The sequence below is a fragment of the Streptomyces sp. JK94 genome, assembly GCF_053613315.1.
Window position 1 is genome coordinate 56855 of record NZ_JBSICH010000001.1, and the last position, 112264, is coordinate 169118.

The 112264-nt window shown below is 72.6% G+C and carries 105 protein-coding genes, 1 tRNA gene, 3 pseudogenes and 1 riboswitch (2 of these 110 cut by a window edge); of the genes and pseudogenes, 45 read left to right on the forward strand and 64 right to left on the reverse strand.

Going from position 1 to position 112264, the window contains the following annotated elements; genetic code table 11:
• Nucleotides 1-2547: the 5' portion of a glycoside hydrolase family 35 protein gene (locus ACVV2G_RS00265; RefSeq protein WP_453840485.1), read on the reverse strand. Its footprint begins 207 nt before the window's first position; only the first 2547 of its 2754 coding nucleotides appear in the window; the start codon lies at nt 2545-2547; its stop codon lies beyond the left edge, outside the window.
• Nucleotides 2548-2901: 354 nt separating this feature from the next.
• Between ACVV2G_RS00265 and ACVV2G_RS00270 the strand changes: the two genes are divergently transcribed.
• Together ACVV2G_RS00270 and ACVV2G_RS00275 are read left to right on the forward strand one after the other, a co-directional pair.
• The gene (locus ACVV2G_RS00270) at nt 2902-3870 is read left to right on the forward strand and encodes an arabinan endo-1,5-alpha-L-arabinosidase (protein ID WP_453840486.1); all 969 of its coding nucleotides are present in this window, start codon (nt 2902-2904) and stop codon (nt 3868-3870) included.
• Nucleotides 3852-5285 carry a family 43 glycosylhydrolase gene (locus ACVV2G_RS00275; RefSeq protein ID WP_453840487.1) on the forward strand — a complete coding sequence of 478 codons (1434 nt, stop codon included), beginning with the start codon at nt 3852-3854 and terminating at the stop codon, nt 5283-5285. Before ACVV2G_RS00270 ends, ACVV2G_RS00275 begins: the two co-directional genes overlap by 19 nt.
• An 18-nt stretch (nt 5286-5303) precedes the next feature.
• Here ACVV2G_RS00275 and ACVV2G_RS00280 read toward each other — a convergent pair whose 3' ends face one another.
• The 8 genes from ACVV2G_RS00280 to ACVV2G_RS00315 form a co-directional block, all read right to left on the reverse strand.
• Nucleotides 5304-6971 carry a pyridoxal phosphate-dependent aminotransferase gene (locus ACVV2G_RS00280; protein WP_453840488.1) on the reverse strand — a complete coding sequence of 556 codons (1668 nt, stop codon included), beginning with the start codon at nt 6969-6971 and terminating at the stop codon, nt 5304-5306.
• A 204-nt stretch (nt 6972-7175) separates the two neighbouring features.
• Complete coding sequence (locus tag ACVV2G_RS00285; protein ID WP_453840489.1) at nt 7176-8324, reverse strand: aldose epimerase family protein; 1149 nt, start codon at nt 8322-8324, stop codon at nt 7176-7178.
• A gap of 64 nt (nt 8325-8388) precedes the next feature.
• Nucleotides 8389-9633 (reverse strand): multiple monosaccharide ABC transporter permease, encoded by a 1245-nt coding sequence (gene mmsB, locus ACVV2G_RS00290; RefSeq protein WP_453840490.1) that lies wholly within the window; start codon nt 9631-9633, stop codon nt 8389-8391.
• A complete protein-coding gene (gene mmsA / locus ACVV2G_RS00295) occupies nt 9630-11180 on the reverse strand; it encodes a multiple monosaccharide ABC transporter ATP-binding protein (protein WP_453840491.1) in 1551 nt (516 codons plus the stop codon). The genes mmsB and mmsA overlap by 4 nt, the downstream gene beginning before the upstream one ends.
• Nucleotides 11181-11212: 32 nt before the next feature.
• Nucleotides 11213-12322 (reverse strand): multiple monosaccharide ABC transporter substrate-binding protein, encoded by a 1110-nt coding sequence (gene chvE / locus ACVV2G_RS00300; RefSeq protein WP_453840492.1) that lies wholly within the window; start codon nt 12320-12322, stop codon nt 11213-11215.
• A gap of 139 nt (nt 12323-12461) precedes the next feature.
• The gene (locus tag ACVV2G_RS00305) at nt 12462-13433 is read right to left on the reverse strand and encodes a hypothetical protein (RefSeq protein ID WP_453840493.1); all 972 of its coding nucleotides are present in this window, start codon (nt 13431-13433) and stop codon (nt 12462-12464) included.
• A gap of 131 nt (nt 13434-13564) precedes the next feature.
• Nucleotides 13565-14569, reverse strand: a complete 1005-nt coding sequence (locus ACVV2G_RS00310; RefSeq protein ID WP_453840494.1) for a zinc-dependent alcohol dehydrogenase — start codon at nt 14567-14569, stop codon at nt 13565-13567.
• Nucleotides 14566-15732: a mandelate racemase/muconate lactonizing enzyme family protein gene (locus ACVV2G_RS00315; protein WP_453840495.1), complete on the reverse strand. Its 1167-nt coding sequence runs from the start codon at nt 15730-15732 to the stop codon at nt 14566-14568. The genes ACVV2G_RS00310 and ACVV2G_RS00315 overlap by 4 nt, the downstream gene beginning before the upstream one ends.
• Nucleotides 15733-15946: 214 nt before the next feature.
• Here ACVV2G_RS00315 and ACVV2G_RS00320 point away from each other — a divergent pair, with 214 nt between their 5' ends.
• The gene (locus tag ACVV2G_RS00320; RefSeq protein WP_453840496.1) at nt 15947-16726 is read left to right on the forward strand and encodes an SCO2400 family protein; all 780 of its coding nucleotides are present in this window, start codon (nt 15947-15949) and stop codon (nt 16724-16726) included.
• Nucleotides 16727-16766: 40 nt separating this feature from the next.
• Here ACVV2G_RS00320 and ACVV2G_RS00325 read toward each other — a convergent pair whose 3' ends face one another.
• A complete protein-coding gene (locus ACVV2G_RS00325) occupies nt 16767-17354 on the reverse strand; it encodes an ATP-binding protein (protein WP_453840497.1) in 588 nt (195 codons plus the stop codon).
• On the opposite strand from ACVV2G_RS00325, the pseudogene ACVV2G_RS00330 reads away from it, so the two are divergent.
• Nucleotides 17263-17457 (forward strand): annotated as a pseudogene (locus tag ACVV2G_RS00330) (UTRA domain-containing protein); the annotation flags it as partial. The gene ACVV2G_RS00325 and the pseudogene ACVV2G_RS00330 sit on opposite strands and share 92 nt — an antisense overlap.
• A 21-nt stretch (nt 17458-17478) precedes the next feature.
• Here ACVV2G_RS00330 and ACVV2G_RS00335 read toward each other — a convergent pair.
• On the reverse strand, nt 17479-17934 hold the full coding sequence (locus tag ACVV2G_RS00335; protein ID WP_453840498.1) for a MarR family winged helix-turn-helix transcriptional regulator: 456 nt from the start codon (nt 17932-17934) through the stop codon (nt 17479-17481).
• 127 nt (nt 17935-18061) lie between these two features.
• Here ACVV2G_RS00335 and ACVV2G_RS00340 point away from each other — a divergent pair, with 127 nt between their 5' ends.
• Both ACVV2G_RS00340 and ACVV2G_RS00345 read left to right on the forward strand, forming a co-directional pair.
• Entirely contained in the window at nt 18062-19084 is a 1023-nt protein-coding gene (locus ACVV2G_RS00340; protein ID WP_453840499.1) for an NADP-dependent oxidoreductase, read from the forward strand.
• Between the two features lie 116 nt (nt 19085-19200).
• Entirely contained in the window at nt 19201-19620 is a 420-nt protein-coding gene (locus ACVV2G_RS00345) for an organic hydroperoxide resistance protein (RefSeq protein WP_453840500.1), read from the forward strand.
• 75 nt (nt 19621-19695) lie between these two features.
• On the opposite strand, the gene ACVV2G_RS00350 is transcribed toward ACVV2G_RS00345, so the two are convergent.
• Nucleotides 19696-20847 carry a serine hydrolase domain-containing protein gene (locus tag ACVV2G_RS00350; RefSeq protein ID WP_453840501.1) on the reverse strand — a complete coding sequence of 384 codons (1152 nt, stop codon included), beginning with the start codon at nt 20845-20847 and terminating at the stop codon, nt 19696-19698.
• 122 nt (nt 20848-20969) lie between these two features.
• On the opposite strand from ACVV2G_RS00350, the gene ACVV2G_RS00355 reads away from it, so the two are divergent.
• On the forward strand, nt 20970-21848 hold the full coding sequence (locus tag ACVV2G_RS00355; protein WP_453840502.1) for an EI24 domain-containing protein: 879 nt from the start codon (nt 20970-20972) through the stop codon (nt 21846-21848).
• On the opposite strand, the gene ACVV2G_RS00360 is transcribed toward ACVV2G_RS00355, so the two are convergent.
• Complete coding sequence (locus ACVV2G_RS00360) at nt 21820-23091, reverse strand: pyroglutamyl-peptidase I (RefSeq protein WP_453840503.1); 1272 nt, start codon at nt 23089-23091, stop codon at nt 21820-21822. The genes ACVV2G_RS00355 and ACVV2G_RS00360 overlap by 29 nt on opposite strands.
• A gap of 196 nt (nt 23092-23287) precedes the next feature.
• Here ACVV2G_RS00360 and ACVV2G_RS00365 point away from each other — a divergent pair, with 196 nt between their 5' ends.
• Complete coding sequence (locus tag ACVV2G_RS00365) at nt 23288-25834, forward strand: beta-glucosidase (RefSeq protein WP_453840504.1); 2547 nt, start codon at nt 23288-23290, stop codon at nt 25832-25834.
• Between the two features lie 104 nt (nt 25835-25938).
• Here ACVV2G_RS00365 and ACVV2G_RS00370 read toward each other — a convergent pair whose 3' ends face one another.
• A complete protein-coding gene (locus tag ACVV2G_RS00370) occupies nt 25939-26925 on the reverse strand; it encodes an aldose epimerase family protein (protein ID WP_453840505.1) in 987 nt (328 codons plus the stop codon).
• A gap of 37 nt (nt 26926-26962) precedes the next feature.
• A complete protein-coding gene (locus ACVV2G_RS00375) occupies nt 26963-27874 on the reverse strand; it encodes an SGNH/GDSL hydrolase family protein (RefSeq protein WP_453840506.1) in 912 nt (303 codons plus the stop codon).
• A gap of 258 nt (nt 27875-28132) precedes the next feature.
• Here ACVV2G_RS00375 and ACVV2G_RS00380 point away from each other — a divergent pair, with 258 nt between their 5' ends.
• A complete protein-coding gene (locus tag ACVV2G_RS00380) occupies nt 28133-28627 on the forward strand; it encodes a DUF3145 domain-containing protein (RefSeq protein ID WP_453840507.1) in 495 nt (164 codons plus the stop codon).
• A 78-nt stretch (nt 28628-28705) separates the two neighbouring features.
• Here the strand turns inward: ACVV2G_RS00380 and ACVV2G_RS00385 are convergent, their stop codons facing one another.
• The 5 genes from ACVV2G_RS00385 to fasR form a co-directional block, all read right to left on the reverse strand.
• Nucleotides 28706-29986 (reverse strand): beta-ketoacyl-[acyl-carrier-protein] synthase family protein, encoded by a 1281-nt coding sequence (locus ACVV2G_RS00385; protein WP_453840508.1) that lies wholly within the window; start codon nt 29984-29986, stop codon nt 28706-28708.
• Between the two features lie 100 nt (nt 29987-30086).
• Nucleotides 30087-30335, reverse strand: coding sequence for an acyl carrier protein (locus tag ACVV2G_RS00390; RefSeq protein ID WP_052842858.1), 249 nt, complete (start codon nt 30333-30335; stop codon nt 30087-30089).
• Between the two features lie 102 nt (nt 30336-30437).
• Nucleotides 30438-31469 (reverse strand): ketoacyl-ACP synthase III, encoded by a 1032-nt coding sequence (locus ACVV2G_RS00395; protein ID WP_453840509.1) that lies wholly within the window; start codon nt 31467-31469, stop codon nt 30438-30440.
• Nucleotides 31470-31485: 16 nt separating this feature from the next.
• Complete coding sequence (locus ACVV2G_RS00400) at nt 31486-32415, reverse strand: ACP S-malonyltransferase (protein WP_453840510.1); 930 nt, start codon at nt 32413-32415, stop codon at nt 31486-31488.
• Between the two features lie 89 nt (nt 32416-32504).
• Nucleotides 32505-33710, reverse strand: a complete 1206-nt coding sequence (fasR, locus tag ACVV2G_RS00405) for a fatty acid biosynthesis transcriptional regulator FasR (protein ID WP_453840511.1) — start codon at nt 33708-33710, stop codon at nt 32505-32507.
• A 108-nt stretch (nt 33711-33818) separates the two neighbouring features.
• Here fasR and ACVV2G_RS00410 point away from each other — a divergent pair, with 108 nt between their 5' ends.
• Nucleotides 33819-34475 (forward strand): pirin family protein, encoded by a 657-nt coding sequence (locus ACVV2G_RS00410; protein ID WP_453840969.1) that lies wholly within the window; start codon nt 33819-33821, stop codon nt 34473-34475.
• A gap of 94 nt (nt 34476-34569) precedes the next feature.
• Here the strand turns inward: ACVV2G_RS00410 and ACVV2G_RS00415 are convergent, their stop codons facing one another.
• From ACVV2G_RS00415 to ACVV2G_RS00425, 3 genes are all read right to left on the reverse strand, one after another.
• The gene (locus ACVV2G_RS00415) at nt 34570-34767 is read right to left on the reverse strand and encodes a DUF397 domain-containing protein (protein WP_453840512.1); all 198 of its coding nucleotides are present in this window, start codon (nt 34765-34767) and stop codon (nt 34570-34572) included.
• A gap of 284 nt (nt 34768-35051) precedes the next feature.
• Nucleotides 35052-35873 (reverse strand): serine hydrolase domain-containing protein, encoded by an 822-nt coding sequence (locus tag ACVV2G_RS00420; protein ID WP_453840513.1) that lies wholly within the window; start codon nt 35871-35873, stop codon nt 35052-35054.
• 19 nt (nt 35874-35892) lie between these two features.
• On the reverse strand, nt 35893-36363 hold the full coding sequence (locus ACVV2G_RS00425; RefSeq protein ID WP_453840514.1) for a GNAT family N-acetyltransferase: 471 nt from the start codon (nt 36361-36363) through the stop codon (nt 35893-35895).
• 123 nt (nt 36364-36486) lie between these two features.
• On the opposite strand from ACVV2G_RS00425, the gene ACVV2G_RS00430 reads away from it, so the two are divergent.
• Complete coding sequence (locus ACVV2G_RS00430) at nt 36487-36972, forward strand: MerR family transcriptional regulator (RefSeq protein ID WP_453840515.1); 486 nt, start codon at nt 36487-36489, stop codon at nt 36970-36972.
• Nucleotides 36969-37985, forward strand: coding sequence for an aldo/keto reductase (locus ACVV2G_RS00435; protein ID WP_453840516.1), 1017 nt, complete (start codon nt 36969-36971; stop codon nt 37983-37985). The genes ACVV2G_RS00430 and ACVV2G_RS00435 overlap by 4 nt, the downstream gene beginning before the upstream one ends.
• An 84-nt stretch (nt 37986-38069) precedes the next feature.
• On the opposite strand, the gene ACVV2G_RS00440 is transcribed toward ACVV2G_RS00435, so the two are convergent.
• The 3 genes from ACVV2G_RS00440 to ACVV2G_RS00450 form a co-directional block, all read right to left on the reverse strand.
• The gene (locus ACVV2G_RS00440) at nt 38070-38924 is read right to left on the reverse strand and encodes a DUF4429 domain-containing protein (RefSeq protein ID WP_453840517.1); all 855 of its coding nucleotides are present in this window, start codon (nt 38922-38924) and stop codon (nt 38070-38072) included.
• Nucleotides 38925-38999: 75 nt separating this feature from the next.
• Nucleotides 39000-40208 (reverse strand): alpha/beta hydrolase, encoded by a 1209-nt coding sequence (locus ACVV2G_RS00445; protein WP_453840518.1) that lies wholly within the window; start codon nt 40206-40208, stop codon nt 39000-39002.
• Nucleotides 40209-40280: 72 nt separating this feature from the next.
• Nucleotides 40281-40955 (reverse strand): TetR family transcriptional regulator, encoded by a 675-nt coding sequence (locus ACVV2G_RS00450; RefSeq protein WP_453840519.1) that lies wholly within the window; start codon nt 40953-40955, stop codon nt 40281-40283.
• 145 nt (nt 40956-41100) lie between these two features.
• Between ACVV2G_RS00450 and ACVV2G_RS00455 the strand changes: the two genes are divergently transcribed.
• Entirely contained in the window at nt 41101-42723 is a 1623-nt protein-coding gene (locus ACVV2G_RS00455; RefSeq protein WP_453840520.1) for an MFS transporter, read from the forward strand.
• Between the two features lie 251 nt (nt 42724-42974).
• Nucleotides 42975-43280, forward strand: a complete 306-nt coding sequence (locus tag ACVV2G_RS00460) for a small hydrophobic protein (RefSeq protein ID WP_453840970.1) — start codon at nt 42975-42977, stop codon at nt 43278-43280.
• Between the two features lie 225 nt (nt 43281-43505).
• Here ACVV2G_RS00460 and ACVV2G_RS00465 read toward each other — a convergent pair whose 3' ends face one another.
• A complete protein-coding gene (locus tag ACVV2G_RS00465; RefSeq protein ID WP_453840521.1) occupies nt 43506-44315 on the reverse strand; it encodes a potassium channel family protein in 810 nt (269 codons plus the stop codon).
• A 112-nt stretch (nt 44316-44427) separates the two neighbouring features.
• Complete coding sequence (gene aceE, locus ACVV2G_RS00470) at nt 44428-47184, reverse strand: pyruvate dehydrogenase (acetyl-transferring), homodimeric type (RefSeq protein ID WP_453840522.1); 2757 nt, start codon at nt 47182-47184, stop codon at nt 44428-44430.
• Between the two features lie 386 nt (nt 47185-47570).
• Between aceE and ACVV2G_RS00475 the strand changes: the two genes are divergently transcribed.
• The 6 genes from ACVV2G_RS00475 (at nt 47571) to ACVV2G_RS00500 (ending at nt 52090) form a co-directional block, all read left to right on the forward strand.
• Entirely contained in the window at nt 47571-48008 is a 438-nt protein-coding gene (locus ACVV2G_RS00475) for a DUF3052 domain-containing protein (protein WP_053130143.1), read from the forward strand.
• 123 nt (nt 48009-48131) lie between these two features.
• Entirely contained in the window at nt 48132-48590 is a 459-nt protein-coding gene (locus tag ACVV2G_RS00480; RefSeq protein ID WP_453840523.1) for a peroxiredoxin, read from the forward strand.
• 126 nt (nt 48591-48716) lie between these two features.
• Nucleotides 48717-49292, forward strand: a complete 576-nt coding sequence (locus tag ACVV2G_RS00485) for a calcium homeostasis/redox stress adaptation protein (protein ID WP_219177445.1) — start codon at nt 48717-48719, stop codon at nt 49290-49292.
• A gap of 110 nt (nt 49293-49402) precedes the next feature.
• Entirely contained in the window at nt 49403-49978 is a 576-nt protein-coding gene (locus ACVV2G_RS00490) for a TerD family protein (RefSeq protein WP_386309121.1), read from the forward strand.
• A 49-nt stretch (nt 49979-50027) separates the two neighbouring features.
• Nucleotides 50028-51167 (forward strand): DUF475 domain-containing protein, encoded by a 1140-nt coding sequence (locus ACVV2G_RS00495; protein WP_453840524.1) that lies wholly within the window; start codon nt 50028-50030, stop codon nt 51165-51167.
• Between the two features lie 185 nt (nt 51168-51352).
• Entirely contained in the window at nt 51353-52090 is a 738-nt protein-coding gene (locus tag ACVV2G_RS00500) for a TerD family protein (protein WP_453840525.1), read from the forward strand.
• 24 nt (nt 52091-52114) lie between these two features.
• Here the strand turns inward: ACVV2G_RS00500 and ACVV2G_RS00505 are convergent, their stop codons facing one another.
• Nucleotides 52115-53092: a TerD family protein gene (locus tag ACVV2G_RS00505; RefSeq protein WP_453840526.1), complete on the reverse strand. Its 978-nt coding sequence runs from the start codon at nt 53090-53092 to the stop codon at nt 52115-52117.
• 209 nt (nt 53093-53301) lie between these two features.
• Here ACVV2G_RS00505 and ACVV2G_RS00510 point away from each other — a divergent pair, with 209 nt between their 5' ends.
• The 3 genes from ACVV2G_RS00510 to ACVV2G_RS00520 all read left to right on the forward strand — a co-directional run bounded on the left by ACVV2G_RS00510 (nt 53302) and on the right by ACVV2G_RS00520 (nt 57966).
• On the forward strand, nt 53302-54507 hold the full coding sequence (locus tag ACVV2G_RS00510; RefSeq protein ID WP_453840527.1) for an HpcH/HpaI aldolase/citrate lyase family protein: 1206 nt from the start codon (nt 53302-53304) through the stop codon (nt 54505-54507).
• A gap of 64 nt (nt 54508-54571) precedes the next feature.
• Nucleotides 54572-57154 carry a phosphoribosyltransferase gene (locus tag ACVV2G_RS00515; protein ID WP_453840971.1) on the forward strand — a complete coding sequence of 861 codons (2583 nt, stop codon included), beginning with the start codon at nt 54572-54574 and terminating at the stop codon, nt 57152-57154.
• Nucleotides 57154-57966, forward strand: a complete 813-nt coding sequence (locus tag ACVV2G_RS00520) for an HAD family hydrolase (RefSeq protein WP_453840528.1) — start codon at nt 57154-57156, stop codon at nt 57964-57966. The genes ACVV2G_RS00515 and ACVV2G_RS00520 overlap by 1 nt, the downstream gene beginning before the upstream one ends.
• Here ACVV2G_RS00520 and ACVV2G_RS00525 read toward each other — a convergent pair.
• Nucleotides 57884-58741 (reverse strand): DedA family protein, encoded by an 858-nt coding sequence (locus ACVV2G_RS00525; protein ID WP_453840529.1) that lies wholly within the window; start codon nt 58739-58741, stop codon nt 57884-57886. The two genes, ACVV2G_RS00520 and ACVV2G_RS00525, sit on opposite strands and share 83 nt — an antisense overlap.
• Before the next feature lie 132 nt (nt 58742-58873).
• Here ACVV2G_RS00525 and ACVV2G_RS00530 point away from each other — a divergent pair, with 132 nt between their 5' ends.
• Both ACVV2G_RS00530 and ACVV2G_RS00535 read left to right on the forward strand, forming a co-directional pair.
• Nucleotides 58874-60016 (forward strand): sensor histidine kinase, encoded by a 1143-nt coding sequence (locus ACVV2G_RS00530; RefSeq protein WP_453840530.1) that lies wholly within the window; start codon nt 58874-58876, stop codon nt 60014-60016.
• Complete coding sequence (locus ACVV2G_RS00535) at nt 60007-60651, forward strand: response regulator transcription factor (protein ID WP_453840531.1); 645 nt, start codon at nt 60007-60009, stop codon at nt 60649-60651. Before ACVV2G_RS00530 ends, ACVV2G_RS00535 begins: the two co-directional genes overlap by 10 nt.
• A gap of 69 nt (nt 60652-60720) precedes the next feature.
• On the opposite strand, the gene ACVV2G_RS00540 is transcribed toward ACVV2G_RS00535, so the two are convergent.
• From ACVV2G_RS00540 to ACVV2G_RS00550, 3 genes are all read right to left on the reverse strand, one after another.
• Nucleotides 60721-60942 carry an FmdB family zinc ribbon protein gene (locus ACVV2G_RS00540; RefSeq protein ID WP_453840532.1) on the reverse strand — a complete coding sequence of 74 codons (222 nt, stop codon included), beginning with the start codon at nt 60940-60942 and terminating at the stop codon, nt 60721-60723.
• Nucleotides 60943-61032: 90 nt separating this feature from the next.
• Nucleotides 61033-62460: a coiled-coil domain-containing protein gene (locus ACVV2G_RS00545; protein ID WP_453840533.1), complete on the reverse strand. Its 1428-nt coding sequence runs from the start codon at nt 62458-62460 to the stop codon at nt 61033-61035.
• A gap of 71 nt (nt 62461-62531) precedes the next feature.
• On the reverse strand, nt 62532-63302 hold the full coding sequence (locus ACVV2G_RS00550) for a DUF4097 family beta strand repeat-containing protein (protein ID WP_453840534.1): 771 nt from the start codon (nt 63300-63302) through the stop codon (nt 62532-62534).
• Nucleotides 63303-63536: 234 nt separating this feature from the next.
• On the opposite strand from ACVV2G_RS00550, the gene ACVV2G_RS00555 reads away from it, so the two are divergent.
• Nucleotides 63537-63608: transfer RNA gene (locus ACVV2G_RS00555), tRNA-Val, on the forward strand.
• A 94-nt stretch (nt 63609-63702) separates the two neighbouring features.
• On the opposite strand, the gene ACVV2G_RS00560 is transcribed toward ACVV2G_RS00555, so the two are convergent.
• The gene (locus ACVV2G_RS00560) at nt 63703-64059 is read right to left on the reverse strand and encodes a hypothetical protein (RefSeq protein ID WP_453840535.1); all 357 of its coding nucleotides are present in this window, start codon (nt 64057-64059) and stop codon (nt 63703-63705) included.
• A gap of 115 nt (nt 64060-64174) precedes the next feature.
• On the opposite strand from ACVV2G_RS00560, the gene ACVV2G_RS00565 reads away from it, so the two are divergent.
• Both ACVV2G_RS00565 and ACVV2G_RS00570 read left to right on the forward strand, forming a co-directional pair.
• Nucleotides 64175-64708, forward strand: a complete 534-nt coding sequence (locus ACVV2G_RS00565) for a GNAT family N-acetyltransferase (RefSeq protein WP_453840536.1) — start codon at nt 64175-64177, stop codon at nt 64706-64708.
• A gap of 4 nt (nt 64709-64712) precedes the next feature.
• Nucleotides 64713-64946 (forward strand): DUF2277 domain-containing protein, encoded by a 234-nt coding sequence (locus ACVV2G_RS00570; RefSeq protein WP_453840537.1) that lies wholly within the window; start codon nt 64713-64715, stop codon nt 64944-64946.
• A 295-nt stretch (nt 64947-65241) separates the two neighbouring features.
• Here ACVV2G_RS00570 and ACVV2G_RS00575 read toward each other — a convergent pair whose 3' ends face one another.
• From ACVV2G_RS00575 to ACVV2G_RS00590, 4 genes are all read right to left on the reverse strand, one after another.
• Nucleotides 65242-65868: a DedA family protein gene (locus tag ACVV2G_RS00575; protein WP_453840538.1), complete on the reverse strand. Its 627-nt coding sequence runs from the start codon at nt 65866-65868 to the stop codon at nt 65242-65244.
• 319 nt (nt 65869-66187) lie between these two features.
• The gene (locus ACVV2G_RS00580; protein ID WP_453840539.1) at nt 66188-66643 is read right to left on the reverse strand and encodes a DoxX family protein; all 456 of its coding nucleotides are present in this window, start codon (nt 66641-66643) and stop codon (nt 66188-66190) included.
• 372 nt (nt 66644-67015) lie between these two features.
• Entirely contained in the window at nt 67016-68650 is a 1635-nt protein-coding gene (locus tag ACVV2G_RS00585) for an alkaline phosphatase D family protein (protein WP_453840540.1), read from the reverse strand.
• Nucleotides 68651-68738: 88 nt separating this feature from the next.
• Nucleotides 68739-69383 (reverse strand): HNH endonuclease family protein, encoded by a 645-nt coding sequence (locus ACVV2G_RS00590; RefSeq protein ID WP_453840541.1) that lies wholly within the window; start codon nt 69381-69383, stop codon nt 68739-68741.
• A gap of 422 nt (nt 69384-69805) precedes the next feature.
• Between ACVV2G_RS00590 and ACVV2G_RS00595 the strand changes: the two genes are divergently transcribed.
• Together ACVV2G_RS00595 and ACVV2G_RS00600 are read left to right on the forward strand one after the other, a co-directional pair.
• A complete protein-coding gene (locus ACVV2G_RS00595) occupies nt 69806-70387 on the forward strand; it encodes a TMEM165/GDT1 family protein (protein WP_453840542.1) in 582 nt (193 codons plus the stop codon).
• 190 nt (nt 70388-70577) lie between these two features.
• Nucleotides 70578-71243, forward strand: a complete 666-nt coding sequence (locus ACVV2G_RS00600) for an HAD-IA family hydrolase (protein WP_453840543.1) — start codon at nt 70578-70580, stop codon at nt 71241-71243.
• A 246-nt stretch (nt 71244-71489) separates the two neighbouring features.
• On the opposite strand, the gene ACVV2G_RS00605 is transcribed toward ACVV2G_RS00600, so the two are convergent.
• The gene (locus ACVV2G_RS00605) at nt 71490-72473 is read right to left on the reverse strand and encodes a peptidoglycan-binding domain-containing protein (protein WP_453840544.1); all 984 of its coding nucleotides are present in this window, start codon (nt 72471-72473) and stop codon (nt 71490-71492) included.
• Between the two features lie 801 nt (nt 72474-73274).
• Between ACVV2G_RS00605 and ACVV2G_RS00610 the strand changes: the two genes are divergently transcribed.
• Nucleotides 73275-75335, forward strand: coding sequence for a DHA2 family efflux MFS transporter permease subunit (locus ACVV2G_RS00610; RefSeq protein ID WP_453840972.1), 2061 nt, complete (start codon nt 73275-73277; stop codon nt 75333-75335).
• Here ACVV2G_RS00610 and ACVV2G_RS00615 read toward each other — a convergent pair.
• Nucleotides 75289-75528, reverse strand: a pseudogene (locus ACVV2G_RS00615) (GNAT family N-acetyltransferase); the annotation flags it as partial. The gene ACVV2G_RS00610 and the pseudogene ACVV2G_RS00615 overlap by 47 nt on opposite strands.
• Nucleotides 75529-75694: 166 nt before the next feature.
• On the opposite strand from ACVV2G_RS00615, the gene ACVV2G_RS00620 reads away from it, so the two are divergent.
• From ACVV2G_RS00620 to ACVV2G_RS00630, 3 genes are all read left to right on the forward strand, one after another.
• Entirely contained in the window at nt 75695-76366 is a 672-nt protein-coding gene (locus ACVV2G_RS00620) for a hypothetical protein (RefSeq protein WP_453840545.1), read from the forward strand.
• A 5-nt stretch (nt 76367-76371) separates the two neighbouring features.
• Entirely contained in the window at nt 76372-76911 is a 540-nt protein-coding gene (locus ACVV2G_RS00625; RefSeq protein ID WP_453840546.1) for a hypothetical protein, read from the forward strand.
• 386 nt (nt 76912-77297) lie between these two features.
• A complete protein-coding gene (locus ACVV2G_RS00630; RefSeq protein WP_453840547.1) occupies nt 77298-77690 on the forward strand; it encodes a hypothetical protein in 393 nt (130 codons plus the stop codon).
• Nucleotides 77691-77828: 138 nt separating this feature from the next.
• Here ACVV2G_RS00630 and proP read toward each other — a convergent pair whose 3' ends face one another.
• Nucleotides 77829-79265, reverse strand: a complete 1437-nt coding sequence (proP, locus tag ACVV2G_RS00635; RefSeq protein ID WP_453840548.1) for a glycine betaine/L-proline transporter ProP — start codon at nt 79263-79265, stop codon at nt 77829-77831.
• Nucleotides 79266-79778: 513 nt separating this feature from the next.
• Here proP and ACVV2G_RS00640 point away from each other — a divergent pair.
• Complete coding sequence (locus tag ACVV2G_RS00640) at nt 79779-81986, forward strand: bifunctional glycosyltransferase 87/phosphatase PAP2 family protein (protein ID WP_453840549.1); 2208 nt, start codon at nt 79779-79781, stop codon at nt 81984-81986.
• Here ACVV2G_RS00640 and ACVV2G_RS00645 read toward each other — a convergent pair.
• The 5 genes and pseudogenes from ACVV2G_RS00645 to ACVV2G_RS00665 all read right to left on the reverse strand — a co-directional run.
• Nucleotides 81940-83145 (reverse strand): annotated as a pseudogene (locus ACVV2G_RS00645) (hypothetical protein); the annotation flags it as partial. The gene ACVV2G_RS00640 and the pseudogene ACVV2G_RS00645 sit on opposite strands and share 47 nt — an antisense overlap.
• Before the next feature lie 570 nt (nt 83146-83715).
• Complete coding sequence (locus ACVV2G_RS00650) at nt 83716-84162, reverse strand: hypothetical protein (RefSeq protein WP_453840550.1); 447 nt, start codon at nt 84160-84162, stop codon at nt 83716-83718.
• Nucleotides 84163-84211: 49 nt separating this feature from the next.
• Nucleotides 84212-84688 (reverse strand): hypothetical protein, encoded by a 477-nt coding sequence (locus ACVV2G_RS00655; protein ID WP_453840551.1) that lies wholly within the window; start codon nt 84686-84688, stop codon nt 84212-84214.
• Nucleotides 84689-84820: 132 nt separating this feature from the next.
• Nucleotides 84821-85102, reverse strand: coding sequence for a DUF397 domain-containing protein (locus ACVV2G_RS00660; RefSeq protein WP_453840552.1), 282 nt, complete (start codon nt 85100-85102; stop codon nt 84821-84823).
• On the reverse strand, nt 85062-85910 hold the full coding sequence (locus ACVV2G_RS00665) for a helix-turn-helix domain-containing protein (protein ID WP_453840553.1): 849 nt from the start codon (nt 85908-85910) through the stop codon (nt 85062-85064). Before ACVV2G_RS00665 ends, ACVV2G_RS00660 begins: the two co-directional genes overlap by 41 nt.
• Before the next feature lie 94 nt (nt 85911-86004).
• Between ACVV2G_RS00665 and ACVV2G_RS00670 the strand changes: the two genes are divergently transcribed.
• A complete protein-coding gene (locus ACVV2G_RS00670; RefSeq protein ID WP_453840554.1) occupies nt 86005-86481 on the forward strand; it encodes an ATP-binding protein in 477 nt (158 codons plus the stop codon).
• On the opposite strand, the gene ACVV2G_RS00675 is transcribed toward ACVV2G_RS00670, so the two are convergent.
• The 3 genes from ACVV2G_RS00675 to ACVV2G_RS00685 all read right to left on the reverse strand — a co-directional run bounded on the left by ACVV2G_RS00675 (nt 86482) and on the right by ACVV2G_RS00685 (nt 89067).
• Complete coding sequence (locus ACVV2G_RS00675; RefSeq protein ID WP_453840555.1) at nt 86482-87624, reverse strand: hypothetical protein; 1143 nt, start codon at nt 87622-87624, stop codon at nt 86482-86484.
• A gap of 130 nt (nt 87625-87754) precedes the next feature.
• Nucleotides 87755-88477 (reverse strand): cysteine hydrolase family protein, encoded by a 723-nt coding sequence (locus tag ACVV2G_RS00680; RefSeq protein WP_404174832.1) that lies wholly within the window; start codon nt 88475-88477, stop codon nt 87755-87757.
• Complete coding sequence (locus tag ACVV2G_RS00685) at nt 88477-89067, reverse strand: isochorismatase family protein (RefSeq protein WP_453840556.1); 591 nt, start codon at nt 89065-89067, stop codon at nt 88477-88479. Before ACVV2G_RS00685 ends, ACVV2G_RS00680 begins: the two co-directional genes overlap by 1 nt.
• Before the next feature lie 151 nt (nt 89068-89218).
• On the opposite strand from ACVV2G_RS00685, the gene ACVV2G_RS00690 reads away from it, so the two are divergent.
• Genes ACVV2G_RS00690 through ACVV2G_RS00700 form a run of 3 tightly spaced genes read left to right on the forward strand, consistent with a single transcriptional unit; the run spans nt 89219 to nt 90918 of the window.
• Complete coding sequence (locus ACVV2G_RS00690) at nt 89219-90220, forward strand: GlxA family transcriptional regulator (protein ID WP_453840557.1); 1002 nt, start codon at nt 89219-89221, stop codon at nt 90218-90220.
• 51 nt (nt 90221-90271) lie between these two features.
• On the forward strand, nt 90272-90535 hold the full coding sequence (locus ACVV2G_RS00695) for a hypothetical protein (protein ID WP_453840558.1): 264 nt from the start codon (nt 90272-90274) through the stop codon (nt 90533-90535).
• On the forward strand, nt 90532-90918 hold the full coding sequence (locus ACVV2G_RS00700; protein WP_453840559.1) for a PIN domain-containing protein: 387 nt from the start codon (nt 90532-90534) through the stop codon (nt 90916-90918). The genes ACVV2G_RS00695 and ACVV2G_RS00700 overlap by 4 nt, the downstream gene beginning before the upstream one ends.
• An 89-nt stretch (nt 90919-91007) precedes the next feature.
• On the opposite strand, the gene ACVV2G_RS00705 is transcribed toward ACVV2G_RS00700, so the two are convergent.
• Complete coding sequence (locus ACVV2G_RS00705) at nt 91008-91421, reverse strand: aggregation-promoting factor C-terminal-like domain-containing protein (protein ID WP_453840560.1); 414 nt, start codon at nt 91419-91421, stop codon at nt 91008-91010.
• A gap of 374 nt (nt 91422-91795) precedes the next feature.
• Entirely contained in the window at nt 91796-92356 is a 561-nt protein-coding gene (locus ACVV2G_RS00710; protein WP_453840561.1) for a hypothetical protein, read from the reverse strand.
• Between the two features lie 184 nt (nt 92357-92540).
• On the opposite strand from ACVV2G_RS00710, the gene ACVV2G_RS00715 reads away from it, so the two are divergent.
• On the forward strand, nt 92541-93131 hold the full coding sequence (locus tag ACVV2G_RS00715; RefSeq protein WP_453840562.1) for a TetR/AcrR family transcriptional regulator: 591 nt from the start codon (nt 92541-92543) through the stop codon (nt 93129-93131).
• 6 nt (nt 93132-93137) lie between these two features.
• On the opposite strand, the gene ACVV2G_RS00720 is transcribed toward ACVV2G_RS00715, so the two are convergent.
• The 6 genes from ACVV2G_RS00720 to ACVV2G_RS00745 all read right to left on the reverse strand — a co-directional run bounded on the left by ACVV2G_RS00720 (nt 93138) and on the right by ACVV2G_RS00745 (nt 99808).
• The gene (locus tag ACVV2G_RS00720) at nt 93138-93986 is read right to left on the reverse strand and encodes an ECF transporter S component (protein ID WP_453840563.1); all 849 of its coding nucleotides are present in this window, start codon (nt 93984-93986) and stop codon (nt 93138-93140) included.
• Nucleotides 93983-95671, reverse strand: a complete 1689-nt coding sequence (locus ACVV2G_RS00725; RefSeq protein WP_453840564.1) for an ABC transporter ATP-binding protein — start codon at nt 95669-95671, stop codon at nt 93983-93985. Before ACVV2G_RS00725 ends, ACVV2G_RS00720 begins: the two co-directional genes overlap by 4 nt.
• Nucleotides 95668-96969, reverse strand: coding sequence for an energy-coupling factor transporter transmembrane component T (locus ACVV2G_RS00730; RefSeq protein ID WP_453840565.1), 1302 nt, complete (start codon nt 96967-96969; stop codon nt 95668-95670). The genes ACVV2G_RS00725 and ACVV2G_RS00730 overlap by 4 nt, the downstream gene beginning before the upstream one ends.
• Nucleotides 96956-97609, reverse strand: coding sequence for an SCO2322 family protein (locus ACVV2G_RS00735; protein WP_453840566.1), 654 nt, complete (start codon nt 97607-97609; stop codon nt 96956-96958). The genes ACVV2G_RS00730 and ACVV2G_RS00735 overlap by 14 nt, the downstream gene beginning before the upstream one ends.
• The gene (locus ACVV2G_RS00740; RefSeq protein WP_453840567.1) at nt 97606-98874 is read right to left on the reverse strand and encodes an SCO2321 family membrane protein; all 1269 of its coding nucleotides are present in this window, start codon (nt 98872-98874) and stop codon (nt 97606-97608) included. Before ACVV2G_RS00740 ends, ACVV2G_RS00735 begins: the two co-directional genes overlap by 4 nt.
• Before the next feature lie 164 nt (nt 98875-99038).
• A riboswitch (cobalamin riboswitch) is annotated at nt 99039-99097 on the reverse strand.
• Between the two features lie 30 nt (nt 99098-99127).
• Nucleotides 99128-99808 (reverse strand): TetR family transcriptional regulator, encoded by a 681-nt coding sequence (locus ACVV2G_RS00745; RefSeq protein WP_453840568.1) that lies wholly within the window; start codon nt 99806-99808, stop codon nt 99128-99130.
• A gap of 168 nt (nt 99809-99976) precedes the next feature.
• Between ACVV2G_RS00745 and ACVV2G_RS00750 the strand changes: the two genes are divergently transcribed.
• The 3 genes from ACVV2G_RS00750 to ACVV2G_RS00760 are packed head-to-tail and all read left to right on the forward strand — an operon-like array spanning nt 99977 to nt 103169.
• Nucleotides 99977-101356, forward strand: coding sequence for a glycosyltransferase family 4 protein (locus ACVV2G_RS00750; RefSeq protein ID WP_453840569.1), 1380 nt, complete (start codon nt 99977-99979; stop codon nt 101354-101356).
• Entirely contained in the window at nt 101350-102084 is a 735-nt protein-coding gene (locus ACVV2G_RS00755) for a class I SAM-dependent methyltransferase (protein WP_453840570.1), read from the forward strand. The genes ACVV2G_RS00750 and ACVV2G_RS00755 overlap by 7 nt, the downstream gene beginning before the upstream one ends.
• Nucleotides 102081-103169 (forward strand): prenyltransferase/squalene oxidase repeat-containing protein, encoded by a 1089-nt coding sequence (locus ACVV2G_RS00760; RefSeq protein ID WP_453840571.1) that lies wholly within the window; start codon nt 102081-102083, stop codon nt 103167-103169. Before ACVV2G_RS00755 ends, ACVV2G_RS00760 begins: the two co-directional genes overlap by 4 nt.
• A 31-nt stretch (nt 103170-103200) precedes the next feature.
• On the opposite strand, the gene ACVV2G_RS00765 is transcribed toward ACVV2G_RS00760, so the two are convergent.
• The 5 genes from ACVV2G_RS00765 to ACVV2G_RS00785 form a co-directional block, all read right to left on the reverse strand.
• Nucleotides 103201-103494 carry a hypothetical protein gene (locus tag ACVV2G_RS00765; RefSeq protein ID WP_453840572.1) on the reverse strand — a complete coding sequence of 98 codons (294 nt, stop codon included), beginning with the start codon at nt 103492-103494 and terminating at the stop codon, nt 103201-103203.
• A 114-nt stretch (nt 103495-103608) separates the two neighbouring features.
• Nucleotides 103609-104460 (reverse strand): hypothetical protein, encoded by an 852-nt coding sequence (locus ACVV2G_RS00770; protein ID WP_453840573.1) that lies wholly within the window; start codon nt 104458-104460, stop codon nt 103609-103611.
• A gap of 158 nt (nt 104461-104618) precedes the next feature.
• Nucleotides 104619-105593, reverse strand: a complete 975-nt coding sequence (locus ACVV2G_RS00775) for an N-acetylmuramoyl-L-alanine amidase (protein WP_453840574.1) — start codon at nt 105591-105593, stop codon at nt 104619-104621.
• A 22-nt stretch (nt 105594-105615) separates the two neighbouring features.
• Nucleotides 105616-106266, reverse strand: coding sequence for a class I SAM-dependent methyltransferase (locus ACVV2G_RS00780; protein ID WP_453840575.1), 651 nt, complete (start codon nt 106264-106266; stop codon nt 105616-105618).
• Between the two features lie 189 nt (nt 106267-106455).
• Nucleotides 106456-108225 carry an MFS transporter gene (locus ACVV2G_RS00785; RefSeq protein WP_453840576.1) on the reverse strand — a complete coding sequence of 590 codons (1770 nt, stop codon included), beginning with the start codon at nt 108223-108225 and terminating at the stop codon, nt 106456-106458.
• A 421-nt stretch (nt 108226-108646) separates the two neighbouring features.
• Here ACVV2G_RS00785 and ACVV2G_RS00790 point away from each other — a divergent pair, with 421 nt between their 5' ends.
• The gene (locus ACVV2G_RS00790) at nt 108647-110092 is read left to right on the forward strand and encodes an MFS transporter (protein WP_453840577.1); all 1446 of its coding nucleotides are present in this window, start codon (nt 108647-108649) and stop codon (nt 110090-110092) included.
• Nucleotides 110093-110377: 285 nt separating this feature from the next.
• Complete coding sequence (locus ACVV2G_RS00795) at nt 110378-111295, forward strand: MaoC/PaaZ C-terminal domain-containing protein (RefSeq protein ID WP_453840578.1); 918 nt, start codon at nt 110378-110380, stop codon at nt 111293-111295.
• Between the two features lie 153 nt (nt 111296-111448).
• Here ACVV2G_RS00795 and ACVV2G_RS00800 read toward each other — a convergent pair whose 3' ends face one another.
• Both ACVV2G_RS00800 and ACVV2G_RS00805 read right to left on the reverse strand, forming a co-directional pair.
• Nucleotides 111449-111616 carry a hypothetical protein gene (locus ACVV2G_RS00800; RefSeq protein ID WP_453840579.1) on the reverse strand — a complete coding sequence of 56 codons (168 nt, stop codon included), beginning with the start codon at nt 111614-111616 and terminating at the stop codon, nt 111449-111451.
• Nucleotides 111617-111713: 97 nt separating this feature from the next.
• On the reverse strand, nt 111714-112264 hold the end of the coding sequence (locus ACVV2G_RS00805) for a hypothetical protein (protein WP_453840580.1). 652 nt of this gene lie beyond the right edge of the window; the window shows 551 of its 1203 coding nt (coding positions 653-1203); its start codon lies beyond the right edge, outside the window — the gene reads right to left on this strand; it ends in the stop codon at nt 111714-111716.

A 112264-nucleotide genomic window follows, 5' to 3' on the forward strand; every position in this document is an offset into this window, starting at 1 on the left:
CTCACCGAGGTTCCAGCCGTTCAGGAAGACCTGGGCGCGGTGGTCACCGCCCGGGGCGTCGTCGAGGACCAGTCCGACCGAGGCGTCGACCTCCGGCGGGACGTCCAGCCGGAAGGTCGTCCGGTACCAGGTCACGCCCTGGCGCCGGTCCTCGCGGGAGCCCCGGGAGCCCTCCCGGGGGAAGGACACCGCCTCCCAGCGGCCGTCGTCGTACCCGGGCAGGTGCCAGCCGTGCCGCTCCCCGTACAGCCCGCCGTTGTTGAGCGGCCCGCGCACGGGGTCGGGCGCGACGGCGCCCCGGATCCGCCACCGCACCTTCGGCGACGCCCCCGCGAAGGCGGCCGACACCAGCCCGCGGGCCGCGCGGTGGTCGTCCTGGCCGTGCTGGGTACGCCGGACCAGGACGGCCAGGACGGGGGAGTCACCGGCGCCGGGGCCCTCCCGCGGTGCCGCCGGCAGCCGGAAGTCCGCCGTGGCGGTCCACGTGCCCGTGCCGTCCCCGTCCCCGCTCATGCGGTGGGTGCCCAGCGGTTCGCCGTCCAGCCAGGCCATCAGCAGGCCCCGCGCACCCGTGCTGTAGGCGAGGGACAGCGATTCCAGGCCCGCGGCACCGGTGAGCCGGCCGCGGTACCAGACGTCCCCGTAGTGGTAGCCGTAGTCGTCGGCGAAGAGCACGGGCTGCCCGTCGGGCACGGGAGTCGTGCTGTGCGACGTCCGCAGGTCGGCCGCCCTCCAGCCCGAGTCGTCGTAGTCCGGCGCGGACTCGGGGTTCTCCGCGCGGTGCCGCCATCCGTCGAGCGCGGGCGGCACCGGTTCGGGCACGCCCGGCAGCCGCCGGGTGGCCAGCAGGCTGTGGGCGCGGCTGACCGACGTCCGTACCGGCTCGCCGTTCCAGGTCACGTCGGTGATGCCGCGGGGCGCCCACACCTCGAGACCGCACTCCTCGACGGTGTCACCGGTCAGCCGGATCGTGGCACCGTCCAGGGCGACGTCGCGCAGCAGCGCCGGGCCGTGCACGAGGACGTGGCCCGACGGGGTCTCGTACGGCCACAGCCGCAGGGAGGCGGCCTCGTCGGCGAGGAGCAGCAGCGTGGTGCGGTCGGACTCGCCGCTGCGGATCCGGACCCGGGTCAGCCGGTTCTCGCCGAGGGGCACCGTCACGTGCAGTTCGCCGTGGTCGTACGCCCAGGCCGCCTCCTCGTCGAGCCGCGTCGGCCACGGCTCGTGCGGGCAGTCCAGCACCAGGTGCGCCATCTCCCCGGCCCGGCCCACGAAGGCGGCGACGTCCAGCCGCCCGACGCTCAGGGACGTCATGGGCTGCACGGTGGCCCGGGCCAGCTTCCGGCCCGAGCCGAGGTGGAGCCCGGTGGCGTACAGCCCGGCGTCGCGGGCGGGGACGGTGACCTCCACGTCGGCCCCGCCCATCGGCAGCGTCGACGTGACGTCGGTGGCGGAGTCGTTGCGCAGGACGTACGCGTGGGCGCCGGTGTCCGGGTTGGCCAGGTGCCGCACCCGGATGCGGGCGTCGGCGGCCCTGACCTCGGGGGCCTCGTCGAGCCGGGTGAAGTCGGGGACGTGGCGCAGGAGGTGCCCGAGCTGGTGGAGCGGGGCGAGCCGGTCCGTCGGCCGGCGCGCCGCGTCGATCGCCGCGGTGGGGTCGTACGCGGGCGCGGGCGCGGAGGGGGCGGCCAGCCAGCCCCAGGAGGTGCCGCCGAACGCGGTGCGGACGGTGTGCAGGGTGACCCCCCGCGCGAGGTGGGCCAGGTGCACGCGCCGTGCCTCGGCGGCGTCGCGGGTGTGCTCCGCCTCCGCCCAGGGGGCCGGGGTGCCGGGGTGCAGGAGGGGCACCTCGATGCCGTCGGCGCGGAGCCTGTCGTGCAGGCGGGACAGGTGGGCGCGCCGCGGGGCGTCCACCCGGTAGAGCAGGACGGTGCCGGTGCCGCGGGTGTACTGGTGCCGGGCGGCGACGGCGTTGACGCGGCGCAGCCACTCGTCGGCGTGGCGCAGGTACGCGGGGTCGGTGGTCCCGGCCCGGCCGGCGGTCGCCGTCAGCCAGCCGGGCAGGCCGCCCGCGTCCACGTCCGCGCCGATGCGCGGGCCGGGGTGGAGGACGACGTACAGGCGCGTCTCGGCGGCCGTGCGCAGGAACAGGTCCAGGTCGCGCACGCCGGTGAAGTCGTACTCGCCGGGGGCGGGGGAGTGCTGGTTCCAGGCGAGGCGGACACCGACCGCGTTGTACCCGTGGGCCCGCATCTTCTGCAGGACGTCCCGCCACAGGGACGGGCTCGGCAGCCGGAAGGGGTGCAGTTCGCCGGACCACAGGGACAGGCGCCTGCCGTCGACCAGGAGGCTGTACCGGTCCAGGGCGACCCGGTGGCGCAGGCCGTCGGCGCCGGGCGGGCCGGGCGGCGGCCCGGTGGGCACGGGGCCGGAGGCGCCGGAGGCGGGCAGCGCCCGGCCGCTCACACTGCCGCCGAGTGCGAGACCGAGGACGGTGGTGCCCGCGAGGGCGCTGAACGCTCGTCTGCCGAGCCTGCTGAGCTCCAAGGGAGCCTCTCCTGTTGCCGTGCTTCTTGCTGCGCTGCCGGGCCATTCTCCACAAGGAACCGGCGATGCGTTAAATGGCCGAAGTGCGCCCTGTGCCCGTCCTGCGGTGATGTGTGCGGGGCGAGCGCGGAGCGGCCTTGGTGCCCGGGGGCGAGGGCGCGGGCGGGGGCGGCCGACGGGGGACGAGGGTCGTCCGTCCCGAATTCACCGGTGTGTCACCCGCGGCACGCGGTGTTTTCCGGACGTTGGTTGCCATCGCTGCGCGGGCCATTGACGCGCAAGGGGTTCGATTCTACGTTCCCGTCCGAAAAGGCGATCGATGTTCGAGATGACGAACACGAAGGAGCGTTCCCCATGAGCCGCAAGAGAACCGCTTTCCTCGCCCTCCCCGCCGCCGCCCTGCTGGCCCTCCTCCCGACCACGGCGTCGGCGTACCCCAACCCGGGCCGGGTCACCGGCTCCGTCGTCACGCACGACCCGACGATGATCCGCACCTCGTCGGGGCAGTACCTGCTGTACGCCACCGGCGGCGGCATCGCCAGCAAGGCGTCCTCCGACCGCACCGCCTTCAGCGCGGGCGCCGCCGCCTTCTCCTCCCGTCCGAGCTGGTGGTCGCGGTACTCCTCCGTCCCGGAGGCGTGGGCGCCGGACATCTCGTACCACGGCGGCAAGTACCTGATGTACTACTCGGTCTCGTCGTTCGGTTCGAACACCTCCGCCATCGGACTGGCGGGCTCGACCACCGGCCTGCCCGGCAGCTGGACCGACTACGGGACCGTCTACACCTCCGGCTCCTCCAGCGACTACAACGCCATCGACCCGAACCTCTTCGTCGACGGCGACGGCACGTGGTGGCTCTCCTTCGGCAGCTGGTGGACCGGGATCAAGATGATCCAGATCGACCCGTCGACCGGGAAGCAGCTCTCCACCAACACCCGGCGCTACTCGCTCGCCTCCCGCCCGACCGGCACCAAGGCCGTCGAGGCCCCGTACATCGTCAAGCGGAACGGGTACTACTACCTCTTCGCCTCGTACGACACCTGCTGCGCCGGCACCAGCTCCACGTACAAGGTCAAGGTCGGCCGCGCCACCAGCGTCACCGGGCCGTACCGCGACAGGAACGGGGTGGCGATGACCAACAACGGCGGTACGCCCGTCCTGGAGTCGCACGGCAGCGTCATCGGCCCCGGCGGGCAGTCGATCATGAACGACGTCGACGGCGACCTGATCGTCTACCACTACTACGACGGCAACGACAACGGCACCCCCAAGCTCGGCATCAACCTCCTGAACTGGAGCAGCGGATGGCCCGTCGCCTACTGACCCTGCTGGCGGCGCTGCTCCTGGCCTGCTCGCTCGGCCAGTCCTCCGCGAGCGCCGCCACCTTCGCCAACCCCGTCACGTCCGTGAAGGGCGCCGACCCCTGGATCTCGTACCACGACGGCCACTACTACCTGGTGTCGACGAGCTGGACCGACGTCATCACCGTCCGCAGGGCCCCGACCCTGGCCGGTCTCGCCACCGCGCCCGGCGTGCAAGTGTGGCAGGGCGACGCGGCGTCCCGCTGCTGCAACATCTGGGCGCCCGAACTGCACTACCTGAACGGCCGCTGGTACCTGTACTACGTCGCCGGACAGAACGTCTCCGACTACAACCCGACCCAGCGCAGCCATGTGCTGGAGAGCGCCGGGTCCGACCCCCTGGGGCCGTACACCTACCGAGGGCAGCTCAACTCCGCCTGGATGCTGGACCCCACGGTGGCGACGGTCGGCGGGCAGCTGTACCTCTTCGGCAGCACGCACGACGGCACCCAGAACGTCGTCGCCGCGCGGATGTCGAACCCGTACACCGTCTCCTCCTCCTTCACCACCGTCTCCCGGCCCACGTACGACTGGGAGCGCTCCGGTGCCCCGGTCAACGAGGGGCCGGAGATCCTCCAGCGGGGCGGGCGGACCTTCCTGGTCTACTCCGCCAGCGGCTGCTGGACCCCGGACTACAAGCTGGGGCAGCTGGAGCTGACCGGATCCGATCCGACGTCCGCGTCCTCCTGGACGAAGAAGCCGACGCCCCTGTTCCAGCGCAGCGACGGCAACGGCGTCTACGGGCCCGGCCACAACGGCTTCTTCACCTCGCCGGACGGGACCGAGAGCTGGATCGTCTACCACGCCAACGACGCGGCCTCGGACGGCTGCGACAACGGACGGACCACCCGGGCGCAGAAGTTCACCTGGAACTCCGACGGCACGCCGAACCTCGGCACACCGGTACGGCTCGGGGCGAGCGCGGCGGGACCCTCCGGCGAGCCCTCCGCGGTCCGGGCCACCTACACCCTGACCAACCGCAACAGCGGAAAGTGCCTGGAGGTGACCGGGGGCTCGACGGCCGACGGGGCGAACGCGGCGCAGTACACCTGCAACGGCGGCTCCCACCAGCGATGGCGGTTGCAGGATCTCGGCGACGACACGCACCGGCTGCTGAACGTGGCCACCGGCAAGGTGCTGGACACCGCCGACTGCTCCAGCGCGGACGGCGCCGGCCTGCGCCAGTGGTCCTGGCTGGACAACACCTGCCAGCGGTTCCGGTTCCTGGCCACCGACGGCGGCCACGTCCGTATCGTCAACCGGGCCACGGGCAAGGTCGCCGACGTGGCGAACTGTTCCACCGCCGACTCCGCCGACGTACGGCAGTGGACGTGGCTGAACAACACCTGCCAGCAGTGGCGGCTGAACCCGGTGTAGGACGCGCGGCCCCGGTCCTCACCCGGTCCGGCCCATGTCCGCCGCGTTCGGCCACTCCTGGGGCCCCGGCCAGCCCGTCGCCGGGACCGACTCCAGCCCGTTGGTGCCCCTGACCTGGGCGGCCGTCAGGCCGCCGCGGGCGGGGACGCCGGGCGGGGTGGGGCCGGGAGGCGCCGGGTACTGCGCCGCGGGGGCGGCGGGGGCCGGCGCGGGCATGGGCTGGGGGGCCGGTGCCGGGTGGGGGGCCGGCACCGGCCCGGGGTACGGCGCCGGCTGGGGGACCGGCGCCGGTGGCGGGAGCAGCTGCTGCGGGACCTGCGGTGCGACCGCGGGCACCGGCATCGGACCGACGGCGGCCGCCGCCGGGGCGACGGGCACCGCGGCCGGGAGCGGTGTGCCCGTGCCCGCGGCCGGAGCGGCGGCGGGCCCCGGGACGCCGGCACCGGCACTCCGGTCGGTGAGCGCCCGCAGGCCCGCGCCGTCGGTCTGGCTCATCAGGCGGTCCACCACCGCCGTGCCCGAGCCGTAGCCGGTCCCGGCGGAGGGCTCGGGCACGGCGGCCCCCCTCCTGGACCCGTAGAGCACCTCCTCCAGGCCGGACACCAGGCGACGCACGTCGGACTGGGGGCGCACCACGAGACGCAGGAAGCGGCTGGACGAACCGATCTTGTTGCCGCATTCGCGGACCAGGACCCGGTGCTCGGTGAGCATCCGGTCCCGGACGACGGTGCCCTCGGCGCCCACGGGCAGGCGTACGAAGAGGAAGTTGCCCTGCGAGGGGTAGACGGTCAGACCCGGCAGCGCGGACAGCTGGCCGGCCATCTCCAGGCGGTCGCGGCGGACCTGGTGCAGGCTCTGCGCGTACTCGGTGCCGTGGTCGCGCAGCATGAAAACCACGTGCTCGGCGAAGGAGTTGAGGTTCCACTTGGGGAGCATGGCGCGCACCCGGCCCGCGAGCGCCGGGTTGGCGACCAGGTAGCCGAAGCGGATGCCGTGCAGGCCGAAGTTCTTGCCGAGGCTGCGCAGGACGACGACGTTGGGCCGCAGCATCGCCTCCTGCACCACGCTGGGCTCCGCCTCCGCGTCGGCGAACTCCAGGAAGGACTCGTCGACGACGACCAGGTCCCGGTCGGCCATCGCGTCCATGAACTGCACGAGCGCCTGCTTGTGCAGATAGCCCCCGTCGGGGTTGTTGGGGTTGCAGAGCACCACCGCCCGGGTCCCTCTGGCCCGGACGAACTCGGCGTACCGCGCGAGGTCGAGGGCGAAGCCGCCGGACTCCTGGAGCGGGAACATGTCGACCCGCTTGCCGGTCTCCATCGGCTGGTCGGTCCAGCGGCCGAAGGTGGGGACGGGGACGGCGAGGGACTCGCGGACCAGCAGGTGGTCGATCCAGGTGATCAGCTCCGTGGAGCCGTTGCCCATCGCCACGCACTGCGGCGGCAGTTGCAGCAGGCTGCACAGCTCGGCGGTGATGGTGTCGGCGCTGCTCGGGTAGTACGTGATGATGTCGCGCAGCCGGCCGGCCATCTCGTCGAACATCGCCGGGGTGGGGAAGTACGGGTTGCAGGGGATGCAGAAGTCCACCGGTCCGGCGCCCGCCCCGCCGCTCTCCCGCGCCAGCGCCGCCATCGACGGGCTGTGCGCCGCGGTGCTGCGGAACAGCGAGGTGACGTTCCCGGACAAGTGGACCTCCGTCTGTGGGGGCCCGCGCGGGGAGCGCGGGCCGCCATTGCATACGGATACATACGGAGCGGAACGCGGCGCCGTTCAACGGCTGTGAAGGAAGTGTGTCCTCCGCGGGGCGGTCAGGCCCTCACGGGTCCTCTGGGTCCTCTGGGTCCTCTGGGTCCGGCGGGTCCGCCGGGCCGGCACGGGTCCCGCGGGTCCTCACGCGTCGAACGAGTGCACCGTCGTCGTCCGGTACGTCCGGCCGGGCCGCAGCACCGTCGAGGGGAACGACGGCTGGTTCGGCGAGTCCGGGAAGTGCTGCGTCTCCAGGCACAGGGCGTCGCCCTGGCGGTAGAGGGAGCCGCCGGTGCCGGTCAGGGTGCCGTCGAGGAAGTTGCCGGAGTAGAACTGCAGGCCCGGCTGGTCGGTGGCGATGCGCAGGGTGCGGCCGGAGGCGCGGTCGCGCAGGGTGGCGACGTGCTCCGGGCGGTCGGTGAGGCCCTTGTCGAGGACCCAGTTGTGGTCGAAGCCCTTGGCGGTGACCAGCTGCGGATGGGCGTCCCGGATGTCCCGGCCGACGGGCTTGGCCCGGCGGAAGTCGAAGGGCGTGCCCGACACCTTCGCCAGCTCGCCCGTCGGGATCAGGCCCGCGTCGGTGGGGGTGTAGCGGGACGCGGCGATCGACAGCTCGTGGTCCTCGATCGTGCCGCTGCCCTCGCCCGCCAGGTTCCAGTAGACGTGGCTGGTGAGGTTGACGACGGTGGCCCTGTCGGTGGTGGCCTCGTAGTCGATGCGCCACTCGCCGCGCCGGGTGAGCGTGTACGTCACCTTCGCCCTGAGCGTGCCCGGGTAGCCCATCTCGCCGTCGGCGCTGACGTGGTGGAGCACCAGGCCGACGTCCGGGCCCTGGGCGAACGGCTCGACGTCCCACACCCGCTTGTCGAAGCCCTGGGCGCCGCCGTGCAGCGAGTGCGCGCCGTCGTTGACGGAGAGCTGGTACGCCGTGCCGTCCAGGGTGAAGCGGCCCTCGTCGATGCGGTTGCCGTAGCGGCCGATCAGGGCGCCGAAGTAGGGGCTGGAGGCCACGTAGTCGTCGAGGCCGTCGAAGCCCAGCGAGACGTTCTCGTAGCGGCCCCGCCGGTCGGGGAGCTCCAGGGACTGGACGACTCCGCCGTAGGACAGCACCTTCATGCGCGTGCCGCCGTTCTCCAGCGACCAGCGGTACACCTTCGTGCCGTCGGCGAGCGTGCCGAACGGCTCCTTCACCGGCTTCCTGCCTCCCGTGGCGTGGGCCGTGCCACCGGCCGCGGAGGCGGCGAGGCCGGCGGCGGCCGCCGATGCGATGACCGTGCGTCTGCTCAGTTCCATGTGCGGCTCCTGTACTTCCGGGAAAGAAGCGGGCCCCGCCTCGGTCGGCGGGGCCCGGGGGGACCTACGAACCGACCCTGCGCTTGTTCCACACGTCGAACCCGACGGCCGCCAGCAGCACCGCGCCCTTGATGACCTGCTGCCAGTCGGTGCCGATGCCGACGAGGTTCATGCCGTTGTTCAGCACGCCCAGGACCAGACCGCCGATGATCGCGCCGAGGACCGTGCCGACGCCGCCGCTCATCGACGCGCCGCCGATGAACGAGGCGGCGATGGCCTCCAGCTCGAAGTTGAGGCCGGCCTTGGGAGAGGCCGCGTTGAAGCGGGCGGCGAAGACCAGGCCCGCCAGGGCCGCGAGCATGCCCATGTTCAGGAAGACCAGGAAGGTGACCTTCTTGTCCTTCACGCCCGACAGCTTGGCCGCGGGCAGGTTGCCGCCGATGGCGTAGATGTGACGGCCGATGATCGCGTTGCGCATCAGGTAGCCGAAGCCGACGACCAGCGCGCCGAGGATGAGCAGCACGATCGGAGCGCCCTTGTAGCTGGCCAGCAGCAGCGTGACGACGAGGACGGCGGAGACCAGCGCGACCAGCTTGAGCAGGAAGAGCCTGGCCGGCAGGACGTCGAGCGCGAACTCCTGCTGCCGCTTGCGGTCGCGGACCTCCTGGTACACCACGAACGCGATCAGGGCGAAGCCCAGCAGCAGGGTGAGGTTGTGGTAGTTGGTGTCCGGGCCGACCTCGGGCAGGAAGCCGTTGGCGATCTTCTGCAGGTCCTTCGGGAACGGGCCGAGGGTCTGGCCCTCCAGGAAGATCTCCGTCAGACCGCGGAAGAGCAGCATGCCCGCCAGGGTCACGATGAAGGACGGTATGCCGAGATAGGCGATGAAGAACCCCTGCATCGCGCCCGCGGCGGCGCCGATGGCCAGGCACAGCACCACCGCGATGGGCCAGGCGAGGTCGTTCTCGACCATCAGGACGGCGGCCATCGCGCCGATGAACGCGGTCAGCGAGCCGACCGACAGATCGATGTGGCCCGCGATGATGACGAGCATCATGCCGATCGCGAGGATCAGGATGTAGCTGTTCTGCAGCACCAGGTTGGAGACGTTGCGCGGCAGCAGCAGGTCGCCGTCCGACCAGACCGCGAACAGCGCCACGATCAGGCCGAGGGCGATCAGCATGCCGTACTGCCGCATGTTCCGGCGCATGCCGTCCAGCACCAGCCGCAGCAGGCCGTCGCCCGCGGTGCCCCCGCCCCGGCCGGACGGCGCGGGGGCCGGGCTCTTGGCGGTCAGGTCCGTGCTCATCGGGATACCTCTTTGTCCTTCGTCATCTGACGCATCAGCGCTTCCTGCGAAGCCTCGGCCCGCGAGAACTCCCCGGTGAGCCGGCCCGCGGCCATCGTGTAGATGCGGTCGCACATGCCGAGCAGCTCCGGCAGTTCGGAGGAGATGAAGACGACCGCCTTGCCCTGGGCGGCCAGCTGGTCGATGACCGTGTAGATCTCGTACTTGGCGCCCACGTCGATGCCGCGCGTGGGCTCGTCCAGGATCAGCACCTCGGGACCCGCGAAGATCCACTTGCTGAGGACGACCTTCTGCTGGTTGCCCCCGGACAGCTTGCCCACCGGTTCGAAGACGCTCGGCGCCTTGATGTTCATCGACGTGCGGAAGCCCTCGGCGACCTGCCGTTCCCCGTGCTCGTCGACCACACCCCGCTTGGCGACCTTGCCCAGCGCGGTCAGCGAGATGTTCCGGTTGATGGTGTCGATGAGGTTGAGGCCGTAGTGCTTGCGGTCCTCGGTGACGTACGCGATGCCGTGCTTCACCGCTTCCGGGACGGTCTTCGTGCGGATCTCGGTGCCGTCCCTGAGGACGGTGCCGCCCGCGTACCGGCCGTAGGTGCGGCCGAAGACGCTCATCGCCAGCTCGGTGCGCCCGGCGCCCATCAGCCCGGCGATGCCGACGATCTCGCCGCGCCGCACCTGGACCGACACGTCGTCGACGACCTTGCGCTGCTGGTCGATGGGGTGGTGCACGGTCCAGTTGCGGATCTCCAGGGCGGGTGCCGCGCCCTCCTCGGGCTGGTGCGGGGTCCGCTCCGGGAAGCGGTTCTCCAGGTCGCGGCCGACCATTCCGCTGATGATCCGGTCCTCGGTCGTCTCCGCCGCGCTCACGTCGAGGGTCTCGATGGACTGCCCGTCGCGGATGATGGTGACCGAGTCGGCGACCCGGCGGATCTCGTTCAGCTTGTGCGAGATGATGATCGACGTCATGCCCTGCTCCTTCAGCTGGAGGAGCAGGTCGAGGAGTTTGCCGCTGTCCTCGTCGTTGAGCGCCGCCGTCGGCTCGTCGAGGATGAGCAGCTTCACCTTCTTCGACAGCGCCTTGGCGATCTCCACCAGCTGCTGCTTGCCCACGCCGATGTCGGCGACCCGGGTCTCCGGGTGCTCGTCGAGACCGACCCGGCGCAGTAGTTCGGTGGCGTGCCTGAGGGTGTCGTTCCAGTTGATCAGTCCGCGCTTGGCGTGCTCGTTGCCGAGGAAGATGTTCTCCGCGATGGACAGGTACGGCACCAGCGCCAGCTCCTGGTGGATGATCACGATGCCGTGCTGCTCGCTCGCCCGGATGTCCTTGAAGCGGCAGGTCTCGCCGTCGAAGAGGACGTCCCCCTCGTAGCTGCCGTGCGGATGGACACCGGAGAGCACCTTCATCAGGGTCGACTTGCCGGCGCCGTTCTCTCCGCAGATGGCGTGGACCTCGCCCTGGCGGACGGTCAGCGTGACGTCCGACAGCGCTTTGACACCGGGAAAGGTCTTGACGATCGAGCGCATCTCCAGGACGGGTCCCGCCATGGTCGTGCCTTCCAATCCTTGTTCTCGCCCGGTTACTTGAGGTCGTCCGCGCTGTAGTAGCCGCCCTCGACGAGGACCTTCTCGTAGTTGGCCTTGTCGACGCTGACCGGCTGGAGCAGGTAGGCGGGGACGACCTTGGCACCGTTGTCGTAGGACGTGGTGTCGTTGGTCTCGGGCTTCTTGTCGTTCAGGACCGCGTCGACCATGTTCGAGGCGACCTTGGCGAGCTGGCGCAGGTCCTTGTAGACGGTCTGCGTCTGCTCGCCCGCGATGATCGACTTCACCGAGGCGACCTCGGCGTCCTGGCCCGTGACGACCGGCATCGGCTTGGACCCGGAGCCGTAGCCGTCCGACTTCAGGGCGGACAGGATGCCGATGGAGATGCCGTCGTACGGCGAGAGCACCGCGTCGACCCGGTCGCTGCGGTAGCTGGAGGTGAGCAGGTCGTCCATGCGCTTCTGCGCGGTGCCGCCGTCCCAGCGCAGGGTGGTGACCTGGTTGAGGGCGGTCTGCTTGGACCGGACGACCAGCTCGCCCTCGTCCAGGTAGGGCTTGAGGACGTTCATCGCGCCCTGGAAGAAGTACTTGGTGTTGTTGTCGTCGTTGGAGCCGGCGAACAGCTCGATGTTGAAGGGGCCCTTCTCGCCCTCCTCCAGCCCGAGCTTGTCGACGATGTAGCCGCCCTGCAGCTCGCCGACCTTCTCGTTGTCGAACGAGGCGTAGTAGTCGACGTTCTCCGTGCCGAGGATCAGCCGGTCGTAGGAGATGACCGGGATGTCGGCCTCCTTGGCCTGCTGGAGCACGTTGTTGAGCGACTTGTTGTCGATCGCCGCGACGATCAGGGCGTCCACACCCTGCGTGATCATGTTCTCGATCTGCGAGACCTGCTGGTCCGGGTCGTCCTCGCCGTAGACGAGCTTGGTCTCGTACCCCTTGGCCTTCAGTTCCTTCTCGACGTTGGCGCCGTCGGCGATCCAGCGCTCGGACGACTTGGTCGGCATCGCGATGCCGATCGTGCCGCCTCCGGCACCGCTCCCGTCCTCCTCGCTGCCGCCCTCGCCGCTCTGGCCGCAGGCGGTCAGCGTGAGGGCGAGGGAGGCGGCGGAGGCCATCGCGGCGAGTGCGGCTCTGCGGTTGCGCATGGTCATCATCCTTGATGTCGGTGCAGGGTTCGGTCGGGTGGTGCCGGCACGCGGGGAGTGCTGAGGTGGATCGACCGAGAGCAGGTGTGTGGGATTGTGCGCGGGCGTGTCTTCTTTTGTGAAGAGATTTTCCGGAACGTTATGACGAGATGTCGAACCGGTGGAGCGTGCCCGGCTCCCGCGAGCCGAGCGGAGCCATGTCCCCGTCCGCCCCGTGCCGCGCGAGCAGATCCAGCGCGAGCCGGCCGCGGCGCACCCGCTCCTTGGCGCCGGCCAGCGTCAGTTCCCGCAGGTGGTGTCCGTACGGGTAGATCCCGGGCGTCTTGGAGAGGCCGAACTTCAGGTACAGCGGAGCACCGCGCCGGATCAGCTCGGCGACCTCGTACATCCGTACGTAGCCGCCGAGGTCGTCGGGAGCCTCGATGTACATGTCCATGGGCGCGGCCGAAACCCGCCGGATCTCCGTAAGGTGGTCCGGCGTCAGGTCGCTGGGCACGTTGATGGAGTCGGCGCCGAGCCGCTCGTACACCGCGTACGAGGCCGGGTTGACCGGCCCCACCAGCGCCGACAGCTTGAGCGTGGTGTCGGCCGGGACGAGGCCGGCCGCGCGCGCCCGGTGCAGCGTCCACAGCACGCCCTCGTCGGCGACCAGCAGGCACTTCACGCCCAGCTCGGTGGCGCGCACGGCGTCCTCGACGCATCCGGCGACCGCGTCGTGGCCGCGGGCGCGCAGGCCCGCGCCGCCCGAGTCGGTCCGGGTGGAGCCGCCGATGTCCCAGGTGCCGCGGGGCCCGGTGAACAGGCAGAGTTCGATGTCGCGTTCGGCGGTCGCCTCGACCATCTCGGTGATCTCGGCGTCGGTCAGCATCCACACGCCGCTGCCCTGGCTGATCCGGTGGATCGGCACGTCCAGCCGTGAGGACTCCTTCAGGACCACCCCCAGCGCCTCCGGCCCCTCGCAGGAGGGGATCTCGGTGCGCCAGCGGCCACCGCCCGGAAAGGAGTGCGGCGAGGCGTCGGCGGGGTCGAGGGCGGGCGCGGCCAGGCCGAGCGCGGCGAGCGCCTGCTCGCCGGGCCTGCGTGCGGCGGCCTGGGCGGAAGCGTCGGTCACAAGCTGTCCTTAATGTTCGGTATTTCGGACGGGGTTCGCGGCTTTGGGGAGGAGAAGCCCGTGCGGAGGGGGGTACGCCGGTACGGAGGCCGTCAGGTCGCCCCCGTACCGGCGTACGGCTCGGGGCGGTGTCAGGGGCGGAGCAGCACCTTGCCGACCTTCGGGTCGCCGGAGCCCACCAGCTCGATGGCCTCGGCGAATCCGTCGAGCGGCAGCTCGTGCGTCACCAGGGGCCGCGGGTCGAGCAGACCGGCCGCGAAGACCCGCACCGTGTGCGCCCAGGCGTCCGGCGGCGCCCCGAAGACGGTGTGCACCTCCAGCTGGCGTACCACCAGGTCGGTGGGGTCGAGCCCGTCGGCGCCGGGTGCCGGGATGCCGGTCAGGACCAGGCGCCCGCCCCTGCGGAGCAGCGCGGCGGCCGTCCGGGCGGCGTCGGTGGACCCGGCGGTCTCGATGACGACGTCGAAGTCGTCGGCCAGGGGCTGGTCCTTGGTCCGGAAGTCGGTCGCGCCGTACTGCCGCGACAGCGCCTCCCGGTCCGCGCGCGTACCGACGACCAGCAGCTCGCCCGGCGACGCGGCGCGCAGGAACTGCACGGCGAACATGCCGAGCGTCCCGGTGCCGACGACGGCCACCCGCTCGCCGGGGCGGGCGTTCGCCTTGAGCGCGGCGGCGGCGATGCAGGCGGCGGGCTCCAGCAGGGCGGCGGCGGTGAGGTCGGCGTCGTCCGGCAGGACGTGCAGGAGCCGGGCCGGCAGGGTCAGCGTGGGCGCCATCGCCCCCGGCCGGGTGAAGCCCGTCTCCTCGTACCCCGCCGTGCACAGCGTCGTCTCGCCCGCGTGGCAGCGGTCGCAGACCTGGCAGTTGCGGAACCCCTCGCCGACGACCCCGCACCCGGCCAGGGCGGCGGGCACCCCGGCGCCCACCCGCTCCACGGTCCCGGACCACTCGTGTCCGGGCGTGAGCGGGTAACGCACGTACCCCTCGGGCCGGTTGCCCTGGTAGACCTCGCGGTCGCTGCCGCAGATCCCGGCCGCGTGCACCCGGACCAGCGCCTCGCCGGGACCGGGCTCGCGCGGCTCGTGCGGCACGAGCCGGTGCTCGCCCGGCGCGTCGATGACGACCGCGCTGCTCATGCCCCGGTCCCCTTGGGCTTGCGCTGCTCCCATCCCTCGGCCCACAGGTCGAACCGGGCCTGCTGCTGCGGGAACTCGGCCGCCGCGTCGGTGTCCAGCTCGACGCCGAGACCGGGGGCGTCGGACAGGTGGAAGCACCCGTCCTCCGGGTCCACCACCGGCGCGCCCTTCACCACCTTCTTGATCTCCGCGTCGGCGAAGTCGTTGAAGTGCTCCAGGATCTTGAAGTTCGGCGCGGTGAAACCGACCTGGAGGCTGGCGGCGGTCAGCACCGGCCCGCCCACGTTGTGCGGGGCCACCAGCGTGTAGTGGGTCTCGGCGGTGGCGGCGAGCTTGCGGGTCTCCCAGATGCCGCCGATGTGGCCGACGTCGGGCTGGATGATGTCCACGGACTGGTCCTCGAACAGCTCGCGGAACTCGATCCGGTCGTGGATGCGCTCACCGGTGGCGACCGGGATGTCGACCTTGTCGGCGACCTTCCGCAGCGCCTTGAGGTTCTCCGGCGGGACCGGCTCCTCCAGCCAGGCCGGCTTGAAGGGCGCGAGTTCGTGCGCGAGCCGCACGGCGGTGGAGGGCGAGAACCGGCCGTGCATCTCCAGCATCAGCTCCGCGTCCGGCCCGATGGCGTCCCGCACGGCCTCGATCAGCGAGACGGCGTACAGGGTCTGCTCGTGGTCGAGTTCGAAGTGTCCGGTGCCGAACGGGTCGATCTTCAGCGCCTGGTAGCCGCGCTCCATGACCCCCTGCGCGGCCTTGTGGTACGCCTCCGGGGTCCGCTCCGTCGTGTACCACCCGTTGGCGTACGCCTTCACCTTGTCGGTGACCTTGCCGCCGAGGAGCTGCCAGACCGGGACGCCGAGCGCCTTGCCCTTGATGTCCCAGCACGCCGTCTCCACGACGGCGATGCCGGACATGACGATCTCGCCGGCGCGGCCGTAGTCGCCGTACTTCATGCGGCGGACCAGGTCCTCGACAGCGAACGGGTCGGATCCGAGAATGTGGTTGGCCTCGGCCTCCTTCAGGTAGCCGAGGAGGGCGTCGGTGTGCCCCAGCATCCGGGTCTCGCCGACTCCGGTGATTCCCTCGTCGGTGTGCACCTGGACGTAGGTCAGGTTGCGCCACGGCGTCCCGACCACGTGTGTGCTGATTCCGGTGATGCGCACGGCGGTTGCCCTTCGCTGTGTTCGATATTTCGTCACTCGTTCGAAATGCTGGCGTGACAGTAAGGAGGTGGCGGCGGGGGTGTCAATGGGTCGGACGTATAACGGTTTCGGCAGTGTCGAAAACCGGCGCGGGGCGGTTCCGGCCGCTTTCCCACACAACCTCCACAGCCGCCTCTGGGAACACGGCAGTTGCGGAACTTAACCTTCCCGCGTCATGGACTACTGCCACCCGTGCCGACGGCACCTCAACGGCGCCCTCGCCTGCCCGGGCTGCGGCACCCCCGCCCACGAACCGTGTCCGGCCGAGGCCCCCGTGCCCGAGCGCGCAGGGCCCGCGCCGCGAACCGCCGACGAGGCCGACGAGGCGGGCGAGGTGGACGCGGCCGGTGAGTCCGGCGGCCACACCCGCGGCGGCGGGGCCGGCCGCCGCGACCGCAAGGCCGCCGCGCACCGCCGGCGCCGCCGCCGGACCCTGTTCGTCGCCGCGGGCTTCGTCCTGGCGGCCGGCGGACTGAGCCTGGCGGAACTCGGCCTGGACGCCCAGGGCTCCGCGGCGAAGCCGGCGGCGGCCGGGGGCGGGACGACGGACGGCGGGGTGACGCGGGAGGCGGGGGAGACGTCGGCCGTACCGGTCGACGGGACGTCGAGGACGACCGCACCCTCGGACACCCCGTCCGCCGAGACCTCGGCCTCTTCCTCCTCCTCGGCCTCCGCCTCGCCGTCGTCCTCGTCCTCCGCGTCGTCCTCGTCCTCCGCGTCGACCTCGTCCTCGGCGTCGGAGTCGGCGTCCACCGGGGCGGAGAGCCCGCAGGCGCCGGACGGAACCGGCGGCCCGTCCGCGCCCTCGGCGTCGGAGCCGGCCGGGGACCCGTCTCCGGACCCCCCGTCGACGCCCCCGGACGACCCGCCTCCGGCCACGGCGCCCACCCCGTCGGCATCACCGGACCCCACCCCGACCCAGACGTGCGACCGCTTCCTGTGGTGGTGCACGTAGGCGTTCCGCGTCCACTTGCGGCCGTTTCCCCGAGGCGAGATCACTGCTCCGCCGGGCGCTGTCCCCCCACACCCGCGAGGAGGCGTTGGAGACTGTGGCGAGGGGGTGCCCCGAGGTGCTGGACGAGGCCCTGTCGTGCGGACGGCACTATGACCGCGGAAGTGCACGTAGGCCGGTCCGCGCGTCGGCAGGCGGCGTCCCCGGCGCACTCGCTCGGCGACACGGTTGTGAAGACCACCCGGACGCTCTTGCCGACGACGTCCTGCGTGACCCCCATGTCGTCACCAACCTCCCGGGCCAGGCGCAGACCGCGTCCGGAGCACGCCTCCACGTCGGCCTGAGGCGCGTCGATGCTCAGATGTCGGTCACCGCTGTCCCGCACGGCGAGGCGGATCACCGAGCCGTCGAGCGCGAGACTCACGCGGTACTCCCGGCCGGGCGGCGCTCCGTGCAGGAGCGCGTTGGTGGCCAACTCCGAGACGCAGAGCGTTACGTCGTCCGGTCGATCGGTGTGACCCCATTCCGTCAGGACTTGACGGACGAAAGCTGACCGGGTCTCCGCGCGGATTCCGACCCAGGAGCAGTACCGGGCCCTCCGCCTCACCAGTAGTACGCCGGTCCTGCGCACCCTCCGGGTCGTCCACGGTGACGGAGGCATTCCGGTCGAGGTGACGGTCATGGTGAAGGCAGGGCACCTCTACGAGCTGCAGTACGAGTTCGACATGCGGTGAGGGTTCGACATGCGGTGAGGGTCAGCCCTCCGCCGAGTCCGCCCCGAGCATCCTCCGCAGCGCGTCCCGCAGGGCGACCCGTTCCTGCTCCGACAGTCCCGCCAGCGGTTCCCGCGCGAACCGCAGTGACTCCCGCAGACCCCGCGCCACCCGCCGGCCCTCCTCCGTCGCCGCCGCGACCTTCACGCGCCGGTCGGCGGGGTCGGGCCGCCGTTCGACCAGGCCCCGCGCCTCCAGCCGGTCCACGATGCCCGTGACGTTCGACGGCTCGCACTTCAGCTTCTGCGCCAGCTTCCGCATCGGCAGCGGCTCCAGCGACAGCAGGCTCAGCAGCTTGGCCTGCGCCCCGGTCAGGGAGCGTTCCGCTGCCGCCTCCTCGTAGTCGGCGTGGAACCGGGCGACGACCTCGCCGATCAGTTCGACGACCTCAAGGGTGAGCGCGTCGGGTCGGCGGGTGGTGTCGCGTGGTGTGGCCATGGAAACCAGGGTACCCATTTGTTTGACAAGCTGAAATGTTCAGTCGCATGGTTGTTTCAGAGGCTGAAACATCGAAGGCATCATCGAAGACATCGACGTATCCGCACACGCGCCGGAAAGGCTCCTCATGACCGACTCCCCCGCTCTCCCCACCGTCAACCGTGCATGGCACCTGGACAGCCGCCCGGTCGGCTGGCCCAAGCCCGAGGACTTCTCCCTCGTCGAGGCCGACCTCCCCACCCCCGGCGAGGGCCAGGTGCTGGTGCGCAACCTCTTCGTCTCCGTCGACCCCTACATGCGCGGCCGCATGAGCTCCGCCAAGTCCTACGTCGCCCCCTACGAGCTGGGCGAGCCCATGCAGGGCGGCGCGGTCGGCGAGGTCGTCGCCTCCCGCGCCGAGGGCGTCGCCGTCGGCGACCACGTCCTGCACTTCCTCGGCTGGCGGGAGTACGCGGCCGTGGACGCGAAGAGCGCCGTCAAGGTGGACCCGGAGGCGGCGCCGCTGTCGGCGTACCTCGGCGTCCTCGGCATGACGGGCCTCACCGCCTACGCCGGCCTGCTGCGCACCGCCGCCTTCAAGGAGGGCGACTCCGTCTTCGTCTCGGGCGCCGCGGGTGCCGTCGGCAGCCAGGTCGGCCAGATCGCGAAGCTGAAGGGCGCCTCCCGGGTCATCGGCTCGGCCGGCTCGGACGAGAAGGTCAAGCTGCTCGTCGACGAGTACGGCTTCGACGCCGCCTTCAACTACAAGGAGGGCCCGGTGAGCGAGCAGCTGCGCGCCGCCGCCCCGGACGGCGTCGACGTCTACTTCGACAACGTGGGCGGCGACCACCTGGAAGCCGCCATCGGCTCGCTGAACCGGGACGGCCGCATCGCGATCTGCGGCGCGATCTCCGTCTACAACAACACCGAGCCCGCCCCCGGCCCGAAGAACCTGGCCCGCCTGATCCAGACCCGCGGCCGGATCGAGGGCTTCCTGGTCGGCGACCACTACGACCTCCAGCCGCAGTTCGTCCAGGAGGTCGGCCCCTGGGTCCGCTCCGGTGAGCTGAAGTACCGCGAGACGGTCGTCGAGGGCATCGAGAACAACCTGGAGGCCTTCCTCGGTGTCCTGCGCGGCGACAACACCGGCAAGATGATCGTCAAGCTCTGACCCCCGCGTACGGGAGAGCGGCCTTCACTGTGCTTCCGGCATGCGGTAGCGTCTTTCCGAAATCCGTCGTGATCGTGGGCGCGAGTCACGGCGGACCGAGGAGGAAGACAACCGCAATGCCGATTCAGCAGTCCGAGGTCCTCTACACCGCCGTGGCCACCGCCGAGAACGGCCGCGACGGCCGGGTCGCCACCGACGACGGCAAGCTCGACGTGGTCGTGAACCCGCCCGAGGAGATGGGCGGCAGCGGCGCCGGCACCAACCCGGAGCAGCTCTTCGCCGCCGGCTACAGCGCCTGCTTCCAGGGCGCGCTCGCCGTCGTCGCCCGCCAGGAGGGCGCCGACGTCACCGGTTCGACCGTCACCGCGAAGGTCGGGATCGGCAGGAACGACGACGGGTTCGGCCTCGTCGTCGAGATCTCCGCCGCGATCCCGGCCGTGGACGCCGCCACCGCGCGGTCGCTGGTGGAGAAGGCCCACCAGGTCTGCCCCTACTCGAAGGCGGCCCGCGGCGACATCACCGTGACGCTCGCCTGACCGGCACCGTCACGCACCACGGGCCGGAGGCCGCATCCCGCGTCCAGGGGTGCGGCCTCCGGCCCGCCGGGACGCTCAGCTGCCGAGGGCGGACGCGTGCACCGCCGCCACCAGCCGCTGGTTCTCCGGGGCCGCCCCGCCCGGGTAGGCGCAACGGCGCCTGGTGTAGCCGTACGCCAGACCGCTGAACGGGTCCGCGAAGGCCTGGCAGCCGCCCGCGCCGCTGTGCCCGAGAGCCCCGGCGCCCAGGAACGGGTGCCAGGTGTCCGCCGTCGCCTGGAAGCCGAGACCGTACGACCGGTGCGTCCGGACGACCAGGTCGTAGCCCACCGAGTGGAACTGCCCGAACTCCGCCACCGTGTCCGGCTTCAGCAGGGGCGCCCTGCCCTCCCGTTCCCCGATCGCCGCCGCGTACAGCCCGGCCAGCCCGCGCGCCGAGGCCACGCCGCCCACCGAGGCGGGACCCCGGGAGCGCACGGCCGGCTCGTTGGGCAGCGTCGCCAGGTCGGTGGGCCGGGCCGCGTTGCGGTTGAAGGCGATCGCGGCGAGCGAGTGCGGGCCGTCCGGGGGCGAGACCGGGGCCACCCGCTGCACCGGGGTGCGGACCATCGGGCGCACGGGGCGGAAGCGGTGGTCGAGCGGGGCGGGCAGGCCCAGGTGCACGTCGAGGCGGTGCGGGGAACGGACCCGCTCCTCGTAGACCTCCTGGAGGGTGCGGCCGGTGGCCCGGCGCACCACCTCGCCCGCGAGGGCGCCGAGGACGAGTGCGTGGTACCCGAAGGCCGTGCCCGGACGCCAGTACGGCCGCTGGTCGGCGAGGCGCTCGGCGACCACCCGGTCGTCGGCCAGTTCGGCGGTGGTGAACCCGGTGTCCGTGCCGATCACGCCCGCACGGTGCGCGAGCAGCTCGCGCAGGGTCAGCCCGCCCTTGCCCTCGGCCGCGAACTCCGGCCAGTAGTAGGTCACCCTGCGGTCCAGCTCCAGGGTGCCCTCCTGGACCAGCAGCGCCACCACCAGCAGGGCCGCGCCCTTGGTCGCGGAGTGCACCCCGTACAGCGAGCAGGCGTCGGCGCCGTCGCCGGTCCACAGATCGACGACCCTGCGGCCGTGCACGTAGGCGCACAGCTGGGACTCGTGGTCCGGCGGTTCCGCGGCCACGACCGCCGCGAACTCCTCACGCACCGCCTCGAAACCGTCGGCGACGGTGCCGTGGATCTCCTGCGTCATCCGCTTCTCCTCACCCGATCGCCGGAACCTTCCGGGCCGTTCGCCGATCGGTACGGCGGGATGCGCGGGTTCGACTCAATCGCCGCGAGGACGTGCCGGCGGCGACCGGTAGGGTTTCGCCCATGCGCGATCTTGGGGCGGGATTCGGTCATCTGCTGAAGGGCCAGCGCTGGGTGGCCCGGCACGGCAGGAGCTACGGCTTCGGGCTCCTGCCGGGTCTGATCACGCTGGTCCTGTACGCGGCGGCGCTGGTCGGGCTGGCGCTGTGGGGCAGCGACTTCGTCGCCTGGGCGACGCCCTTCGCCGACGACTGGTCGAGCCCCTGGGCCGGCCTCTTCCGCGGCTTCCTCACCGCCGTCCTGTTCGCGCTCGCGCTGCTGCTGGCCGTCCTCACCTTCACCGCCGTCACGCTGCTGGTCGGCCAGCCCTTCTACGAGAGCCTCTCCGAACGGGTCGACCGCGACGTGTCCCCGGACGGCACCGCTCCCGAGTCCGGTCTGCCGCTCCTGCGCGAGCTGTGGATCTCGGGCCGCGACAGCCTCCGCATCCTCGCCCGCGCCGCCGTCTGGGGCGTGCTGCTCTTCGCCCTCGGCTTCCTCCCGGTCGTCGGCCAGACGGTGGTCCCGGTGGCCGGGTTCTTCGTCACCGGCTTCTTCCTCACCGAGGAGCTGGCCTCCGTCGCCCTCCAGCGCCGCGGCGTCGGACTGCGCGACCGCCTCGCCCTCCTGCGCTCCCGCAAGATGCTGGTCTGGGGCTTCGGCACCCCGCTCGGCGTGTCCTTCCTGGTGCCGTTCGTCGCGGTGTTCCTGATGCCGGGCGCGGTCGCCGGCGCCACCCTCCTCGCCCGCGAGCTGCTGGGCGAGGAGACCGGCGACGGCGACCGGTCCGACGGCGACCGGTCCGACGGCGACCGGTCCGACGGCGACCGGTCCGACGACGGTCGGTCCGACGACGGCCGCGCGGACCCGGAGGTCAGCTCCGGTCCCGCTCCGGCGCACTGACCGCCGCGGACACGATCGCCCGCACCTGCGCCACGATGTCCAGCCGGTTCCGCACGAACGCGGGGTCGGTGACCGCCCCGGTCGCCGGATCGGTGTTCCCGGCCCCGAACTGCAGCACCGGAGTGTGGACGTGCCCGCCCGGCAGCGTGCCGTGCAGTCCGAGCCGGTCCCGCAGCAGGGTCGCCCGGTAGGCGATCTCGTTGGACAGGTAGTCGCCACCGCCCCCGGCGCGGGCCGTCGAACCGGGCGTGGGCCCCAGCGGCCGGACGACCGCCTCGGTGCCCCCCGCCGGTATCTCGGTCACACTCGTGTTGTCGTACACGGGGAAGCGCCCGGTGTCCGCGGCCGTGATCGCCTCGTACGGCAGCGTGGTCGTCGTCCACTGCGGCTGCGAGGCCGGGTCGGCGACGGGCACCGTCTCCGTGCGGGAGACACCGGCGTTGTCCGGGAAGCCGCCCCGCCAGGCCCCGTTGGTCCGCTCCACGTCGAAGCGCCCGACCCGCCCCTGGCTCACGGTCGTGAACAGGTCCACCCCCGGCAGGTGCGGCCGCAGCGCCCGTTCCACCACCCCCTGGGCGAAGTCCTGCCAGCGCACCGGGAACACGGCCGTCTCCACGCGCGCGGGCCCGTCCGGCGTGTCGATCACCGTGCCGTCCAGGGCGAGCGCGGCGGCACCGGACGGGTTGGAGATCCGGATGTCGCGGTCCAGGGTGAAGGGGTCGAACCCGGTGAGCAGGACCCGCTTGACGCCCTCGCCGTGCTTGCCCCGGGGGAGCCGGAGGTCGTCCTGCCCGCGCGAGGCCCGCTCCAGCTCCGCCAGCAGCCCGGCCCGCTGCCCTTCCGGCAGCCTGAACGCCGGCTCCCAGGTGCGCAGTTCCCGCGTCATGCCGAGCCGTGCCCAGTACAGCGGCCGGTCGTCGTCCCGGCTCAGGTCGCCGCGGGCCGGCCCGCGCCCCTGCGCCCGGTCCACGGCCCGCCGCCACAACGCCGAGCCCTCGCGTGCGACGACCCGGCGGGCCTCGCGGTAGGAGTCCGCCGCCCCGAGCCCGCGGGCGAACGCCGGTGCCACCGCGGCGAATCCGGAGCGCCGCAGGATCTCCCGCGGCACCTCCCCGTCGAGCCGGCGCTCCTCGACGGTCGGTGCGGTGGTGGCCGGGGGAGCCGCCGTGGCGGTCACGGGGCTCGCGAGCCCCGCCGCCAGGGCCAGTCCGAGTACGCCGATCCGAACGCGTATGTGTGTCAAGGGAGTCCAGGTCCTTCCGTCGCCGTGGGGTGCGCTGCCGGACGGCGGCAGTATCGCGTGACGGAAGGGACGCGCGCTACGGCGCGGACCCGCCCGGCGGCCGGCGGGCGGAAGACGACGAAACCCACCGCTCGCCAGGGGGTGGGGCAGGATGGGGAGGCAGAGGTCCCACGGCTCTCGACGAGGAGGTCCCGCGATGGCGGACGCAGGAGCACAGGCAGGGGCACGGGACGAGGCACCCGCGGGGGCGCGGGGGACACGGGGAGCCCCGAGGACGCAGCCGTCGCAGCCGTCACCGTCGTCGCAGACCGCTCGGGACGAGGCTCGCGAGGCGGCCGTCGAGGCGGCTCTCGCCCGGCTCGACCTGGACGCGAAGGCCCGGCTGCTGTCCGGACAGGACATGTGGTCCCTGCCCGCCCTGCCGGAGATCGGCCTGGCGCCCCTGGTGATGTCCGACGGCCCGGTCGGTGTGCGCGGCGTCCGCTGGACCGCCGACGACCCGTCCGTCGCCCTGCCCTCGCCGACCGCGCTCGCCGCTTCCTGGGACCCCGCCCTCGCCCACCGGGCCGGCGTGCTGCTCGCCCAGGAGGCCCGCCGCAAGGGTGTCCACGTCCTGCTGGCCCCCACGGTCAACCTGCACCGCTCCCCGCTCGGCGGCCGGCACTTCGAGGCGTACAGCGAGGACCCCTACCTCACCGGGCGGATCGGCACCGGCTACGTGACCGGTGTCCAGTCCGGCGGCGTCGGCACCACCGTGAAGCACCTCGTCGCCAACGACGCCGAGACCGACCGCTTCACCGTGAACAACCTGGTCTCCGAACGCGCCCTGCGCGAGCTGTACCTGGCGCCCTTCGAGGCCATCGTCGTCGACGCCCGCCCCTGGGGGATCATGACCGCCTACAACGCGGTCAACGGCCCGACGATGACCGAGCACCGCCACCTGGTCGAGGAGGTCCTGCGCGGCGAGTGGGGCTTCGACGGCTTCAACGTCTCCGACTGGACGGCCGCCCGCTCCACCACCGGCGCCCTCCGCGGCGGCCTGGACGTGGCGATGCCCGGCCCGCGGACCGTGTACGGCGAGGCGCTCGCGCGGGCCGTCCGGGCCGGCGAGGTGCGGGAGGGCGAGGTCGACGCGGCGGTGCGCAACGTGCTGCGGCTCGCCGCCCGCGTCGGCGTCCTGGAGGGCGCCGAGCCCGCCGTCACCGACCTGCCCGCGACCGTCGACGGCCGGGCACTCGCGCGCGAGACCGCCCGCCGCTCCTTCGTCCTCGTCCGCAACGAACCGCTCGGCGACCAGGGCCGCGCACTGCCCCTGAGGCCCGGCACGGTCGCCCTGATCGGCGCCGCCGCCCGCGACGCCCGGATCCTCGGCGGCGGCTCCGCCACCGTCTTCCCCGCGCACGTCGTCTCCCCGCTCGACGGCCTCACCGCCGCCCTCCCCGAGGGCAGCCTCAGCTACACCGTCGGCGCCGACCCGAACACCGAACTCGCCGCCGCCGGCCGGGGGTTCGAGCTGCGCGCCGTCTGCCGCGACGCCGACGGCCGGGTTCTCGGCACCGCATCCGCCCCGAGCGGCCACCTCCAGTGGATGGGCTCCGACCTCCCCGAGGGCGTCACCCACGACACGCTGCGCACCGTCGAGCTGGCCGGCACCTTCACCCCGCGCGAGAGCGGCCCGCACACCTTCGGCATCAAGGGGAAGGGAGCCTTCACCCTCACCGTCGCCGGCACCACGCACTACGACGACGTCCAGCGCCCCGCCGAGGACGACCCCTTCCTGTCCTTCTTCGGCGCCCCCGAACCCCGCGCCGAGGTGGAACTCACCGCCGGCGAACCGGTCGGCGTCTCCCTGACCCACGTCGTCGACCTCGCCGAGGACGCCGGGACGAAGGTCGTCACCTTCGCCCTCGCCCACGCCGAGCCGCGGCGCGACCCGGACGAGATGATCGCCGAGGCGGTCCGGGCCGCACGCGCCGCCGACACCGCCGTCCTCGTCGTCGCCACCACCGACCGGGTCGAGTCCGAGGGCTTCGACCGCACCGACCTCAGGCTCCCCGGCCGCCAGGACGACCTGGTCCGCGCGGTCGCCGCCGCCAACCCGAACACCGTCGTGGTCGTGAACTCCGGCTCCCCGGTGGAACTGCCCTGGCGCGAGGACGTCGCCGCCGTGCTGCTGAGCTGGTTCCCCGGCCAGGAGGGCGGCGCGGCCCTCGCGGACGTCCTGACCGGCACCCACGAACCCGGCGGCCGGCTGCCCACCACCTGGGGCGCCCTGGCCGACGCCCCGGTCACCCGGGTCACCCCCACCGACGGCGCACTCGCCTACGAGGAGGACCTGTTCATCGGCTACCGCGCCTGGGACAGAGCGGGCCGCACCCCGGCCTACCCCTTCGGCCACGGCCTCGGCTACACCGACTGGACCTACGAGTCGGCCGACGTCGACGGCACCGCCGTCACGGTCCGCCTCCGCAACACCGGCGACCGCCCCGGCCGCGAGGTCGTCCAGCTCTACCTCGCCCCCACCACGCGCGACACCACCCGCCCCGCGCGCCGGCTGGCCGGTTTCGCCGGGGCCGAGGCCGCGCCCGGCGAGCGCGTCGAGGTCACCGTCGAGCTGCCGCGCCGGGCCTTCGAGTTCTGGGACGAGGCGACCGGCGCGTGGGCGTGTGTGAAGGGTTCGTACGAACTCCGGATCGGACGCTCGATCACCGACCGCCGGATCACCGCGACGATTACCGTCTGAACCGGGACGCCCCCGACGGCGTGCCCCCGCGAACAGCCCCGGCCCGGGACCTGACGGCCTGGCCGGGGCTCGTCGCGTCCGCCGCCGCGGCGCGCGGGCGCCGGCTACCGCACCGAGAAGCCGTAGACCGTCTCCGAGCGGAACACCTCGCCCGGCCGCAGCACGGTGCCCGGGAAGTCCGGCCGGTTCGGGGAGTCGGGGAAGTGCTGCGTCTCCAGCGCGATCCCGTCACCGGGGGCGAACGGCTCGTCCAGGTGGTCGGCGGTGTAGAGCTGGAGGCCGGGCTCGGTCGTCGCCACCGTGAGCACCCGCCCCGACGCCGGGTCGTACAGCTCGGCGACCTCCACGGCGGTGTCGGTCACCCCCTTGTCCAGGACGAAGTTGTGGTCGTAGCCCGAACCGACCTTGCGTGCCCGCCGGAAGTCGAAGCGCGTGTCCGTCACGTCCTCCGGCGGGCCCGTCGGGATCAGATCGGCGTCGACCGGCGTGAAACGGGAGGCGGCGAGCCGCAGCTCGTGCCCGCCCGCGTGCCCCGAGTCCGCCCCGCCCAGGTTGAAGTAGCTGTGGTTCGTGGGGTTCAGCACGGTCGGCGCGTCCGTGACCGCCTCGTACCCGATCCGCAGCGCGCCCGACTCCTCCAGCGTGTACGTCACCGACATCTCCAGCCGGCCCGGGAAGCCCTCCTCGCCGTCCGGGCTGACCCGGCTGAGCCGCACGCCGTACCCGCCGTCCCCGACCGGCTCCACGTCCCACACGTGCCGGTCGAAGCCCCGCTCGCCGCCGTGCAGCGAGTTCGGCCCGTTGTTGCGCGCCAGCGCGTACGTCCGCCCGTCCAGCGTGAAACGCCCGCCCGCGATCCGGTTGGCGTACCGTCCGACGAGCGCGCCCAGATAGGGCCCCGGATGCGTCAGGTAGCCGTCCAGGTCCCCGAACCCCAGCACCACGTCGGCGGCCGCACCGTCCCGGTCCGGGACCTCGGCCGTCTGCACGATCCCGCCGTACGACAGGACCCGTACCCGGACGCCGGCCCGCTCCAGCGTCCAGCGGTGGACGGGAGTGCCGTCGGAAAGTGTGCCGAAGAGTTCGTTCATGTGCGGAACTCTAGGACACGCGCAGGTGAGGCCGGGTTCAGGGCTTCTTCGCGGTCACGGCGCGGTAAGCGATCTCCGCCAGCCGGGCCTGTCCGTCCACGCTCGGGTGGAACCAGTCCCAGCGGCTCAGCTGGCCGGTGCCGAAACGGAACGCGTGCACCGCGCCGCCGTCGGTGCGGCACCGCCGGTCCTTGGCGCACACCTCCCGCAGGACGCCGTTGTAGGCCTCCACCCGGTCCCGCACGGTGTTGCGCCGCTGCGTCGCCGCCGCGTCCAGGGCATCCGCGTCCCCCAGCATCGACGGGCAGATGCCCAGCTTCCACACCTGCTTGCCCAGCGGGTTGGTGCGCCCCTCGGACCACAACCGCTTCAGGTCCGGGATGCTCGCCACGTACACCTGCGCCGTGGGCAGCTTCTCGCGCAGGGTGGCCATGGCCTCCTCGAACCGGTCCCGGAAGTCGGCCACCGGGGTCATCGCCGAGGTCGTCTCCCGGCAGGCGTCGTTCGCCCCGGCCATCACCGCGACCAGCTCCGGCTTCCGCGCCGCCGCCCGCGTCACCTGCCCGGCCAGGTCCGCCATCCGGGACCCGGTGACCGCGTAGTTCCAGCTCCGCTCGGCCGCCCCGGTCCTCCCCAGCAGCCGTACGGCGAGACTGTCGACCTCGGCGCTGGCGCCGGTCGCCCACGACACCTCGGGGCAGTCGGACAGGACCGTGCAGGCGTCGAAGCCGCGGGTGATGGAGTCGCCCACCGCGGCGACCGACTCCGGGCTCGTGTCCCACAGGGGGGTGGGCGCGGCCCGCTCCGACGCCGCCGCGGACGGGCCGGGGGAGTCGCCGCCCACGGCGTCGCAGCCGGTCACGCCCAGGAGGGCGGCGGTCAGGACGGCGAGTGCGGTACGCGGACGGCGACGGGCACGCCGCGTCCCCCGCTCCGTTCCCTGAGCCATGTGGCTTCCACCCCTCGCCTCGTGCCTCCAGTGTCCTCAACCCACGACACCGCCGTCAGGGTTCCCGGACGCGGCCGTGCGACGGCTCACACCCGCACAGGCGTCCTGCCGGGTGAATGCCGGAGGTTTGTCGGCGGCGGGACCGACGGTACGTCACACTCCCCGCCCCGGCGCACGGTAGCCTCGCCCTCAACGTGGCCGGCCCGGCCGCGGCCGTTCCGCCCGTTCCGAGATGTCCCGCTCAGCCCGGAGGTTCCGGTGACGACACGTGGAGTTCTGTACGTGCACTCCGCGCCGCGCGCGCTGTGCCCGCACGTCGAGTGGGCCGTCGCCGGGGTGCTCGGCACGCGCGTCAGCCTGGACTGGATCCGGCAGCCCGCCGCGCCCGGCACCTGGCGCTCGGAGTTCTCCTGGCAGGGCCAGGCCGGTACCGCCTCCAAGCTCGCCTCCGCGCTGCGCGGCTGGCAGCTGCTGCGCTTCGAGGTCACCGCCGAACCGTGCGCGAACGCCGAGGGCGAGCGCTACAGCTGCACCCCCGACCTCGGCATCTTCCACGCCGTCACCGGCATCCACGGCGACATCCTCATCCCCGAGGACCGGCTGCGCGCCGCCCTGGCCCGCGCCCGGCGCGGCGAGACCGACCTGGAGTCCGACGTCGCCGGACTCCTCGGCAAACCCTGGGACGACGAACTGGAACCCTTCCGCTACGCCGGCGAGGGCGCCCCGGTCCGCTGGCTGCACCAGGTGGTGTGACCCCGCCGCCGTCACCGCCGTACGCGGGGAAGGGCCCCCACCGGCCGGTGGGGGCCCTTCCCCGCGCGGGCGTGCGGCTCAGACCGAGCGGAAGGCCAGCACCACGTTGTGCCCGCCGAAGCCGAACGAGTCGTTGAGCGCGGCGATCCGGCCCTCGACCGGCAGCTTGCGGGCCTCACCGCGGACGATGTCCGCCGCGGCCTCGGCCTCGGGGTCGAGGTTCTCCACGTTGATGGTCGGCGGCGCCACCCGGTGGTACAGCGCCAGGACCGTCGCGACGGACTCGACGCCGCCCGCGCCGCCGAGGAGGTGACCGGTCATCGACTTGGTGCCGGAGACCGCCATGTGGTCCACGTCGTCGCCGAGGACCTTGCGCAGCGCCTTCAGCTCGGCGATGTCACCGGCCGGCGTCGAGGTGGCGTGCGCGTTGACGTGCACGATCTCGGCCGGGTTCAGGTCGGTGCGGTCCAGCAGGTTCTGCAGGGCGTGCGAGATGCCGCGGCCCTCCGGCTCCGGCTGCACGATGTCGTGGCTGTCGGCGGAGACGCCCTGGCCGACGGCCTCCGCGTAGACGCGGGCGCCGCGCGCGGCGGCGTGCTCGGCGGACTCCAGGACCAGGACGCCGGCGCCCTCGCCGAGGACGAAGCCGTCACGGCCCGTGTCGAAGGGGCGCGAGGCGCCCTGCGGGTCGTCGTTGTTCTTGGACATCGCCATCATGTTGCCGAACGCGGCGATGGGCAGCGGGTGGATCGCCGCCTCCGTGCCACCCGCGACGACGACGTCGGCGCGGCCGGTGCGGATCATCTCGATGGCGTAGCCGATGGCCTCGGCGCCCGACGCGCAGGCGGAGACCGGCGTGTGCACGCCCGCCCGGGCGCCCACGGCCAGACCCACGTTGGCCGACGGGCCGTTGGGCATCAGCATGGGGACGGTGTGCGGGGAGACGCGGCGGACGCCCTTCTCCTTGAGCACGTCGTACTGGTCGAGCAGGGTCGTCACGCCACCGATGCCGGAGGCGATGACCGCGCCGAGCCGGTCGGGGTCGATGCTGCCGCCGTCACCCGCCTCGCCGGCCTTGCCGGTGAAGCCGGCGTCCTTCCAGGCCTCCTGCGCCGCGATCAGCGCGAACTGCGCCGAGCGGTCCAGTCGGCGGGCCTGCGGCCGCGGGATGACCTCGGAGGGGTCCACGGCGACCGGCGCGGCGATGCGGACCGCCTGGTCGGCGGCCCACTCCTGTTCCAGGGGCTTGACGCCGGACCTGCCGGCGACCAGACCCTCCCAGGTAGAGGCTGCGTCGCCACCCAGCGGTGTGGTTGCGCCGATACCGGTGACGACCACGGTGCGATTGGTCGAGCTCACGGGAATTCTTTCTCCAACGGGATACGGATTCGTACGGCGCCACCGCCGGGTGGCGGGGCAGTCTGCCCGGATACTCGGGCTTCGCCCGAGTATCGGTGGATCAGGCCTGGTGGTCGAGGATGTACTTCGTCGCGTCGCCGACCGTCTTGAGGTTCTTGACGTCCTCGTCCGGGATCTTGACGTCGAAGCGCTCCTCGGCGGCGACGACGACCTCGACCATGGACAGCGAGTCGACGTCCAGGTCGTCGGTGAAGGACTTGTCCAGCTGGACGTCCTCAACCGGGATGCCCGCGATCTCGTTCACGATCTCGGCGAGACCGGCGACGATCTCTTCCTGAGTGGCGGCCATGATGGCGCTCCTTCGTAGTTTCCAGAGGGTGTGGCGGCCCGCCGCGACAGCGGCAGGTGGTGCTTTTCTCCGTCCCGGACCGGATGATCCGGCACGGAGTGCCTAGGGGAGGGTAACGACCGTCGCGGCGTAGACGAGACCCGCCCCGAAGCCGATGACGAGCGCGGTGTCGCCGCTCTTCGCCTCGCCGGTCGCCAGGAGCCGCTCCATCGCGAGCGGAATCGAGGCGGCCGAGGTGTTGCCGGTGGTGCGGATGTCACGGGCGACCATGACGTGCTCCGGCAGCTTCAGTGTCTTCACCATCGAGTCGATGATCCGCACATTGGCCTGGTGCGGGATGAAGACGTCCAGGTCGTCCGGGGTGATCCCGGCCGCGTCCAGCGCCTGCTGGGCGACCTTCGCCATCTCGAACACGGCCCAGCGGAACACCGCCTGGCCCTCCTGCGTGATCGCAGGAAACTTGATGTTGCCCTCCCTGTCGAGGGGCAGCTCGGAGACGTCGCCGACGTGGAACCTGTCCCACGGCACCGTCTGCTTGATGGTCTCGGACTTGTCGCCCTCCGAGCCCCAGACGGTCGGGCCGATCGCCGGCTCCCGGGACGGGCCGACCACGACGGCGCCGGCGCCGTCGCCGAACAGGAAGGCCGTGGCCCGGTCCTCCAGGTCGGTCAGGTCGGAGAGCCGTTCCACGCCGATGACCAGGACGTACTCCGCCGAGCCCTCGACGACCATGCCCTTGGCGAGGGTCAGACCGTAGCCGAAGCCCGCGCAGCCCGCCGAGATGTCGAAGGCGGCGGCCCTGTCCGTGCCCAGCTTGTCCGCGATCTCGGTGGCGACGGCCGGGGTCTGGCTGAAGTGCGACACGGTCGAGACGACCACGGCGCCGATCTGCCCGGCGTCGATCCCGGCGTCGGCGATGGCCTTGCCGGAGGCCTCGACCGACATCGCCGCGACGGTCTCCTCGGGCGACGCCCAGTGCCGCGTCTCGATGCCGGAGCGCGAGCGGATCCACTCGTCGGACGAGTCGATCGTCTCGAGGATCACCTCGTTCGGCACGACCCGGGTCGGGCGGTAACCGCCGACGCCGAGGATGCGCGCGTACGGGGCGCCCCTGCTGGGCTTGATCTTCGACATGCTCTCGCGCTCCTTGTCAGGCCTGCTGGCCGTGCTCGGCGACGAGCTCGCGGGCCGCGTCGAGGTCGGCGGGGGACTTCAGGGCCAGCGTCCTCACGCCCGGCAGCGCGCGCTTGGCCAGCCCGGTCAGCGTGCCGCCCGGGCACACCTCGATCAGCGCGGTGACGCCGAGTTCCCCGAACGTCTCCATGCACCGGTCCCAGCGGACCGGGTTGGCGACCTGGCCGACCAGGCGCTCCAGCACCTCGGCACCGGAGGCGACGGCCCGCCCGTCCTTGTTGGAGACGTACGTCACCCGGGGGTCGGCCGGCGTCAGCGTCTTCGCGGCCTCGGCGAGCGCGTCCACCGCGGGCGCCATGTGGCGCGTGTGGAACGCGCCGGCCACCTTCAGCGCGACGACCTTGCGCACGCCCTCGGGCTTGTCCTCGCTGAGCGCGGCCAGCTGCTCCATGGTGCCGGCCGCCACGATCTGCCCCGCGCCGTTCATGTTCGCCGGGGTCAGGCCGAGCTTCTCCAGGTGCGCGACGCTCACCTCGGGGTCGCCGCCGAGCAGCGCCGACATGCCGGTCTCGGTGACCGCGGCGGCCTCGGCCATCGCCAGGCCCCGACGGCGTACCAGGGTCAGTGCGGCCGTGTCGTCGAGGACGCCGGCGAAGGCGGCGGCGGTGATCTCGCCGACGCTGTGGCCCGCGACCGCGCCCGGCGCGATCTCGGAGATGTCACCGAGTGCCGCGGCCGAGAGGAGCCCGGCGGCGACGAGCAGCGGCTGGGCGACGGACGTGTCTCGGATCTCGTCCGCGTCGGCCTTGGTGCCGTAGTGGGCGAGATCGAGTCCGATGGCCTCGGACCAGGCGGCGACGCGGTCCGCGGCGCCGGGAAGGGCGAGCCAGTCAGTCAGGAAGCCGGGCGTCTGGGCGCCCTGGCCGGGAGCGACGAGTACGAGCACTCTCACACTCTCTCTTGAGGACGGTCACGGCCGCCCGTGGGGACAGGGACGAAGAACAGGAGGGGGTTTTGTGGACCCCCGACAAAAGCTTAGAATTGCGGATCTCCATCGGCCAGACGCCCCAGGATGAGCGCGATCCGCAGTGTGAACGCAGACCGTACATCAGAGGGTGACCATCCGGTGACGTCAGTCACACGTCGGAGCCGGTAGCGCACGGTGTTCGGGTGAACGAAGAGCATCCGGGCGGCGCCTTCGAGACTGCTCGCCTGTTCGAGATAGACGCTGAGCGTCTCGAGCAAGGCTGCACCGGCCTCCTCCAGCGGTCTGTAGATCTCCTCCACCAACTGCTCGCGGGCCGACGGGTCCGAGGCGATCGCGCGCTCCGGCAGCAGATCGTCGGCCAGCACCGGACGCGGCGCGTCCTGCCAGGCGGAGCACGCCTTGAGCCCGGCCGCGGCGGCCTGCGCGGACCGGGTCGCGGCCAGCAGGTCCGGCACCACCGGGCCGGCCACCACCGGACCCTGCGCGAACGGGCCGATCAGCGACTTCGCCACGGCCAGCGGGTTGTCGCTGCCGCCCGCGATCACCACCAGCCGCTCCCCGAGCACCCCGGTCAGCACCTGGAGCTTGGCGTACCGGGCCGCGCGCCGGATGGCCTCCACGGTCAGCTCGGAGTCGCCGTCGGGGGCGGTGCCGAGCACGACGCAGACGTGCTCGGGGGAGCTCCACCCGAGGGCGGCGGCCCGCGACACCGCCCCCTCGTCGGCCTCACCGCTCAGCACCGCGTTGACCACCAGCGACTCCAGCCGCGCGTCCCAGGCACCGCGTGCCTCGGCGGCCTGGGCGTAGACCTGGGCGGTCGCGAAGGCGATCTCCCGGGCGTACACGAGCAGCGCCTCGCGCAGCACCGACTCGTCACCGGGCGCGGCCACCTCGTCGATCGCGGACTCCATCACCTCGATGGTCGTCCGCACCATCTCCACGGTCTGCCGCAGCGTGATCGCCCGGGTCAGCTCGCGCGGCGCGGTGCCGAAGACGTCGGTGGAGATGGCCTGGGGAGCGTCCGGACGCCGGAACCACTCGGTGAACGCGGCGATGCCCGCCTGGGCCACCAGCCCGATCCAGGAGCGGTTCTCCGGCGGCATGGCCCGGTACCACGGCAGTGTCTCGTCCATCCGCGCGATGGCCTGCGCGGCGAGCGATCCGGAGGACTGCTCCAGCCGCTTGAGGGTCGCGGTGTGCGGGTGGACGGCGCGCGCCGCGGGCTCTGGCTTGCTGGTTTCGGGTTCGGGCACGGGGACAAGACTGCCTTATCGGGACCCGGGCGAGTATCGCCGGGGCGGTGCCCGACGACTCGGCCGCCGTCCGGGGTGTCGTGCGCCGGGGCTACGGTGGACGGCGTGATGGACGTACGGCGCGCCGACGAGCGCTACCAGGGCGGTGACCCGGCGGCCGGGATCGAGACGCGGCACGCCTTCTCCTTCGGCCCCCACTACGACCCCGGCCATCTCCGCTTCGGAGCGCTGATCGCCTGCAACGAGGAGCGCCTCGCCCCCGGCGCCGGGTTCGACGAGCATCCCCACAGCCACACCGAGATCGTCACGTGGGTGGTGGAGGGCGAGCTGACCCACCGCGACACCGCGGGCCACGAGACGGTCGTGCGGGCCGGTGACGTCCAGCGCCTCAGCGCGGCGGCCGGCGTCCGCCACGTCGAGCGCAACGACGGCACCACCCCGCTGACCTTCGTGCAGATGTGGCTGGCCCCGCTCACCCCCGGCGGCGACCCCGCCTACGAGATCGTCCGCGGCATCGCCGACTCCACCCCGTACGCCGTCCCGGAGGCGGGCGCCATGCTCCACGTACGCCGCCTGGCAGCGGGGGAGCGGACGGCGGTGCCGGACGGCGCGTGCGTGTACGCGCACGTGGTGCGCGGCGAGGTGACGCTGGGCGGGGAGACGCTGGGGGCGGGCGACGCGGCCCGCGTCACGGACGCCGAGGCGATGGACGCGGTGGCGGTGACGCGGGCCGAGGTGCTGCTGTGGGAGATGGCGGGGTGGTGACGCCCCGGAAGAGGCCGTCCCGGTCGGCGGAGTCGACGGGCGGAGGTTGTCCGGAACATGCCTCTCGGTATCGTCGGCAGCCGGGGGCTTCGGGCTACCGCAGGCCGTTGACGAACGCCTGCCAGGCTGGTGCGCCGACGGTGACGACCGGCCCGGCCGCGTTCTTGCTGTCCCGCACGGGGACGGAGCCGGTGGGGTGGTCATCGGCGACCTCGACGCACTCGCCGCCGTTGCTTCCGCTGTAGCTGGACTTGCGCCACTCAACATTGCTCAGCGCTGTGCGGGGCCGCATAGCGTTCCTCCATCACGCGGGTGCGTCCGGACTGGCGCTCACGGAGCTGGTCGCCGACGTCGTACGGCATGTGCCGGGCCGTCGGTGTCGCGTCTGCTTCCTGATCCGGCCCGGTGGGGTGCGTGTGGAGGTGGCCGACGGTTGCCGGGAGCTTCCGGTTCCGGGGCCCGCCGACGTACTGGGCGAGGGCGGGCGCGGCCTGGTGATCGTGACTGCGGTGAGTGATCGGTGGGGCGTCACGCCGTACGGCGACGGGCGGGGGAAGAGGGTGTGGTTCGAGTGCCTCAGCCGCGCAGCTCCGCCAGCACCGCGTCCGTGAGGACCGGCCAGGCCTCGACCGCCCACGGGCCGAACGCGCGATCCGTCAGTGCGACGCAGGCGAGCGACGCGTCCGGGTCGATCCACAGGAAGGTGCCCGACTGGCCGAAGTGGCCGAAGGTGCGGGGCGAGGAGCCCGAACCCGTCCAGTGGGGGGACTTCCCGTCGCGGATCTCGAAGCCGAGCCCCCAGTCGTTGGGGTTCTGGTGGCCGTAGCCCGGCAGCACGCCCTTCGTGCCCGGGTACTGGACCGTCATCGCCTCGGCGACGGTGCGCGGGTCCAGGAGGCGCGGCGCCTGGACCTCGGCGGCGAAGCGGAGCAGGTCGTCCACCGTGGAGACGCCGTCCTTCGCCGGGGAGCCCTCCAGGGTGGTGGACGTCATGCCCAGCGGCTCCAGCACCGCCTGCCGCGCGTACTCGGCGAACGGCATCTCCGCCGCCTTCGCGATGTGGTCGCCGAGCTGCTCGAAACCGGCGTTGGAGTACAGCCGCCGTTCCCCGGGCGGGGCGGTCACCCGGTGCTCGTCGAAGGCCAGCCCGGAGGTGTGCGCGAGCAGGTGGCGGACCGTCGACCCGGGCGGACCGGCGGGCTCGTCCAGCTCGACGGCGCCCTCCTCGTAGGCGACGAGGGCCGCGTACGCCGCGAGCGGCTTGGTGACCGAGGCGAGGGGGAAGCGGTGCCCGACGGGGCCGTGGGTTACCGGGATCGTGCCGTCGGCGCGTACGACGCCCGCCGCCGCCGTGGGGACCGGCCAGTTCTCGATCGACGCGAGGCTCTTCAAGGACATGCCCGTGAGCCTAAGCGGGTCACAGGTGCAGCCGCATGGAGGGGTCCGTGTCCCGGGTGAACCCCAGGGACGCGTACAGCGGCTCGGCCTCCGGCGAGGCGTTGAGCATGACGTGTCCGGCGTCCCGCTCGCGGAACCATTCCAGCAGCTCCGCCATGCAGGCGCGGGCGTAACCGCGACGCCGGGCGGCGGGGTCCGTCGCGACGCTGAAGACGTATCCGGTCAGCCCCCGCGGATTGCCGGCCCGCCCGATCCGGTACTCCAGCGACCCCACCACCAGTGCCGCCAGCGCGTCGGGCCGCTCCGGGTGCTCGACGACGAACGCCGCGAACTCCCCGTCCGGGTCGGCCAGCCGCGCCCGCAGCGCCGGCAGGGAGCCGGCGTGCCAGTCGGTGGAGGGGGGCGTGCGGCCCATCGCGTCGAGCATCACCTGGCGCAGGCGGAGCACCTCCGCCGCATCGGCGGCCACGGCACGGCGTACGAGGCTCATGCCCGCACGCTACTGACCCCTGCCACCCGATGTCCTGTGGATTTCCCGCCGCCCCCGCCCCGCCGCCCCGTCTCACCGGGGCCCCTTGCCTGGAGTGCACTCCAAGGTCATAGCGTGGAACCCATGACGGTGATGCAGACCACGGCCGGGACCCTCGCGCCGAACGCCACCAGAACGGACATCTGCTCCGCCCCGCCCCGGCGCCACCCGCGCCCCGACGGGCAGGACCACTACACCATCAGCGAGGTCGCCGCCTTCTCCGGGCTGACGGCCCACACCCTGCGCTGGTACGAGCGGATCGGGCTGACCTCCCACATCGACCGCTCGCACACCGGCCAGCGCCGCTACAGCAACCGCGACCTGGACTGGCTCGACTTCGTCGGCAAGCTGCGCATGACCGGCATGCCGGTCGCCGACATGGTCCGGTACGCGGAGCTGGTGCGCGCGGGTGAGGGCACCTACCCCGACCGGCGCGAACTCCTGGAGTCCACGCGCCGCGACGTGCTGACGCGCATCGCCGAGCTGCAGGACACCCTCGCCGTGCTCGACCGGAAGATCGGTTTCTACGGGGACGCCGGACGCGCCCGTGAAGAGGAGACGACCCGATGACCGACAGCAGGATTCCGGCCGTGCGGCTCGGCGACACCGGCCCCGAGGTGGGCGTGCAGGGCCTGGGCTGCATGGGCATGAGCTTCGCCTACGGTCCCGTGGACGCCGACGCCTCGCGGGCGACCCTGGAACGGGCGCTGGAGCTGGGCGTCACGCTCTACGACACGGCGGACGCGTACGGGGCGGGCGACAACGAGCGGTTCCTGTCGCCGTTCTTCCGGGCCCACCGCGACGAGGTCGTCATCGCGACCAAGTTCGCCCTGTCCATCCCGCCGGACGACCCGACGAAGCGGATCATCCGCAACGACCCGCCGTACATCCGCCGGGCGGTCGAGGCGAGCCTGCGCCGCCTGGACGTCGACGTGATCGACCTCTACTACCTGCACCGGCGCGACGTGCGCGTGCCGATGGAGGAGACCGTCGCCGTCATGGCCGACCTCGTCCGCGAGGGCAAGGTCAAGCACCTCGGACTGAGCGAGGTGACGGGGGAGGAGCTGCGGACCGCGCAGGCGGTGCATCCGATCGCCGCCGTGCAGTCGGAGTGGTCGCTGTTCAGCAGGGACATCGAGGCGGGCGTGGTGCCGGCCGCCCGCGACCTGGGCGTGGCCCTCGTGCCGTACTCGCCGCTCGGCCGGGGCTTCCTCACCGGCTCCTTCGTCCACGCGGACCGCGACCTCACGGCCGACGACTTCCGCCGCCGGCAGCCCCGCTTCACCGGCGACAACGCGGCGGCCAACGCGGCCCTCCTCGACCCGGTCCGCACGGTCGCCGAGGCCCACGGCGCGACCCTCGGCCAGGTCGCGCTGGCCTGGGTCCAGCAGCGCGCCCGGGTCCACGGCCTCCCGGTGATCCCGATCCCGGGCACCCGCAAGCCCTCCCGGGTGGAGGAGAACACGGCGGCGGCCCGGATCGTCCTGACGGACGACGAGCTGTCCGTGCTGGACCCGATCGCCCGCAAGGTGGCGGGAGACCGCTACGCGGACATGTCGTTCACGTCCGCCGGACGGGAGTAGGGGAGCGCCCCGGAGGGGGCGCGGGGAACCGGAGGGGCGACCCACCACGACCGGGTGCCGGAAGGGTCCGGCACCCGGCAGAGGCTAGAGCTGCGCCAGCAGCTCCGCCTTCTTCGAGGAGAACTCCTCGTCCGTCACCAGCCCCGCCTGGTGCAGCTCCCCCAGATGCCGTATCCGCTCCGCGATGTCCGCCGGATCCCGCCGCGGCGCCGGCACCGGAACCGGCACCGGGGCGCCCGCGCCCCGTTCCCGCACCGCCGCGAGCACCGCGGCGGCGAACGGCAGCGACTCGTGCACCGGTCCGTACCCGAGCCCGAACACGACCGACGCGGGGTCCTGGTCGGCCTGCGGGGCGACCGGTGCGGCGTCCCGCGGCAGCAGCCGCAGGTACCCCTCGAACGCCTCGGGGGACCGCCACTCCACCCCGCCCAGGTCGGCGACCGGGAAGCTCTGGTCGCCGGCCTTCCACTTCGCCGAGGAAGCGCCCGTCCAGGACCACCGGAAGGACACCGACGTGCCGTCGAAGGACGCCTTCCCGTCGTACGCCTTGAACTGCAGCGGTGCCTCGGGCGCGGCGACCAGGTGGCGCTCGGTCCTGCCGGACCCGGTCAGCAGTCCGCGCAGCTCGTCGGCGTAGTACTCCGCGAGCGCCTCCCGCTCGGCCGGCAGGACCAGCCGGTAGGGGTCGCCGCCCTCCTTCAGCTGTCCGGCCGCCGCCTCCATCACAGGATCGGCGCCCGGGCGCGGCTCGACGCGCAGTACGACGGTGCCCCGCCTGCCGGGTGTGAGCGTCACCCCGGCGATCGCCTCCAGCGGGACACGGCGTTCCCCCAGGGCCTGGAACAGCTTGGGTGTTCGAATCCCCCGTTCGTAGCGGATGAGCACGGAGTCGGAGTCGAACTCCCAGGCGGCATGAAATCCGGCCAGTACGTCACCCATGCGGCTCATCGTATGCGGCACGAGCCCTTCCGTCCCCTCCCTGTGCAAACCGGAGTATCCGCACCTCTACGCGCGTCAGGCCGCCGCCGCTGCGGACAAATCCGCCCGGCACGTGTCGTTCCCGTCGGCGCAGGTGACCGCGGGGTATGCGCCAACGCCGATCCCCGCGAAGTTCCGCAGGCTCTCCGTGCCCGGCACGAAGTAGCCGCCGTGCCCCTGGGCGCCCCGCGCGGACAGCACCCGCGCCCCGAACGCCGCGGACACCGGGTCGGCGCCGTGTCCGAGGCCGCCGACCTCCATGTACGGCACGTCCTGGATCCAGTCCTCGGCGTCCCGCATCGCCCACACCCGGGCCGAGGTGCGCAGGTGGGCGGCCTTCTCGACGCGCATGCCGGGGCTGCCGGCCACCGCTATGTCGGTCACCCGGCGGGGGAGCGTGCCGGCGGCGAGCCCGCACACCACCGAGCCGTAGCTGTGGCAGAACAGCGAGACGGGGGACCGGCCGGGCAGCGCCCGCAGCAGCGCGTTCAAGCGGACGGCCCCCTGCCCGGCGCGGGCCGCCGTGGCCGCCTCCATGCCGAGGCCGTTCGGGGCGGTGTAGTCGGCCCAGGCGATCACGGCCGTACGGGTGCCCGGGGCGAGGGCGCGCTCGGCCGTGTGGAGCGACCTGGCCATCCCGACGGGCGCGGAGTACGCGCGGCGGGTGCGCTGGAAGGTGAGCAGTTCGGTGTCCACACCCGGCACGACGACGGACACACGCTCGGCGCGGCGCAGATCCCCGAGGACCTCGGCGACCTTGCCCGAGCCCGCCGGATCGAAGGCGAGTACGTGGCGGTCGCGGCGCAGCAGCGACGCGTAGTGCTGCGCGCGCCGCCCGGCCTCGCGCTGCCCGGACGGCGACAGGCGCTGGTCGTGCATGCGCAGGCGCTCCGCGGCGCGTGCCGTGCGCAGCGCCGCGCGGTTGGCGAGGTAGCGCAGCTCGACGGGGGCGCCGTTCATGTTGCCGACGGCGAGGGAGTAGCGGCGGGCGAGTCCGGCGCGCTGCCCCTGCGTGAGCGAGGCGAAGAAGCGGGCCAGCCGTGCGGGGGACGCCTGTGTGTCGGGCAGCCGGCGCCCGTCGATCCGGCCCCGCTCCCAGGCTGCGACCGACGCTTCGAGGGCCGTGGGCTCCCGCTGGTGGTGCAGGGCGGTCCAGCCGGTGGTCGCCAGCATCACGAACACCACGGCCAGGGCGAGCAGGGCCCGCCAGACGTTCAGCTGCGGAGAGGTGTCGAAGGAAGTCACTGGGAGGACACACTAGGAGAACGGGACGGTCTCGCGTGAATCGAGTGACACGGATCACGTTTCGATCGCGTGCTATGGGGTTGCAGGCATCCGTCCGGCCCCGGGAGTGCTCCGCCAGTCGCCGGTGAGCGCGGGTTCCACCTGGTCGAGATAGGCGGCGGTCAGCTCGCGCAGCGCCGTGAGACTGGCGTCGTCCCGCGCCGACCAGATCCGTTCCGTCACCCGCATCACCGCACCGAAGACGGCCACGACCACGCGGGGGCGCGGGTCCGTCTCCATGTCGAGGCCCTCGCGGTCGGCGATGACGCGGGCGATCTCCTCCTCCAGCTCCGCCGCACGCCGCAGATGGGCGGCGAGCAGCGCGGGGGTCGACTCGATCACCCGGTAGAAGCGCATGTGCAGGTCGAGTGGTACCAGTTGTCCGACCGCCTCGCCGATGGTGTCCCAGCTCTCCCCGAGCGCCTGGCGCAGGGCGTCCAGCGGGGCCTCGCCGGGCGGGCGGCGGCGCACGGCCCCGACGAAGTGCGATTCCGCGAGCCGCGACACGAAGAAGGCCGCCTCCTCCTTGCTCGCGAAGTAGCGGAAGAAGGTGCGCTGTGAGACGTCGGCCGCCTCGGCGATGTCGTCGACGGTGGTCTCCTCGTACCCCCGCTCGGTGAACAGCTCCAGGGCGGATCGCAGCAGGGTGTCCCGGGTGCGCTGCTTCTTGCGCTCGCGCAGGCCCGGAGATGTGGCTGTGTCCGCCATGTTCAAGAGGTTCGCTCCTCGGGTCGGCTCCGGCCTGCTGCCGCGCCGTCGTTCTCGCAGTTCGGGCTACCGGGGGATGTCATGTCAGTTACCGACTAGTGAAATGGTTTGTCAACTGTCAGTGGCTGTCACTAGCCTCGAATGTATGACTAGTCAGACCACCATCGACAAGGCGGGACCGGAGGACGGCGGGGCGTCGTCCGGCCCGTCGGGCCGGGCCCCGGCCGGCGGGCTGCGCGGCCACCCGTGGCTCACCCTCGTCACCGTCGCCGTAGGGGTCATGATGGTGGCCCTCGACGGCACCATCGTCGCCATCGCCAACCCGGCCATCCAGGTCGACCTGAAGGCCAGCTTCGCCGACGTCCAGTGGATCACCAACGCCTACTTCCTCGCCCTCGCGGTCTCCCTGATCACCGCGGGCAAGCTCGGTGACCGCTTCGGACACCGGCAGACCTTCCTCATCGGCGTGGTCGGTTTCGCCGCCGCCTCCGGTGCCATCGGCCTGTCCGACACCATCCCGCTGGTCGTCGCGTTCCGCGTGCTCCAGGGCGTGTTCGGCGCCCTGCTGATGCCGGCCGCGCTCGGCCTGCTCCGGGCGACCTTCCCGGCCGAGAAGCTCAACATGGCCATCGGCATCTGGGGCATGGTCATCGGCGCCTCCACCGCGGGCGGGCCGATCCTCGGCGGCGTCCTGGTCGAGCACGTCAACTGGCAGTCCGTGTTCTTCATCAACGTGCCGGTCGGCGTCCTCGCCGTGGTCCTCGGCGTCATGATCCTGCTGGACCACCGCGCGGAGAACGCCCCGCGCTCCTTCGACGTCCTGGGTATCGCGCTGCTCTCCGCCGCGATGTTCTGCCTGGTCTGGGCGCTCATCAAGGCCCCCGAGTGGGGCTGGGGGGACGGCATGACGTGGCTGTTCCTCGTCGTGTCCGTGGTCGGCTTCGGGCTGTTCGCCTTCTGGGAGACCAAGGTCGCGGAACCGCTGATCCCGCTGGGCCTGTTCCGTTCCGTCCCCCTGTCGGCGGGTGTCGTCCTCATGGTCATGATGGCGATCGCGTTCATGGGCGGCCTGTTCTTCGTGACGTTCTACCTGCAGAACGTGCACGGCATGAGCCCGATCGACGCCGGCCTGCACCTGCTGCCGCTCACCGGCATGATGATCGTCGGCTCGCCGCTCGCGGGCGTGCTGATCACCAAGGTCGGCCCGCGCCTGCCGCTCGCGGGCGGCATGGCCTGCACCGCGCTCGCCATGTACGGCATGTCCACGCTGGAGACGGACACCGGCAGCGGCATCATGTCGCTCTGGTTCGCCCTGCTGGGCCTCGGCCTCGCGCCCGTCATGGTCGGCGCCACCGAGGTCATCGTCGGCAACGCGCCGATGGAGCTGTCGGGTGTCGCCGGCGGTCTCCAGCAGGCGGCGATGCAGATCGGCGGCAGCCTCGGCACGGCCGTGCTGGGTGCCGTGATGGCCTCCAAGGTCGACAACGACCTGGCGGGCAACTGGGCGGACGCCGGCCTTCCGAAGCTGGCGCCACAACAGCTGGACCAGGCGTCCGAGGCGGTCCAGGTCGGCGTGGCGCCGGTGACCGAGGGCATGCCGGAGCCGCTGGCCGCCAAGGTCACGGAGGTCGCGCACGACACCTTCATGTCCGGCATGAGCCTGGCGTCGCTCGTCGCCGCCGGCGTGGCGGCCGTCGCCGTGCTGGTCGCGTTCCTCACCAAGCGCGGCGTGAACGCGGAGGCGGGCGCGGGCGTCGGCCACATCTGACGGAGCGGCGGGCCCCGCGGCTCGCTCTCCGTCCTCCTGCGGCCCGGTTCGCCCATCCGGGTGGCAGGGCCGGTGAACCCTCCCGTCCGAGGGGCCTCGCAGGTCACAGTGGGTCAAGTCCTCCGCAGGGCACGGAGGGGGAGAGGCTGCGGCGCGCTGCCGGAGGGGGGCAGCGCGCAGGCAGTACGTCGGCGGCAGGCATACGACGCCGCACGGGGGTACCCGAACTCCACGAGGAGTTGAGGGAGTTGATGATGGCGGGCTTCGGACAGGGAACGCGCGGGAACCCCCGCTCACATGGCCGGACGTGGTCACGGACCGGGCCGGATCGCGCGACGCTCGGCATCGTCGGAGTCGTCTGCGCGGTCGCGGGATTCTTCACGCTGGGGATCCTCCTCGGTCCCGCCGCGATCGTCTGCGGATGGTTCGCCATGGGCCGCAGCTGGTCGGGCCCCCGCCCGGTACCGGCGGTGGTCGCCCTCGCCCTGGGCGCCATCGACACGTTCCTGGCGGTCATCTGGCTCGCCGGGGCGGCCCCGGGCCACGGCCTGCTCTGACCGGCGCGCGGGACGAGGAACGGCGGGGGCCCCCGGCACGGCCGGGGGCCCGGCCATGCCGGCCACCACCCGCTGACCCGGCGCCCACTGGCTTAGCGCTCGCTGACCCGGCATCCACTGACCCGGCGCCCGCTGACCCGGCGCGGACCGATCCGCCTCGTCGCCTGCTCGGCGGAGGCCGCCTCCGGTGCGACAGCCGGTGCGGGGAGGCTGGACCCCGGTCTGCTACCGGGCCTGTTCCGGGGCTGGGGCCTGTTCCGGGGCTGGGGACGACGGTGCCGGGGCTGGGGACGGCGCCGGAGCCCCGCCCAGATCGGCCACCTGCCGCCGCAGGGCCCGCACCTCCTCCGTCAGCATCCGGATCGCCTCGGTCTGCCGCCGTTCCTCCACGTCGTCCTTGTCGAACCGGGCGATGAACCACGCCGCGATGTTGGCGGTCACCACACCCAGCAGGGCGATGCCGGACAGCATCAGCCCCACGGCCAGCACCCGCCCCCATCCGGTGGTCGGCGAGTGGTCCCCGTACCCCACGGTCGTCATCGTCGTGAACGACCACCACACCGCGTCGCCCAGCGTCCGGATGTTCCCGGCCGGCGCGTCCCGCTCCACGGACAGCACCGCCAGCGAGCCGAACATCAACAGCCCCACCACCGACCCGACGACGTAGGTCGTCAGCCGGATCTGCGAGGCCATCCGCGCCCGCCGGCCCACCAGCATCAGCGTCGAGACCAGCCGCAGCAGGCGCAGCGGCTGGAGCAGCGGAAGCGCCACCGCGCAGAGGTCCAGCCAGTGCGTACGGAGGAAGCGCCCGCGGTCGTCGGTGAGCTTCAGGCGTACCAGGTAGTCCACCGCGAACGCTCCCCAGACGGTCCACTCGGCCACCGCGCACGCGCGGGACAGGGAACCGCTCGCGGAGCTGTTCACGATCGGCACCGCGTACGCGACGGCGAACACCACGGCCAGCGCCAGGAGCGGCCGCTGGGAGTGCCGCTCCCAGCGTGCCTGTGCCGTCTCTTTCCCGATGCCCGCGTTCATCCCTGCATCGTAGGGAACGCGTGCGCCGGAGAGCGCGGCGGAGCCAGTGAGATGAAAAACGGGGGCGGCGCGGCCCGCGGGCCGCACCGCCCCTCACCCGACCGCGTGCGCGCTACGCGTCCCCGCCGGCGACCCCCGGGTCGGCCGCCGTCACGTCGAGCAGCCGGTACCGGTCCACCGCCTGCTTCAGCACCGACCGGTCGACCTTCCCCTCCCGTGCCAGTTCGCTCAGCACGCCCACCACGATCGACTCCGCGTCGATGTGGAAGAACCGCCGCGCAGCACCGCGTGTGTCCGCGAAGCCCCATCCGTCCGCGCCCAGGGACTGGTACGTCCCCGGCACCCAGCGCGCGATCTGGTCCGGAACCGCCCGCATCCAGTCGGACACCGCCACGAACGGCCCCTGCGCACCGGCCAGCTTGCGCGTCACGTACGGCACCCGCTGCTCCTCCTCGGGATGCAGCAGGTTGTGCTCCTCGCAGGCCACCGCGTCGCGCCGCAGTTCGTTCCAGGAGGTCGCCGACCACACGTCGGCGCGCACGTCCCACTCCTCGGCGAGGATGCGCTGCGCCTCCACCGCCCACGGCACCGCGACGCCGGACGCCATGATCTGGGCCGGGATCGAACCGCCCGTGCCCTCGCTGAAGCGGTGGATGCCCTTGAGGATGCCCTCGACGTCCACGTTCTCGGGCTCGGCCGGGTGCCGGATCGGCTCGTTGTAGACGGTGAGGTAGTAGAAGACGTCCTCGCCGTGCGGGTGCCGCTCGTCCGCGCCGTACATCCGGCGCAGGCCGTCCTGGACGATGTGCGCGATCTCGAAACCGAAGGCGGGGTCGTACGCCACGCACGCCGGGTTCGTCGAGGCCAGCAGCTGCGAGTGGCCGTCCGCGTGCTGGAGCCCCTCACCGGTCAGGGTCGTACGGCCCGCGGTCGCGCCCAGCACGAAGCCGCGCGACAACTGGTCGCCCATCTGCCAGAACTGGTCGCCGGTGCGCTGGAAACCGAACATCGAGTAGAAGACGTAGACCGGGACGAGCGGTTCGCCGTGCGTGGCGTACGCCGAGCCGGCCGCGATCAGCGAGGCCGTGCAGCCGGCCTCCGAGATGCCGTCGTGCAGCATCTGCCCGGTCGGCGCCTCCTTGTAGGCGAGCAGAAGGTCTCGGTCCACGGACTCGTACTGCTGTCCGAGCGGGTTGTAGATCTTCGCACTCGGGAAGAACGAGTCCATGCCGAACGTGCGGTACTCGTCCGGCGCGATCAGCACGAATCGCTTGCCGATCTCCTTGTCCCGCATGAGGTCCTTCAGCAGCCGTACGAATGCCATCGTCGTCGCGATGGATTGCTGGCCGGACCCCTTCTTCACGGTCGCGTACGTCTTGTCGTCCGGCAGGGCGAGCGGCTTCGACCGCACCACCCGGGTCGGCACGTAGCCGCCGAGCCCCAGCCGGCGGTCGTGCATGTACTGGATCTCCTCCGAGTCCCGGCCGGGGTGGTAGTACGGCGGCGGGCCGGACTCCAGCTCCTTGTCGGAGATCGGCAGGTGCAGCCGGTCGCGGAAGCGCTTGAGGTCGTCGACCGTCAGCTTCTTCATCTGGTGCGTGGCGTTGCGGCCCTCGAAGTTCGGGCCCAGCGTCCAGCCCTTGATCGTCTTGGCGAGGATGACCGTCGGCTGGCCCTTGTGCTCCAGGGCCGCCTTGTACGCCGCGTAGATCTTCCGGTGGTCGTGGCCGCCGCGCCCCAGGTGCAGGATCTGGTCGTCGGTCATGTTCTCGACCATCGCGCGCAGCCGGTGGTCGTCGCCGAAGAAGTGGTCACGGATGTACGCGCCGGACTCGGTGGCGTACGTCTGGAACTGCCCGTCCGGCGTGGTGTTCATCCGGTTGACCAGCACGCCGTCCCGGTCCTGCGCGAGCAGCGGGTCCCACGTGCGGTCCCACACCAGTTTGACGACGTTCCAGCCGGCACCCCGGAAGACCGACTCCAGCTCCTGGATGATCTTCCCGTTGCCGCGCACCGGGCCGTCCAGGCGCTGCAGGTTGCAGTTGACCACGAAGGTCAGGTTGTCCAGGCCCTCGCGGGCGGCGATGGAGAGCTGGCCCAGCGACTCCGGCTCGTCCATCTCGCCGTCGCCGAGGTAGGCCCACACGTGCGAGCGCGAGGTGTCCGCGATCCCGCGCGCGTGCATGTAGCGGTTCATCCGCGCCTGGTAGATCGCCCCGATCGGGCCGAGGCCCATCGAGACCGTCGGGAACTCCCAGAAGTCCGGCATCGACCGCGGGTGCGGATACGACGACAGGGCGTGGGGCGCCTTCGACTTCTCCTGCCGGAAGCCGTCCAGGTGCTCCTCGCCGAGCCGGTCGAGCAGGTACGCGCGCGCGTAGATGCCCGGTGAGGCGTGGCCCTGGAAGAAGACCTGGTCACCGCCGTCGCCCTCGTCCTTGCCGCGGAAGAAGTGGTTGAAGCCCACGTCGTACAGGGAGGCGGAGGAGGCGAAGGTCGCGATGTGGCCGCCGACGCCGATACCGGGCCGCTGCGCACGCGAGACCATGACCGCCGCGTTCCAGCGGGTGGCGTTGAGGATCCTGCGCTCGATCTCCTCGTTGCCGGGGAAGAACGGCTCGCTCTTGGTGGGGATGGTGTTGACGTAGTCCGTGCTGCGCATCTCGGGCACGGCCACGCGCTTCTCGCGGGCCCGCTCGATCAGCCGCAGCATGAGGTAGCGGGCCCTTTCCCGGCCGCGCTCGTCGACGGCGGCGTCGAGGGAGTCGAGCCACTCCTGGGTCTCCTCGGGGTCGAAGTCGGGGACCTGACTCGGAAGACCGCCGATGATGATCGGGCTGCGATCACTGCGATCGGATGCGGAAGCCACGCTGTTCCTTCGCTGTAGGAGGGCCACTTTGCCGGGTGTCTGAGCCGATTCCCCGCCGATCCCCCATCGTGTACCTCGTCGGGGCAAACGTCATCTGTACCGTGGGGTAACCGGTTCCCCCATGGGGATCGGGGGCACGTTCATTCGAGTCTCGTACCCACGCATGGTTCCCAAATACGCAAACGGGGCAGATAGGTGTGGTGTACGTCACCTCTGGTCTGGACGGCATGGCTGGAGTTGCGGCGACACGGCCGGGATCGTCACCGTTTCGGCGGTCCCAGTCGCCGGGTACTTGCGCGATCCGTCCCGCCCGTGTGGACTACGGCCAATGCTTCGCGCACGCGCGTGGCTGAGACATTCACCAAGACATGATCAGGAGGCAACCCGTGAGCGCGACCGCGGACCACGCGGAGGAGCGGACGAACCCTGCCGCCAGGCTGGGGTTCCAGCCCGGGCAGGTGGTCCAGGAGATCGGCTACGACGACGACGTCGACCAGGAGCTCCGCGAGGCCATTGAGGGCGCCGTCGAGGGCGAGCTGGTGGACGAGGACTACGAGGACGTGGCCGATGCCGTCGTGCTGTGGTTCCGTGACGACGACGGCGACCTGACGGATGCGCTGGTGGATGCCACCACGTACATCGAAGAGGGCGGGTCGATCCTCCTCCTGACGCCGAAGACCGGCCGTTCGGGATACGTCGAGGCCAGTGACATCTCGGAAGCCGCGACGACGGCCGGACTGACGGCGTCCAAGAGCGTCAGCGTCGGCAAGGACTGGAGCGGCAGCCGGCTGGCGACGCCCAAGGCCGCCAAGTCCAAGCGGTAGCCGGCCAGGCTCCGTACCACCCGACTCCGGACGGGCCGACCGCCGTCGGCCCGTCCGCGGGTCCGTGATGACCCCTGCGTAGGGTGTTTCCAGCGAACCACCCCCTGAAGGGACGAACAGGTCATGACGATCCAGGTCGGCGACAAGGCCCCCGGCTTCGAGCTGAAGGACAACCACGGCGCGACCGTCCGGCTGTCCGACTTCCGCGGTCACCAGAACGTCGTGCTCCTCTTCTATCCGTTCGCCTTCACCGGCGTGTGCACCGGCGAGCTGTGCGAGGTACGCGACAACCTGCCGCAGTTCTCCGACCGCGACACCCAGGTGCTCGCCGTGTCCAACGACTCCATCCACACCCTGCGCGTCTTCTCCGAGCAGGAGGGCCTGGAGTACCCGCTGCTGTCCGACTTCTGGCCGCACGGCAACGTCTCGCGCGCGTACGGCGTCTTCGACGAGGACAAGGGGTGCGCCGTCCGCGGCACCTTCATCATCGACCGGGAGGGCGTCGTCCGCTGGACCGTGGTCAACGGCCTGCCCGACGCCCGCGACCTGACCGAGTACGTGAAGGCGCTCGACACCCTGTGACCGACACCGAGTGATTCGTCGGTCCCAGGGCCTGCGGTGGGCGGGAACCCGTCACTAGGATCGAATCGTTGATCCGATATCCACGCACTACGGGGCTCTCCGCCCCTGGACACCAATGGAGGACTCGTGGGAGTCAGCCTCAGCAAGGGCGGCAACGTTTCGCTGACCAAGGAGGCCCCCGGCCTCACCGCGGTCATCGTCGGTCTGGGGTGGGACATCCGCACCACGACCGGTACCGACTTCGACCTCGACGCCAGCGCGCTGCTGCTGAACAGCGGCGGCAAGGTCGCCAGCGACGCGCACTTCATCTTCTTCAACAACCTGAAGAGCCCGGACGGATCGGTCGAGCACACCGGGGACAACCTCACCGGTGAGGGCGAGGGCGACGACGAGCAGATCAAGATCGACCTGGCCGCCGTCCCCGCCGACGTCGAGAAGATCACCTTCCCGGTCTCGATCTACGACGCCGAGAACCGCCAGCAGTCCTTCGGCCAGGTGCGCAACGCGTTCATCCGCGTCGTCAACCAGGCCGGCGGCGCCGAGATCGCCCGCTACGACCTGAGTGAGGACGCCTCCACGGAGACCGCGATGGTCTTCGGCGAGCTGTACCGGCACGGTGCGGAGTGGAAGTTCCGCGCCATCGGCCAGGGCTACGCCTCGGGCCTGCGCGGCATCGCGCAGGACTTCGGCGTCAACGTCTGAACCACCTGAACCGCCGAGGCGACAGCCTCGACCGTCCGGCGCCGCACGGTTCACGTGCGGCGCCGGACGCGCAGGAAAACCAGGAACACCACCCGGGGAGGGACAGCAACATGGGCGTCACGCTTGCCAAGGGAGGCAACGTCTCCCTGTCCAAGGCCGCACCGAACCTCACACAGGTACTGGTCGGACTGGGCTGGGACGCGCGTTCCACCACCGGAGCACCCTTCGACCTCGATGCCAGCGCACTGGTGTGCAGCAGCGGCCGGGTGCTCGGCGACGAGTGGTTCGTCTTCTACAACCAGCTCAAGAGCCCGGACGGCTCCGTCGAGCACACCGGTGACAACCTGACCGGCGAGGGCGACGGCGACGACGAGTCGGTGCTGGTCGACCTCTCCGCGGTGCCGGCTCAGTGCGACAAGATCGTCTTCCCGGTCTCGATCCACATGGCCGACGAGCGCGGCCAGACCTTCGGCCAGGTCAGCAACGCCTTCATCCGGGTCGTCAACCAGGCCGACGGCCAGGAACTCGCCCGCTACGACCTGAGTGAGGACGCCTCCACGGAGACCGCGATGATCTTCGGTGAGCTCTACCGCTACCAGGGCGAGTGGAAGTTCCGTGCTGTGGGGCAGGGGTACGCGTCGGGGCTCCGAGGCATCGCTCTAGACTTCGGAGTCAACGTTTCGTAAAGCCGCGTACGGCGCGGGGGAGCCCCGTACACACACGATTGGGTAGCCAGTGGTTTTGAAAACCTTCGGGTGGTCGTTCGCGGTCACCGCGCTCGGCCTGGTGGCCGCGGTCTTCTACGGGGGGTGGACCGCCTTCGGCATCGTGGCGATCCTGTCCATCCTGGAGATCTCGCTGTCCTTCGACAACGCAGTGGTCAACGCCGGGATCCTGAAGAAGATGAATGCCTTCTGGCAGAAGATCTTCCTCACCATCGGCATCCTGATCGCCGTCTTCGGTATGCGCCTGGTCTTCCCGGTCGTGATCGTGGCGATCAGCGCGCAGCTCGGTCCGATCGAGGCCGTCGACCTCGCGCTCACCGACAAGGACCGCTACCAGGAGCTGGTGACGGACGCCCACCCGTCGATCGCCGCCTTCGGCGGCATGTTCCTGCTCATGATCTTCCTCGACTTCATCTTCGAGGACCGCGACATCAAGTGGCTCGGCTGGCTGGAGCGGCCGCTGTCCAAGCTCGGCAAGGTCGACATGCTGTCGGTCTGCGTCGCCCTGATCGTGCTGCTCCTCTCCGCCGTCGCCTTCGGCGCCCAGGCGCACCTGCACGCCGGGCACGCGGACAAGACCGAGACGGTGCTGCTCGCCGGTATCGGGGGCCTGATCACCTACATGATCGTCGGCGGTCTCTCCGGCTTCTTCGAGAACAAGCTCGAAGAGGACGAGGAGCGCGAGCACGAGGCCGAGGAGGAGGCCGCGCGGGCGGGCAAGCCCAAGTCGGCGGTCCAGATGGCCGGCAAGGCGGCGTTCTTCATGTTCCTCTACCTGGAGGTCCTGGACGCGTCCTTCTCCTTCGACGGCGTCATCGGCGCCTTCGCCATCACCAACGACATCGTGCTGATGGCCCTGGGCCTGGGCATCGGCGCCATGTACGTCCGGTCGCTGACCGTCTACCTGGTCCGCCAGGGCACCCTCGACGACTACGTCTACCTGGAGCACGGCGCGCACTACGCCATCGGCGCCCTCGCCGCCATCCTCCTGATCACCATCCGGTACGAGATCAACGAGATCGTCACCGGCCTCATCGGCGTGGTCCTGATCGGCGCCTCCTTCTGGTCCTCCGTGCGCCGCAACAAGCGGCTCGCCGAGGCCGGGGGAGACGCCGGCAAGGAGAAGGCGGAGGTCTCCTCCGGGGTGTGAAACCCGGCCTTTTCGGGGCCGGGTTCGCCCCCGGTGCGCCTGCTTCCCTGGTGTGAACACGGCCCGGACGAGGAACGCTCTGTGCGGGGCGGCCGACGAGGACGACTCCTCGGGGCCGCCCCGTCGGCGGTCCGCGTCAGTGGTCTGGGCCGGCGTTCGACGGCCGAATGGAGATGGGGGCGGGAATGGGCTTCTTGGACGGTCTGTGGCGCGGTCGCGAGAGCGATTTCGACTCGGGCGGCGCGGCGACCAACTCCATCCAGCTGACCAAACGGCACGCCCAGGTCTCCCTGGACAAGCAGGGGGCGGCCACCGGCCACCTCCGTATCAACCTCACCTGGCGGATGCGGACCTCGGACATCATGGGGGCGCAGCGCGAGAGTCTGCTGCGGCACCCCCTCAAGGCGCTCAAACCCCCCGAGGTCATCGGCCACAGCCAGAGCATGGTCAACGTCGACCTCGACCTCGGCTGCCTCTACGAGCTCCAGGACGGCACCCGCGGGGTCGTCCAGCCGCTCGGCGGCTTCCTGGGCGACGTCAACGCCCCGCCGTACGTCAAGCTCAGCGGCGACGACCGCTTCGGCTCGGCCTCCGGCGAGACGATCTACGTCAATCTCGACCACAAGGACGCCATCAAGCGCCTCCTGCTCTTCGCCTACATCTACGACCAGACCCCCGCCTTCGACCGGACGCACGCCATCGTCACGCTCTACCCGAGCAACGGCCCGCGCATCGAGATAGGCCTCGACGAGCGGCACCCGCAGGCCCGGTCCTGCGCCGTGGTGATGCTCGAGAACGTGAAGGGCGAGATCCTCGTCCGCCGCGAGGTGAAGTTCGTGTACGGCTTTCAGGGCGAGCTGGACCGGTTGTACGGGTGGGGCCTGCAATGGGGCCGGGGGCACAAGAGCAAGGCCGAGCGCTGACGCCCGGCCGTACCGCCGCGCCGCCTACCGCCCGACGAACTGCGGCCCCTGCGGCGGCAGCCGGAAGTCCGGGTCGGGCGCCCCGTTGACCGGCGACGGATAGCCGTAACCGGACTGCGCGCCGACGGCTCCCGACGCGGCGGGCGCCTGCGGATACCCGTACACCGGCCGGCCGGTGGGCTGCGGAAACCCGTAGGCCGGCTGGGCCGCCGGCGGCTGTTGCGGATAGCCGTACGTGGGCTGGGCCGGTACCCCCGCGGGCTGCTCAGGCGGCAGCGGAGGCGAGAGCTCCGGGAGGGGCTGCACGGTCGTCGGCTCGTCCGGACCGACCGTCGGCGGGAGGGGCGCGGGCTGGGCGGGTGCGGACTGGGCGGGTGCGGACGGCGGGGGAGTGGGCTGGGCGGAGGCGTGCGGCGGCGACGAGGGCCGGGGTGCGGACATGGGGTCGTCCGCTCCCTCCGACTCGTCCACCGAGATGCCGAAGTCGGTCGCCAGGCCCTTGAGCCCGTTCGAGTAGCCCTCCCCCAGCGCCCGGAACTTCCACCCTTCCCCGCGCCGGTACAGCTCACCGCAGATCAGCGCCGTCTCCTGGCCCGTCTCCGGCTTGACGTCGAAGTACGCCAGCGGTTCCGCGTCGGCGGCCGTGGCGTCGTGCAGCAGGATGCGCAGTGACCGGACCCGGTCGAAGGAGACGCCGTCCGCGGAAGCGACCAGCAGGATCCGGCCCACGGCGGCCTCGACCCCGGTCAGGTCTGTCTGGATCGTGTCGGTCAGGTCCTTGGCGACCCGCTTCTTGCCGAGCCGCCAGACCTGGCCCGAGGGATGCCGGGGCTGGTTGTAGAAGACGAAGTCCTCGTCGGAACGCACGCGGTCGTCCGGCCCCAGCAACAAGGCGGAGGCATCGACGTCGGGGACCCCCTGCCCGGGAGTCCAGCGCAGCACGGCGCGTACCGTGGTGGCTTGCAGCGGGACGTTCGACCCCTTCAGCATCGCGTGCGTCATGCCGTCATCCTGCCTTCTCGGTCCTGGTCACGACAATGCGGGGGCGGGTACTCGGGTCGTGTCGCCTCCCTTCGGGCCGCCGCCCTCGACACGACCGGGTTACTTGGAATTCATGCCTGGTGGGAACCTCCGACATGAATACGTACGTACTATTACCGGCCACCTTCGGACAGTTCGCAGGTCGCCCAGACACTAGCGGGGGAGTACTCATGCGTCATTTCGGGCAGATTGCCCCCGAAGTGCGGAAGCGCCTCTTCCACCAGGAGCCTTGCGCCTTCACGGCGGACTCCCCGGCCCGGCTGCTGGCCGCGGCCCTGGGCGCCACGCTCTACAGCCCGGCCACCCGGCCCGCACTGGCCGACGACGTCCTCAAGCAGGGCGCGTGCGGTGTGACGTCGATGGTGCTGTGCCTGGAGGACTCGATCGGCGACGCCGACGTACCGGCCGGCGAGGAGAACCTCGTCCGCCAGCTCGGGGACCTGGCGGAACGCACCCGAACCCTCGGCTCCGCCCGAGCGGGCGACGTCCCCGACGATGTCGAGATCCCCCTCCTGTTCATCCGGGTCCGCACCCCCGAGCAGATGCCCGACCTCGTCCGGCGCCTCGGCCCCGCGGTGCGGCTGCTGTCCGGATTCGTGCTGCCGAAGTTCACCGAGGAACGCGGCATCCCCTTCCTGGAGGCGCTCTCCGCCGCCGAGGCCGCCACCGGCCACAGGCTCTTCGCCATGCCCGTGCTGGAGTCGCCCGACCTGCTGTACCGCGAGTCCCGGGTACAGACCCTGGAGGGCATCTTCCGCGCAGTCGACAAGTACCGCGACCGTGTACTCGCCCTGCGTCTCGGCGTGACCGACTTCTGCTCCTCCTACGGGCTGCGCAGGGGCCCCGACATGACGGCGTACGACGTCCAGATCGTCGCCTCCGTGATCGCCGACGTGGTGAACATGCTGGCCCGGGCCGACGGCACCGGGTTCACGGTGACCGGGCCGGTGTGGGAGTACTTCCGCGTCCAGGAGAGGATGTTCAAACCGCAACTGCGGCAGAGCCCCTTCCTGGAAGGACAGGCCGTCGCACTGCGGCAGAAGCTCATCGAACACTCCATGGACGGCCTGCTGCGGGAGATCTCGCTGGACCGCGCCAACGGCCTGCTGGGCAAGACCTGCATCCACCCCTCGCACGTGCTCCCCGTGCACGCGTTGTCCGTCGTCAGCCACGAGGAGTTCAGCGACGCCCAGGACATCCTGCGGTCCGAACGCTGCGGCGGGGGTGTCCTGCGGTCGGCCTACACGAACAAGATGAACGAGGTGAAGCCCCACCGCGCCTGGGCCGAACGCACGCTGCTGCGCGCCGAGGTCTTCGGGGTGGCGAACGAGGACATCGGCTTCGTGGAACTGCTCGCCGCCGGCCTGTCCGAATGAACGCAAGGAATCCATGACCGACGCAAGCATCGATGCCGCGGTGCACAACGGGAGGCACGAGTACATGACGGAGAGGGCGCGCGCCGAAGGGCGGGCCGACGTGTGGTCCGGGAGCTGGGTCGCCGAGCGGCTCGGCGTCGAACTCGCCGGCGACGACGCGCTGACCGGTCTGCTGGGACTCGCCCTGCGCCGCAACCCCAGGCGGGCGCACCTGCTCGTCTCGAACGTGCTCGGCAAGCACGTCCCGCAGACGCCCTCCGTGGTGTACGGCCACGGCGTCGCCCTCGGCCGGCGCGTCCGTGACCTGCTCGGTGCCGAGGCCGCCGGTAACGCGGTCGTCCTCGGCTACGCGGAGACCGCCACCGGCCTCGGCCACTCGGTCGCCGACGGCCTCGGTCCCGCCCCGTACCTGCACTCCACCCGCCGCCCGGTCACCGGCGTCGCCCGGGCGGGCGGCTTCGAGGAGTCCCACTCGCACGCGACCTCGCACCTCCTGCTGCCCGAGGACCCGGCGCTGCTGGCCGGCGACGGGCCGCTGGTCCTCGTCGACGACGAGTTCTCCACCGGGAACACGGTGCTCAACACCGTGCGTGCCCTGCACGAGCGCTATCCCCGCGGGCGGTACGTCGTGGTGGCCCTGGTCGACATGCGCTCGCCCGCCGACGCCGGCCGGCTGGAGCACTTCGCCCGCGAGATCGGCGCCCGCGTGGACCTGGTGACGGCTGCCTCGGGCACGGTCCGGCTGCCGGACGGCGTACTCGAGAAGGGACAGGAACTGGTCGCGCTCCACGAAACGCCCCCCGCCGGGCGGCCGGGCGGGGAACGCCCGGCCGCCGACACCGGTGCGCGTGCCGAGGCTGGTGCTGGTGCTGGTGCTGGTGCTGGTGCTGGTGCGGGTGCGGGTGCGGGTGCGGGTGCGGGTGCCGGAGGCGGAAGCGGAAGCGGAGGTGGGGTCGGGCGTGTCGACCTGTGCTGGCCCGAGGGAGTCCCCGACGGGGGACGGCACGGGTTCACGGCCGCCCAGCGGGACCGGCTGGAGAGCGCCCTCCCCGGCATGGCCGGGCGGATCGCCGAGGCGCTTCCCACGGGGGCCCGCCGCGTGCTCGTCCTCGGCTTCGAGGAGCTGATGTACGCCCCGCTGCGCCTGGCCCACGCGCTGGAACAGACCCTCGGCGCCGACGTGCGCTACTCCACCACCACCCGCTCTCCCGTCCTCGCGGTCGACGACCCCGGCTACGCGATACGCACCCGCCTGGTCTTCCCCGCCCACGACGACCCGGCCGACGGCCCCGGAGAGCGCTACGCCTACAACGTCGCGGGCGCCGGCTTCGACGCCGTGGTCGCGGTCGTCGACTCGACCGCCGACACACCCGCGTTGCACGCGCCCGACGGACTGCTGGCCCGGCTCGCCGGTCACGTCCCGCACGTCCTGCTCGCGGTCGTCCCGTCGTACCTCCCGCGGTCCCCGCACGCCCCCGAAAGGCCCTCCATGCTGCCCGAGCCCCTGCGCGGCCCCGACTTCTCCTCGTACGCGCCCGACGAGGTCGGGTGGCTGCTCCAGGATCTCTCGGGCGTGACGCTGGAGGCGCCGACCGAGGAGCGCGAGGAGGCGATCCAGAGCGGCGGCGCGCACTACGCGGAATCGCTGCCCGTGGAGTACCAGCCCAGCGAGCAGTACCAGGAGCTGTTCCACGCCGCGCTGGCGACGTCCGCCGCCCGGCTCGCCCGCGCCGTCGGAGCCGTCACCGAGATCGTGCTCACCGAACGGTCGCCCCGCCCCGTGCTGGTCTCCCTCGCCCGCGCGGGCACGCCCGTCGGGGTCCTGATGCGCCGTTGGGCGCAGTTCCGTCATGGTCTCGATCTCCCTCACTACGCCGTGTCGATCGTCCGTGGCCGCGGCATCGACGCCAACGCCCTGCGCTGGCTGGCCGGCCGTCACGACCCCGCCGATGTCGTCTTCGTCGACGGCTGGACCGGCAAGGGCGCCATCACCCGCGAACTCGCCGCCGCCCTGCGCGACTTCGAGGTGTCCGACGGCATCACCGGCTTCCACCCCGAGATCGCCGTGCTGGCCGACCCCGGTTCCTGCGTACGCACCTACGGCACCCGCGACGACTTCCTCATCCCGTCCGCGTGCCTCAACTCCACCGTCTCCGGTCTGGTGTCGCGCACCGTGCTCCGCGCCGACCTGGTCGGCGCGCACGACTTCCACGGTGCGAAGTTCTACCGCGAACTCGCCGGCGCCGACCTGTCGACGGCCTTCCTCGACGCCGTCTCCGCACGCTTCCCGGACATCACCGACACGGTCGACGCCCAGGTCAAGGACCTCCTCTCCGCCGACCGCGCCCCCACCTGGGAGGGCTGGGCCGCCGTCGAGCGCATCAGTGAGGAGTACGGCATCCACGACGTCAACCTCGTCAAGCCCGGCGTCGGCGAGACCACCCGCGTGATGCTGCGCCGCGTGCCGTGGAAGGTACTCGCGCGAGCCGGCGCGGGCGCCGACCTGGACCACGTGCGCCTGCTGGCCGAACAACGGGGCGTACCCGTCGAGGAGGTCGCCGGCCTCCCCTACACCTGTGTGGGGCTGATCCACCCCCGGTACACGCGGGGCGCCACGGGCGCCGACGGCAGGGCGGTGGCGCTCTGATGCCGGTGCTCGTCGCGAGCGACCTCGACCGCACGCTCATCTACTCCGCCGCCGCCCTGGGACTGACCATGCCCGACCTGCGGGCGCCGCGGCTGCTGTGCGTGGAGGTCTACGAGAGCAAGCCCCTGTCGTACATGACGGAGACGGCAGCCCAACTGCTGGCCGACCTCGGTGACACGGCGGTCTTCGTGCCGACCACCACCCGGACCCGCGCGCAGTACCAGCGCATCAACCTCCCCGGCCCTCCGTCGACGTACGCGATCTGCGCCAACGGCGGGCATCTGCTGGTGGACGGCGTCTCCGACCCCGACTGGCACGCGCGGGTGACCGCTCGGCTGGCCGACGAATGCGCCTCGCTGGCCGAGGTCCGCGACCACCTGATGAGCACCGCGGACCCGCTGTGGGTGCGCAAGCACCGGATCGCCGAGGATCTTTTCGCCTATCTCGTCGTCGAGCGTGAACTGCTGCCCGAGGAGTGGGTGAAGGAACTCGCCGTGTGGGCCGAGAACCGCGGCTGGACGGTGTCCCTCCAGGGCCGCAAGATCTACGCCGTTCCGAAACCGCTCACCAAGAGCGCCGCCGTGCGCGAGGTCGCCCGTCGCACCGGCGCCGACCTCACCCTCGCCGCCGGCGACTCCCTCCTCGACGCCGACCTGCTGCTCGTCGCCGACCGGGGCTGGCGCCCCGGCCACGGGGAGCTGGCCGACTCCGACTGGACGGCCCCGGCGATCAGCGCCTTGCCCGAGCGCGGTGTGCTGGCCGGTGAGCGGATCCTTCGGGAGTTCCTGCGCGCGTCGAGCCCGGCTCGCTGATCCCGCCGTCCGGCTCCCCGGCGCCGTCCCCGGTGCCGGGGCGGTCGTCGTCGGCCGGAGGCCGTATGTCCTCTCCGTTGTCCTGTGCTCTGTTGTCCCGTGCTCGCTCGCGTCCGCGGCCGCCACGCCTTCGGCTGCCGGCTCCCGGCCGCAGCAGACGCCTGCCGATGAAGACCAGCAGGGCCAGGGCCGCGATCGCGAGGATCACCTTCGAGTAGGTGGAGGCGATGCCCGACACCCGGGACCAGTTGTCCCCCAGGGTGTAGCCCGCGAGCACGAACACGGTGTTCCAGATCGCGCTGCCCAGCGTGGTCAGGGCGAGGAAGACGGGCAGCCGCATCCGCTCCACCCCGGCCGGCACGGAGATCAGACTGCGGAAGACCGGAATCATCCGGCCGAAGAACACGGCCTTGGTCCCGTGTTTCAGGAACCACGCCTCCGTCTTCTCTATGTCCGACACCTTCACCAGCGGCAGTTTCTCCGCTATCGCCACCGTGCGGTCCCGGCCGAGCATCGCGCCGACCCCGTACAGCGCGAGCGCGCCGATCACCGAACCCGCGGTCGTCCACAGCAGGACGGCGATCAGGTTCATCCGGCCGGAGCCGGCCGCGAAGCCGGCGAGCGGCAGGATCACTTCGCTCGGCAGGGGAGGGAAGAGATTTTCCAGAGCGATGGCGAGACCGGCGCCCGGTGCGCCGAGCTTGTCCATGAGCTCGTTGATCCACTCCGGTGCCGCACCGCTGCCCGCGGCCGTCTGCACTGCGATGGCTGTCATGACGACCACGCTAGAAAATCGCAGCTGAAGGGAGCCTGAGGAAGTCCGCAAGATCGCCTGCGGTGTACCGCAGGCGGGAATTGCGGTTTTCCGCAGTGTGCGCCGCCCTCGCACCCGGCTAGCCTCGCGATCATGCGAGTCATGGCGCGACGAGTGGGGCGGTGCGGGGTGGGCCTGATCATGGGCACCGCCGCGGCCGCCGTCGAGCTGCTCTTCGCCCTTCTGGCCGGAGCGGCCCTGCTGCCGGTGGCGGCCTGGCCGGCCGGACGTCGTGCCGTACTGCGCCCGGTCCTCGCGGGCGCCCGGGCACTGGCGGAGCTCGAGCGGGCCCGGTTGGGGATGTGGCTGGACCTCCGGGTCACGCCCGTGTACGAGGAGGTGCGGGCGCTGCGGTACATGGCCTGCCACTGGGCTCTCGGCGCTCTGGGCGGCGTGGTGATGCTCACGGCCGCGATCGGCCTCGGATACGGCTCCTTCGGGCTGTACGGCTGGCTCCTGCTGGACGGCATACGCGACCCCGGTTCGCTGGTCCTCGGCAGTCTCGGCGGCTTCTTCCTCGTGTTCCTCGCCGTGCAGGGAATATTCGGTGTGGTGGGACTCGAGGGGCAGCTGGCGCGGCACTTCCTCGGGCCGCGCCACCAGGAGGAGCTGGAGCGGCGGATCGCCGAGCTGTCCGCCAGCCGGGCCGCCGTGGTCGACGCGGTCAACGACGAGCGGCGCCGTATCGAGCGGGACCTGCACGACGGTGTGCAGCAGCGTCTCGTCGCCCTCGGTATGCTCCTCGGCCGCGCCCGCCGCAGCCAGGACGCCGGCCGGCGCGACCGGCTGCTCGGCCAGGCGCACGACGAGAGCCGCCGTGCCCTGGACGAGCTGCGCGAGGTGGCCTGGCGGATCTATCCGACCACGTTGGACGAGGCGGGGCTGCGCGCGGCCCTGGAGACGGTCGCCGAGCGGGCGTCCGTGCCGGTGGGAGTGGAGTACGACGTGGACGAAGAGCCCGGGCAGGCCGTGGCCACCGTCGCGTACTTCGTCGTCTGCGAAGCCGTCACGAACGCGGTCAAGCACGCGGCGCCGACGCGGATAAGCGTCGCCGTCAGAGCGGAGGAGAAACGGATGTACGTGAGCGTCCAGGACGACGGCTGCGGCGGGGCGAACGCCACCGGCAGCGGGCTGTTCGGACTCGCCCGGCGGGTGGCCGCCCTGGACGGCAGCCTCAGCGTGGTCAGCCCACCGGGCGGGCCGACCCTCGTGGCCGCGGAACTGCCGTGCGGGTGATCCTGGCCGAGGACTCGACCCTGCTGCGGGAGGGACTCGTGCGGCTGTTGACGGAGGAAGGACACGAGGTGCTCGCGGCCGTCGGCAACGCCGAGTTGCTGCTGCGGGCGGTCACCGAGGACCCGCCGGACGTGGTCGTCGCCGATGTCAGGATGCCGCCCACGCACACGGACGAGGGACTGCGCGCGGCCCTGCAGATACGCGAGCGCTGGCCGGCGGTCGGGGTGCTGGTGCTCTCGCAATACGTCGAGAAGCGGTACGCGACGGAACTGCTGACCGGTGAGACGGAAGGAGTGGGTTATCTGCTCAAGGACCGGGTGGTCCAGATCGACGAGTTCCTGGACGCACTGGAGCGGGTGGCCGCCGGACGGGCCGCCTTCGATCCGGAGGTCGTCCGTCAGCTGCTCGGCCGTACGACCCACACCGATCTGCTCGCCCGGCTCACCGTGCGGGAACGGGACGTGCTGGCCGAGATGGCGCAGGGGCACACCAACGCGGCGATCGCGCGGCGACTGCACATTTCGCAGAGCGCGGTGGAGAAACACACCAACGCGATCTTCGACAAGCTGGAGCTGGCCGGAGGGGAGGGGTATTCACGCAGAGTGCTGGCGGTGCTGCGCTACCTGGGCAGCTGAGCAACGCTGAGCGGTGCGGCGCCTTCGGACCGGTGCCGGGGCCCCGTCGCCTTCGTCCGCGGGGCGGGATCAGCCGCAACAGCCTCCGCCGCAGCAGCCGCCTCCGCCGCTCGACGGCGCAGGGGCGGGCGCGGGCCCGGAGGCCGAGCCGCCGACCGCGACCGTCGACAGCAGCTTCACCGTGTCGGCGTGGCCCGCCGGGCAGGCGGCGGGGGCGGAGGACTCGGCCATGGGACGGCTCAGTTCGAAGGTGTCGCCGCAGCTCCGGCAGCGGTACTCGTAACGAGGCATGCGCACAGATTAACCGGCCCCACCAGGCAGCGGGCCGTGGTGAGGGGAACCGGCAGTTGCGGACCCCGGTCATCGGCAGCCGCCGGGTGGTCAGTGACCGGCCCCGCGTTCCTCCCGGATCCGGGTGACCACGCCGGCCACCGTCTGCCGGACCGCTTCGGTCTCCGTCAGGAAGTGCCAGTAGTCGGGGTGGCGGCCCTCCAGTGTGGTGATCGCCCGTTCCAGCCGGGCCACGGCGTCGTCCAGCGGGCGCGCGTGCCGGGGATCGGGGGTGTTGCGGCCCGCCATGGCCAGGCGCTGGGCGTCGCGGATCGCGAAGCGGGTGCGTTCGATCTCCTGCTCGGGGTCCTTCTGCACCGCGTTCAGCTGCCGCAGCCGGTCGCCGGCGGCGGAGACGGCCTCGTCGGTGGAGTTCAGCAGTGCCCGTACGGTGGAGAGCCGGGCGGTGGCGTCGGGCCAGCGCTGTTCGTCGCGGGCGGTCCGGGCCTCGGCCAGTTTCTGCTCGGCCTGCCGGACCGACTCGACGGCCTGGTCCGGCACGTGCTGGAGGTCCTGCCAGCAGGCGGCGGTGAATCTGCGCCGCAGCTCGCTCAACACCGGCTCGACCTGCTCGGTCCGGGTGGTCAGGGCTTGCGCGCGGGTGCGCAGGGAGACCAGCCGGCGGTCGATCTCGGCAGCGCGTTCGGGCAGCCGTTCGGCCTCGGCACGGACGGATTCCGCCTCTCGGGTGACCCGTTCGGCCCGTTCGAGGGTCTGGGGCACGCCGTGCTGTCCGGCGCCCTGGTTCAGCCGGGTCAGTTCCGGGCCGAGGGCGGCGAGGCGGGCGGCGAGGTCGTCCGCGCTCAGGCCCGAGCCCCGGGCGGCGTCCAGGGCGTTGGAGGCGGCGAGCAGGACCTGCCGGGCGCGTTCCACGGCGGGTGCCAGCCGGGCCAGTTGGGTCTCGGCCTTGCCGAGCAGGGGGCCGAGGCTGTCGGCGTAGCGGTCCAGTTCCTGCTTGACCCGGCCGAGCTCTTCCTTCGCGGCGGTCAGTTCGCCGCGGGCGCGGGAGGCGGTGGACGCCTCCAGGTCGTCGCGGTCCAGGTCATGGGCGTCGACGGCGTTGATGTACTGGTGGCTGACCTCGTCGATGCGACGGCCGAGTGCCTCGAAGTCGGTGACCGCCCGTCGGGCGGCGGGGGAGGCGTCGACGGCCGCGATCGTCTCTATCGAGATCCGCAGGTCCCGCTGCGCGGTGTCCAGCTCGTAGAAGGCGGCCGCCGCGTCGTCCTTCGCGGCCTGTGCCTCGGCCCGCTGGTTCTCGGCCCGTCCGCCGAACCACCGCCGGGTGCCGCCCCCGGCGAACGCGGCGGGCAGCGCGAGCGCCGCGAGGAGCGGCAGCCCCACGAGGGTGAGCGCGTCACGGACGGCGCCCGGCGCACGGTGTGGAGGGGCGGATGTACGGCGTCGGTGGGAGTGGTGCGGCGGGCGCTGGGCGCGCGGCACCATCGGCGAGTACGGCTGCGATGGTGTCGCCGTCACATCCCTCTCCCGTGTCGTCCGTCCTGCCCGGGTCCATTCTCCCACCCGGTAGGGACGAACACACGGGCCGGTCAGTTCGCGGTTCGGACCGTGACTTTGCCGTCCTGGGTCCGCGCGGTCACCACGTGGGAGCTGGCGTCGTCCCGGGGCACGCACACGTCGACCGATCCGTCGTCGCTCTCGGCGGACACCTTGTACGTGGCCGGGGGCAGGGCGACGGTCACGGAACCGTCGTCGCTTCGGGTCTCCACCCGGTCGGGGACGACCTCCAGGCCGAGGCGGACCGAGCCGTCCTTGGTGGACGCGTTCACCCGGCGGGAGGAGACGTCCGCCCGCAGCGATCCGTCGTCGCTGTGCATCTCCAGCGGCCCGGTGGAGTCGCTGACGCGTACGGACCCGTCCGCCGTACGCACGTCCAGTGCTTGCCGCAGGCCCCGCGCCCGCACGCTGCCGTCGTCGGTCTTCACCTTGACGGCGATGCCGCGCGGCACCTCGACGCGGTGTTCGGCCGCGCAGTCGGCGACCACGCCGGAACAGTGCATCCGCAGCACCAGCCGGTCGTCGTCCATGGTCCAGGTCACCTCGGGGTCCGAACCGACGGCGACCGACCCGGAGAACCACCGGGTGACCCGGATCTTCCCCACCGCGTGGTCGTCCGAGGCGACGATCTCCAGGGCGGAGTCGTCCGCGTCGACGGTGAGCGTGCGGCCCTGGAGGGGGAAGGACCGGTGTTCGGGGTCCTCGTCGTCGCCGGCGGAGGCGCACGCGCCGAGTCCCGTGACGAGAACGGCGACGGCACCGAGGACGGCGAACGCGCGAGCAGGAACGGTACGGGCGGCCATGATGATCTCCCCCTGGGACGGACGGCGCGGGCGCCGCGCCGAAGGCCCTTGCGGAGCGAGGGGCCCTTCTCGACGAGGCTCTTCGACCGTACGGAGCACGGGCTCGCGCGGGGATCCGGGCCACTACCGGATCGAGGGTGGGGTTAACCCCCGGACGGGCAACCGGGGGCCGGAACCGGGGCCGACGTGTTTGCGGGGCAGTGCCCCGGGCCATGTAGGCTGTCGACTCGTCCTGGGTGCGTAGCTCAGGGGTAGAGCGCCTGCCTTACAAGCAGGATGTCGGCGGTTCGAAACCGTCCGCGCCCACCGGGACCGACGCTGGTGCCGTCGGTGAGAAGGCCTCCGGAGAGCTTCCGGGGGCCTTTCGCGTGCCCCCGCCCGGCCCTCCCGGGCCGATGCCTCAGGCGTCCGCGGCCGGGGTCTGCCGGGGTGGGATCTCGTGCGCGCGCTTCAGCTCCGAGCGGGCGTCCACCCGGTCGGGGCCGGTGATCTGCGACCAGTAGCGGTGGGTGCTGACGAACACGGCGAGTTCACGCTCGCGCCGCCGGAGCTTCTCCATCTCGGCCTGCTCGTCCGCCGACCAGCCGGGGGAAGCCGGGCGCTCGACCTTGCGCCAGCCGTTGTCGTCGCTGAAACCGTCGAGTGGCTCGACGGACCAGGGAAGCCTCTTCAGCAGGGCCGACAGCTCGGCCCTGACCTGATGCAGTTCCTCCTGACCGGCGAGGAGGTCACTGGGGAAGTCATAGGTCGTAGCCACGCTCTAATGATACGCCTGTTCGATTTCGGGGCGCGCGTTCCGTCAGTGGTTCACACGAAAGGGTGGCCTCCGTGAACGACGCCGACTGTCAGACCCCTGACCTACCGTGAAGAGCATGGACGGCGTGGACGGGCGGACCGGGAGCAACGCGGAGCGGGTGTGCCTGGTCCCCTGGGCGGAGGGGGACCTGTGGCTGTTGCGCAGGACGAACAGCCCGGAGATGACGGCGCACCTGGGCGGACCGGAGAGCGAGGAGCGGCTCCTCGGCCGGCACCGGAGGTACACCGAGTTGCGGGCGGGGCGGATGTACCGGGTGGCACGGGTGGACGGCGGCGAGACCGTCGGGTCGATCGGACACCGGCGGCGGGTCTGGCGGGGCGCGGAGGTCTGGGAGGCCGGATGGGCGATGCTGCCGGAGTCCCGGAGGCGCGGGCTGGCCGCGAGGGCGGCCCGCGCGGTGGTGGACGTCGCTCGTGCGGCCGGCCCGCACCGGTATCTGCACGCGTTCCCGGGCGTCGGCCACGCCGCCTCCAACGCGGTCTGCCGCAGGGCCGGCTTCACCCTGCTCGGACAGGCCGACTTCGAGTATCCGAAGGGCCACCGGATCAGATCGAACGACTGGCGGGTGGACCTGGACAAGGGAGACTGACGTCATGTGCCGCAGCATCAGGACACTGCGCCCGCCCGTGCTGGCCGAGGAGGCCACCGAGGACGAGATCAGGGCCGCCGCCCTGCAGTACGTGCGCAAGGTCTCCGGGTTCCGTGCGCCGGCCGCGCACAACCGGGAGGTCTTCGAGCAGGCGGTGGAGGCCGTCACCGCGGCCACGGCCGCACTGCTGGACGGCCTGGAGGTGAGGGGAGCCGCCGGCGCCCGGCGGGCTTCGTGACACCCCGTTCCCACGCGCGTGACCCTCTGCGTGCGGTGACCACACGTGCCTGACCTCAGGTGCGTCCCACGCGGCTGTGCACCAGCGGGCGGCCGGGAGTCGGCAGGCGCCGCCGGTGGATGCTGCGGTGCGCCGGACGCTGCGGGCTCGCCGGGCGCCGGGGGTGCGCCGGCCGCGGTGGGGGCGCGCCGGACGCCGGGCCGACCCCGCCGACGCCGGGCCGTGAGGACCCGCGGGCACGGCGGGCACGGCGGGCACGGGAGGGCCTCGACAGGCCGAGCGCTCAGCCCGCCCGCTACGAGGCCTTCGTGGTCCGAGGCTGGCGGCGCATCAGGTACGCGGCCCCCGCCCCCGCGCCGAAGAGGGCGGCCAGCGACACCCCCGCCGCCAGCCAGGTCGCGCCCAGCCACTGGCCGCCGAAGTAGCCGAGGGCGACACTGTAGGCGGCCCAGGCCAGTCCGGCGAGGGCCGACCAGGGAAGGAACTCGCGGATCCTGCGGTGGGCGGTGCCGGCGACGAGCGAGACCACCGAGCGCCCGGCCGGGGCGAACCGGGCCAGTACGACAAGGGCGCCGCCCCCGCGGGCGAGCGCCCCGCCGAGACGTTCCTGCGCCGAGGCCAGCCGGCGGGAACGGGCGATCGCGCGGTCCAGGCGCGGACCGCCCCGCCAGGCGAGGCGGTAGACCGCCAGGTCGCCGAGGACCGAGGCGGTCGCCGCGCACAGCGTCAGGACCAGGATGTCGGGGACGTCCTGCGGGACCCGCCCCGCGGCCGCCGCGCCCGACCCCGCGGCCGCCGCGATCACCAGGACACCGCTCGGCAGGACCGGCAGAAAGATGTCGAGGAGTACGGAGACGGCCACCAGCGCATAGATCCATGGGCTGCTGACCAGCGAACCGATACTTCCGAGACTCTCGACCACCACAACTCCCGTTGATCCCCCGTGGGCCGGGCCATGCCGCGAGACGCGGGGACGGCAGGAGCGACCGATGACAGCCATACAGCGTACGCCGGGCGTGTGACAGACGGTTCACAGGGGGCTCGGGTCCTCGCCACGAGGTGTTCACCCGGGAGGGAGTCCGCCTCCCGGGTGAACGCTCCGCAGGGCGCCGCTCGGGGAGGTACTCGAACGGTCGGGCCCCGGCTGGGACGCGCTCCGGTTGGGACGCGCTCCGGTTCGGATCGGGTCCCGGCCGGGGGTCGGATCAGACCGCGACCGGGGCGCGGCTCCGGGGGACGGTTCAGACCGCGACCGGTGTCTGGCGTTCGGTGGCGGTCTGCCCCTGCCCGGACGCGCGCCGGGCGAGCAGCCGGTCCAGGCCGAAGGCGCCGGAGCCGGTGAAGGCCAGCAGCAGGAAGGCCCAGCAGAACATGGCCGAGGCCTCGCCGCCGTTCTCCATCGGCCACAGGGCGCCCGGCTGGTGGACCTTGAAGTAGGCGTAGGCCATGGAACCCGAGGAGACGATCGCGGCGGCGCGGGTGCCGAGGCCGAGCAGTACGAGACCGCCGCCGACCAGCTGGATGACGGCCGCGTACCAGCCCGGCCAGGTGCCGGCGTCGATCGTGCCGCCGGTGCCGGACGCACCGCCGAGCACGCCGAAGAGGGAGGCGGCGCCGTGGCAGGCGAAGAGCAGGCCGACGACTATGCGGAACAGGCCGAGGGCATAGGGCTGGGCGCTGTCGAGGCGTCCGGACATGTGGGGGGTGCTCCTTCGGTCGGGCCGGCGTTGGGGAGGCCGGTGGGGGACGGAACCGAGTGGGCTGCCCACGTTAGGTGAGCCTAATGAGTACTTGCAAGTTCAACATTAGGCCATGGCGTGACGTGCAGTCAGGCCCCCGTGGTGGTCGGTACCACAGGTGGGAGCGCTCCCACGCATGAGGCGGGGCCTGCCGGCATGACTTGTTTCCTACCCGGCGCCGCCCCGACCGGCTCCCGCCCCTGCCCGCCGCGCGCCTGCCCGTCTCCGCCCCCGCCTCCCCGACCGGCTCCCGCCCCTGCTTGCCGCGCGCCTGCCCGTCTCTGCCCCCACCCCGCGCCCGCTCACCCCGCCCCCGCCCCGCGTCGGCGCCTACGTCAGCTCCCGCTCCGTGATCACCCGCAGTCCGGTCGTCCCGCCGCCTTCCGTCCGGGCCTGTTCCAGCCGCAGCCGGGCCGAGCGCGCCCGCAGCGTCAGCGTCATGATCTGGTTGCCGAACCAGGGGCCGCCGGTCTTGCGCCAGCCGACCGCGGGCGGCGCGCAGCGTCCGTGGCGGGCGATGCGCCGGCCGAGGGCACGTGCCGGGGCGCTCCAGCCGAAGCGGAAGCCGAGGCGGATCGAGAGCGGCACCGAGTTGTGCACGGGGGAGCAGGTCAGCTGCACCACCCGGGCGTCGGGCGTGCGCCCCGGCCAGGACGGCTCGGCCACGTAGGCGTGGTGCACGTCGCCCGACAGTACGCTCACGGTCGCGGGCGCCCCCGGCCCCGTGCCCACCTCGGCGAGCAGGTCCGCGAGGGCGTCGAAGGAGGACGGGAAGGCCGACCAGTGCTCCAGGTCGGCCCCGCGCCTGATCTTCTCGCCGCGCCGGGCCCAGCGCGCACCCCGTTCGCCGCCGCACATCGCCGCGTTCCAGGCCTCCACGTCGTGCACCAGGTGGGGGAGCAGCCAGGGCAGGGAGGTGCCGATGAGGAGATGGTCGTAGGAGTCCCGTTCGTCCATGACCTGCTCGCGCAGCCAGGCGGCCTCGCCCGGGTCGAGCATCGTGCGGTTGTCCTCCTCCAGGACGCGGGCCGCGCGGGAGTCCACCATCACCAGCCGGACGCGGCCGAAGTCGCGCCGGTAGCTCCAGCGGACGGTGGTCGGTTCGGCGTCGGCCCGCGCGGCGAACTCGCGCAGGGCGTCGGTGCCGTCGGGGCTCTCGCGGACGGCCGCGTAGAGGGGGTCGGCGGCCAGTTCGTCGGGGGACAGGTTGCCGAGCTGCTGGTACACCCAGTAGGACATCAGCCCGCTCAGCAGCCGGTCGCGCCACCAGTCCGTGGCCCGCATGTCGTCGAGCCAGGCGGCGGAGGTGTTCCAGTCGTCGATGACGTCGTGGTCGTCGAAGATCATGCAGCTGGGCACGGTGGACAGCAGCCAGCGCACCGCGGGGTCGAGCCAGGACTCGTAGTAGAGGCGGGTGTACTCCTCGTAGTCCGCGATCTGGTCGCCCGGAGGCTCCTCAAGGCTGCGGCGGGCGGCGATCCACTGGCGCGTGGCGTCGGAGACCTCGTCGGCGTAGACCTGGTCGCCGAGCAGCAGCAGGACGTCGGGCCGCGCGCCCTGCGGGTCGGCGGCGATGCGGGCGGACAGGGTGTCGAGCGCGTCCGGGCCCACCGGGTCCTTCTCGCCGGCCGGGGGCGCGGCCCAGCGGCAGGAGCCGAAGGTGACGCGCAGGCCCCGGTCCACCGGTGACGTGGCGATCACCGAGGGCGGGAAGTCCGAGTCGGGCAGCGGCCACACGCGCGTGTCGTCGAGGAACACCTCGTACTCCGTCGCCGTGCCCGGTGTCAGGCCGCTCACCGGGACCAGGGCGTAGTGGTGGCCGGCGATGCGGAAGGTGCGGGCCGTGCCCCGGGCGCCGTCGGCGCAGCGGACCTCGGCGGTGCAGGGCTGGTTCGTCTCGACCCAGACGGTCGCGCACGAACCGTCGGTGTACCTCAGCAGTGGTCCCAGGCACAGTCCGGCCATGGTGGTCCTCTCCTCCGTCGCCCCGAACGGTACGGAACGACGGAGGCCGAGGGGGAGGCTCCGCGCCGATCGCGTGGTGGACGGGGCGTCAGCAGTTCGCGAGCTGGCTCTGCAGGGCGGACTTCTCGGCGCTGTCGACCGAGAGGTCGTAGTAGTACTTCACCTGTACCCAGGCACGGACGTATGTGCAGCGGTAGGCCGTGCGCGAGGGCATCCAGGTGGCCGGGTCCTGGTCGCCCTTGGCCTGGTTGACGTTGTCGGTGACCGCGAGGAGCTGGGGGCGGGTCAGGTCGTTGGCGAAGGACTGGCGCCGGGAGGTGGTCCAGGAGCCGGCACCCGAGTCCCAGGCCTCGGCGAGCGGGACGAGGTGGTCGATGTCGACGTCCGAGGCGGCGGACCAGGTGGCACCGTCGTAGGGGGAGTACCAACTGCCGCTGGTGGAGGCGCAGGAGGAGTCGGTGACGACGCCCGAGCCGTCGCGCTTGAGGACGGTCTCGCGGGTGTTGCAGGTGCCGGACTGCGTGATCCAGTGCGGGAAGAGATCGCGGTTGTACCCGGTGCGGCTCTCGGCCTTGACGGTGAGGGAGGCGAGGTAGCCGCGGGCGGTGGCGGCGCTGACCGGGGTGGGGAGGGCGGCGGAGGCGGCCGGGCCGTTGAGGAGCCCGGCGGAGGCTATGAGTCCGGTGAACGCGGCGAGGAAACCGAGCCGTCGACGCGCGTAGAACTTCGGCATGCGAACTCCCTTGAGTCCTGAGGGTTTTGGGACGCGGGCAGGGGAATGCTCGCGACGCCGCATGGCGCACAGGTGTGCGGTCGGTAAGAAGTTAATGACGTGTGCATGGCACGTCTACGGATGTGACGCGACTCGTGACGGAGCGCCCCGGGACCTTCGCCCCTCGGCCCCGTCCGCGGGGTCGCGTACTATGGACGGCGCAGAAGGGGAGTAGCTCTTCGCCGGACCGTCGACATACTGCTCAGCTCGTCTGAGCCGGCGCCCGGAGGCAGGCCTCGCACGCGGGGCCGGCCAGCGAGACCTTCGGCAAGCAGTGCACGCCCGTGCCGTACGGCGGGGGCGACCGTGTGCTGCCGTGCCGAGGTGTCCGCAGCGCAGGACCAGCACTCTCGGCGGGGCGGCCCCGACCGATAGAGGACCTCTTGATCAGCCTGACCGTGACGGCCGTCGTGTTCGGCGTCGTCTTCCTCGCCGAACTGCCGGACAAGACCGCGCTCGCCGGCCTCGTCCTGGGCACCCGCTACCGGGCCTCGTACGTCTTCGCCGGCGTGGCCGCCGCGTTCGCGCTGCACGTCGTGCTCGCGGTGGCGGCCGGCAGTGTGCTGACCCTGCTGCCGCAGCAGATCGTGCACGCCCTGACCGGAGTGCTGTTCCTCGGCGGCGCCGCCGTGCTGCTGATGAAGAAGGGCGACGAGGACGAGGAGATCCGCAAGCCGGAGGACCAGTCCTTCTGGAAGGTCTCCGGGGCGGGCTTCATGCTCATCCTGGTCGCCGAGTTCGGTGACCTCACGCAGATCATGACGGCGAACCTCGCGGCCCGCTACGACGACCCGCTCTCCGTCGGCCTCGGCGCCGTGCTCGCGCTGTGGGCGGTGGCCGGGCTCGGCATCGTCGGCGGAAAGGCCCTGATGAAGCGGGTGCCGCTGGCGCTGATCACGAAGTTCGCGGCGCTGCTCATGCTGGGTCTCGGCGTGTGGAGCCTGTGGGAGGCCGTCACCGGCTGAGCGCCGGCCCGCGGGCCGGCGTGCGGGGCGGGTGGCGTGCGCGGCGAACGGTGGGTGAACGTTCGGGCGGGGCGGTGGCGCGATGCCCGCTCCGTTTTGTACCGTGGATGAACAAAGTGGTTCCCGCCTGTTCTCCCTGACCGGCGGGCGGGGCCACCTTGTTTCCTCCCGCGCGCCTTGGAGTCTGCCGATGTCGGCCACCGCCACCACCGTTCTCACCGCACGTGCCCTGCTCCTGGACATGGACGGCACCCTCGTCAACTCGGACGCCGCCGTGGAGCGCGTCTGGCGGCGCTGGGCCGACCGGCACGGACTGGACGGCGACGAGGTCATGAAGGTCGTGCACGGCCGGCAGGGCTACGCCTCGATGGCGCTGCTGCTGCCGGACCGGCCCATGGAGCAGAATCACGCCGACAACGCGCGCATGCTCGCCGAGGAGACCGCCGACACCGAGGGCGTCGTCGCGATCCCCGGCGCGGCGGAGTTCCTCGCCTCGCTGCACGGGCTGCCGCACGCCCTGGTGACCTCGGCGGACGTGCCGCTGTCCACGGCGCGGATGGCCGCCGCCGGGCTCGCACGGCCGGACGTCCGGGTCACCGCGGAGTCGGTCGGCGCCAGCAAGCCCGACCCCGAGGGCTTCCTCAAGGGCGCCGCCGAACTGGGCGTCGACCCCGCGGACTGCATCGCCTTCGAGGACTCCGGCGCCGGCATCGCCGCCGCCCGCGCCGCCGGGATGCGGGTCGTCGGGGTCGGCCCGCGCGCCGGTCTCCACGGGCCGGACGTGGTGGTGGAGGACCTGACACGGGTGCGGGTGGAGGCCGGCGCGGGCGGGGCGCTGCGGCTGCACGTCGGCTGACGCCGTCTACCGCCGTCCGACGTCGCCTGCCGCGGGCGTCCCCGCGGTCCCGGTGCGGCGGCGGTTACGGCTTCGTGGCCGCTGCCTGCGCTTTCACGGGACAGGGGGCTCCGGCTCCCGTCCTGTTTCTATGTGTGCGGCCGGTGGCTACGGCCCCTGCTTTTTCTCGTGTGGCCGGCGGCCACGGCTCCTCATTCTTCGCGTGGCCGGTGACCACGGCTCCCGTGCCTTCCGCGTGGCCGGTGGCTACGGCTCCCGCGTCTCCGACTCCAGTTGGCGCCGGGTGCTGTTGCCGTAGACGCCGAGCTGGTCGGAACGGATGCCGCGCGACCACTGGTAGGTGCGGACCGAGTCCTCGACCTGCTGGGTGTAGGTGCCGTTGATCTCGCCCGTGTAGAGATACACCTGGGTCAGGCGCTGCTGGAGTTCGGCGACCTCGGGGCCGCTGTCGCCGCGGTCCAGCGTGGAGCCGCGGTCGCGGTCCCGGCCGTCGTCCTCGGGCTCCTGTGCCGGGTCGGCGGCCGGCGTGGTCGTCGCCGTGGTCTGCGTCGGCTCGGCCGACCGGGACGGCGTGGGGGAGGCACTCGATGCCGACGGGGACGGCGACGCCGACGGGCTTGCGCCGGGGGACGCGGAGGCGGAGGGGGACGGGGACGCGGACGCGGACGCCTGCGGGGTGGCCGTGGGGCTGGGCTCGGAGGCCGTGGACGCCTCGCTGGCCGACGGGGCCGGCACACTGGCCCGGACTTCGTCGAGCAGCGCCCCGTCCCGCGAGGGCGTCTCGTACGAGAACAGCCCGCTCGCGAACCCGGCGGCTCCCACCACGACCACGACCGCTCCGACGGCACTGAGCACTACGCCCCGACGCGGCCTGCGCGGCGGACGCCCTCCGGGTCCGCCTGTGCCGCCGGAGTTACCTGTGCCGCCCCGTGTACCGCGTCCCGCCGGTCCGGAGAGGGCGGCGGGCGGGACGGCCCTGGTGGCCGAGGGCTCGAACAGGCGCAGGTCGTGTGCGCTGGGCACATCGGCCGAGGGCGCCAGCGGGGTGGGCAGTACGGAGGTCGCGTCCGTGCCCGCGCCGGGTGGTCCGGCGCCGACGGCGCGCAGCGTCATGGTGGCGTCCGGGTCCGGCGAGGGCGCCGTGCCGGGCGGAACGGGGCGTGCCGCGGACGCCGGTGCCGGGGCGGCGGGCGCGCCGGGCGGAGGGGGCGCGGACGCGGGTGTCTCCATCCCGGCGGTCCGCGTCCCGTTCGGGGGCGTCGCCGGTGCGGCCGCCCCGGCCTGTGACGAGGGGCGCTCCGCCCCGGGGCCTCCGCCCACGGGTCCTCCGGCGGCTACGGGACCTTCGGCCGCGTGACCTCCGCCCCCGGGTCCTCCGCCCACGGGGCCTCCGCCCACGGGTCCTCCGCCCACGGGTCCTCCGGCGGCTGCCGGACCTTCGGTCGCGTGACCTCCGCCCACGGGTTCTGCGGCCCCGGACTCTCCCGTCCCGGGCGCTCCAGCCCCAGGCGCTCCAGCCGGCGCCGATCCAGTCCCCGGCTCTCCGGCCCCAGACCTACCGCCCCCGGCGTCCGGCGTCCCCCCGGTGTCCGGCGTCCCCCCGGGGCCGTTCAGCTCCACGTACGGCCGTATGCGCAGTGGGTCGAAGTCCTCCGCGGCGGCCGCCTGGGCCGTGCGTGCTTCGCGCAGGGCGTCGGACGCCCGCGATCCACAGGCGCAGGAAGGTGTGTTGTCCGCCTTCCTGGGCGTTCCGCACTCCGGGCACGAGTGGCCCGTGGCCGGCTCCCGCGGCCCCTGCGGCGGCTCTTTCTGCTGTTCCACGCGTTCGTCCCTCCCCTCGCGACTCCCCTCGCGAACTCCAGAGATTATGCAGATCTTCTCCGCGTGCCCGCGCGCACGCCCCCCGGAATACTGGATTCCGCAGGACTGATCCGACCCAGGCCGGTCACACCGACCAGGAGGGAAGGTGCGTGCCGGCTCCCGTGAAACACCGGGACACCGGGACACAGCGAGATGTTTCTGGAGGTCTTCATGGCCGGAGATGTGCGCGAGGTGACGGACCCGGTGCGGCCCGGGGAGCAGGGGGAGGGGCGGGAGCAGGTCTCCAGCGGTGTTCTCGTCTCGATCGGAGCCCTGCTCCTCGGCATGCTGCTCGCCGCCCTCGACCAGACCATCGTGTCGACGGCCCTGCCCACCATCGTCAGCGACCTGGGCGGACTGGAGCATCTGTCCTGGGTGGTCACCGCGTACCTGCTGGCCGCGACCGCCGCGACGCCGCTGTGGGGCAAACTCGGCGACCAGTACGGGCGGAAGAAGCTGTTCCAGGCGGCGATCGTGATCTTCCTGGTCGGGTCCGCGCTGTGCGGCGTCGCGCAGAGCATGCCGGAGCTGATCGCGTTCCGGGCCCTGCAGGGGCTGGGCGGCGGCGGACTGATGGTGCTGTCGATGGCGATCGTCGGCGACCTGGTCTCCCCTCGTGAACGCGGCCGCTACCAGGGGCTGTTCGGCGCGGTGTTCGGCGCGACCAGTGTCCTCGGGCCGCTGCTCGGCGGGGTCTTCACCGAGCACCTGAGCTGGCGCTGGGTCTTCTACATCAACCTGCCCGTCGGCCTCGTCGCGCTCGCCGTGATCGCTGCGGTCCTGCACATCCCGCGCCGTACCACCCGGCACGTCATCGACTACCTCGGCACCCTCCTCATCGCCTCCGTCGCCACCTGCCTGGTGCTGGTGGCCTCGCTCGGCGGCACGACCTGGGCCTGGGCGTCGCCGCAGATCATCGGCCTGGCGGTGCTGGGAGCCGTCCTGACCGCCGCCTTCGTGGCCGTGGAGCGCAGGGCGGCCGAGCCGGTCCTGCCCCTCAAGCTCTTCCGCGTCCGCACCTTCACGCTCTCCGCCGTCATCAGTTTCGTCGTCGGTTTCGCGATGTTCGGGGCGATGACCTATCTGCCGACGTTCCTCCAGGTGGTGCAGGGTGTCACCCCGACCATGTCCGGTGTGCACATGCTGCCGATGGTGATCGGCCTGCTGCTGTCCTCCACCGTGTCCGGGCAGATCGTCAGCCGCACCGGCCGCTGGAAGGTGTTCCCGGTCGCGGGCACCGCCGTCACCGCCCTCGGCCTGCTCCTGCTGCACCAGCTCGACGAGAACAGCGCGACCGCCGAGATGAGCGCCTACTTCCTCGTCTTCGGCCTGGGGCTCGGTCTGGTGATGCAGGTCCTCGTCCTCATCGTGCAGAACGCCGTGCCGTACGAGGACCTGGGCGTCGCCACCTCCGGTGCGACCTTCTTCCGCTCCATCGGCGCGTCCTTCGGCGTCGCGGTCTTCGGCACGATCTTCGCGTCCCGCCTCGGCAGCGAGCTGACGGGCGCCTTCCGGGGCACCGTGCTCCCGCCCGGCGTCACCGTGGACGGCCTGAAGGCCGACCCGCGCGGCATCGGCGCCCTGCCCCCGGCGCTGCGCCCCGAGGCGCTGCAGGCCTACGCCACCGCCATTACCGACGTCTTCCTGTACGCCGCCCCCGTCGCCCTGCTCGGCTTCGTACTGGCCTGGTTCCTGAAGGAGGACCGGCTGCGCGGCTCGGTCACGGCACCGGACGGCACGCAGACCCTCGCCAGCAACCCGGTGGAACGCTCCTCGCACGACGAGGTGTGCCGTGCGCTGTCGGTGCTCGGCACCCGGGAGGGCCGCCGGGAGATCTACCGCGGGATCACCAGCCGGGCGGGGTACGACCTGCTGCCGGCGTCGAGCTGGATGCTGCTGCGGGTCAGGAGGTACGGCCGGGTCGAGCCGGCCCTCCTCGCCGAGCGCAGCCCCGTCCCCCTGGCCGCCGTCATGGCCGCCGCCCGCCAGGTGGAGGAGCGGCACCTGGCCGCCCGGGTGGGCCCCGACCTGGTCCTCACCGACCGGGGGCGCGAGGTCGCGGAGCGGTTGGCGCGGGCCCGGGAGGATTCCCTGGCCGAACTGCTCGGCGACTGGTGGGGCCCGGACCGCCCGACCGACCTGGTGCACCTGGTGAAGGAGCTGACCGGCGAACTCTGCGGCTCGGAACGCGAGCGCCCGCACGACCGGCGCCCGACCGCGGAGGCCGGCTGAGCCGACCGTACGCCCGCCCGCGCGGGCGGGCGGTGCCGGAGTGCGCGGCGATCTCCCGCTCCAGCCCGACGGGGTCGGTGGGCCGCCCCTCGTGCAGCAGGTACCAGCGGTCGCTGACCTCCGTGTAGTAGGCCCGCCACAGGGCGGCGGCCACGGGGGAGCCGAACGGTTCGGCGGCGACGGTCCAGGTCATGACCGGCATGGTCGGGGCGGGACCGGCCCGCGGCGCAAGCGTATTTTCCCACCGACGCGCCGCCGGCGCCTCCCGTGCGCTGTTTGAGCGGGCAGTTGAAGGCAACACGAACAGCGAACCGGCCCGTTCGGAGAGCCGGTAAGGGCCGAGAACCCGGAAGGCACTCATGTCCACAGGCGTGATCATCGCTTTGATCGTGATCGTGGCGGCCGTGCTCGTCGTCGCGGCCGTACTGGCCCTGCGCGCACGGGGCCCCCAGCACGGCGGAAGCCTGAAGCGGCGCTTCGGGCCCGAGTACGACCGGGCCGTGGCCCGGCACGACGGTGACACCAAGGCCGCCGAGCGCGAGCTCGCCGAGCGTGTGGAACGGCACGGTTCGCTGCACGAGAGGCCGCTGGAGCCCGCCGAGCGCGAGCGTTTCGAGGCGCGCTGGACCGCGGCCCAGGAGCGCTTCGTCGACTCCCCGCGCGAGGCGGTCGCCGAGGCGGACCAGCTGCTCGCAGAGGTGGCCGGCGCCCGGGGCTTCCCGGACGGCGGGCAGTACGAGGAGCAGCTCGCGGCGCTGTCCGTGCACCACGCCCACCATGTCGACGGCTACCGGCGCGTGCACCGTGTGACGCACGCGCGGGTGGACGGCGCGCAGGACAGCGGCGCGGGTACGGAGGAGATGCGCGAGTCCATGGTCGCGGCCCGCGCGCTGTTCGAGGACCTGGTCCACTCGTCCTCCCGCCACGACGGCGGCCGGCAGCGCGCCGGAGCCGATGACGACGGCCGCGCGCCGGCCACCCGCGCGCACCACTCCTGGTCGTTCAGCAAGCGCCAGCCGAAGGAGAGCTGAGAAACATGTCCGATGTGACCCGGCACGACGGCATCCCCGGCGAGCGTGACGGCCGGACCGACGGCATACCCGTCGAGCGAGACGGGCGGACCGGTGACGCGCGGGGCGGGACGGCCCTGGGCACCAGCACCCCGCCGCGTGGGGCGACCCCGGTTCCCGGGGCCCGCGCCGACCGCGGAGCGGGCACCCGCGACGAGACCACCCCGGGTCTGCGGCCCGACGGCCCGGAGGGCACCGCCGCCCGGTCCGCGCACGAGGGCGGCGCGCTTCTCCCGCACGACGAACTGGACAAGTTCGGGCAGCGTCTCCAGCACGCGGTGGCCGGCTTCGTCGACGCGCCGCGCGCCTCCGTGGAGGAGGCCGACCGCGTCCTGGAGGAGATCACCGCCCGCTTCACGGAGGCCGTCACGCACCGCCGCCGGACCCTGCGCACCTCCTGGCACGACGCCGGCGGGGACGACCACGCGACGAGCACCGACACCGAACAGCTCCGCCTCGCCCTGCGGGACTACCGCGAGCTGGCGGACCGCCTGATGCACGTGTGACGCGCGGGCGTCACCGCTCCGCCCGGCGCTCCCGCCCCTGCCGTACGGCCTCTTCGACGTCGTAGGGCCTCAGACCCGGCGGGGGGCCGGGCGGCGGCGTGAACACGGCCGGGGGCAGTACGGAGAAGCCCTCGCGGGCCGTCGTCCGCTTGCCCCACCGCGCGGTCCGTCGCAGGTGCTGTCGACCGCGCTCGGGAGAGGGCTGCCCGTGCGTCGGGCAACCGGCGGGCCCGGTGCGCGCGTCCGCGTCGCCGATCCGCCGGCCGGCCCTCCCCGGGCTCGGCTTCGCTTAGTGCCGGACACCGCACCACCGGACGATTTATCATGCGGCGGCGACACGCCAAGGACGGACGTACGGACGTCTTGAGGTCTGCGAAGGAGCGCACGTGCTCGAACTCACCATGGCCGCCGTCACCGCGGCGGACGCGGGTGCCACGGCCGGTATGCAGATGGCCGAGGCGCCCAGCGAGCCGGGCGCGGTGCTGCGGGTGGGCCGGGACAAGTCCGCGTGCCGGCTCTCGACGCCGGACGACTGGCTGTTCGTCTCCCGGGTGCACCTGGAGTTCCGGTGCGGTGCCGACGGCACGTGGCAGCTGACCTGGCTGCGGGGTTCGCAGCAGGACCCCTCCTCGGAGGTCCGGCTCACCGTCGGCGGGTACGCGCAGGCCGTGGGCTACGGCGACACCGTGTGGCTGCCGAGGGGCGGCAGCGGCGAGATCGTCGTCCAGGACCGCGCGGAGCCGCGCAGTGTCAACGTCGGCTTCTACCACGAGGCGTAGACCGCGCGCGGTCTGGGCCGGGCTCGGGGCAGGCTCCGGCGGCGGGATCGCGCCCTCGACCGGTGCTTTCCGGGTAGCGCCTCTCGACCGGCGTCTTTCGGGCGTTTCCCCCGACCGGCGCCCTCCAGTCGGCGTCCTTCAGCCGGCGGCCTCCGGCCGGCGCCCCTCGACCGCCGGGGCCGAACCGGGCAGCGGGCGCCCGGCCGACTCCGACATGAACCACACCGCCACGCCGCCGACCACGGCCGCGGCCATCATGTAGTAGGCGGGCATCATCATGTCGCCCGTCGCCCCGATGAGCGCCGTCACCACCAGCGGCGTCGTCCCGCCGAACAGGGACACGGACACGTTGAAGCCGATCGACAGCGACCCGTACCGCACCCGCGTCGGGAACAGCGCCGGCAGCGCGGACGGCATCGACGCCGTGAAGCAGACCAGCAGCAGGCCCAGCGCGGCCATGCCGAGCCCCACCGCGAGCAGGCTGCCGTCGCGGATCAGCAGCAGCGCCGGGACGGACAGGAACAGGAAGCCCGCGCAGCCCGCGGCGATCACCGGCCGCCGCCCGACCCGGTCGGTCAGCGCGCCGGCGAACGGCTGGACGGCCATCATCAGCACCATCACGGCCAGCACGACCAGCAGTCCGTGCGTCTCGTCGTACTCCAGCTCGCTCGTCAGGTAGCTGGGCATGTACGACAGCAGCATGTAGTCGGTGACGTTGAAGACCAGCACCAGGCCGACGCAGAGGAGCAGGGCCTTCCACTGGCCGGTGACCATCTCCCGCAGCGGCACCTTGGGCCGGTCCGCCTCCGCCTTTCCCGCCTCGGCCGTGAACGCCGGCGTCTCCTCCAGCCGCATCCGCAGGTACAGCCCGACGATGCCCATCGGCCCCGCGATCAGGAACGGGACGCGCCAGCCCCACGACAGCAGGTCGCCGTCGGACAGCAGGGCCGTCATCAGCGTCACCAGCCCCGCACCGCCGATGTACCCGGCCAGCGTGCCGAACTCCAGCCAGCTCCCCAGGAATCCGCGCCGCTTGTCCGGCGCGTACTCGGCGATGAAGGTGGACGCGCCCGCGTACTCGCCCCCGGTGGAGAACCCCTGCACCAGCCGCGCGACCAGCAGCAGCACCGGTGCCCAGACGCCGATCGTCGCGTACGAGGGAATCAGTCCGATGGCGAACGTGCCCGCGGCCATCATGATCATCGTGAGGGCGAGTATCTTCTGCCGCCCCACCCGGTCACCGAGCGGGCCGAAGACCAGGCCGCCGAGCGGCCGGACCAGGAACGCCGCCGCGAAGGCGCCGAACGTGGCGAGGAGCTGGGCGGTCGGGCTGCCCGACGGGAAGAAGACCTTGCCGAGTGTCACGGCGATGTAGCTGTAGACGCCGAAGTCGAACCACTCCATCGCGTTACCGAGCGCCGCCGCCTTCACGGCGCGCCTGACGAGCGCGGGGTCGGTCACGGTGGCATTGGACCCGGGCCCGGACGCGGAGCCGGACCCGGACGAAGGGGCCGGGGGCGGTGCCGGCGGCGGGTTCGTGCGGGACGGATGAGCGGCGACGGGGGCAGCCGACAAGACTTCGCTCGCCTACTTTCGACGGGGACGGGGATGCCAGGACCCGCACGGCGGCGCTGTCGCCGGGCCGGAAAGAACCCGCGGCACTCGGCCACGGGCTGAAAAGCGACCATAGGCGTTGATGTGCCGTTTACGCCCGGTACGCTTTTCATTGCACACTGCATCGAAAAGGCGTGCACGCAGGCACATCCGTGCGCCGGGGCGCGCTCTTCTCCCGCATGACCTGTGATCCTTGTCGCTTCCACAGGACCCTCCACGGGACCCTCCACAGGACCTGCCCCAGGGCGCGTCCGGGGGGCCGCCACAGGCCGTCGCAGGTCGCCGCCCGGATGAACGGCCGGACGAACGGCCGGAGGACCGCAGAGAAAGCGGGGCCGAAGAGCGGGCGGCGGTCAGGTGGGGCGGGGGTTGCCTGCGTCTTCCTCCGGGGGCGGTGCGAGCCTCATAGGGTTCGCAAGGACAACACACCGCGTACACCGGCGCGGTGCGAACGGGGCGGGAGGCCGACGAGGCGTGGCGAATGCGGAGCACAGTGGGCGACCGGCGGAGGCTTTCGGAGCCCCGGCCGTCGAGGCGACGAGAGCGGGGCTGCGGGCCGCGCGCCTCGGGCTGTGGCTGATCGCCGCCGTCCTCGCCGTACGACAGCTGGCCGCGGTCCTCGGCACCCCGCGGGGCGAGCGGCTGACGGACCTGGAGACCTGGGTCGGACCGTACGGGGTCCTGCACGTGGAGGGCTCGCTGTACGAGTCCACCCGGTTCACCGGCACGCCCTTCGTCGGGCTGGTCCTCAAACCGTTCACCCGCGCCGCCGAGCAGGCTCTCGGCTGGGGCTGGACCTTCGGCTCACTGGCGCTGGTGGTGGCCCTCGGCCTGGTCGCCGCCCGCGCCCTGCCGAAGCCGGTGGGCCGCCGTACGGCGCTGCTGGCGGCGCCGGTCGCCGTCAGTCTGCTGATGCTCTCCCTGCCGGTGCGCAACACGCTGTGGCTCGGCCAGACCAGCATCATCCCGGTCCTGCTCGTGCTGCTGGGCTGCTTCGCCGTACGCGGCCCGCACGCCGGCCGGGCGGGCGGTGTGCTGATCGGCGTGGCCGCCGCGTTCCAGCCGACCGTGCTCCTCTTCGTCCCCCTGCTGTGGTTCACGGACCGCAGACGGGCCGCCGTGTCCACCGGGGTCACCTTCCTGGCCTGCACGGCCGTCGCCTGGGCCGCGATGGCGCAGGACTCCCACACCTACTGGGTCCACCACATGGCCGGCGTGGGCCTCGGCGGCGCGGCCGACGACCTCGCCAACCAGTCGCTGCACGGCGCGCTGCTGCGCCTCGGGCTCTCCGGCCCGCTGGAGATCGCCCTCTTCCTCCTGCTCGGCGCGGCCGTCGCCGTCCTCGCCCTGCGCCGCGCCGTGCGCTACGCGCGCGAGGGCCAGCTGCTCCTCGCGGTCGCCGTCACGGGCTGCGCGGCCGTCGCCGTGTCCCCGGCCACCTGGCAGCACCAGCTCCTGTGGGTGCTGCTCGCGGTGGCGGGCAGGGTCGGCAAGCGCGCCTCCGACCGGTACGTCTGGCCGGTCGCCGTCGTCCTGGTGATGACGCTGCCGGCGAAGATGATGCTGCCGAACATGGCGGCCCTGTACCCGCTGCGCGACAACGTCGTCCTGCTCGCGGCGCTGGCCGCCGCCGTCGCCGTGCCGTTCCTGTCCCGCACGTCGCCGTACTTCGACGCGCCGGTCCCCGCGAGCTACGCGCCGCCGGTCCCGGCCCGCTTCCGGCACGTCCCGCTGCTGCCGTTCCTGCGCCGGGTCCTCACCCGCCCCAACCTCCTCCTGGAACTCCTGCTCATCCGGGTCACCTACGCCGCCTACTCCAAGGTCCGCCTCGCGGCGACCGGCGGCAGCAACTCGGCGGGCCGGGCGCGGGCCGAGGAGCACGGCCGGCAGATCCTGGACATGGAGCGCTTCCTGCACATCGACGTCGAGCACGCGATCAACCACGCCGTGGTGAAGGCCGGCTGGCTGCGGGACTTCTTCGACTTCTACTACACGTCGTTCCACTTCGTCGTCCCGCTGGCCGTCCTCGGGGTCCTGTACTGGCGCCGCCCGGTCGACTACCGCTGGGCACGGGCGTCCCTCGGCTTCGCCACGCTGCTGGCCCTGGTCGGCTTCTGGCTGTACCCGCTGGCGCCGCCGCGGCTGATGCCGGGGCTCGGGATCATCGACACGGTGCACGGTGTGCAGGACTTCTCCAAGCCGGACTACGGCACGCTGACCCACCTCACCAACCAGTACGCGGCGATGCCGTCCCTGCACTTCGGGTGGTCGCTGTGGTGCGGTGTGGCGATCGCGCTCATCGCCCCGAAGCTGTGGATGAAGGCCCTCGGCCTCCTCCATCCCCTGTTCACCGTCGCGGCGATCGTGGCGACCGGCAACCACTGGCTGCTGGACGCGGTGGGCGGTGCGGTGGTGGTCGCCGCCGGCTTCGGCCTGACGTACCTGTTCCAGGGTCCGAGGGCCCGGGTGGTCACGGTGGCCGCGGCCGAGGAGCCCGCCCCGTCCGCGAAGGCCGTCCCGGCCCCCGCCCCTGCTCCTGCGCCCGTCCCCGCTCCTGCGCCCGCTCCCGCCCCTGCCCGTTCGTCTGCCCCCGCCCCTGCGCCCGCCGAGGACACCGGCCGGCCCGCCGAAGGGGTCAGCAGCGACCCCCCGGCCCCGGCGAAGGACCGTACCGGGAGCTGAGCCGGTACTCGCCGGGCGCCCCGACGGTCAGGCGGGTGAACTCGCCGTCCCGGGCGAGGCACCCGCCGTCGGAACGCAGCCAGGGCGACCAGGCGACCCGCACGGTCACCGGGCCGGGCCGGTCCACGCGGAGCACCAGGTCGGCGCTGGTGGTCGTCACGACCGACCCGGGCGCGGAGACCAGTGGTACGGCGTTGCGCACCCGGTATATCCGCCAGTGCCCGTCCTCCCAGACGGGCTCCAGCCAGTCGGGACGCAGGGCGCCGTCCCGCACGAGCCGCGCCTCCTGTTCGGCGAACCCGTCCGGCTTGCCCAGTGGGAGCACGACGAAGCCGACCGCCCAGCGGTCCAGCCACGCCCGGTAGGCGGCCGGCGAGAAGCTGCCGTCGTAGAAGAGGCGGGCGCGCTCCATGTCGAGCTGCCGGTTCCAGCCGCGCGCCATGTTGACGTGCGGGGCGAGACCGGAGGCCTCGCGGTGGTCGCGGGCGGGCACGACCTCCACCCGGGTGCGGTCGGCGCCGAGTCCGTCGAGGGCCCGTACGACACCGTCCGTCCGGGCGGCCCAGGCGGGCACCACGGTGTACTCCTTCAGGTCGTCGGCGGTCTTCTTGCCCATCCACCCGACGGAGAAGACGAGGGCGACGATCAGCAGACCGCGTGCGAGGCGCCGCGGCGGGGGCGCGGTGAGCAGGGCCGCGAGCAGCACGGGGGGTGCGCAGTACTCCGCGAAGCGCTCGACGTTGGTGCCGACGGGGGAGGCCACGAGGTACGCCAGCACGGTCCCGGTCGCGTACACGGCCCCGCTCCACCGGGCGACCCGCCAGCCGTGCGGGGCCAGGGCGGCGACGGCCAGGCCGAGCACGACCGGCGGCCACATGCGGGCCGCCGGCATCAGCTGCTCTCCCTTGAAGGGGAACAGCAGTGTGGTCACCCCGACGACCGCGGCGGGCGGTACCAGCAGCACCAGGGCGCGCCCCCGCTCGCGCGCGAGGACGTATCCGCCCCCGACGACGGCCAGGAACAACCCGGCCACCGGTGACGCCATGGTGGCCAGGGCCGCGTACCCGGCGGCGAGGACGAGCCGCCGCTCCCGGACCAGCACCAGGCACGCGGCCAGCCCGAAGGCGAGGCCGAGCGCGAAGGTCGTACGCCCCCCGCTTCGTCCGGGTGCTTGTCGTCGCCGCCCCAGCGAACCACGCCCTCGCACTCGGCGAGGATGTCCCGGACCACCGCCGACTGCTGGGGGAAGTAGCCGCCTCGCACTCCGGACGGGTAGGAGCCGGGCCGGACCTGCACCGCCGTGCCGGACGCCTGGTTCGACTCGGCCATGCCCTTGCGCACCTTCGAGGGGTGGCGCCAGCCGGTCACGTCGTCCCGGCGCAGTTCGTCGATCTCGTAGGGGAAGCGGCGGATCACGTGGACCAGCACGGTTTCGACGTCGCCCATGCGGACCTGGACGCCGTCGACCGGAATGCCCGGTACCGGTCTGGTGTAGATGTGCCCGTGATCGTCCGCGGTCTTCTCCATCTCCCATCCGTTGCGCGACGGGACGCCGCTCAGGACGCGCTTGTCGCGCTCCCGCGCCTTGCGCACCGACTCGCGGAGCTTCTCGGGCTCCGGGCCCTCGGGCCGCGCCAGGGCGGGAGAGGAGAGCAGTTGAGTACCGACAACGGTGCCGCGGCCAGGAAGGCGGCACGGCGTAGTACGTGGTGGCGGGAGAGAGGGGTGGTCACGTGTGGGTGCCCATCTTGTGCTGTGCGATGACGAGCCGGGTCAGGACGAGAGCGCAGATTCCGAGCAGTACGGTCGCGGGGTTGAGGTAGGACGGGATGACCGCCTCGACCACCCGCCCGTCACCGGTCCGGCAGCCGAAGTGCAGTGGTACGAAGGTCGGTTCGTAGCCGGTGATCCTGCCTTCGACGACCTGCTCGCAGGCCCGGGACTGGGCGTGGCCGTCGAGGAGGAACAGGTGGAGCAGCCCCCAGGTGTACATCCCGACCGTCGCGTCCCAGGCCAGCACGGTCGCCGGACCGAGGAGCGCCGTGCCGTTCCGCCGGGCGCGGACCAGGCCGGTGATCACACGGACCGTGAGCCACACCACGGTGACGAGACCGGCCAGGATCAGCAGGAGCAGGAGGGCACCATCGTGCTCGGCGTAGGGCTCGTCGCCTGACATGTGCCGTACTCCTGTCAGAGGTTGCGGGAGATGGAGTTGTACTTCTCCATCACGTAGTAGAGCCCCATTCTCTTCTTGGCTTCCTCGTACGCGACGTCACCTGGGCCCTGGTACCGGCGCAGGACCTCGTGGATCTCCTGGTCCGTGTAGCCAGGGTGGGCTGGCGCAGGGCCGGTGAGTCGTCGTCACCGCCCGGCTTGCCGTCGATGTCCCAGCGGTGGATCAGGGCGACGCTGGTGAGGGCGTACGTCTCGCTGTCGTACGCCTGCTTCCACGCGTTGTACTTGTCCTCGTCGACGGACAGGTCCCGGCGCGGCCGGCCCGACCCGTAGCCCTTGTCGAGCGCGTGGTTCCACGCCCCGATCAGGGTGACGGCCCGCTGCTTGGCGATGCCCGTGGAGGTGTCCCTGATGTACTGCCTGGTCGTGACGGAGGCCGAGATGACCGCTGCCCAGGCCGCCTCGTCGGCCGGGTCGATGTGCCGCATCTCCCAGTAGGCGGTGGTCTGGATGAGCGCCTTGCGCATGTTGTGCCGGTGGGACAGCTCGGTGATCAGGTCACCGTGCGCGGTGACGGTCCGCTCGAAGCACTTCCAGTGCTGGTAGGACCGCGTCCCGCCGTCGAGGGGGAAGCCTGAGTGGCAGCGCCGGCGGCGCGGTCATCGCGTCCCGGCGGAGGCCCAGCCGACGAAGGCGGCGAAGGTGGCGGGGGCGAGGGTGAGGACCGGTCCCGCCGGGGTCTTGGAGTCGCGGACGGCGACGGTGGCGTGACGGGGGAGTTCGGCGACTTCGAGGCAGTTGCCGCCCTGGTCGCCGCTGTACGAGGACTTGCGCCACGCCAGCGGGCCGAGCGGCGCGCACTCGACGCACTGGCCGCCTTGGTCGCCGCTATAGCTGGACTTACGCCACTGGGCCCCCGTCAGATGCGTGTTGCTCTCCATAGCGTTCCTCCATCAAGCGCCGGATCAGCTCCGCCGAATCTCTGAGGGAGAGTGCGGATGCCTGGAGATGATCGTATCGGAGTGAGCAGTCCACGACGGTGTCCGGATTGGCGGTCGGGTGCCCGCTGCCGTAGCCCTCGGTGTAGATGATGGGCGGGTCGCCCGCGAAGCGGTAGACGTCGAACGAGCCTTGCAGCCCCGCGTGCGCTCCTGCCGAGAAGGGCAGGATCTGAATGTTGATCCGCGGGTTGTCCTCAAAGGCCAACAAGTGGGCGAGTTGCTCCCGCATGGTCCTCCGGTCGCCCATCTCCTGGTACAGCGCGGACTCGCTGAGCACAGCCCAGAAGATCGGCACCTTCTCCTTCTCGAAGATCTTCTGGCGCGCGACTCGGACGGCGGTGCGGTCGTCGAGTCTGCTCTGGTCCAGCGCCCCCAGGACGGCACGCGCGTACGCCGTGGTCTGCAGGAGGCCATGGATCATGTGCGTATCGAACGAGTAGATCTCAGTGGCCCGCACCTCCAACTCGGCCACTTGTTGGAACCATGCCGGTTGCTGGCTGCGCATCACCAGCGCGACCAGCCGGGACAGCAACCCGCCCGTCCCCAGCGCCGCGTCGACGCGTTCGCTGAACTCCTGCGTCGGCAGCTTCCGCGCCGTCTCGATCTGGCCGACCAGCGAGCCGGTGTAGTTGACGATGTCGCCGAGCTGGCGCTGTGTCAGCCCGGCCGCTTCCCGATGGCGGCGCAGCTCGAAGCCGTAGTAGTCGAGCGGCGAGGCGCCCGGGTCGAGGACGTTGACGTGGGTCATGCGGAGAGCCCCTCTCGCGCCAACTCGGTCCACCGAGGGACCGGTTGTATCCGTTCGGTAGCCCACGGTAGTCGTCCGACGTCAGGCTCGTGCCGTGAACGAATACTTTCCCTCGGTCCTCGTGGGCCACCGCCCGGATCAGTACCGGATGAGCTTCACCGCCGGCGCCCACTCGGCGCGGCACGTCCGGCGGATCGTCCGCTCGTACCTGCGCGAGTGGGACCTCGCCGAGCTGGCCGACGCCGTCGAACTCGGCGTCACCGAGCTGCTCGCCAACGTCGTACGGCACGTCCCGGACCGCCGCTGCACGCTGCTGTTGCTGCGGCAGGCCGGAGGGGGCGGGGTCCGGGTGGAGGTGGCGGACGGCTGCCCTCGGCTCCCCGTCCTGGCCGGCGAGGTGCGTGACGACGCCGAAGGCGGGCGGGGGCTGGTGCTGCTGGACGCGGTGGCGGGCAAGTGGGGCGTGGGGCCCGGGCCCGGGGACGGCAAGACGGTGTGGTTCGAGTGCGAGGACGCCGCCGAGCGGCCCGGAGGGGCATCCCCCGCCCCGGAAGCGGGGGATGCCCGGTGATCACACCGCTGCGGTGTGCCCGGTGATCGGGCAGGCGCCGGCCGTCGCCGTCGCCGTCGTGCCGAAGGCGGCGGTCCTGGCGGTGGGCGCCGTTCCGCCGATCTGCTGGAGGATCTCGTCGGAGAGCAGGTCCTCCTTGCCCTTGAGGGCGTCGGCGACCTTGAGGTCGGTGTTGAAGACCATCTCGGCGGCGACGTTGTCCTGGACGATGCGCGCCAGGTTGTCCAGGGCCACGAAGATCGGGTCCGAGGGGGTCTCGACGGTCGGCAGGTCGATCAGGTGGGTGTCCACCTTCGCCTGGTTCATGGTGCGGCGGATGATGATGGACGCCTGGTTCAGCTCGGCCGTGGTCCAGATCGACAGCACCGTGACGTAGAGGTCGCTCCACGCCTTCTCGCCGATCAGCGTGCGCCAGCGCTTCATGAGCCCTTCGATGCCGGTGATCTGCGCGGTGGCGGCGAAGGTCATGTTGACGCGGATGGACGGGTAGACGGTGGCGGCGAAACGGTTGAACGACACCATGTCGAACGACTGGGCGGTGACGGAGGCGTCGATGAACTTGACGGCCTCGCTCAGGATCTTGTCGCAGGAATTCTCCAGGTCCAGGGGGAGGTTCGCGGTGCCGAGCTTGGTGTGCGCCGTCTGGAGCGTGGTCTTGAAGGCGTTCAGCGGGGTGATCCAGCCCTTGTCGCCCGGTGCCTTGGTGACGACCATGTCGAGGTCGTGCGGGTCGATGCGGTCCGCGTTGGGGATGTTGGGGACCTGGTCGCTGAGGTAGGCGGCGAGTACCGAGAACAGGCCCAGGGGGACGTGGGCGATCGACTTGGCCAGTTCGAAGTACTCCGGGACCGGGTCGACGGTCTCGACCTGCTTGCCGCCGTTGATGAGGGTGAAGCGTCCGCCGACCGCGTTGTTCGAGACGACGATGACCGGACTGAGCTGCGTCGTCAGTTCGCTCTTGAGGGTCGCGTAGTTCGCGCGCATTCTGGTGTTGACCGCGCGTATCGCGTCGCGTGCCGCCTTCTCGTCGGTCGCGGTGATCCCCGCGGTCGCCGCCGAGGCGGTGGAGGCCGACTGGCCGGTGAAGAGAGTCGCCGCCCCGACGGCCGACGCGGTACCCAGAAAACCTCTACGTGTTGCCATGCCCCGTTGTCTGCTTTCTCTGGTGAGCGGAAGTGCCTTTTGGCGATGTGGGGGGGAACAGCGTGGGGGGAGATCAGGGTGGGGGGAGTTCAGTGTGGGGTGGGGTCGGCGGGGTGGGGGCCCGCCGGTCTCAGGTCAGGGACTTCTGCGACGGGACCACGACTCCGTAGAGGTCCTGGACCGTGGCGAGGGCGGCCTCGTGGACCTGCTGCGCGGGAATGCCGTTCGGGTTGCCCTTCAGGGGCAGCGGCCGGGTCGCCGAGGCGTCGGCGACGACGGTCGGCGCGTTGCCGTTGAGGAACGCGCCCTGGGCGGTGAACAGGGTGCACATGTTGGTCATGAACCCGGCGACGATGACGTTCTTGTTCCCGGCCTTCTTGACCTGCTCGGCGAGATCGGTGCCGTGGAAGGCGTTGGGGACGCTCTTCTCGACGACGGGCTCGCCCTTGGCCGGCTTGAGCGCCGGAATGATCTGGCCTGCCTTCGACTTCAGGTCGTAGCCCTTGTCGACGATGTGGATGACCGGCGTGCCCGCCTCGCGGGCCCGCTTCAGCAGGGCTTCGGCGTTGTCCACCGCCGGCTTCCACCCGTCGAGCTCCATCACGCCCTCGGTGTAGGTGTTCTGGTAGTCGACCAGGATGAGGGTGGCGTCGGAGAGCGTGGCCGGGGTCTCGCCGAGACCGTTGAGCTTGCGCAGAGTCGTCGTGTCCTTCGCGACGTTCTTCTGGGCGGTGGCGGCGGCCGACGGCTTGTCCTCGGAGGTGGCGGCCTCGGAACTCCCGCCGCACCCGGCGACGGTGGCCGAGAGGACGGCGGCGGTGGCGAGGGCCACGGCCGGGCGGAGCAGCTTCATCAGGAGATCTCCTTCTGGGACGGGACGACGACCCCGTAGAGGTCGGCGATGGTGGCGAGGGCGCTGTAGTGCACCTGGTGGGCGTCCAGTTCGAGGCCCGCTACCGGCAGTGCGCGGGTGGCGCTGGCGTCGGCCACGACGGTCGGGCGGTTGCCGCGCAGGAAGGCGCCCTGGGCGGTGAAGGTCACGCACATGTGCGTCATGAACCCGGCGATGACGAGGTCGCTGTTGCCCGCGGCGTCGACGTGCTCGGCCAGGTCCGTGTCGACGAACGCGTTCGGCACCTTCTTGACGACGACGGGCTCGCCGTCGACCGGTGCGACACTCGGGTGGATGGCGCCGATCTCGGCGCGGATGTCGTACGGGGTGCCCTCGCCGCCGTCGTTGACGACGTGGATGACCTTCGTGCCCTCCTGGCGGGCCCGTGCCAGCAGTTGGGCGGCGGCGTCGAGTGCGGCCCGCCAGCCGTCCAGTTCCATGACGCCGGTCGTGTAGGTGTTCTGGTAGTCGACGAGGACCAGGGTGGACTCGGCGAGCTTCGCGGGGGTGTCGTCGAAGCCGTTGAGCCGGCGCAGCGTCGTTCTGGGCATGGGAAGTCGCCTAACGTGCTTGTCGGGGGAGGTGGTTCACCGGTGCGGTGACCTGTGTCCATGACGCTATGGCTCACCGCCGGGTGTCGGCAATGTCGTCTAACATGCAGAAACCGACATGGCCGTCGCCGAGCTTGGGAGTGGGACCTTCTTGAGCACCGTCAGACGACTGATCGTCATAGTCCTTTTCGAGGACGTCGACCTGCTCGACGTCACCGGACCACCGGAGGTGTTCTCCCTCGCCCGGCGCGAGACGGACGAGGCGGCGGGCTACGAGGTGGTCCTCGCCGCCGAGACCATGGCGCCGGTCACCACCGGCGCCGGGGTCCGCGTCCTGCCCGACACCACCTTCGACGAACTGTCCGGGCTGCCCACGAAGAGCATCGACACCCTGATCGTGCCCGGCGCCGTCGAGGTGGACGACCAGCGCCGCGTGCACCCGCTCACCGACCCCGCGGTGGTGGAGCGGGTGAGACAGCTCGCGGACCGGACCCGGCGGGTCACGTCCGTCTGCGTCGGGGCGCACATCCTCGCCGCCGCCGGACTCCTCGACGGCAAGCGCGCCACCACCCACTGGTCGACCGCGCGGCAGCTCGCCGCCGACCATCCGGCCGTCGAGGTCGACGCCGATCCGATCTTCATCCGCGAAGGCGACGTGTGGACCGGCGCCGGCATCAGCGCCTGCCTCGACCTCTCACTCGCCCTCATCGCCGACGACCTCGGCGAGGACGTCGCGCTGCGCGTCGCACGGCAGCTGGTGATGTACCTGAAGCGGCCGAGCGGGCAGAGTCAGTTCAGCGTCCCGCTGGAGCAGGTCTCCACGACACGGCGCATCGAGGATCTACGCCACCACATCATGCGCAACATCGCGGAACCGCTCACCGTCGCCGACCTCGCCGCCTGCGCCCACGTCAGCGACCGGCAGCTCACCCGGATCTTCAAGACCGAACTCGGCACCACCCCGCACGCCTACATCGAGTCGGCCCGCGTCGAGGTGGCGCGCCACCAGCTCGAATCCACCGACGCCACCCTGGAACGGGTCGCCTCCACGTGCGGATTCGGCACCGTCGACACCCTCGTCAGGGCGTTCCGCCGCCGACTCGACACGACACCGACCGAGTACCGGCGCCGGTTCCGCACGGGCGCCGGCTGAGGGAGGCCCAAAGCGGCGCCGGAGGCGTATACATAGACGTATACTCCCGGCATGAGTGATGCGATGATTCGGGTTCCCGCCGAGGTGCGGGACCGCCTGGCGGTGATCGCTGAGGCCCGGGGGACGTCGATTCGGTCCTTGGTGCAGGAGTTCGCGGAGTCGACGCTGACCGAGGAGGAGCGCCAGGAGAGGGCCGAGCGGGCCCGTGCGTACCTGGCCGAGCACTTCGGGGTCGAGGTCGACGACGAGGAGAGCGCGGCGATGGGGCGCAGGCTCCGGGAGGCGTTCGCCCAGCAGCAGGGTGAGGCGGCGTGATCCTGCACCATCTGGTCCTCGACGCGCCCACGCTGTTGGCGCTGTCGGGTAACCGGCACGTGTCCGCGCTGGTCCACCGGGCCCACTTCGAGACGGAGACCCGCCTGTGGGCCCCGACGCTCTCTCTCCTGGAGGCGGACCGCGCGTTTCTCGGAATCGCTGAACACGTCGGGCAACTTGACGTCATTCACACGGTCGACCTCGACTATCCGGCCGCGCTGGCGGTCGCCCGGTTGAGCCGCGACGGTGTGCCGCCGGGGATCGGGGCCGCGATCCACGCCGCCCGCCACCTGCCGGAGTGGGGCGCGGACGCTCTCGTCGCGACCGTGGAGCCGAAGGCGTACGAGGGACGCGGTCTGCCCGTGCTCGACCTCGACCGCTGACGCGCGAGCACCTGAACGCACGAGGGCGGCGGCCCCGGGGATCGGGGGGGCGCCGCCCTCGGTCTGTGGTGAGCGTGGTGCGGGCCGGGTCAGTACCAGCCGTTGGCCTGCCAGAAGCTCCAGGCGTCGCAGGCGCCGCCGTAGCGGTCCTTCATGTAGTCCAGACCCCACTCGATCTGGGTGGCCGCGTTGGTCTTCCAGTCGGAGCCGGCCGAGGCCATCTTCGAGCCCGGCAGGGCCTGGACCAGGCCGTAGGCGCCGCTGGAGGAGTTGATGGCGCTGACGTTCCAGTCGCTCTCGTGGTCGACGATCCTGGCGAAGCACCGGTACTCGGCCGAGTCGCCGATCATCTTCTTCGCGGTCGCCTGCGCCGAGGAGGCCGGCGTCGCGGCCTGCGCGGGCGCGGCGGCGACCAGCGTGCCGCAGGTGGCCGCGGCCAGGGCGGCACCGGCGAGCGCCTTCTTCGGGGTGGCGGCACTGCGGAGGAGGCAGGCGGCGGTCAACGGAGGGCCTTTCTTCGGGGACAGGGGCGTCGGCGCACGCCGGCCACGTGGCGCGCGGCGGGCGTCATGCGTCGGCGCCGCTGCCCGTGAGGGCGTCGGCGCCTGGCGACCCGTCCAGAGAAACAGGACGGACACCCGTCCGCAATCACCCCCTTTGCTAGTGATGGTCGTACGTGGGGGCGCGGGCCCCTCTGTGACGCGACTCTCAAAGGCCAGGTCGCAGCGGTGGGCGGGCGCCGCATGCTCGTCGTGCGGTCTACGGCCCGGCTTCGTAGGTGACCCGGGTCACGTGGGGCGGCTCACCTCGTCGGCCTTCTCGGACGTGCCCTGACCCGGGGCCCCGGAGGCCATCCGGCGGGCCCGGGCGGGCGGGGTCATGCCCCGTCTCGGGCGCGGTTCAGCCGGAGCGCCGAGACCAGGAAGAAGACGCCGCCGAGGAAGGCGTAGCCGGAGAGACTCCCCAGCGTGGGGCCTTCGCTGCCGGCCTGTGCGAAGAAGGACGCGCCGGCGAGCGTGGAGATGGCACCGCTGATGATCATCGCCCACTGGCCGCCCAGTCGCCGGCGAGCGGCGCCCGCGACGAGTTGGACGAGACCCGAGGCGATGGCCCAGGCTCCCCAGACCCGGAGGACGGCCGGGATGCCGGATGTGGCGGCGACGGCCAGGCCGACGACTGCCAGTGAGCTGATCGCGATGTTCACGTAGAGGGCCGGCGCCGTGCCGCCGCTCGCCCTGGCGGACCGGAGGTCGACGATCGCGGCCGCCATGTCGAACAGGGGGTAGACGACCAAAAGCGTCGCGCTGAGCGGCCCCAGTGTGCCGGCGGTGGAGAACAGCAGGCCGGCCCAGACGGCGGCGAACGCGAAGCGCAGGAGGTACAGCTTGCGCAGGGTCACGGGAACGCTGGGGGGCGTCGTGCTGACGAGAGTGTCCACGGGAGTGCCTTTCAGGGGTGGCGTGACGGCTCGGAACGGTGGAGTCGGTGCATGCTGCGGTCCGCTGACTGCATGAGGGAGGACGCGGGGGAGAACGTTCTGTCTTGTGGGAGATACAAGAGGCTCGACGAGGCCGCTGTCAAGACCGAACGTTCTACCTCAGCTTGTTGGTAGGCTGAGCGGCATGAGCAGGAGCCCAGAAGGCGGCAGCACGTCGGAAGCGCGAGCGCGGCTGCTCGGCACAGCGACCCGGATCTTCTACGCGGAGGGAATCCACTCCGTCGGCATCGACCGGATCACCGCGGAGGCGCAGGTGACCAGGGCCACGCTGTACCGGCACTTCTCGGGCAAGGAAGACCTCGTCCTCGCGTATCTCGACCAGGCCGACCAGGGGATCCGGGGACAGGTCGCCGCCGCCCGGGCCAGCGGCCGGACGGCCGTCGACAGGGTCCGGGCCGTCGGCAGGTCCATCACCGAGGGCATCCGGTCCCCGGGCTTCCGCGGCTGCGCCTTCCTCAACGCGGTGGCCGAATTTCCCGATCCGGCCCATCCGATCCACCGAGCCGTCCTGGCCCACCGGCAATGGTTCCTGAACACCGTCACGGACCTGCTGGCGGAGATCGGCGACGCACCCGCCGGACCGGACGCCCGGCACCTCGTCATGCTCCGCGACGGTGCCATGGCGGCCGGCTGCCTCTTCGACCCCGAAATGATCTCCGAAACGTTCCTGCAAGGCGTCGACGGAATCCTGCGGGCGCGCGCACTCCCTGGGTGAGCCCTCTCACGAGGGGCGGCTCACCTCGTCGGTCTTCCCGAACGTGCCCGCGGCTTCGAAGGCCGCCCGCCGGGTGGCCCGGCGCAGTGCCTTCAGGACCGGGGTGCCGAGCGCGAGGGTCAGTACGACCGTCACGGCGGCGCGCCCGCCGTCCCAGCCGAGGGACGTGGCCAGGCAGTAGGCGAGGAAGCGGGCCAGGTTGTCGGGGATCGACGCGTCCGGGTCGAAGGCGATGTCCGAGGCGAGCGTGTTCATGAAGGTCCAGCCCGCCAGGTTCATCACCGTGCCGTAGGCGAACGCGGCCAGGAAGCCGTACGCGGCCAGCACGAGCAGTTCCGCGCGCCCGCGCAGGCGGTCGGGGAAGGGCAGCAGACCCGCCCCCATCGTGAACCAGCCCATCGACAGCATCTGGAACGGCATCCACGGGCCCACCCCGCCCGTGAGCAGCGCGGACGCGAACATCGTGACCGAGCCGAGGACGAAGCCGAAGCCCGGCCCGAGGACCCGGCCGCTGAGGACCATGAGGAAGAACATCGGCTCCAGGCCGGCGGTCCCCGCACCGATCGGACGCAGCGCCGCGCCCGCCGCCGCCAGGACGCCGAGCATCGCCACCGCCTTGGGGCCGAGACCCGACTCCGAGATCGTCGCCGCGACCACGGCCACCAGCAGCACCAGCAGGCCGGCGAACAGCCACGGCGCGTCCTGGGCGTGCGCGTTCAGCGAGGCGTCCGGCGGCGCCAGGAAGGGCCAGCCGAAGCCGGCCACGCCCACCGCGCTGACCAGGAGGAGAGCGGCGACCGAACGGGGGCCGAGGCGGACGGCGCGGGCCTGGCGGTCACGCCGGGGGCCGGTCATGCCAGCGCCTCCCGCACCTGCGCGACCGTCAGCCACTTCCGCGGGGCCAGCACCTTGGCGACCTGCGGCGCGAAGGACGGCGAGGCCACCACCACGTCCGCCGCCGGACCGTCGGCGATCACCTCGCCCTCGGCCAGCAGCACGACCCGGTGGGCCAGCTCGGCGGCCAGCTCCACGTCGTGCGTCGCCAGCACGATCGCGTGCCCCTCGGCGGCCAGCCCGCGCAGGATGCCGGCCAGCCGGGCCTTCGCCGCGTAGTCCAGGCCGCGCGTCGGCTCGTCCAGGAGGAGCAGGGGCGGGCGGGCGGTGAGTACGACGGACAGGGCGAGGGTGAGGCGCTGGCCCTCGGAGAGGTCGCGGGGGTGGGTGTCGTCGGTGACGCCGGGGAGCAGTTCGGTCAACAGGGCGCGGCAGGTGCCGGGAGCCGCCTCCGCGTCCCGGTCGGCGGCCCGGCACTCCGCGGCGACCGTGTCGGCGTACAGCAGGTCGCGCGGCTCCTGCGGGACCAGGCCGACCCGGCGCACCAGGTCGCGGGGGGCCGTGCGGTGCGGTACGGCGTCGCCGGCGCGGACCGAACCCGCGGACGGGGCGACGAGGCCGACGAGCGCGGAGAGCAGGGTGGACTTTCCGGCGCCGTTGCGGCCCATCAGGGCGACGGTCTCGCCGGGGGAGACGGTCAGGTCGACGTCGCGCAGCGCCTGGATCCGGTCCCGGCGGACGGCGAGGGAGCGGACCTCGGCGGCGTACGGGGTGGGGGCGGCGGCCGTCTCCGGGGACTTCCCGCGCCGCCACCAACGGGAGGAGGCGGGCCGCAGGGCGGGAAGGGGCGGGAGCGTGGCGGTCGTCGGCGCGCGGTCCGGGATCTCCCGGTCGGCCAGCCGGTCCCGCAGCGGGGCCGCGCGGCGGCGGGCGTCGCGGATCGTCAGCGGCAGCGGGGACCAGTCCGCCAGCCTGCCCAGACCCACCACCGGCGGGTACACCGGGGACACGGCCATCACGTCCGCCGGGGGGCCGAGGAGCGGCGCCGCGCCCGGGGACGGGAGCAGGACGACCTGGTCGGCGTACTGGACGACGCGTTCCAGGCGGTGCTCGGCCATCAGGACCGTCGTCCCGAGGTCGTGGACGAGGCGCTGGAGGACGGCCAGGACCTCCTCCGCGGCGGCGGGGTCGAGGGCGGAGGTCGGCTCGTCCAGGACCAGCACCTCGGGGTGCGGGGTGAGGACCGAGCCGATCGCGACCCGCTGCTGCTGGCCGCCGGAGAGCGTGGCGATGGGGCGCGCCCGCAGGCCGGACAGGCCCAGCAGATCGAGGGTCTCCTCCACGCGGCGGCGCATCACGTCCGGGGCCAGGCCGAGGGACTCCATGCCGTAGGCCAGCTCGTCCTCGACGGTGTCCGTCACGAAGTGGGACAGCGGGTCCTGGCCGACCGTGCCGACGACGTCGGCGAGTTCGCGCGGCTTGTGGGTGCGGGTGTCGCGGCCGGCCACGGTGACCCGGCCGCTCAGCGTGCCGCCGGTGAAGTGCGGTACGAGGCCGCTGACCGCGCCGAGGACCGTGGACTTGCCGACACCGGACGGGCCGGCGAGCAGGACGAGTTCGCCCTCCGGGACCTCGAAGTCGACGCCCCGGACGGTGGGTTCGGCCACTCCGTCGTACGTCACGGAGACATCCTCGAAGCGGATCACGACGGCTCCTTGACGGGTACGGGGTGGGGGGCGGGGGTGACGAACGCCGGGAGCAGGCCCACGAGTACGGCTGCCGCCGGCCACAGGGGGAGGGACGGCGCGACCAGCGGGACCACGCCCGGGTGCAGCGCCGCCGGGTCGCGGGCGGCGGCCAGGAACAGCAGTGCCGCGACCGCCACGCCCGAGGCGGTGACCAGCCAGGCGCGGGCGTCCCAACGGTCCGGACGGTAGCGGGTGCGGACCGTCCGGCGACCGCCGAGCCACAGCCCCGTGAGCGCGGCGGCGACACCGGCCACGAGGACCGGGATGCCGTACGTGCCGCCCGCGGCGGTCAGCAGCCCGTACGTCCCCGCGCAGACGCCGAGCAGTCCGCCCAGGCTGAGGGCGGCGGTGGTACGGCGTACGGGGGCGGGGACCCGGGCGGTACGGCCGTAGCCGCGGGCGTCCATCGCGGCGGCGAGGGCGACGGAACGCTCCAGGGCGCCCTCCAGCACCGGGAGCCCGACCTGGAGCAGACCCCGTACGCCCTTGTCGGGACGGCCGCGCAGACGGCGGGCGGCACGCAGGCGCTGGACGTCGGCGATGAGGTTCGGGGCGAAGGTGAGGGCGACGACGACGGCCACGCCCATCTCGTACAGGGCGCCGGGGAGGGACTTGAGGAGGCGGGAGGGGTTGGCGAGGGCGTTCGCGGCACCGACGCAGATGAGGAGGGTGGCCAGTTTCATCGCGTCGTACAGGGCGAAGGTGAGGCCCTCGGCGGTGACCCGGCCGCCGAGGCGGATGCCCTGCGCCCAGCCGGGGAGGGGGACTTCGGGCAGCGTGACGAGGGCGTGGGTGCCGGGGATGGGGGAGCCGAGGATCGTGGTGAAGAGGAGGCGGATGGCGAGGACGGCGAGGGCGAGCTTGACGAAGGCGCCGTAGGAGCGGGACCAGGGGGCGTGGGGGCGGCGGGTGATCACCACGTAGGCGGAGACGGCTATGAGGAGGGTGAGGAGGAGGGGGTTGGTGGTGCGGGTGGCGGCGGTGCCCAGGGCCAGCGCCCACAGCCACCACGCCCCCGGGTGCAGGGACCCGGGGCGGTGCCGCGGGGCGGGGCGGCCGGCGCGCGCCGGCGGGGCGCCCTTCCCGGCGGAGGGACTCCCGGCGCCCGCCTCCCCCCGTCCACGGCTCCCCTCTCGGCTCCCCTCATGGCCCCGCGCTCGGCTCCCCTCTCGGCTCCGTTCGAGCGGGGGGACTCCCGCGGCCCCGGCGGCACGGCCGCCCGCGGGCCGTGCGGGCCGAGGGTCAGTCGGTGGCATTCCGGCGCCGCCTCGCCTGCCAGGCCGCCGCTCCGGCGAGGGCCGCCACCAGGGCGACGCCCGCGTAGAGGCCGACCGAGGGGCCGTCGTCGCCCTGCGCGCTCTGCTCGCCCGGTGCCGTCGTGGCCGTCGGCTCCTCCTTGCGCGAGACCTGTTCACCGCAGCCCGACGCCGGGTAGCCCGCGATGGCGCAGAGCATGGCGCTGGTGTCGTAGCGGAGCGGGTCCGCCACGGCCGCCAGGGCGTCGGCCGCCGTCGCGTCGGGGGAGACCCGGGCGCAGGCCGTGCGGGGGGCCGGCGGGCTCTCGCCGGACGGGGCGTCGGACGCCGTGCCGAAGTCGAGGACCAGGGCGACGCGCTTGCCGCCCTCCGCGGCCGGCGTCTTCGCGCAGATCGACGCGAAGTCCGCGGTGCCGCGCGGCCGGGCCCCGTCGCCCGAGTTCTCGCTCACCGCGAAGCGGAAGCCCTGGACGTCGCCGTCCGCGGGGCGGACGAGGGACGGGCCCTGGGTGGCGTAGACCCAGTGGTCGCCGTCGCGGTCCCAGTAGGACCAGTAGCGGTAACCGGCGGCCTGCGCCTGGCCCGCGCTCCCGATCAGCAGGAACGCGGCCAGGAAGAGGAGGACGACGCGGCGGGTCACGGCTGCCGCTTCCTGTTGCGGCCGCTCAGCAGGAACCCGATGCCGATGCCGAAGACCAGGCAGACGCCGACGAACCACCAGACGCCGAAGCCGGAGCCGTCGTTCTCCTCGTTCTCCTCGTCCTTCGCGCCGTCCTCGTCGCCCGCGGTCGCGCCGTCGGTCGCCTGGCCGCCCTGCGGGGCGGGTCCCGTCGCGTTCAGCTTCGCCACCAGGTCCGTGCCGCCGAAGGCCCGCGGGTCGGTGCCCGTGGCGTGGGCGGCGAAGATCAGCTGGGCGTAGGCGGCCGGGCCGCTCTGCTCGGCCCACCGCGCGGCGTTCTTCTCCAGCCACGCCAGCGGTCCGGCCGCCTTGTCGGCGCCGCCGTGCGCGGCGAGGGCGACGACCGCGTCGGCGGTGTTGCCGTAGTCGGGCTGGTCGGCGGCGCCGCCGAGTGCGGACGCGAGGTGGCCGTCCTCGGCGAGCGCGTCGGTGAGGTACGCGGCGCCGTTCGCGGCGGCCTGCTCGCGGGTCGGCTTCCCGGCGTCGGTGCAGGTGGCCTCGGCGGTCTTCGCGCCGGCGCCGGTCACCAGGCCCTTGCCGAGCGCGCCGAGGACGCCGGCGGCCGTCGCGTCCGCGTTGGCGAGCAGCTTGCCGTCCTTGTCGGGCTGGAACGCGAAGGCGCCGGCCCCCTCGTCCTCCGCGCAGGGCAGGGCGAAGGACAGCAGGGCGTCGTACGGGGACCTGCCGTCCCGTACGACGTCCTCGGGCTCGGTGCCCGTGGCGGTCAGGGCGCCGATGACGACGGAGGTGGAGTTGGCGTCGCTGGGACCGCCGGGGGTGTAGCCCCAGCCGCCGTCCTCGTTCTGCACGGACTTCAGCCAGGAGAGGGCGTCCTCGACGGCGTCCCCGTGCCCGCCGGTGGCCCGCAGCGCCTGGACGGCGGCGGCCGTGCTGTTGGTGTCGACCATGGTCCCGGCGTCGCACGCCTTGGCGGTGTCGGCGCGGAAAGGGGCGAAGGCGCCGTTGTCGCACTGCTGCCCGGTGAGCCAGTCCACGGCCTTCGGTGAGGGGACCACGCCCACCGCGTCCTGCGCGAGCAGGGCGAGGGACTGGCGCCAGACGCCGTCGTACTGGGGGTCGGTGCCGCCGTACAGCCCGGAGGACGCGGTCGCGGACGGGGCGGAGGGAGAGGGGGACGGACCGGCGGCGACCGCGGGCGCGGCGGCGGCGCCGATCACGGCTGTGGCGGCCAGGGCCGCGGCGCTGCTGCGACGGCGGACGTTCATGTTCGGCGGGTGCCTTTCCCTGCGCGGAGCCGGGCAGCACGGGCACCCCCGGGCGGCTCGGCCCCGTATGCCTCGACGGTGCCCGTGCGCCGGCGGGTGCCGGGCACGTGAGCCGGTCACGTCCGCCCGGGGCAGTCCGGCTCACCGGCCGTAACGGCCCTCGGGGGCCCTCCGCGCGCGGCTCACGGTTGCGGGTCAGCGCCGGAATTGCACCGGCTTCCCCCCGTACGGGTGTGATGACGACGCGGCCACTTTACCCGGAGCCGACGGGACCGGACCGGGGCGCCCGCCCGGACGCCCCGGCGTCGGTCAGGTCGATCAGCCGGCACACCGTCTCGATGTCCACCCTCACCTGGGCGAGGGACGCCCGGCCGGAGAGCCAGGCGATCAGGGTCGAGTGCCAGGTGTGCTCGACGACGCGGACCGCGGAGCGCTGCTCGGCGGTGGGGTTCTCCAGGCCGCCCATCGCGTCCAGGATGATCGCCGTGGTCCGCCGGGAGACCTGGTCGACCTCCGGGGAGACGCTGCGGTCGGCGAAGGTGAGGGCGCGGGCCATCGCCTCGGCCAGCCGGGGTTCGCGCTGCAGGGCGCCGAAGGCCCGCATCAGGGTCTCGGCCACCCGGTCCGCCGCCGTCTCGCCGGCCGGCGGGCTCTTGCGCAAGGTGCCGTGCAGCTGCTCCAACTGGTCCTGCATGGTCGCGACCAGCAGATGCACCTTGGACGGGAAGTAGCGGTACAGCGTGCCGAGGGCCACCTGCGAGGACTCCGCGACCTCGCGCATCTGCACCGCCTCGAAGCCGCCCCGGCAGGCCAGCCGGGAGGTCGCGTGCAGGATGCGGCGGCGGCGTGCCCGCTGCCGCTCGGTGAGGGTCGGGGCGGCGGAGCGGCCCACGGCGGCGGACGGACCGGAGGCTTCCCTTCCCGGGGTGTCCACCTCGGTCACCTTCTCCCGTCGCCGTGGCGTGAATCACCTGATCCACTCGTCACAGCACCCCTACCTGCCGGTAGATTCGGAGCCTCCGAACGATCAAGTCTGAAACTTGTTCTAGATTAACGTCCCGGCATAGTGTCGCGGGACAGTGCAGTGAGAAGGGGGCCCGGAGTGACCGCTGAGGCCAGTCGGACGGGTGCCCGTCCCGAGCCCGCCGCCGACGGCATGCGACCGCTCCGCATCGCGCTCCTCACCTACAAGGGGAACCCGTTCTGCGGCGGGCAGGGCGTCTACGTCCGCCACCTCTCGCGCGAACTGGCCCGCCTCGGCCACCGGGTCGAGGTCATCGGCGCCCAGCCGTACCCCGTGCTCGACCAGGGCCCGGAGGACCGGCTGTCCCTCACCGAGCTGCCCAGCCTCGACCTCTACCGCCAGCCCGACCCCTTCCGCACCCCCAAGCGCGACGAGTACCGCGACTGGGTCGACGCGCTGGAGGTCGGCACGATGTGGACCGGCGGCTTCCCCGAGCCCCTGACCTTCTCCCTGCGCGCCCGCCGCCACCTGCGGTCCCGCCGCGGCGACTTCGACGTCGTCCACGACAACCAGACCCTCGGCTACGGGCTGCTGGGCGACGTAGGCGCCCCGCTCGTCACCACGATCCACCACCCCATCACCGTCGACCGGCAGCTGGAACTGGACGCCGCCGACGGCCGGCGGCGCCGGTACTCCGTGCGCCGCTGGTACGCGTTCACCCGCATGCAGAAGCGCGTCGCGCGCCGCCTGCCCTCGGTGCTCACCGTCTCCGGCACCTCCCGCCGGGAGATCATCGACCACCTCGGCGTACGCGACGACCGCATCCACGTCGTCCACATCGGCGCCGACACCGACCTGTTCTCGCCCGACCCGTCGGTGCCCGTCGTGCCGGGCCGGATCGTGACCACGTCCAGCGCGGACGTGCCGCTCAAGGGCCTGGTCTTCCTCGTCGAGGCACTGGCCAAGGCGCGGACCGAGCATCCCGGGGCCCACCTCGTCGTCGTCGGCAAGCGCCCCGCCGAGGGCCCCGTCGCCCAGGCGATCGAGCGGTACGGCCTGGAAGGCGCCGTCGACTTCGTCAAGGGCATCTCGGACGCCGAGCTGGTCGACCTCGTGCGCTCGGCGCAGGTCGCGTGCGTGCCGTCGTTGTACGAGGGGTTCTCGCTGCCGGCCGCCGAGGCGATGGCGACGGGCACGCCGCTGCTGGCCACGACCGGCGGGGCCATCCCCGAGGTCGCCGGACGCGACGGGGAGACCTGCCTCGCGGTGCCGCCGGGCGACGCGGGGGCGCTGGCCGCCGGACTGAACCGGCTGCTCGGCAGCCGTGAACTGCGGGTGCGGCTCGGCGCGGCCGGACGCGAGCGCGTGCTGCGGCACTTCACCTGGGCCCGCGCCGCCGAGGGCACGGCCGCCCGCTACCGCGAGGCCATCGGCATCCGTGCGACCGCCCCGGGGGCCGCCCCCGCGGCCCCGACCAGTGACACCGGCGTCTACCCCGAAAGCAGGGCCACGTGCTGACCGTCGACTTCTCCCGGTTCCCGCTCGCCCCCGGCGACCGCGTCCTGGACCTCGGCTGCGGCGCCGGACGGCACGCCTTCGAGTGCTACCGGCGCGGCGCCCGGGTCGTCGCGCTGGACCGGAACGCCGAGGAGATCCGCGAGGTCGCCCAGTGGTTCGCCGCGATGGAGGAGGCCGGTGAGGCCCCGGCCGGCGCCACCGCCACCGCGATGGAGGGCGACGCGCTGGCCCTGCCCTTCCCGGACGAGTCCTTCGACGTCGTCATCATCTCCGAGGTGATGGAGCACATCCCCGACGACAAGGGCGTCCTCGCCGAGATGGTCCGCGTCCTCAGGCCCGGCGGACGCATCGCGGTCACCGTGCCGCGCTACGGCCCCGAGAAGGTCTGCTGGACCCTGTCCGACGCCTACCACGAGGTCGAGGGCGGCCACATCCGCATCTACCGGGCGGACCAGCTCCTCGCCCGCATCCGCGAGGCGGGACTCAAGCCCTACGGCACCCACCACGCGCACGCGCTGCACTCGCCGTACTGGTGGCTGAAGTGCGCGTTCGGCGTCGACAACGACAAGGCGCTGCCGGTGCGGGCGTACCACAAGCTGCTGGTCTGGGACATCATGAAGAAGCCGCTGGCGACGCGGGTCGCCGAGCAGGCGCTGAACCCGCTGATCGGCAAGAGTTTCGTGGCCTACGCGACCAAGCCGCACCTGCCGTCGGCGGACGCCGCGTGACGTCGCCCCGGACTCCCCGCACACCCCGCACCGAGCACCTCGTCCTGCCCGGCGTCCTCACCGACGCCGAGGCCGCCGCGACCGTCCGCGGCATCCTCGCCGTGCAGCGCGCGGACGGGGCGATCCCGTGGTTCCGCGGACATCACCTCGACCCGTGGGACCACGTCGAGGCGGCGATGGCGCTGGACGCGGCCGGCGAGCACGAGGCCGCCGAGCGGGCGTACGCGTGGCTGGCCCGGCACCAGAACCCGGACGGTTCCTGGTACGCGGCCTACGCCGACGGCGACTTCGCCGACGTCACCGACCGAGGCCGGGAGACCAACTTCGTCGCCTACGTCGCCGTGGGCGCCTGGCACCACCACCTCGCCACCGGCGACGACGCGTTCCTGGACCGGATGTGGCCCGTCGTGCACGCGGCGGTCGAGTTCGTACTGGGCCTCCAGCAGCCGGGCGGACAGATCGGCTGGCGGCGCGACGACGACGGCACGGACACCACCGACGCGCTGCTGACCGGCAGCTCCTCCGTCCACCACGCGCTGCGCTGTGCGCTCGCCATCGCCGAGCAGCGCGAGGAGCCCCAGCCCGACTGGGAGTTGGCGGCGGGCGCGCTGCGGCACGCCATCCGCCGCCACCCGGAGCGGTTCCTGGACAAGGGCCGCTACTCGATGGACTGGTACTACCCGGTGCTGGGCGGCGCGCTGACCGGCACCGAGGCCAGGTCCCGCATCGCGGAGAGCTGGGACCGCTTCGTGGTCCCGGACCTCGGTGTGCGCTGCGTCGTCCCCAACCCGTGGGTGACCGGGGGCGAGTCGGCCGAACTCGCGCTCGCCCTGTGGGCGGTGGGCGAGTCCGACCACGCCCTGGAGGTCCTCCAGTCGATCCAGCACCTGCGGGACCCGGACAGCGGCCTGTACTGGACGGGCTACGTCTTCGACGACAAGGCGGTCTGGCCGCGGGAACTGACCACGTGGACGGCCGGTTCCCTGCTGCTCGCCGTGGCCGCGCTCGGCGGCCACGAGGCCACCTGCCAGGTCTTCTCCGGCGACCGCCTGCCCAGGGGCCTCGACCCGGACTGCTGCGTCTGAACGCGACGCACGGCCGGGCGCGGGCCCCGGCTCAGTGCCGGTGGAGGCGGTTGGCGATGGCGTGGCCCACGAAGAGGTACACGACGGCGGCCAGTCCGTAGCCGGCGACGACGCGGGCCCAGGCCTCGTCGAAGGTGAACAGGTCACGCGACCAGCCGGCCAGCCAGTTCGCCGCGTCGTGGACGAACCGCACCAGATCGTTGGCCCGGTTCGCGTCCAACAGGTACATGAGGATCCACAGTCCGAGGATGACGGCCATGATGTCCGCGATCACCGCGACGGCCGTCCCGGCGGAGTTGGAGCCACTGCGAGTTCGAGGAGACATGCCTTCCGTCTGGCCCCGGATGCGTGTCCGAAACCTGCGGCCGCCCCACACGCCGACGGCCCCCCGCCCCGAAGTTCCCGGGGGCGGGGGGCCGTTGCCGTTCGGCGGGCGCGGTCAGCCGCGCTGGATGCCCGAGGCGTCCTGCAGCACGCCGCGGCGGCCGTCCTGCGTCTGGGCGACCAGGTTGGCGCCGCGCTGCTCGACGGCCAGGTACCAGGTGCCCGGCGCCAGCTCGGCGATCGGCGTGGGGGAGCCGTCCTCCGCGTACAGCGGACGCGGCACCGGCACGGCGAACCAGAACGGGGAGAAGTCCCCGGCCTGCTGTGCCGGCGCCTGCTGCGGCTGCGGGGCCTGCGGCTGCGGCTGACCCGGCTGCGGCTGGCCGCCGAAGGACGGACCCGGCTGGCCCGGCTGGCCCGGCTGGCCGCCGTACGGCTGCTGCGGTGCGCCCGGGTAGCCGTAACCGCCCTGGGGCTGGCCGCCGTAGGGCTGCGGCGCGGCCGGACGGGAGGCCGGGATCAGGGCTCCCTTGAGGGCCGGGACCAGGGGGGTGGCGACGGCCGCGGCGGCCATGACGAGCGTGGCGACGAGGGCGAGGATCAGGCCGATGCCGGCGCCGAAGTCGGTGATGCCGCCGTCGTTGTCGAACGCGCCGGCCGGGTCGAAGACGTTGCCGAGCGCGCACCAGGCGGCGAAGACCGTGAACGCGATGCCGAACTGGCCGAGGTCGAGGCCCGCGACCTTCCTGGGCTGCGGCAGGGTGCGTGCCACGATGACGAGCGCGGCGCCGATGATGCCCGCCAGGACGACACCGAGCACGACCGGCCCACTGCCCCACAGGCTGGGGATCTCCGCGCTGTCCGGAGCACCATCGATCGAGTAGATGTCGAGGAACGACGCGATCAACAGCAACACCGCTGCTCCGATCACCACGCCGTCGCCTCGAGTGAGGGAGCGGATATTCACTTCAGGTCCTTCGTAGGTCGTCTCGTCGTCGGTAGAGGCGTCGCTGTCACGATGTCGCCGACAGGTTCCGGTGTGAAGCGCGGGGGTGGCCCCTCATCGTACGGACGACATTATCGTCCGCGCGTCGGGGCTGTCCGCAGGGTTCGGCGGGCTCGTCGCTACCCGCGCAGGAAACTCACGATTCCCTCGGACATCCCTTGCGCCGCCTTCTGCCGCCAGGCACCGCTGTTCAGCAACGCCGCGTCCGCGCTGTCGCGCATGTTGCCGCACTCGATGAACACCTTGGGAACCGTTGACAGATTGAGACCGCCCAGGTCGGTGCGTGTGACGAGACCGGTGCCGCCCCCGACGTAGTTGGACGGCGCGCTGCCCGTGGCGCGCACGAAGCTGCCCGCCACGCGCTCGCCGAGTTCGGCGGAGGGGGCGACGATGGCGCGGGTGTCGGCCTCGCCGTCGTGCACCGAGCCCGGCAGGATGACGTGGAAGCCGCGGTTGCCGGCGCCCGACCCGTCGGCGTGGATCGAGATCGCGGCGTCCGCCTTCGCCTCGTTGCCGATCCGGGCCCGTTCGTCCACGCAGGGCCCGTACGGGCGGTCGTCGTCCTGCGTCAGCCGCACCGTGGCGCCCTGCTCCTCCAGCAGGGCGCGCAGCCGGTGCGCCACGTCCAGGGTGAACTCCGCCTCGGCCCAGCCCGCGTTGGTGGCGGTGCCCGTCGTGTCGCACTCCTTCCAGTGCGTGCCGACGTCCACCTTGCGGTTGATCTCGGAGGTGTGCTGGAAGTTGCCCGGGTTGTGCCCGGGGTCGATGACGACGACCTTGCCCTTGAGCGGGCCGGACGCCCCGGCGGGCGCCGGCTTCGAGGCGGAGGCGGACGGCTGCTTCGCGGTGGGCGGGGGCGCGGAGCCCGTCGGTGCCTTGGCGTCACCGTCGGAGGCGGACGCCGAAGCGCCGGAGGTCGGCGCCTGCGACGTCCGCACGCCGCCCCCGTCGTCGTCGGGGCCGCCGACCGCCGCGTACACCCCCCAGCCGAGCAGTGCCCCGGGGACGAGTGCGGCGATCGCCACGGTCAGCGGACGGCGCAGCGGGGAACGGCGGGGCGGGGAAGGATCGAAGTCCGGGCCTGTGTACGACACGCAGCGACTCTAGACCGCGCCCTCAGATCCCCGCGCCGGTTCGCCGCAGGACGCGCAGCGAGTCGGTCACCGAGACCTCGGTGAACGCGCCGGACGCGAGAGCCCGGAGGTGGACGCGGTACGGCGCCTGGCCGGTGAACTCGTCGGCCGGTTCGGGGAAGACGTCGTGGATGGCCAGGAGTCCGCCGTCGGCCAGGTGCGGCGCCCAGCCCTCGTAGTCGGCGTTCGCGTGCTCGTCGGTGTGGCCGCCGTCGACGAAGACCAGGCCGAGGGGGGCGTTCCAGAGCGCCGCCACCCGGGGCGAGTCGCCGACGAGGGCCACCACGTGCTCCTCCAGACCGGCCCGGTGGAGGGTGCGGCGGAAGGCGGGGAGCGTGTCCATCACGCCCAGCTCCGGGTCGACCGTCTCCGGGTCGTGGTACTCCCAGCCCGGCTGTTGCTCCTCGCTGCCCCGGTGGTGGTCGACGGTGAGGGCGGTCACCCCGGCCCGGCGGGCCGCGTCGGCGAGCAGGACGGTGGACCGCCCGCAGTACGTCCCGACCTCCAGCAGCGGCAGCCCCAGCCCGCCGGCCTCCACGGCCGCCGCGTACAGCGCGAGGCCCTCGTGCGCGGGCATGAAGCCCTTCGCGGCCTCGAAGGCGGCGAGGACGTCGGGGGCGGGGGCCGCGGACATGGGGGTCCCTTCGGTGGTGCGGGTGCGGGTGCGGGTGCGGGTGCGGTGCGGATGTGGATGCGGTGCGGGTGGCCGGGTGCGTGGTGCCGGGTGGTGCGTGGTGCCGGTCGTACGAACGCGCCGGCGCCCCATGCTGCCGCACCCCCGCCGCGCGGCGCGACAGGGGGTGCGGGAGTGGGGCGGCGCGGGTCAGGCGGAGACCGTCTCGCCCGGCAGGGACAGGTCCAGGTCGACCGGGTGGCCGCCGCCGGTGTGGGTGGCCGCGTGCGTGAGGGGGCCGTGGCCCGCGGCGCGGGCGGCCAGGACGTACGGGCCCCGGGCGGGGACGGCCAGCGCGTACCCGCCGTCCTCGCCGGAGAGGGTCGCGCCCGCCCGGCGGCCGTGCCGGTCCATCAGCGTGACCTCGGCACGGGCCACGGGAACGCCCTCGGCGCTCAGCACCCGGCCGCGGAAACCGCGCAGTGCGCCCCCCTCCGCAAGCTCCCCGGCCAGTGCCTGCTCGGCGCGGGCCAGGTTGGCGTCCTCCTCGCTGCTCGCGCGCAGCCGCGTGGTCGCCACCGGGCGGCGGCGGGGGAGGAAGAGGGCCAGCACCAGGCCGACGGCGACCGCGGCGGTCGCGATCAGGAAGGAGACGCGGAAGCCGTGCATGGAGGGGACGGCGACACCGCCCACGTCGTGGGCCGTGTCGGCGAGCACCATGCCGATGACCGCGCTCGACACCGACGTACCGATGGACCGCATCAGCGTGTTGAGGCCGGTGGCCGCGCCGGTCTCCGAGGCCTGGACCGCGCCGACGATCAGCGCGGGCAGCGAGGAGTAGGCGAGGCCGATGCCGGCGCCGAGCAGCACCGAGGTGACCACGGTCTGCCAGGCGGCGCTCATCAGGCCGAGGCCGCCGCCGTAGCCGACCGCGATGACCAGCAGGCCGATGATCAGGGTCGTGCGCGGGCCGTAGCGGGCGGACAGGCGGGCGTACACCGGCGCGGTGAACATCATCGTCAGGCCCAGCGGGGCCACGCACAGGCCGGCGACGACCATCGACCGACCGAGGCCGTAACCGGTCTCGGAGGGCAGCTGGAGGAGCTGCGGCAGCACCAGGGAGACGACGTAGAAGGCGACGCCGACCATGATCGAGGCGAGGTTGGTGAGCAGCACCTCGCGGCGGACGGTGGTGCGCAGGTCGACCAGGGGGGCCGCGACGCGCAGCTCCATCAGGCCCCACAGGAGCAGGACCGCCACGGCGGCGGCGAACAGGCCGAGCGTGGTGGGCGAGGACCAGCCCCAGTCGCTGCCCTTGGTGATCGGCAGGAGGAGGAGGACCAGGCCGGCTGTCAGACCGAGCGCGCCCGGCAGGTCGAAGGAGCCCTTGGCCCGCAGCGGGGACTCCGGTACGGCCAGGAGGGTCAGGGCGATGGCGAGGACGCCGAGGCCGGCGGCGCCGTAGAACAGGGCGTGCCAGTCGGTGTGCTGCGCGACCAGGGCCGCGCCGGGCAGCGCCAGGCCGCCGCCGACGCCGATCGAGGAACTCATCAGCGCCATCGCCGAGCCCAGCCGCTCGCGGGGCAGCATGTCGCGCATCAGGCCGATGCCGAGGGGTATCGCGCCCATCGCGAAGCCCTGGAGGGTACGGCCGACGATCATCGGGAGCAGGGCGTCGGTGAACGCGCTGACCAGTGCGCCCACCACCATCACGGACAGGCTGGCGATCAGCATGCGGCGCTTGCCGAACAGGTCGCCCAGCCGGCCCATGATCGGCGTGGCCACGGCTCCCGACAGGAGCGTGGAGGTCAGGACCCAGGTGGCGTTGCCGGGCGTGGTGTCCAGGAGCCGGGGCAGGTCCTTGATGACCGGCACGAGCAGGGTCTGCATCACCGCGACGACGATGCCCGCGAAGGCGAGCACCGGGACGGTGGCTCGGCTCGCCTTCCGGGCGGGTTCGTCGGTCGTCGTGTGGGACATGGGGTGGGGCCTCCAGGCCGGGGGTCCGGCGAACGCGGGTGGGCGGTTGCGGTACGGAGCGAGACGTGTGCTGTGTGAACCTCGTGCGCCGGGGCAACTATTCCGTTGCTTCGAGTCCCTAACGAATTCTTGACCTTCTCTTGGGAAGAGGGTGCGGGCCCGCTCTCGTGGACTCGTGGAGAGCCGGTCCGAGCCCGTGGGGACGGCAGGTCCGAGCGCGTCGGGACGGCAGGTCCGAGCGCGTGGGGACGGGCCGGTCCGGGCCGTTGGGGCCGGCAGGTCCGCCCCGTGGGACGGCGGGGTTCGGTCTCTCGGAGACGGCTGGTCCGACTCCGCGGAGGCGGCCGGTCCGAAGGCCCGGGCCGGTCCCGGGACCGAATACCGGTGCAAGGGGTGTTCCGGGGTTGAGACCATGACGCCCATGCCCCAAGCCACCGGTACCTCCGCCACCGTCCGCATATCCCCCCGCCGTACGCCGCCCACCTGGCTGGTCGTCGCGCTCGCCTGCGCCGGACAGTTCCTGGTCGTCCTCGACGTGTCCGTCGTCAACGTCGCCCTGCCGTCGATGCGCACCGACCTCGGGCTGAGCCCGCAGGGGCTGCAGTGGGTGGTCAACGCCTACGCCATCGGCTTCGCCGGGTTCCTGCTGCTCGGCGGACGGGCCGGCGACCTGTACGGGCGCAAGCGGATGTTCCTGGTGGGGCTCGGCCTGTTCACGCTGGCCTCGCTCGGCGGCGGCCTCGCCCAGGAGGGCTGGCAGCTCCTGGCCGCGCGGGCCGTGCAGGGGCTGGGGGCGGCGGTGCTGGCACCGTCGACGCTGACCATCCTGACCGCGGCGGTGCCCGAGGGCGCGGCGCGGGCCCGGGCGATCGCGACCTGGACCGCCGTGGGCGCGGGCGGTGGCGCCGCGGGCGGCCTGGTGGGCGGCGTTCTGGTGGACGGGCTGTCGTGGCGCTGGGTCCTGCTGATCAACGTGCCGGTGGGCGCGGTGGTGCTGGCCGGCGCCGTGCTGTGGCTGACCGAGAGCCGGGCCGGCGAGCGGCGGCGCCTCGACCTGCCGGGCGCGCTCCTGGTGACCGCCGGACTGGCCACGCTGGCCTACGGCATCTCGCAGACCGAGTCCGAGGGCTGGACGGCGGCGGCGACGCTGGTGCCGCTGCCGGCCGGGCTCGCGCTGCTGGCGCTCTTCCTGCTCGTCGAGGCGCGCACCGCGGCGCCGCTGATGCCGCTGGGGCTGCTGCGGCTGCGGTCGGTGGCGTCGGCGAACGCGGCGATGCTGGTGTCCGGTTCGTCGATGTTCTCGATGTGGTACTTCATGACGCTGTACGCGCAGAACGTGCTGGGTTACTCCCCGCTGGAGGCCGGTCTCGCCCTCGTACCCAGCTCGCTGGCGGTGGTCCTCGGCTCGAAGGCGGCGCCGCGGTTCATGCGGGCGACCGGCGCGCGGAACGTGGCCGTGCTGGGCACGCTCGTCGCGGCGCTCGGCTTCGGCTGGCAGTCGACGATGACCGCGGACGGGGCGTACGTGACCGCGATCATGATTCCCGGGGTGCTGATGATGCTGGGCGCGGGGCTGGCGGCGACTCCACTGGCGTCGCTCGCCGTCTCGGGGGCGGACGCGGGGGACGCCGGGCTGGTCTCCGGTCTGGTCAACACCTCCCGGACGATGGGCGGTGCACTGGGACTCGCCGTGATGTCGACGATCGCGGCGTCCCGGTCCGGCGGAGAGCACGCCGGTCCGGTGGCGCTGACGGACGGGTACGCGCTGGTGTTCCGTACGGCGACGGTGGTGCTGGTCGCCGGGGCGGTGCTGATGCGGGCGTGGCTGCCGGCGGGGGAGCGGGCGAAGCGCGGGGCGAGGGGGTAGGCGCGGGCCGGCTCCCGCGTGCGCCGACTGCGTCCCACACGGGCGACGCCACGGAGCCGGCGGAGCCGGCGGTGCGGGCGGCGGATGCGGTTGTGCGGGGTCCGGGGTCCGGGGTCCGGGAGGACACATGTCATGGTGGCCGGCGTCCCGTACCGCCGTGACGGCCGTGCGTCGTGAGCCACTGTGATCCGCCGTGGCCTTCGTGACGGCCGTGCGTCGTGGCCCGGTGTGGTCGTCGTGGCGGCCGTACGCCGTGGCCGTCGTGACCGAGGTGACAGGAGAGCCATGCCCATCGACGCAGCCGAGGCGCTCGCCGCCGCACCCCGCGTCCGCGAGATCGCGTGGGACCACAAGGACGTCCAGCTCTACCACCTCGGCATCGGTGCCGGACGGCCCGCCACCGACCCCCGCGAACTGCGCTACACCCTGGAGTCCCGGCTGCACGTCCTGCCGAGCTTCGCGACGGTCGCGGGCGACGGTCCGCCGGGAGTCACCGGCGGGCTCTCCACGCCCGGCGTCGACGTCGACCTGGCCCGGGTCCTGCACGGCGGGCAGTACCTGCGCCTGCACCGCCCCGTTCCGGTGCGCGGCCGGGCGAGCGCGGCCTCGCGCGTCGTCGCCGCGTACGACAAGGGGACGGCGGCCGTCCTCGTCCTGCGCACCGACGTCACCGACGCGGACGGGCCGCTGTGGACCGACGAGGCCGAGATCTTCGTACGCGGCGAAGGCGGATGGGGCGGCGAGCGGGGACCGTCCGGGCGCCCCGGTCCGCCGCCCGCGTCGGCCCCCGACCACCTGGTGGAGGTGCCCGTACGCGAGGACCAGGCCCTGCTCTACCGGCTCTCGGGCGACTGGAACCCCCTGCACGCCGACCCGGAGTTCGCCGCCCGCGCCGGTTTCGACCGGCCCGTCCTGCACGGGCTGTGCACCTACGGCGGCACGCTCAAGGCGGTCGTCGACACGCTGCTGGACGGTGAGGTGGGCCGGGTGCGGGAGTACCGCGCGCGCTTCGCCGGGGTCGTCCACCCGGGCGAGACACTGAGGGTGCGCATGTGGCGGTCCGCAGCGCGTACCGGCGGCGGCACCGTGCGGGTGGCCGTGAGCGCCGTCAGGAGGGCCGGTCCGGCCGGCCCCCGCGAGGGGAGCCGGGAGCGGGGGAGCGGCGTCCCCGCCCTCACCGACACCGTCGTCCGGTACGTGTGACGGCGGCCGTCGTCGGTACGTGTGACGGCGGCCGGTACGTGTGACGCCGACCGGGACATGCGACGGCGACCGGTACGTGTGACGGCTTCGGCCCCGTCCGCCGGGTGGGGCGAACGGGGCCGAAGCCGCTTGCCGTGCCTGCTGTCCGTGCCGTCAGGCGGCCGTTTCGGACTCCTCGGCCGGCTTGCGGTGGCGGCCCCGCGGGACTGCCGCACCGTCCTGACTGGAGACAGCTCCCCGGTGCCTGCCGTGGCCGGTGCCGATCTCGGTAACGTCGGCGCCGTCGGCCTGCATGGGCTGGGTCGTGCTGGCGTCGTTCATCGGAAGGAATTCACCCCGTCAACATGATCTTTCCTACAGCCGGGCGAGTGTAACCGGCACACCTCGGCCCGGATCCAGGCGGCCACGCCAACCGGCACTACTTCGTTACACGCCGTGCCAGAGGGGCCTGTTGCAACGGGACGGGACGCGGTGGAGCGGACGCCGGGGCGACCGACGCGTTTGGCCCGTCCGGTGCACCGGGGCCACCGGGAGCGCCCGGTTCGCCCGGTTCGCTCGGAGTCGAACCCTCCGCCTCCCCCGCCCGTCCGCCGCCCGCGTCGGGCACCGTCAGCCGTGCCACGCCGCACGGCGACTGCGGGGTGGCGCACGGCAGGCGCAGCTCCCCGTCCGCGGTCCACAGCCCGGCCCCCGCCAGCCATCCCGCGGGTGCCGCGAGATGACGCACCTCCCGCTCGGCGGGCCGCCACACCCCGACCCAGCTTCCGAACGCGCCGTCCACGCGCAGCGCCACCGCGCAGCGTTCCGGCGTCAGCGCCTGACCCGGCTGGATCGCGAACGGCGTCACGACACAGCCCGGCAGCCGCAGGCACTCCGGGAAGCGCACCGGCAGCATGCTCCCCAGCACTCCCCAGCCCAGCCGGTCCCGACCCGGCGAGGGCGCGTCCGAGCGGATCAGCGCCAGGCCGC

Bases quoted from the DNA above. Each gene is read 5' to 3' on its own strand.
- ACVV2G_RS00270 (WP_453840486.1), top strand. From the start codon at position 2,902: ATGAGCCGCAAGAGAACCGCTTTCCTCGCCCTCCCCGCCGCCGCCCTG.
- ACVV2G_RS00275 (WP_453840487.1), top strand. From the start codon at position 3,852: ATGGCCCGTCGCCTACTGACCCTGCTGGCGGCGCTGCTCCTGGCCTGC.
- ACVV2G_RS00285 (WP_453840489.1), bottom strand. From the start codon at position 8,324: ATGGAACTGAGCAGACGCACGGTCATCGCATCGGCGGCCGCCGCCGGC.
- mmsB (WP_453840490.1), bottom strand. From the start codon at position 9,633: ATGAGCACGGACCTGACCGCCAAGAGCCCGGCCCCCGCGCCGTCCGGC.
- mmsA (WP_453840491.1), bottom strand. From the start codon at position 11,180: ATGGCGGGACCCGTCCTGGAGATGCGCTCGATCGTCAAGACCTTTCCC.
- chvE (WP_453840492.1), bottom strand. From the start codon at position 12,322: ATGCGCAACCGCAGAGCCGCACTCGCCGCGATGGCCTCCGCCGCCTCC.
- ACVV2G_RS00310 (WP_453840494.1), bottom strand. From the start codon at position 14,569: ATGAGCAGCGCGGTCGTCATCGACGCGCCGGGCGAGCACCGGCTCGTG.
- ACVV2G_RS00320 (WP_453840496.1), top strand. From the start codon at position 15,947: ATGGACTACTGCCACCCGTGCCGACGGCACCTCAACGGCGCCCTCGCC.
- ACVV2G_RS00335 (WP_453840498.1), bottom strand. From the start codon at position 17,934: ATGGCCACACCACGCGACACCACCCGCCGACCCGACGCGCTCACCCTT.
- ACVV2G_RS00340 (WP_453840499.1), top strand. From the start codon at position 18,062: ATGACCGACTCCCCCGCTCTCCCCACCGTCAACCGTGCATGGCACCTG.
- ACVV2G_RS00345 (WP_453840500.1), top strand. From the start codon at position 19,201: ATGCCGATTCAGCAGTCCGAGGTCCTCTACACCGCCGTGGCCACCGCC.
- ACVV2G_RS00350 (WP_453840501.1), bottom strand. From the start codon at position 20,847: ATGACGCAGGAGATCCACGGCACCGTCGCCGACGGTTTCGAGGCGGTG.
- ACVV2G_RS00355 (WP_453840502.1), top strand. From the start codon at position 20,970: ATGCGCGATCTTGGGGCGGGATTCGGTCATCTGCTGAAGGGCCAGCGC.
- ACVV2G_RS00365 (WP_453840504.1), top strand. From the start codon at position 23,288: ATGGCGGACGCAGGAGCACAGGCAGGGGCACGGGACGAGGCACCCGCG.
- ACVV2G_RS00370 (WP_453840505.1), bottom strand. From the start codon at position 26,925: ATGAACGAACTCTTCGGCACACTTTCCGACGGCACTCCCGTCCACCGC.
- ACVV2G_RS00375 (WP_453840506.1), bottom strand. From the start codon at position 27,874: ATGGCTCAGGGAACGGAGCGGGGGACGCGGCGTGCCCGTCGCCGTCCG.
- ACVV2G_RS00390 (WP_052842858.1), bottom strand. From the start codon at position 30,335: ATGGCCGCCACTCAGGAAGAGATCGTCGCCGGTCTCGCCGAGATCGTG.
- ACVV2G_RS00395 (WP_453840509.1), bottom strand. From the start codon at position 31,469: ATGTCGAAGATCAAGCCCAGCAGGGGCGCCCCGTACGCGCGCATCCTC.
- ACVV2G_RS00410 (WP_453840969.1), top strand. From the start codon at position 33,819: ATGGACGTACGGCGCGCCGACGAGCGCTACCAGGGCGGTGACCCGGCG.
- ACVV2G_RS00415 (WP_453840512.1), bottom strand. From the start codon at position 34,767: ATGCGGCCCCGCACAGCGCTGAGCAATGTTGAGTGGCGCAAGTCCAGC.
- ACVV2G_RS00420 (WP_453840513.1), bottom strand. From the start codon at position 35,873: ATGTCCTTGAAGAGCCTCGCGTCGATCGAGAACTGGCCGGTCCCCACG.
- ACVV2G_RS00425 (WP_453840514.1), bottom strand. From the start codon at position 36,363: ATGAGCCTCGTACGCCGTGCCGTGGCCGCCGATGCGGCGGAGGTGCTC.
- ACVV2G_RS00430 (WP_453840515.1), top strand. From the start codon at position 36,487: ATGACGGTGATGCAGACCACGGCCGGGACCCTCGCGCCGAACGCCACC.
- ACVV2G_RS00435 (WP_453840516.1), top strand. From the start codon at position 36,969: ATGACCGACAGCAGGATTCCGGCCGTGCGGCTCGGCGACACCGGCCCC.
- ACVV2G_RS00440 (WP_453840517.1), bottom strand. From the start codon at position 38,924: ATGGGTGACGTACTGGCCGGATTTCATGCCGCCTGGGAGTTCGACTCC.
- ACVV2G_RS00450 (WP_453840519.1), bottom strand. From the start codon at position 40,955: ATGGCGGACACAGCCACATCTCCGGGCCTGCGCGAGCGCAAGAAGCAG.
- ACVV2G_RS00455 (WP_453840520.1), top strand. From the start codon at position 41,101: ATGACTAGTCAGACCACCATCGACAAGGCGGGACCGGAGGACGGCGGG.
- ACVV2G_RS00460 (WP_453840970.1), top strand. From the start codon at position 42,975: ATGATGGCGGGCTTCGGACAGGGAACGCGCGGGAACCCCCGCTCACAT.
- ACVV2G_RS00465 (WP_453840521.1), bottom strand. From the start codon at position 44,315: ATGAACGCGGGCATCGGGAAAGAGACGGCACAGGCACGCTGGGAGCGG.
- ACVV2G_RS00480 (WP_453840523.1), top strand. From the start codon at position 48,132: ATGACGATCCAGGTCGGCGACAAGGCCCCCGGCTTCGAGCTGAAGGAC.
- ACVV2G_RS00490 (WP_386309121.1), top strand. From the start codon at position 49,403: ATGGGCGTCACGCTTGCCAAGGGAGGCAACGTCTCCCTGTCCAAGGCC.
- ACVV2G_RS00500 (WP_453840525.1), top strand. From the start codon at position 51,353: ATGGGCTTCTTGGACGGTCTGTGGCGCGGTCGCGAGAGCGATTTCGAC.
- ACVV2G_RS00505 (WP_453840526.1), bottom strand. From the start codon at position 53,092: ATGACGCACGCGATGCTGAAGGGGTCGAACGTCCCGCTGCAAGCCACC.
- ACVV2G_RS00510 (WP_453840527.1), top strand. From the start codon at position 53,302: ATGCGTCATTTCGGGCAGATTGCCCCCGAAGTGCGGAAGCGCCTCTTC.
- ACVV2G_RS00515 (WP_453840971.1), top strand. From the start codon at position 54,572: ATGACGGAGAGGGCGCGCGCCGAAGGGCGGGCCGACGTGTGGTCCGGG.
- ACVV2G_RS00520 (WP_453840528.1), top strand. From the start codon at position 57,154: ATGCCGGTGCTCGTCGCGAGCGACCTCGACCGCACGCTCATCTACTCC.
- ACVV2G_RS00525 (WP_453840529.1), bottom strand. From the start codon at position 58,741: ATGACAGCCATCGCAGTGCAGACGGCCGCGGGCAGCGGTGCGGCACCG.
- ACVV2G_RS00530 (WP_453840530.1), top strand. From the start codon at position 58,874: ATGCGAGTCATGGCGCGACGAGTGGGGCGGTGCGGGGTGGGCCTGATC.
- ACVV2G_RS00540 (WP_453840532.1), bottom strand. From the start codon at position 60,942: ATGCCTCGTTACGAGTACCGCTGCCGGAGCTGCGGCGACACCTTCGAA.
- ACVV2G_RS00550 (WP_453840534.1), bottom strand. From the start codon at position 63,302: ATGGCCGCCCGTACCGTTCCTGCTCGCGCGTTCGCCGTCCTCGGTGCC.
- ACVV2G_RS00565 (WP_453840536.1), top strand. From the start codon at position 64,175: ATGGACGGCGTGGACGGGCGGACCGGGAGCAACGCGGAGCGGGTGTGC.
- ACVV2G_RS00570 (WP_453840537.1), top strand. From the start codon at position 64,713: ATGTGCCGCAGCATCAGGACACTGCGCCCGCCCGTGCTGGCCGAGGAG.
- ACVV2G_RS00580 (WP_453840539.1), bottom strand. From the start codon at position 66,643: ATGTCCGGACGCCTCGACAGCGCCCAGCCCTATGCCCTCGGCCTGTTC.
- ACVV2G_RS00585 (WP_453840540.1), bottom strand. From the start codon at position 68,650: ATGGCCGGACTGTGCCTGGGACCACTGCTGAGGTACACCGACGGTTCG.
- ACVV2G_RS00590 (WP_453840541.1), bottom strand. From the start codon at position 69,383: ATGCCGAAGTTCTACGCGCGTCGACGGCTCGGTTTCCTCGCCGCGTTC.
- ACVV2G_RS00600 (WP_453840543.1), top strand. From the start codon at position 70,578: ATGTCGGCCACCGCCACCACCGTTCTCACCGCACGTGCCCTGCTCCTG.
- ACVV2G_RS00605 (WP_453840544.1), bottom strand. From the start codon at position 72,473: ATGGAGACACCCGCGTCCGCGCCCCCTCCGCCCGGCGCGCCCGCCGCC.
- ACVV2G_RS00610 (WP_453840972.1), top strand. From the start codon at position 73,275: ATGGCCGGAGATGTGCGCGAGGTGACGGACCCGGTGCGGCCCGGGGAG.
- ACVV2G_RS00620 (WP_453840545.1), top strand. From the start codon at position 75,695: ATGTCCACAGGCGTGATCATCGCTTTGATCGTGATCGTGGCGGCCGTG.
- ACVV2G_RS00625 (WP_453840546.1), top strand. From the start codon at position 76,372: ATGTCCGATGTGACCCGGCACGACGGCATCCCCGGCGAGCGTGACGGC.
- ACVV2G_RS00650 (WP_453840550.1), bottom strand. From the start codon at position 84,162: ATGTCAGGCGACGAGCCCTACGCCGAGCACGATGGTGCCCTCCTGCTC.
- ACVV2G_RS00655 (WP_453840551.1), bottom strand. From the start codon at position 84,688: ATGCGCAAGGCGCTCATCCAGACCACCGCCTACTGGGAGATGCGGCAC.
- ACVV2G_RS00660 (WP_453840552.1), bottom strand. From the start codon at position 85,102: ATGGAGAGCAACACGCATCTGACGGGGGCCCAGTGGCGTAAGTCCAGC.
- ACVV2G_RS00665 (WP_453840553.1), bottom strand. From the start codon at position 85,910: ATGACCCACGTCAACGTCCTCGACCCGGGCGCCTCGCCGCTCGACTAC.
- ACVV2G_RS00675 (WP_453840555.1), bottom strand. From the start codon at position 87,624: ATGGCAACACGTAGAGGTTTTCTGGGTACCGCGTCGGCCGTCGGGGCG.
- ACVV2G_RS00680 (WP_404174832.1), bottom strand. From the start codon at position 88,477: ATGAAGCTGCTCCGCCCGGCCGTGGCCCTCGCCACCGCCGCCGTCCTC.
- ACVV2G_RS00685 (WP_453840556.1), bottom strand. From the start codon at position 89,067: ATGCCCAGAACGACGCTGCGCCGGCTCAACGGCTTCGACGACACCCCC.
- ACVV2G_RS00695 (WP_453840558.1), top strand. From the start codon at position 90,272: ATGAGTGATGCGATGATTCGGGTTCCCGCCGAGGTGCGGGACCGCCTG.
- ACVV2G_RS00715 (WP_453840562.1), top strand. From the start codon at position 92,541: ATGAGCAGGAGCCCAGAAGGCGGCAGCACGTCGGAAGCGCGAGCGCGG.
- ACVV2G_RS00720 (WP_453840563.1), bottom strand. From the start codon at position 93,986: ATGACCGGCCCCCGGCGTGACCGCCAGGCCCGCGCCGTCCGCCTCGGC.
- ACVV2G_RS00730 (WP_453840565.1), bottom strand. From the start codon at position 96,969: ATGCCACCGACTGACCCTCGGCCCGCACGGCCCGCGGGCGGCCGTGCC.
- ACVV2G_RS00740 (WP_453840567.1), bottom strand. From the start codon at position 98,874: ATGAACGTCCGCCGTCGCAGCAGCGCCGCGGCCCTGGCCGCCACAGCC.
- ACVV2G_RS00765 (WP_453840572.1), bottom strand. From the start codon at position 103,494: ATGTCTCCTCGAACTCGCAGTGGCTCCAACTCCGCCGGGACGGCCGTC.
- ACVV2G_RS00780 (WP_453840575.1), bottom strand. From the start codon at position 106,266: ATGTCCGCGGCCCCCGCCCCCGACGTCCTCGCCGCCTTCGAGGCCGCG.
- ACVV2G_RS00785 (WP_453840576.1), bottom strand. From the start codon at position 108,225: ATGTCCCACACGACGACCGACGAACCCGCCCGGAAGGCGAGCCGAGCC.
- ACVV2G_RS00790 (WP_453840577.1), top strand. From the start codon at position 108,647: ATGCCCCAAGCCACCGGTACCTCCGCCACCGTCCGCATATCCCCCCGC.
- ACVV2G_RS00795 (WP_453840578.1), top strand. From the start codon at position 110,378: ATGCCCATCGACGCAGCCGAGGCGCTCGCCGCCGCACCCCGCGTCCGC.
- ACVV2G_RS00800 (WP_453840579.1), bottom strand. From the start codon at position 111,616: ATGAACGACGCCAGCACGACCCAGCCCATGCAGGCCGACGGCGCCGAC.